We start from the raw sequence: 112,385 nt of genomic DNA, 5'->3' as shown, positions 1-112,385 counted from the left end.
CGGGACGCCGTTCAGCTTGCAGTTCGTCGGCAACGCCGAGCCGCTCGCCAGGAAGCCGAAGCTGGTCGACGCGCCCGCGGAGACGTTGCCGTTGTACTCGCGGTTCGTGAACGTGTGGTGGTTGCCGCTGCTGGTCGCAGTGGCGTCCCAGTACGAGCCGAGCGACGCTCCGGCGAGGTCGAACTCCAGCTTCCAGCCGGCCAGCGCGGTGGTGCCCGCGGTGATCGTGAACTTGCCCTGGTAGCCGGAACCCCAGGACGAGTCCTGGCTGAACGCGGCGGACTCGCCGGCGGCCGAGGCGGTGGGAGCGATGGCGACGAGTCCGGCCACGAGTGCGGTGGCGGCCCCGGCGGCGAAAACGGCGAAACGGGACATCGTGCGGTCCTTCCGGCAGGGGAGGAAGGGAGTGGTGCAGGACCACGGGGCGCGTCGCGGTCCTGCACCACGTACAGGGAGGCGCTCGCACACTGAGCACCTGCTCAATCACGGTAAGTGGCCTAGACCATAGCGTCAATGGGTCTAGACCTCTTCTGTCTGCAGGACAGTGGAACAATTCGGTGGGTGCGTGGAGCCACTGGAATCGGATCGCTGCCCGGAACCGACATCGACGAGGCGGCGCGCGTCGTCGTCGGAGAGCTGCCTGAGCTGCCGCACGTCCCGGAGCTGCCTGGCCGGGGAGTCGGCGCGGACATGATCGGCCGCACCGCCGGCCTGCTCGTCGACCTCGCGATCGAGGTCGTCACGTCCGGTTATCGGGTGACCCCGCGCGCCGGCCGTGACCACCGTCGTGCCGTTGACCTGCTGCGGGGCGACCTGGACGCGTTCGACGAGGCGTTGGAACGCGCGGGTGCGCATCCCGAGACCGTCAAGGTGCAGGCCGTCGGGCCGTGGACGTTGATGTCGAACATCGAGCTGATGCGCGGCCATCGGGTGCTCACGGACCCAGGTGCGGTGAAGGAGTTCGCCGCGTCGCTCGCCGAGGGCCTCAAGCTGCACGCGGCCGAGGTCGCGAAGCGCACCAAGGCGAAGGTCGTCGTGCAGATCGACGAACCGGGCCTGCCCGCCGTGTTGCAGGGGCTGCTGCCGACGCCGTCGAAGCTGGGCACCGTGCCTGCGGTGCCTGGGCCGGACGCGCGCGCTGTGCTCGCCACGGTGATCGAGGCCCTGAAGGACCACGAGGTGATCGTGCACTGCTGCGCGCCGCACCCGCCGCTGACGTTGCTGCGGGAGGCGGGCGCGACGGCGCTCTCGTTCGACCTCACGCTGATCAAGGGTGCAGAGGCGCTCGACGAGATCGGCGAGACGTGGGAGGCGGGCACGACGCTGGCGCTCGGTCTGGTGCCGAGCCTCGACCCCGGCGTGCCGGTCACGTTGAAGGAGGTCGGGCACCGGGCGTTCACGCTGGTGGACCGTCTCGGCTTTCCGCGGTCGATCCTGGCCGAGAAGGCGCTGCCCACTCCGACGTGCGGTCTAGCGGGCGCATCGTCCACTTGGGTCAAACGCGCGCTGGGGCTGACCCGTGACCTCTCCTCCTCGTTCCTGGAGCCGCCTGAGGGCTGGTGATGTCCGGTTTGGGCGGCTAGTCTGCTGCGAACTATTAGGAAACTTTCTTAACTGAAGGCCGTTCGCCGGGCCTGGACCGGGAGTTCCTCACATGCGCATCAGACTTGCGGCCGTCGTCGCCGCAGTGCTCGCAGGCGTGGTCGTGGCGCCTGCACACGCCGCCCCCACCGGCCAGATCCGGCTGGATCAGGTCGGGTTCGGCACCTCCGAGCAGAAGCACGCGTACGTGCTCGGAGGCGCCGCGAACACCAGGTTCTCCGTCGTGGACAGCCGCGGCCGGACCGTGCTGACCGGCAGGACGGGCGCCTCGACGGGCTCGTGGAGCGACACGTTCCCCGCGGTGCACCCGATCGACTTCTCCGCGCTGAAGAAGGCGGGCACGTACCGGATCAAGGTCGGCTCGACGGTCTCGCCGGCGTTCAAGGTCGACTCGCTGAAGAAGCTGTTCTCGCCGGTCGCGCACAACACCGTCGAGTTCTTCCAGGCGCAGCGCGACGGCGCCGACGTCATCCCCGGCAGGCTGGACCGCAAGCCCGCCCACCTCACCGACCGCGAGGCGCTCGTCTACGAGGCGCCGGTGTTCGCGGGCGAGGGCGGCGACCAGATCGCGGCGCCGCTGAAGCCGACCGGCGCCAAGGTCGACCTCGAAGGCGGCTGGTTCGACGCGGGCGACTTCGTGAAGTTCACGCACGCCTCGTCGTACTCCACCGCGTCGATGCTGCTGGCGTTGCGCAACAAGCACAACGACGCCCTCTACGACGAGGCGAAGTTCGGCCTCAAGTGGCTCGACAAGGCGTTCGACGAGAAGACCGGCACGCTCTACGCGCAGGTCGGCATCGGCACCGGCTCCGAGGAGTTCGGCTTCGTCGGCGACCACGACGTGTGGCGGCTGCCGGAGGCCGACGACAAGCTCGACGTGAAGCCGGGCGACAGCGAGTACTTCATCAAGCACCGCCCGGTGTTCCGCGCGAACGTCGCCGGCGAGAAGATCAGCCCGAACCTGGTCGGCCGCGTGGCCGGTTCGTTCGCGCTGGCCGCGCAGATCGAGGCGCACCGCAACCCGCGCGTCGCCCGTTCCTACCTGGACAAGGCAGCGCAGCTCTTCGCGCTGGCCAAGACCACGGACGTCGGCGAGCTCGTCACGGCGTTCCCGCACGCGTACTACCCGGAAGAGTCGTGGACCGACGACATGGAGTTCGGTGCCACCCAGCTCGCGCTGGCCGCGAAGGCGTTGCACGACAAGCGGTACAACCAGTTCGCCCGCGCGGCGACGCACTGGGCCAAGGAGTTCCTGGCGACGCAGGACCCCGACACGCTCAACGTCTACAACATCTCCGCGCTCGGCCACGCCGACCTCGCCCCGTTGCTCAAGAAGGGCGTCCCCGGCGCCGAGGTCACCGAGAAGCAGATCATCGGTGACATCCAGCGGCAGTTGAAGAAGGGTGCCGACGCGGCCAAGACGTCGCCGTTCCGCACCGCCGCCAACGTCGAGACCTGGGACGTCGGCTCGCGCACGTTCGGCTACATCACCACCGCCGCGCTGTACCAGAAGCTCACCGGCTCGAAGGAGTACGCGACCTTCGGCACGCAGCAGCGCGGCTTCGCCCTCGGCACCAACGCCTGGGGCACCTCGCTGATCGTCGGCGTCGGCACGAAGTTCCCCGAGTGCCCGCACCACCAGGCCGCGAACCTCTCGGGTTCGCCGAACGGTGGCTCGAAGGTGCTGGTCGGCGCCGTGATCAACGGCCCGAACGACGCCTCCCTGTTCGGCGACCTCGGTGAGATGCCGGCGGGTTCCGTCGACTGCACCAAGCCGTACACGCTCGAGTTCAACTCCGCGAAGTCCGTGTTCGCCGACGACCTGCGCTCGTGGCCGAGCTCCGAGCCGGCCATCGACTTCACGGCGACGGGCGTGCTCGGCTTCTCGCTGATCGCCAACTCCTGAGTGGCGCCGGTGCGGGCCTGGGTGTCCAATTCGGACTTGTGCTCAGGCTCGCGCTGGTCCTCGCGTTGCTCTTCTCGGCGTCACCGGCTCATGCTCTGCCGTTGAACGTTCTTTGCCGAGTGCCCGGCGTGCACGACGCGGAAGTGATCCGCGTCGTGCACGCCGTTGGTCTTTCCCGGGGCGTGAGCGACAAGGTGATGCTCGCCGGGTTCGAGGCCGGGTGGGTCGAGTCGCACATGAACAACCTCTCGTGCGGCGACGCGGACTCCCTCGGCGTCTTCCAGCAGCGGCCGTCGATGGGCTGGGGCGCGCCGGAGCAGATCATGGACGTCTCGTACGCCGCGGGCCGGTTCTTCGAGTACGCGGTTCGGGTTGATCGGCCTGAGCTCTCTGCTGGGTTGCTCGCCGATGCCGTGCAGCGGTCCTGCTGCCCGGAGCGGTACGACCAGGCCGTCGGACGTGCGCAGTCGATGCTGCGGCAGGCGTGGCAGGGCGGGCCCGAGGTCGTCGCCGGGGTGGTGCACGTCGTGGAGGACGGTGATGTGCTGGCCGATGGGACGCGGCTGAGCACCTCGGGTGACTTCGTCGGACGGCCTTCGGTGGCGGGGCGGTTCGTGTTCGCGCGGACGGCTCGAGGTGAGGTGCGGGTGCTCGCGGACGGGGCCTGGCGGGCGGTGGCCTCGGGGGTGGCCGGTGATCCCGAGGCCGTCACTCTTCCGGATGGAACGGTCGGCCTGTACGCGGTGCTGGCCGATGGCAGCGTCGCGAAACTGTCAGACCCGCTTGGGATGATTGGGATGGGGGCCGGTTCCCCCCAGGGGGCCCGCGAGTCGGGATCGATTCCGAACGAGCGGGCCACGAACTGGCAGCCCGTGAGCCCGGCCGGGTTCGCCGCCGGCAAACCATCCGTGATCCCCCACCCGGACGGCTCCGTGACCATCTACGCCCGCTCCGGCCACAAACTCATGGCGGCCACCGCCGGCACCTGGAACGAGATCGCCCGGGGCGTGGACGCCTCCCCGGAAGCGGCCCTCCGTCCCGACGGAACGGTAGCCGTCCACACCCTGATCGACGGCCGCCTGCACCGCCTGACCACGACCTGGGAACCGTTGGGCGACATCCGTTTCATCGACACGGTCTCAGCCCAACCAGACGGCACCGTCTACGCACGCACCGCCGAAGGCAAGGTCCTCAAAGCCGGTTGAACGGCTCCGCATACCGGAACGCCCCGCCGGGAAGATCACCGAACAACCGAGCCTGGAAGTGCGGCGCCCACTCCGCAACCGGCGGCGTGATCCCGAACTCCGCAGCCAGCCGGAACCCGAACCGCGAGTAGTACCGCGGATCACCCAGCAGGATGACAGCGCGCTCGCCCCGAGCCTCGGCGGCACCGAGAACCGCGTGCATCAACGCGGACCCGATCCCGGCCCGCTGATGCGACGGATGCACCGCGATCGGCCCGAGCCCGAGAGCCGGCACGTCCCCGACAAACCCGCGCGTGCACACGACGTGTCCGAGAACCCCGTCCTCCACCAGCGACAACTCCGGGATCCAGCCGGAATCCGCCCGCAGCCAGTCGATCAGCGGAGCCTCCGGCCCGTTCTTGAACGCCAGGTCGGTGACGGCTCGGATGGCGTCGATGTCTGCGGGCGTCTCCCGCCGGATCAGCATGAGGCGCACTGTGGCCAAACCCGTCGCCGCGCGCCACTCAGTTTCCGACCCCATAATCCGCTGCGTGGTCGTGAGACAGACCGTGATGGTGTGCGTACTTGCCGTGCTGGCCTATCTCGGCGTGTGGTGGGCGTTCAGCGGAAACGACGAACCCGCCCAGTCGGCGCCGGAGGCCATGTTCCTCACCGACTACTCCAAGGCGGAGAAGGGCAACTGCGTCAGGTTCTCCGGCCCAGGCGAGAACGACCAGGGCCTGACCGTCGTCAACTGCGACCGGGCCGCGCTGAAGATCGGGAGCGTCCTGAGCGAGACGAGCGGCCGCTGCCCCCGCGGTGACTACAAGGTGTTGCGCGACACCAGGCACAACGCCGCGCTGTGCCTGCTGCCCAACGCGGCCAAGGGCGACTGCTTCGAGTTCGACACCGATGATCTGCAGAGGTCCGTCGTGTCCAAGTTCGACTGCGCGGCGCCGCGGGTCAACGTCCAGGTCGTCGACGTCGCCGGAGAAAGTTGCCCCGAAGAGGCCGAACTCGGTGTTCCCTATGAGGACATGACGCTGTGCCTGAGGAGAGTGCGTTGATCGTCTTCGAGGAACCCGCGGACTTCGACGCGTGGCTGCACGAGAACGGCTCCAGCGAGACCGAGCTGTGGATCAAGTTCGCGAAGAAGGGCTCCGGCATCAAGTCCATCAACTACGGCGAGGCGCTCGACATCGCGCTGTGCCACGGGTGGATCGACGGACTGACACGGTCCGTGGACGAGACCTGGTACTCGCAGCGGTGGACGCCCCGACGCCCGAAGAGCAAGTGGTCCAAGCGCAACTGCGGCAAGGTGGAGGAGCTGATCGCGGCCGGCAAGATGCTGCCCGCCGGGCTCGCCGAGATCGAGAAGGCCAAGGCCGACGGGCGCTGGGAGGCGGCGTACGCGGGTCCGGCGACGATCGAGGTGCCGGACGACCTCACCGAGGCCCTGAAGGCCAATCCCAAGGCCGCCGAGTTCTTCAAGACCTTGAACAGCCAGAACAGGTACGCGGTGCTGCTGCGCATTCACGACGCGAAGAGGCCGGAGACGCGGCAGAAGCGCATCACCCAGTTCGTTGAAATGCTGGCGGAGGGCCGCAAGCTCTACTCTTGAGCATCATGAAGTGGTTCCGCCGCAGCAAAGCCGAAGACGTCGTGCCCGCCCACCTGCCGAACGCCGGGGAGGCCGCGCAGCGGTTCTGGGAACGGTGGTTCGAGCTGGTGCCGGCGGTCAGCGCGGCGCTCGGGGACGGCGAGCCGCACCGCGTGGAGGGCGAGCTGCGGGACCTCGTGAGCTCCCTGCACCCGGACCTGTTGTTCTCGCTCGAACAGGGTCATCTGGCCATGTACGCGCTGGTGGTCACCGGCCAGGAGGACCCGCGGCTGCGCCCGTACACCGACGCGTGGATCGCCGCCGCGCCGCCGTCGGACATGGTGTGGGAGTTCCACGACTCGGTGCCGCCGGTGCCGGACCCGACCGAGGTGATCGTGAACCTCGGCCAGGTGCGGATGCGGCTGGGCGACTACCGCGTGGTGGCCCAGGTGGACGGTGACGTCGTCGACGTCGCGGTCTACCACCCGGCACTCGCGGACCTGAGCGACCAGCACCGCGCGACGATGACGTTCCTGCCCCTGGACGTCACTCTCGGCGAGCGGCTGGCGGGGGAGCGGCTGCGGCGCGTGGAGACCGCGGAGCTGGAGCCGCAGGGCACGATCAGCCTGCTGGAGCTGCGTTCTCTGGTCAGGGAACTCGCCGGGCACGCGGAGCGCTGAAAACTGTCGGACCTGGTCAGTAAGCTGTGGGACGTGACCAGCGAGAGCCTTGAAGACGTCCCCGCAGAGGTGCGCGAGCGGCATGCCGTGCTCGCGGAAGAGGTGCGCTCGCACCAGTTCCGCTACTACGTGCTGGACGACCCGATCGTCACCGATGGTGAGTTCGACGGTCTGCTCAAGCAGCTGGAGGCGCTGGAGGCCGAGCACCCCGGCCTCGCGACGCCCGAGTCGCCGACGCAGCTGGTCGGCGGCACGTTCTCGACCGAGTTCAAGGCGGTCGACCACCTGGAGCGCATGCTCAGCCTCGACAACGTCTTCGCCCAGGACGAGCTGACGGGCTGGTTCGAGCGCGTCCAGAAGGAGATCGGCGCCGGCACGCACTTCCTGTGCGAGCTGAAGATCGACGGTCTCGCGATCAACCTGCTCTACGAGAAGGGCCGGCTGACCCGCGCACTCACCCGTGGCGACGGCCGCACCGGCGAGGACGTGACGCTGAACGTCCGCACGATCGCGGACGTCCCGGTGGTGCTGAAGGGTTCCGAGGAGTACCCGGTGCCCGAGCTGGTCGAGGTGCGCGGCGAGGTCTTCTTCGCGGTGGAGGACTTCCTGGCCCTGAACGCCTCGCTGGTCGAGCAGGGCAAACCGCCGTTCGCAAACCCGCGCAACACCGCGGCGGGCTCGTTGCGGCAGAAGGACCCGAAGGTCACCGCCTCGCGCAAGCTGCGGATGATCTGCCACGGCATCGGCAAGACCGCGGGCTTCGAGGTCGCCAGCCAGTCGCTCGCCTACGAGGCGCTCAAGGCGTGGGGCCTGCCGACGTCACCGCACACCGAGGTGCTCACCGATCCGGCGGACGTGCGCAAGAAGGTCGAGTACTGGGGCGAGCACCGGCACGACGCGGTGCACGAGATCGACGGTCTCGTCGTGAAGGTCGACGAGGTGTCGCTGCAACGGCGTCTGGGCACGACGTCGCGCGCGCCCCGGTGGGCCATCGCCTACAAGTACCCGCCGGAAGAGGCCACCACCACGTTGCTGGACATCCAGGTGCAGGTGGGCCGCACGGGCCGCGTGACGCCGTTCGCGCTGATGGAGCCGGTGAAGGTGGCCGGCTCGACGGTCGCGCGGGCCACGCTGCACAACGGCGCGGAGGTCAAGCGCAAGGGCGTGCTGATCGGCGACCGCATCGTCATCCGCAAGGCGGGCGACGTGATCCCCGAGGTGCTCGGCCCGGTGCTGGCCGCGCGCCCGGCCGATGCGCGCGAGTTCGAGATGCCGACGCGGTGTCCCGAGTGCAACTCGGTGCTGCGCGCCATGAAGGAGGGCGACGTCGACATCCGCTGCCCCAACGCGGAGACGTGCCCCGGCCAGCTGCGTGAACGCCTGGCGTACCTGGCCTCCCGTGCCGCGCTCGACATCGAGGTGCTCGGCTACGAGGCGGCCGCCGCCATCACCGAGTCCACGATCTACACGAACGAGGCCGACCTGTTCGACCTCGACGCGGACGCGTTGCGGCAGGTCGAGCGCTTCACGACGATGAAGGGCGAGTTGTCCGCGAACGCGCTGAAGCTGATCGACAACCTGGCGGCGGCGAAGGAGCGTCCCCTGTGGAGGGTGCTGGTCGCGCTGTCGATCCGCCACGTCGGCCCGACGGCGGCCCGCGCGCTGGCCCAGCAGTTCGGCTCGATGGACGCGATCCTCGAGGCCGAGGAGGAGGCGCTGGCCGGTGCCGAGGGCGTCGGCCAGACCATCGCGACGGCCGTGGTCGAGTGGCGGGAAACGGAGTGGCGCCAAGGCGTCGTGGAACGCTGGCGGGCCGCGGGCGTGCGGATGGAGGACGAGCGCGACGCGTCCATCGTGCGCAACCTCGAAGGCCTGTCCATCGTGGTCACCGGCTCGCTGACGGAGTACTCGCGCGACTCGGCGAAGGAGTCGATCCTCGCCCGCGGCGGCAAGGCGGCGGGCTCGGTCTCCAAGAAAACCGCTTTCGTGGTGGTCGGCGACGCACCAGGATCCAAGTACGACAAGGCCATCTCGCTGAAGGTCCCCGTCCTCGACGAGGCGGGCTTCCGCGTCCTGCTCGAACAGGGCCCGGACGCCGCGAGGGAGGTGGCCCTGCCCGGCGACGAAGGCTCAGCGGAAGAAGGCGCAGATGGCTGACCTGATCATCCGCCCGGCGACGGAGGCCGACCTACCGGCGGTCGGCTCCGTCACGGTCGAGGCGTACCGCGCGGACGGCTACGTCGGCGCCCACGACGACTACGCGACCATGCTCGCCGACGCGGAGTCCCGTTTCCGCGACGCCGAACTGCTCGTGGCGCAGGACGAGCAGGGCACCGTCCTGGGCTCCGTGACGGTCGTGCACCCCGGCACGCCCTACGCGGAGATCTCCCGGCCGGGCGAGCTGGAGTTCCGCATGCTGGCGGTCTCCGCGGCGGCACGCGGGCGCGGCGTGGGCGAGGCCCTGGTGCGCGCGGTGTTCGACAAGGCGCGCGCGGAGGGCATCGACCAGGTCGTGCTGTCGTCGTCGGAGAAGATGCTGGCGGCACACAGGTTGTACGGGCGGCTGGGGTTCACGAGGCTGCCGGAACGCGACTGGGCGCCGGTGCCGGGCCTGAACCTCCTGGCGTACGCGTACGGGATGCGCTTGTGAGCAACCCCGCGAACAGCCGTGCGTCCACAGGACAAAGCCGCGGGTGGGGGTTCGCGAATGAGACTTCTGGTAGTCCTGCTCGTACCGGCGCTGCTGGCTGCCTCGGCAGCACCGACGGACCTGCCGGCCGATGACCGCCGGCAGCTCGAGACCCTGACCCAGCGGTACTTCGAGCACCGCGCGGACAAGGTCACCGCCCGCCCGCAGACCCCGGGTTTCGGCGTGCCCACGACCGAGGCCTTCGCCGCCCGGTTGCGCGTCGACGAGGCCAAGCTGGCCGCGCGCCGCGAACGCCTCGGCGGGCTCCCGTACGGCGGCTACTCCCGCGCCCAGGTCCGCACCGAGCTGACACGGGTGGTGGTGCCCGGCGACGGCAGCGCGGTCGTGCACGTCCAGGAGGTGACCGAGCTCCACTTCACGAAGTCCGCCGGCGTGACGCACACAGCGTTCGGCATGGACCACGTCCTGGTCTTCGACCGCACTCCGTCCGGCTGGGTGCTCGCGACGGCCACCAGGGCACCGGGCTCCGTGTGCAAGGTCCCGCCGGAGACGCAGTTCTGCGGCTACGCCTCAGAGCGCTGAGATGATCCGCGCCCGCAGCTTGGAGTCGCCCGCCGCCTGTTCGTACAACAGCTCCCGCAGCACCTCGGCGGGTAACGCTCTCAGCACGTCCTTGAGCTCCACGTCCTCGGCGTCCGGCGGCGGCACCGTCTCGCCCCGGTCGAGCAGCACCAGCCCCACCGCCACGCAGTGCTTGCAGAAGAACCCCTCAGACCCGTGCGGACAGCTGCACGCCCCCACCAGGTGCGTCCCCGACCACGACAGCTCCACCGCGTAGGCGTCCTCGTCACCGCCCCGCACCCGCGCCGCCACGTGCCTGCTGTGCACCCGAAGGGACAGCACGGCTTCGCGGTAGGTCAGGCCGCGCCAGTACGACTTGGTACCCGCGCGGTGCAACAGCAGCTCGGTGGTGAGGGTCGTCGACACGGGGGTCATCCAACCGGGTGACCGCAGAAAGGATCAACATGATCGCGATCAGCCCACTGGAACCCGCGGACCGAGCCACGTGGCAGCAGCTCTTCGAGGGCTACAACACCTTCTACGAACGCACGCTGCCAGCGGAAACCTACGACGAGAAGTGGGAAGCCTTCCAGGCGAACAAGAACATCCACGCCCTATGCGCCCGCGACGACAACAACGTCGTCGGCATCACGCACTTCTTCAAGCACCCCAGCACGTCCGGCCCGGACGTCTGCTACCTGCAAGATCTCTTCACCGCACCCGAGGCGCGCGGCCGGGGCATCGGCCGCGCGCTCATCGAGGCGGTGACGGCATGGGCGAGGCAACAGGGCTGCTGCCGCGTCTACTGGCACACCAGCGAGTGGAACGAGACCGCCCGCGGGCTCTACGACCAGGTCGCGGAGAAGACACCGTTCGTCCACTACCGAATCGTGCTCTAACGAGCCGTCGACTCCAGGTCGAGCAACGTCACGGCCGCGCGGAAGTACTTGTTGGTGCCCAGGTCGCGCACCGTCTTGATGTTGAACGCGGCCTTCAGCTTCTCCGCGTCGCCTGGGCTCACGCCCTGCAGCGCGTCGACCGGGGCGTCCAGGATGTCGGTGAGCGGCTTGTCCTCGTAGGCCTTGTCGAGGAGCGAGTCGAGGTTCACGGTGACGGCCATGATCTTCATACCTCCAGAGGTGGGGCGATCACGGCAGATTCTGGAGTGAGATCCGGTATTCCGCAGTGCGAGTCATCGTCGCCGCTTGAGCGCGACCACGATCACCGCGGCCACCGCCAGCACCCCGGCCACACCCAGTGCCAGGTCGCCGATCGCCATGCCGTTCTCCTGGGCGAACACCAGAGCCACTCGCATGACCTCAACGTAGCCCTTGGAGCAACGCCACGAGGAGGATTGTGTGGGACCGTATGAGGTGTGCTGCAAGCCTGCCTGAACGGCTCCCGCGCAGCCGAGGAGCACCCGGCCCTGCCGTTGTCGCCCGAGCGCCTGGCCGAGGACGCGGCCGACGTCGCCGCGCTCGGCGTCACGTCGGTGCACATCCGTCCAAGAGACGTCATAGGCGCGCTCACCCTCGTGGGGCCCGAGGTGGCCACGACGATCGCCACCGTGCGCGCTGCCGTGCCGGGCATAGAGATCAGCGTGTCCACGGACGTACCTGGTCGCCGCGGCACGTTGATCGCCAGCTGGGCGCCGCTGGCGTCGGGCCGGCCGGACATCGCCAGCGTGCACGTGGACCAGCCGGGCTGGCGTGAGCTGGCGCAGGCGTTGCACCAGGTCAACGTCAAGGTCGAGCTGGTCGTGGAGTCCCGGACGGGCTTGACCGAACTGCCGGACGGCGTCAGCCGGATCACGGTCGTGGCGACCCGCGACACGGCCGAAAGCCTGCTGGCCCAGGTGGAACCGCTCGGCCTGCCGATCCTGCTGCACGGCAGGGACGCCGAGGCGTGGAAGGTCCTCGACTACGCCGCGATCCTCGAACACCACGTGCGCATGGGCCTGGAGGACACGCTCGAGATGCCCGACGGCCGCACTGCGAAGAACAACGCCGAGCTGATCGCCCTGGCCCGCCGACGGCAGAGGTCCAGGGCTCCCCGCTAGTCGGGGAGGACGACCGCGACGATGCCCGCCAGGTGTGCCAGGCGCGCGACCTCGGCCGCGCGGAACATCGGGCCGCCGGGACGGCCCACGACGAGCACGCGGTCCGGCTTGCCCAGAGGGGTCGCGGCGAGCTCGGTGCCCAGCTCGCGCCAGGTCTCCGGTACCCACTCCTCCTCGCCGTCGAGCACGGTCGCGCGCTCCAGCGGGAACCACGGCACGTCGGCCATCCGGGTCTCCGGGGCGGCGGACGAGGCGGTCAGCCGGTTGATGCCGGTGCCCTCCGGTCCGACGACGACGGCCCAGCCGGCGCGGATGATCTTCGGGACGCCCTCGGTGAAGATCTCGAGGCCCTTGCGGGGCTCCTCGGCGATCTCCTCCACGAGCTCCAGCTCGCGATGGGTGTCCAGGATGCCCGCGTAGGGGCGCACGGCGTCGACCTCGACGCCCTCGATGGACTCCGCCGCGGTGATCAGCGTGTCCGGCAGCCGGCCGGACGGGAGCTCCACCACGAGGTCGTCGATGGCGATGCCGGAACCGCGTTCCACCACGTCGACGCTGAGTATGTCCGCCCCGATCTCGCCCAAAGCCGTTGCGACCGCGCCGAGGGTGCCGGGACGGTCCGGGAGCTGGACCCGGATCAGGAACGACAAGGTGAACGCCTCCATAGCTCGTGCGCGAGACCCCGCGTCTTGCGCCGTTGCCGGTCGGTGATTCTCGCAGACGCATCGTCAACGCATGACCTGCTGTCCGCGTTGCGGAACGGTTAAGTTGACGTGCCGGTCAGCCACGGAGGCGGTAACCCGTTCGAAGGCGCGCCTGACCAGCCCATAGACTCACGGGGTTCCCGATTCGTATCCCGACCCTACGGGGGTTGACAGGAGTGCCCAGCATCTCCCGCGACGAGGTCGCGCACCTGGCGAAGCTCGCCAGGCTGGCTGTTACCGAGGACGAGCTCGACTTGTTCGCCGGACAGCTCGACGTGATCCTCCAGTCGGTGGCCTCGGTTGGCGACATCGCCACTGCCGACATCCCGCCGACGTCGCACGCCGTTCCGCTGACCAACGTCTTCCGCGAGGACGTGGTCCGTCCGAGCCTCGGTCAGCAGCAGGCGCTCTCCGGCGCTCCTGAGGCCGAGGACGGCCGGTTCCGCGTGCCCCGCATCCTGGGTGAGGAAGCATGACCAACGACCTGATCCACGCCACCGCGGCCGAGCTCGCCGCGAAGATCCACAGCGGCGAGATCTCCAGTGTCGAGGTCACCCAGGCCCACCTGGACCGCATCGCCGAGACCGACGCGAAGGTCCACGCCTTCCTGCACGTCGACACCGAGGGCGCGCTCGCGCAGGCCCGCAAGGTCGACGCGGCCGTCAAGGCCGGTGAGCAGGTGTCCCCGCTCGCCGGCGTGCCGTTGGCGCTCAAGGACGTCATGACGACCGAGGGCGTGCCGACCACGGTCGGTTCCAAGATCCTCGAAGGCTGGATCCCGCCCTACGACGCCACGGTGACGCGCAAGCTCAAGGAAGCCGGCGTCGTCATCCTCGGCAAGACGAACATGGACGAGTTCGCCATGGGCTCGTCGACCGAGAACTCGGCGTACGGTCCCACGCACAACCCGTGGGACCTCGACCGCATCCCCGGTGGTTCCGGTGGTGGCTCGTCCGCGGCCCTCGCGGCGCACCAGGCCCCGCTAGCGATCGGCACCGACACCGGTGGCTCGATCCGCCAGCCCGGCGCGGTCACCGGCACCGTGGGCGTGAAGCCCACTTATGGTGGCGTTTCCCGCTACGGCCTGGTCGCGTTCTCCAGCTCGTTGGACCAGGCCGGTCCGTGTGCGCGCACGGTGCTCGACGCCGCGCTGCTGCACGAGATCATCGCGGGCTACGACCACATGGACTCCACGTCCATCAACGCCCCGGTGCCGCCGGTCGTCGCCGCCGCCCGCGAGGGCCTGAGCGGTGACCTGTCCGGCCTGCGCATCGGTGTCGTCACGCAGTTCAGCGGCGAGGGCTACCAGCAGGGCGTGGCGCGCAGCTTCGCGGCCGCTGTGTCGCAGCTCAAGGAGCTCGGCGCGGAGATCGCGGACGTGTCGTGCCCGAGCTTCGACTACGCGCTGCCGGCGTACTACCTCATCGCGCCGAGCGAGTGCTCGTCGAACCTCGCCCGGTTCGACGCCATGCGCTACGGCCTGCGCGTCGGTGACGACGGCACGCGCAGCGCCGAGGAGGTCATGTCGCTGACCCGCGAGGCCGGTTTCGGCCCGGAGGTCAAGCGCCGCATCATGATCGGCACGTACGCGCTGTCGTCCGGCTACTACGACGCGTACTACGGCTCGGCGCAGAAGGTCCGCACGCTGATCACGCAGGACTTCGCGAAGGCGTTCGAGAAGTTCGACGTGCTCATCTCCCCGACGACGCCGACCACGGCGTTCAAGATCGGCGAGCGCGCGAACGACCCGATGGCCATGTACAAGGCCGACCTCTGCACGATCCCCGCGAACCTCGCGGGCACCCCTGCCATGAGCGTCCCGAGCGGTCTGTCCGATGAGGACGGAATGCCGGTCGGCCTGCAGATCATGGCCCCGGCGCTGCAGGACCACCGCATGTACCGGGTGGCCGCAGCCTACGAGGCCGCGCGCGGCGCGTTCGGAGGTCCGTCGCTGTGAACATCAAGAAGGCAAGGGGCTTCCTCGGACTCGCCGGTGCCGTCGCGGGAGCCGTGGGAGCGTTCTCCGGCTTCCGGAACGCCCGTGCGAAGAACGACAAGCTGATGCTGGCGAACGCGATCGCCAGCATCGCCGTGGCGGTCACCGGTGCGGCGCTGGCCGCGCGCGCTCTGCGGAAGGACGACTTGGCATGACCTCTCTTGTTGAGCTGATGGACTACGACGAGGTCATCGAGAAGTACGACCCCGTCCTGGGCCTGGAAGTGCACGTCGAGCTGCACACCAACACGAAGATGTTCTGCGGCTGCGCCAACGTCTTCGGCGGCGAGCCGAACACGAACACCTGCCCCACGTGCCTGGGTTTCCCGGGCGCGCTGCCGGTGGTGAACGCCAAGGCGATCGAGTCCGCGATGCGCATCGGCCTCGCGCTCAACTGCGAGATCGCCGAGTGGTGCCGGTTCGCGCGGAAGAACTACTTCTACCCGGACATGCCGAAGAACTTCCAGACGTCGCAGTACGACGAGCCGATCGCGTTCAACGGCTGGCTCGACGTGACGCTGGACGACGGCGAGGTCATCCGCGTCGAGATCGAGCGCGCGCACATGGAGGAGGACACCGGCAAGTCGCTGCACGTCGGCGGCGCCACCGGTCGCATCCACGGCGCCGAGCACTCGCTGCTCGACTACAACCGCGCCGGCGTGCCGCTGATCGAGATCGTCACGAAGATGATCCCCGGCACCAAGGAACGCGCCCCCGAGGTCGCCCGCGCGTACGTGACGGCGTTGCGCGACCTGCTCAAGGCGCTCGACGTGTCCGACGTCCGCATGGACCAGGGCTCGCTGCGCTGCGACGCGAACGTCTCGCTCTCGCCGAAGACCACCGGCGCGCTGGGCACCCGCACCGAGACCAAGAACGTCAACTCGCTGCGCAGCGTCGAACGCGCCGTCCGCTTCGAGATGACGCGTCAGGCCGCGGTGCTCGAGTCCGGCGGCGAGGTCACCCAGGAGACGCGTCACTTCGACGAGTCGTCGGGCACCACGTCACCGGGCCGCAAGAAGGAGACGGCGGAGGACTACCGCTACTTCCCGGAGCCCGACCTGGTCCCGATCGCGCCGTCGCGCGAGTGGGTCGAGGAGCTGCGCCTCACGCTGCCCGAGCTCCCCTGGGAGCGCCGCGCGCGCATCCAGAAGGACTGGAACCTCACCGACGAGGTCCTGCGCGACCTGGTCAACGCCAACGCGCTGGACGTCATCATCGCCACCGTCGAGGCGGGCGCGAAGCCGGACGAGGCCCGCTCCTGGTGGGTGTCGTACCTCGCGCAGCAGGCGAACTCGAAGGGCATCGACGTCACCGACCTCGCCATCACCCCGGCGCAGGTCGCGAAGGTGATCGAGCTGGTGAACGCCGGCACGTTGACGAACAAGCTCGCCCGCGAGGTCGTCAACGGCGTCCTGGAGGGCGAAGGCTCCCCCGAGGAGGTCATCGAGAAGCGCGGCCTCAAGGTCGTCTCGGACGACTCGGCCCTGGAGAAGGCGGTCGACGAGGCCCTCGCGGCCCAGCCCGACATCGCGCAGAAGATCCGCGACGGCAAGGTCCAGGCCGCCGGCGCCATCGTCGGCGCGGTCATGAAGGCCACCAAGGGCCAGGCCGACGCGGCACGCGTGCGCGAGATCGTGCTCGCACGCTGCTCGTAGATACACATTCGCCATAAAAATCACAAAGGGTCACCTGTTTGTGCAGGTGGCCCTTTGTGATCTTAGGCCGACCGAGTGGCTGTTAGCTAAATGAGACGTATGTCTGTAGCCGTGTGTGCGACTCTTTTCGACGCACCCATCTGGGGGGATGGGAAGTAAATAGTCCAAACGAGGGGGGAATCCTCATGACCGTTCAGCGCGAGAACCTGGAAGTGGCCGGCACCGAGGTCGTTCAGGAAGCCGAGTCCGTGCTCGAGGGCACTCCGGTCGTCGAGCCGGTGCCCGCGCCGCCGACCGAGGTGCCGAAGCCGGACAAGAAGGAAGACCCGGAAGTCACGCCGATGTGCTGCGGCGGCATGCCGGGGCACGGGTTCGTCCGGCCGCTCGAGTTCGTGCACGCTCCTGACTGCGTGAACGCGAAGGCGGACTAGTCACAGTGCGTGTCCTGTCCGTCACCTGGTCCTGTGCCTGGTTGGCGGACAGCGGCACTTGCTGCCATGTGGTGTGATGATCACATGCCCGCTCGTGCCTTGGAGAGAGCACGCGAGCTGCACCTGAGAGGGTGGGCGGAGCAGACGAGGTTCCGCTTCCCGTCGGCCATCAGGCTTCTCAAGAGTGCTCTCGTGCACGCCGACCGCGCCGATGACTCTCCTGATCGGACTGAGTTGCGCGCCCGCACGCTCTACATGCTCGGCCTCTGCATGGGCGAGACGAGCGGCATGGACGTCGCGGTGGAGACTTTCGACGCTGCCCGCAGCGAGATCGACCGGTTGACGGATCCGAAGCTCCGGGCGCAACTGCACGGCAGCGCGGACAACAACCAGGGCCTCATGGTCATGCGCATGGGGCAACCGGACCAGGCCGTCGAGTGGTTCGGCCGGTACATCGCCTTCGCCGAACAGGAGATCGGTCGCAATCCGGACCCCGGTCTGGTCGAACGGTTCGCGTCCTCGCTGGTGAATCGCGGGTTCGCGTACGCGGCCGTGCGGAAGCGCGAGCTGGCGATCGCGGATCTCGAGAAGGCGATCACGCTGGCTCGTGAACACGACCTCCAGCCGCACTACCCGTTCGCGATGCACGCGTTGGGCAACGTCCACAAGCAAAGTGGTGCCTTGGCCGAAGCGTTGCGTCGCTACGAGGTGGCCGAGCGCATCTTCCGCGCCGACGAACAACACGGCTACCTCGCGCGGCTGCAACTCGACCAGGCCGAGGCCATGCTGATGATCGGATTGTCCGACGAGGCCGGTAAGCACCTCGACGAGGCACTTCCGGTGATGCGCAAGGAGAAGTTCGGCCAGGAGATCGCCGAGGTCGAGATGTTCCGCGCCTCGGCGGCGTTGCTGGACGACCAGCTGGACCTGGCACGCCGCATGGCGAAGCGGTCCGAACGCAAGCTGATCCGCCGTGGCAGCACCTGGTGGATGATGGCCGGCCTGATCGAGCTGTGGGCTCACGGCCGGCATGCCATGCGCACCAAGCGGATCTCGAACGCGTTGGTGCAGAAGGCGTTGACGCTGTCCGCCGAACTGGCCGCCAACCACCTCGTCGACGAGTCGCGGCTCGCCCTGCTCCTCGCGGCCCGGCTGGAGATCCGCCGGGGCAGGCTCGCGGATGCCGAAGAGCTGCTGAAGAAGGTGCCAGGGCCCCGCGCGGTCACGCCGCTCGACCACCGCATGCAACGTCGGCTCGTGCTGGCCGAACTGGCGCTTGCCAAGGGAAGTCGCCGCGCCGCGTTGACGCACGCGCGTCGGGCCCTCGACGAGCTCGGCAGGGTGCGCGACCAGCTCGGTGGCCTTGAGCTCGTGTCCGCCACGGCGGTGCACGGCAGGGAGCTGAGCGAGCTCGCGATCACGCTCGCGCTGGAGGACGCGGACGCACGCCGGCTCTTCGCCTGGCTGGAACGCACCCGCGCACAGACCTACCGGTACGAGCCGCTGGAGGTCACCGACAACAACGAGGTCGCCGAGCGGATCAGCGAGGTCCGCAACCTCAGCTGGGCCATCCTGAGGCACGGTCTGTCCGGCCAGCCGACGGGCGACCTGCGCGCCAAGCTGGTGAAGGCGCAGCGCGAGGCCAACCGGCTCGGCTGGCACTCGCAGCGGTGGGGCAAGCCGAGGCCCGTCGCCGGTATCAGCGAGGTGATCGCCGCACTGGGCGCGCGGGCCATGGTCAGCTACGTCGTGTCCGGCGGGGAGATGGCCGCGGTCGTCGTCGCCGGTGGCCGGGTCAGCCTCGTGCGGCTCGGCGACGCGGCGGACGCGCTGGAGAGCGCGAGGAAGCTCCACTTCGACCTCAACGCGCTCGCGCCCGACCACCTGCCGCAACCGCTGGTGGAGGTCATCGGGCAGTCGGCGCACAAGCAGGCCGACCACCTCGACGGGCGGCTGATCAAGCCGTTGGCGCACCTCATCGGTGATCGTGAGCTGGTCATGGTGCCGACCGGGGCGCTGTACGCGGTGCCGTGGGGTGTGTTGCCGAGTCTGCACGGTCGGCCGGTTGCCACGGCTCCGTCGGCCACGGCCTGGCTCGCCGCGGCTCAGGGTGGGCAGCCGAAGACCGACCGGGTGCTGGTGGTGCAGGGGCCCGGTCTGCTCTTCGGGCACGGTGAGGTCGACAAGCTGGCCACCCACCACGACAACGCGACCGTCCTGTCCGGCGACACCGCGACCGCCGCCGAGGTGCTCGCGCATCTCGACGGGGCCGACCTGGTGCACGTTGCCGCGCACGGTGAGCACGAGACCGAGAACGCGCTGTTCTCCCGGCTCGAACTGGTCGACGGGCCGTTGTTCGCGCACGAACTGGGGCGGTTGCGCAGGCCACCCGCGCACGTGGTGCTCGCGGCGTGCGAGCTGGCGTTGAACCGGATCAGGCCCGGCGACGAGGCGCTCGGGTTCGCCGGCGCGATGCTGGCCGGTGGGACGCGGACCGTGGTCGCCGCGGCCAGCAAGGTCGGGGACGAGTCGAGTTCGGCGGCGATGGCCGACTACCACCGGGCGTTGGTGGCGGGGGCCGCTCCGGCGGTGGCCCTGGCCGAGGCGATGGCGAAGGACCCGTTCCGCAGGCCGTTCCTCTGTCTGGGTTCTGGCTAGGCCGTTCGAGTGGTTGTACGCCGTTCAGTGAGATGAACGGCCTGGTCAGCGGTTACTTGTGTCCCATTTGGTGAGTGCGGTTGGTGAACTTTTCTCGCTCACGCCCGGCCGTCTGTGCCACTCTCGAAGACACAGGTCTTGACCGAGGGGAAACAACGGCCCGCCTATCGGCTCTAGTCGATGAGCGGGCCGTTGTGCGAGAAACGACCGCATGCGCAGAACTCTGCTCGCTGTCCTCCTCGCAGCCGCCGCCGTGGTGGCGGCGCCCGCAACCGGAACAGCGCAACCGTCGAGTCCAGACCGAGAACCGGGCAACGGTCCCGAGCGCAACGAAGTCGCCACGCTGGACAACGCTTTCCAGGCGAGAGCAGCGCTGGCACAGGGGGAGAACCAGGCCGACAGACACCAGGGTTACCCGCGCAGGACGAAGCTGCGGACGTACCCGGAGAACACGGCCGACAAGTCCATCAAGCTCGGTCTCGCGCCCTACCACTCGCTCGCGCCGAAGTTGAACGCGTTGCAGCAGAAGAGCAACAGGATCTCCGTCGAGGTCGTCGGCCAGTCGGGACTCGGCCGCGACCTCTACCTGGTCACGCTGACCGCGCCGGAGAGCGCGGCCCAGACCCGGCTCCAGGAACGGTTCCGCGCCACCATCGAAGAGGGCCGCAGCGTCCCGGCGGGCCTGTACAAGGCGCCGATCTGGATCAACAACAACATCCACGGCGACGAGTGGGAGGGCACGGACGGCGCGCTGCGCGTCATCGAGCACCTCGCCACGAGCGACGACCAGGAGACGCGGAACCTGTTGCAGCGCAGCAGGGTCTACTTCAACCTCACGGCGAACCCGGACGGCCGCGTCGCCGGCACGCGCGCGAACAACGCGGGCTTCGACCTCAACCGCGACTTCGTCACGAACTCCCAGCCCGAGAACCGGGCCATGCAGGAGATCGTGGAGCGCACGCAGCCGTTGATGATGGTCGACGAGCACGGTTACGTGGCGAACACGCTGATCGAACCGACCACGCCGCCGCACGGCCAGAACTACGACTTCGACCTGTACATCAAGCACGGCTACGCCAACGGCCTGCAGATGGAGAAGGCCGTGCAGGCGCTCGGTCATCCCGAGGCGGCGAAGCCGGAGATCCCGTTCCGCGACTACCCGGTCGGCGAGTGGGACGGCTGGGCGCCGATCTACACCGCGCAGTACTCGATGTACCACGGTGCCGTCTCGTACACGGTCGAGATCCCGATGCGCGTCAACCGTTCCGACTACGACGCCCTGCCCGCGGCGGAGCTGCAGCGGCGTTCGAAGATCAACACGGACGTCGTCGAGGCCACCATCAGGACCACGCTCGACTACGTGGACGACAACCGCCGCAGCCTGATCTCCAACCAGACGGAGATGTTCCGCCGCGGCGCCGCCGGTGAGGCCCAGCGGTACATCCCGGACGGTTTCGTTCCCGGCTTCGGGCCGGAGGACCGCTTCCGCACGGAGTTCCCGCGCGCCTACGTGATCACCGCCGACCGGTCGGCACCCGCCGCCGCACGGCTGGTCGACCAGCTCGTCCGCCACGACGTCCGGGTCGACCGCGCCGAGAGGTCGTTCACGCTGGGCGGCAAGCGCTATCCGGCCGGCTCGTACGTCGTGGACATGCACCAGCCCAAGCGCGGTCTCGCGAACATGATGCTGGAGCAGGGCAGCGACATCTCCGACAAGGCGCCGGTCATGTACGACATCTCCGGCTGGAGCCACCGGCTGCTCTGGGGCGCGTCGGTCGACGTGTACAAGAGCGGCCAGTTCCGCTTCGACGGCAAGCCGGTCGTGGCCGCCGCGCCGACCGGTGACGTCGGCGCCGCACCGGGTGCCGACCTCGCCCTCACCCTGACCGACCAGAAGGACGTCAGCGCCGTCAACGACCTGCTGGCGCGCGGCCTCGAACTGCGCCGCCAGGACGACGGCACGATCGTCGTCCCCGCCAGGGAAAGGGCCGCCGCGAAGGAGGTCGCCGACCGATACGGCGTGCGCTTCACGACCGCCAAGCCAGGTGGTCAGGCGTTGCAGCGCAAGGTGATCGCGGCCGCCGTGTCCGCCGACGAGCTGCAGGTGCTGCGCGAGTCCGGCTTCGAGGTCCGCACGATCTCCACGGCCGTGCTGAACGCGGGCTTCGACTGGTCACGCATCGACGCGCTGTACGTGGGCGCGGGCCTGAACTACTCCCAGCTCAACGCCACCGCGAAGGCCGGGCTCGACGAGTTCCTCAAGAGCGGCGGCGTCGTGACGCGAGGGGCGACGGGTAGCAGGTTCAACACCGACGCCAAGCTCCTGCAGGCCACGTCGGTCGCCGGCTGGGAGGACGCCAACGGCGTGGTGAACGTCGTCAACGGCACCGACCCGGTCGGCACGGGCGCGTTGCCGCACTCGTTCGTCTACGCACCGCAGTGGTTCACGAACCTCGGCAGCGGCGTGACGGTCGAACAGCGCTACGGCAGCACGGTGATCGCCTCGGGTCACTGGCACGCACGGGACAACGGCACCGGCGGCCAGGACGCGGCGGCGGGTCAGGCGGCGGTCGTGTCGGGTACGGCGGCGAACGGGGCGAAGGTGGTGCTCTTCGGCACCGAGCCGATGTTCCGCGACCACCCGAAGGGCCTGTACGCGCAGGTCGCGCGCGCTCTGTTCTGGAGTGCGAGCTAGAAACCAAGCGGGGCGGGGAAGGCCCCGACAGCCTTCCTCGCCCCTGCTCGCAATACCCCACACAAGGGTTCCCGGTTTTCGCCCGAGGAAACCCCTGGTCAGGACTCCGCGGCGCCCGGCGGCAGGAACCCGTGCGCCGACAGGTCGAACCAGTTCCCCTCGGGATCGATCGCCCGGTACTCCGCGAACGGCCGGTCCCCGCCGCGCAGGGCAGGCCGGGGCTCCAGCGTCTCCAGGTACGGGGCGACGTCGTCCACCTGGAACCCGAAGTGGTTGAACCCGGTCGGCACGTCACCGTCGAGCCGCTGCTGGATCAACGCCAGGTTGAGGTACCCGTCGGTGACGAAGTGGCTGCCGTCGGGATCGGTGTGGAACAACGACATCCCGAACCGCGACGTGTAGAAGTCGGCCATCTCCTTCGCGTCCTGCACGACGAACGCGATGTGCCGCAACCGTGGCCTGCTCATGCCAGTCCCTTCGGGATCATGTTGTGGAACGCGGCGATCTCCCACCCGTCCTCGCGCCGCACGACGACGGCCTGCGCGTGGGTGGTGATGCCCGCCGGGGCGATGGACGACGTGACGTGCACGACCGAAACACCGTCGGTCAGCGGCCTGATCAGGCTGATCTCCGCGGTGAGCTTGGTGTCGCGGTACGGCCCCGCGAAGAGCTGGGAGTGCCCCAGCGCGACCGCGCGACGCCCGAACAGCTCCTCACCGCGCACCGTCACGAAGTCGACGTCCTCGGCGAAGACGGACGCGAACGCGGCGCCGTCGCCGACCGCCCAGCCCTGCTCCATGCGGTGCCACAGCGCGTAGATCTCTTCGGTCATGAGTGGTTCATCCTCAACGGCAGGCGCAGGCACTCGGCGTCCCATGCGGCAAGCGAGTAGTAGAGGCCGCCATGGCGGCGTTCGAGGTAACAGACGACGTTCACGGGCCATCCGCTGTTGCGGAACATGTGCTCGTCCATCGGCGTCGGGCTGTCGCTCAACGGCCGGTTCCGCTCGCACTCGGGCCCGAGCCGGTGCCAGTCCGGGTGCAGGTGGATCGAGCCGAGCACGTCCAGGCCGGAGGCGTCGGCCGTCCGCGTGATCGTCAGCAGGTCGGCGGGGTCGAGCCACCACGCCCGCACCGGGTTCTCGTACGCCGTGCCGAACCGCGGCACGATCGTCGACGAGAACTCCTCCCGCGCCGAGGGGTCCGTCAGGCGCGCGTTGCGGCCGAACGCCACCTCAGACACCACGGCCTCGGTGCCCTCCGAACGGCCGAGCAGCACCGCGAAACAGGGTCTCGGCTCGTCCTCGGTGATGAACGAGTATTCGGCGGACGCGGCCTCCAGAAACGTTTTCACCGCGCGATCCGAAAACAGCACCGCGTCCGTGCGGGTTGCGCGCTCGGCCAATTCCATCACGTGCCCGAACGTATCGAGACCGGGACGTACCACGCGAGATTGCGAACGGTATTGGCCCTATTACATTGAGCGATAACATCGGGGCCATGCGTCTGGAAGTGCGGCATCTCGAACTGGTCGTGGCGATCGCCGACTGCGGCAGCCTGCGCAAGGCCGCCGCCCGCCTGCACCTCACCCAGCCGGCGGTGACGACGCAGCTCAAACGCATCGAGGACCATCTGGGCGGGGTGCTGTTCCTGCGCACGGCCGACGGCGTGAAGCTCACCCCGACAGGCCAGGACTTCGTGCAGGAGGCGCGGTCGATGCTCACTCAGCTCGTCACGCTGGAACGCGTAACGCGCCGTAACACGCAAAGCCCCAGCGCTCCCACCAGGCTCGCAGGAATCCCCGCTTATCACTTCGGACTACTCGTCGGCGCGCTTAAGGACAACGTCACGAGCCGCACCATCAAGGAGACGGGCACGCTCACCGCGTTGCTCACGACCGGCGAACTCGACATCGCGGTGATGCGTCGATTTCCCGGTACTCCGCTGACGCTGCCGCCGAACGTGGGACATCGCCTGCTGACCCGCGAACCGCTGTTCGTCGGCGTGCCGGAGCACCACCCGCAAGCCCAGGAGCCCGAGATCGGGCTCGAAGCGCTCGCCGAGGACAAGTGGGTCATGCCCGAACCCGACGACAGCGGCATGAACGCCCACTTCGCCCGCGAGTGCGCGGCCAAGGGATTCGAGCAGCGGATCGCGCACTTCAGCAGCGAGGCGCACGTCGCGCTGACGCTGATCAGGGAGTCCGGCGCGGTGTGCCCGCTCTACCCGGTCGGCACCACCCCACCGGGCGTCTCCCGGCTGCCGATCACCGGCAACCCGCTGGTGCGCGAGGTCGTGCTGGCCTGGCGCACGGACGCGCCGGTCGCCGACGAGATCGACGACCTGTGCGAGCAGGTCGCCACGGGGTATCTGAAGCTGGTCGAGGAGAGCGAGGTCTACGCGCGCTGGTGGCGTGCGGGAGGAGAAGCGTTCGCCCTCAGTCCTTAGTGCCGCCGCCGTTGTTCGGGCGCACGATGATGACGACCCTGTCGTCCGACGAGACGGGCTGGCCACCGGCCTTGTTGACCGTGCCGGCCAGCGACGCCGACTCGTTCAGCATCTCCATCGGCCCGAGCAGGCCGAAACCGTCCTCCGCCAGCGCGATCTCCGGCTTGCCCGTGAAGGCACCGGCGGCGTTCATCGACAGCGACTGGTAGCCGGGCGTCTTGGACGTGGCCACGCTCAGCTGGTCCGAGTACGACGAGCAGCCCATCACGCCCGGCCGGTCCGGCCAGGCCCACGCGACCTCGCCGAGCTTGCCCGGCACGACGCGGTAGACGACGTCGCCGCTCGCGGCCCAGTCCGTCACCCAGATCTTCGAGGTGTCCGCCGAGACGCACAGGCCACCGGGCAGTCGCAGCCCGGACGAGACGACCGCGGAACCGGCCGTCGGGTTGCCCTGGGCCGGCTGGCCGGACCCGTCGATCCGCAGCACCTTGCCGGCCAGCGAGGCCGGGTCGGCGGCCAGCGCGGGGTTCCCGGCGTCACCGGTCGCGACGAGGATCGCGCCCTTGCGGTCGCTCGCCAGCACACCGCGGTTGCCGGACGGCCCCTTCGGGATGCCGGTGAGGATCGGCTTGGGCGTGTCACCAGGGGCGATGCGCAGCACGCGGTTGTCCGTCGCCGTCGTCACGTAGACGTACGCGAGCTGGTCCTCCGCGAACGTCGCCGACAGCGCCAGCCCGGTCAGCCCGCCGTCGGTCGACGTGTCGACCTCCAGTTGGGCGATCACGACCGGGTCAACGTCCTTGGTGACCTTGACCAGGCGCCCGCCGCGCTCGGTCGCGTACGCCGCGACGCCGCCCTGTGCGTCCGCGCCGATGGGGGCGACGCCCGTGACGGTGTTGAGGCACGTGGCCACGACCGCGGGGTGGTAGTCCTTGCAGCCCTGCGGCGGCGGCACGCTCTGCGGCGCCGGGTTGCGGCCGGGGTCACCGGGCGTCGGGCGGTACTCGCCCGGCAGCTCCGGCTTCGGGCCCGCCTGCGGGGTCAGCTGTGGTTGCGCGCTCCACTGCGTCGGTGCCGGCTCGTCGGGAAAGCTCGCACAGCCCCCTGCCAGCAGGCAGACGGCGGTCAGCAACGCAACGGAACGAACCACGTGCCCCAGGTTAGGTGCGCGACCGTCAACTCCAGGTCAACTCGTGGTGAGCGAGGGAAGCGAACTCACGCTCGCTTCCCTCGAACCAGGTCGCGTTCCTCGTCCACCACTGGCTGTGGCGTGCGGGCCGCATCTACCCACAACTGCTCAGGCGGCTGTGGGTAAGGGCATGTTGACGAATACCCACGCGCGCCGTGCCCGGTCACGGATGTTCACGGCGGCGACGACGTCGGCGGGTCCAGCGAGACCGCATCGACGACAAGAGGAGGTGTCCCTGGTGGAACGGTTCGAGCGGGACGTGTGCGTGCACCTGGGACACATCTGCGATGTGTAGCGGGCGTCCACCAGCAGTGCCGGCACACCAGCCCGGCGGGCCTTGTAGGTGATGTGCCGTTCGAGCTGATGGAACGGCCAGGACGACTGTGTGGCTCGCTGGTGCCGGTGGAGCCGTACCCGGTCGCGGATGCCGTGGAGTTCCTCCAAGGCGATGCCACGGCCGGTGCGTTCGGCAACAGCCACGATCTGCTTGGCGATGCGGTGGTTGATGTGGGTGGCGTGACGGGGCCTCTCTACGTGCACGCCTTTTCAGACGACGGTTCGCTGATCTCGTTCGCTTGGCCTGAAGCTCGGCCCGCTTGCGGGCGTGCCAGCGGCGGTACCGTTGCAGGCGGCGGCCCTGGAAGTTGTCCAGGTCCGAGGTGGTGGCCAGGTTGGTGATGCCCCTGTCCACGCCGATCCAGTCGACTGGCTCGAACATGTCCGGCTCGGGTACGTCGCAGGTGGCGATCAGGAACCACATGCCGTCGCGGAACAACAGGTCCGACTCGCCCTGGCGGTGTGCGCCCAGCGACGTCAACTGCGCTGGGGAACAGGCGAACTGGAGGTCCTTCACCCTGCCTGCGGTCGTCCAGATGCTGACGGTCTGCACGTCCAGGCGCCATGACAGGCAGCGGTCGTCGAACGGCTGTGCCGCCTGCAGACGGAACGTGATCGGCTTCGACTCGGCCTTGACCCGGCGTCGGGACTTCTCGCCGCCGAGGTTCCCCGCGCGGATGCCCGCTCGCAGGGCGGCGTAGGCGTCGACGACCTTCTTCACCACCCGCACCGCGGGCTGCGCCGAGAGGCCGAATCGATCCTTGATCTCGTGGTAGCAGAGTTTCTGCAACTCGTTGCGGGACTTCACGCTCCACTCGAACGCCACGTTCGACGTGTAGTTCGCTGCCTCGTTGCAGGCATGCAGGGTCGCTGCCAGCGCTGCCGCCTGGGCGGGCGTTGGCAGCAGCCTCACCTGCACGACCAGTTTCACACCGGCGATCGCATCGAACGCATGTTCAGGTGAAGTGGCTTCGGTGTCACTCTTTCGGTGTAAAGTCAGGAGTTCCGTCGACAACTCGTCAGCTGAACGCCTCGGAAGTGGCGAAGTCGACCGACCGGACCCGGTCGAGCAGCAGGTCGAGCTCGGCTGTCACCACCTCCGGCGCCTCCAAGGGCAGGTAGTGGCTGCACGGCAGCACCCGCAGCCGCGCCTGGGGCAGCGCGCCGACGGGCCCGGACATGCTCTCCGTCGTCGCCAGCACGTCGTCCCGCCCGGCCAGCAGTGTGACCGGGCACACGATCGAGCCGAGGTCCTGGCGTGGTGTCTCACCCAGCGCGAGCGCCAGGGTGAAGTACCAGCGCCAGTCGTGCTGCAGGAACCGGCTCACCGCCTGGGTGACGGCCTTCGGGTCGCTGCTGGGCTTGATCACGCCGCTGTGCCGCAACAGGAACGTGGTCGCGTCCGTCACCGGGACGCGGTGCAGCACCTTGTCCAGCACCGGACCGGCCTGCTGCAAAAGCTTCGTGGCGGTCAGCCCGACGAACCGGCGCACGTTCTGGGGCACCAGCGGCAGCATCGCGTCGAACGAGTCGCCTGGCGCGCCCGCGACGAGCAGCAGGCCCGCCACGCGTTCCGGATGACGCAACGCCAGCTCGGCCGCGACGGTGACGCCCATCGACCAGCCCGTGACGACGCACCGCTCGATGCCCGCGTCGTCGAGCACGGCGAGCGCGTCCGCCACGTGGTCGTCCAGCGAGATGTTGCGCTCGTCGACCGGCCGGTCGGAGCCCATCGTGCCGCGCATGTACCAGCTGAGCAGGCCACCGCGATCGGTCAGCGACGGCCACGACTCGGGTCCGGAACCCACGCCGGGGCACAGCAGCACCGGCGGGCCCTCGCCCGGTGCCTGCCACGTCCGGATCTTCGTGCCGTCCCACGCGATGATGTCGTGCTCCCGCATGGCAGACATTCTGACGTATTTTGCAGTGGTGACGCTCACCGTGCTCGTGCCAGATGATTTCGGAGTTCAAGCGCTGTCCCAGGTGGACGGTGTCCGGCCGGTCCGGTACGTGCCGGGGGAGCCGCTGCCGCCGGAGGGCGTGAACGCCGAGGTCCTGATCCCGCGGTTCCTCGCGGGCACAGACCCGCGCGAGGTGTTCGCGCAGCTGCCCCAGTTGAAGCTCGTGCAGTTGCTCAGCGCCGGTGCGGAGAACTTCGTCGGCAAGGTGCCCGACGGTGTGCTGCTCTCCACCTGCCGGGGCGCGCACGGTGGCAGCACCGCGGAGTGGGCGATCGGCGCGTTGCTCGCGATCTACCGAGACTTCCTCGTCTTCGAACGGGCCCGTGCCGAGGGCCGCTGGGACTACCACCTCACGGACACCTTGCAGGACAAGAAGGTCCTGATCGTCGGCGCCGGTGATCTCGGTGAGCAGCTCAAGCGCCGCCTCGAACCGTTCGACGCGACGGCGACCCTGGTCGGCCGCACCGCCCGCGACGGCGTGCACGGCCAGGACGAGCTGCCGTCGTTGCTGCCGGAGTTCGACGCCGTGGTCGTCTTCACGCCGATGACCGAGGAGACCCGCCACCTCGTCGACGCGAAGTTCCTGGCCGCGATGAAGGACAACGCGATCCTGGTCAACGGCGCGCGCGGCCCCGTCGTGGACACCGATGCGCTGCTCGCCGAACTGAGCTCCGGGCGGCTGCGCGCGGCGCTGGACGTGACCGACCCCGAACCGCTCCCGGCCGATCATCCACTGTGGACCGCGCCGGGCCTGCTGCTCACCCCGCACGTGGCCGGGTCCTGCACGGGTCACACGCAGCGCGCGTACGCCGTTGCCGCGGCGGAGATCTCGCGGTTCGCCGCGGGAGAAGAGCCGCGCAATCTGGTCCACGGGACTTACTAGGCCATCTGGGTGAAACCAGGCTGCCGTTCGGCTCTCGCGCGCCCGCGCGGGGTCTCCTAGCGTGCGGGCGTGGCTACTCACGACAAAGGCTCGACGAGTTCGAGCGCTTTCTCCGACGACTCGTTCTATTCGAGCAGCGGAGGGGGAGTGCACCACTTCGACGACGGCACGATCAGAGCCGGCGGAGACGCTGCCCAGACCTACGACTCGTCGACGAAGGCGTTCGACAACTCGGGTTACACGCCGCTGGACGTGTCCACTGTGGACGACCGGGACGACGACCTGTTCGACGACGACCGCAAGAAGTTCGGCTGGACGGCGGGCCCCGACATCGGCCTGCTCGGGCTGAGGGCGGTGCTCGGCGGCATCTTCGTGCTGCACGGCCTGCAGAAGGTCTTCGGGCTCTTCGGCGGCCCCGGCATCAACGGCTTCGCGCAGTCGCTGGAGAAGATGGGCTACCGCGAGTCCGTCGTCCTCGCCTGGGTCACCGGCATCACCGAGCTCGCCGGTGGTGGCCTGCTGGTGCTGGGACTCTTCACGCCGCTGGCCGCGGCGGGCCTGCTCGCGGTGATGGCCAACGTCATCGCGCTGCAGTACAAGGGCGGTTTCTTCGGCCCCAACGGCGTCGAGCTGGAGCTGGCACTCGCGGGCATGGCGTTCGCGGCGCTGTTCGCCGGGCCCGGCCGGGCCGCGCTCGACTACAACCGCAGCTGGTTCCGCCACCCGCTGGCGGCCGGGTTCATCGCGCTGGTGATCGGCATCGGCGGCGCCTCGGTCACGTACTTCGTCTTCCGGTAGAAACAGCGCTGTGCGGAAGAACGTGACGGGAGCGGTGCTCCAGTTCGCCCTGCTGGTGATCGGGATCCCGGTCGTCTACCTGGTGGCGCTCCCGTTCGGCCTCACCGCGAAGTCCCTGCTCCCGCCGCTCGGCCTGCTCGCGGGCCTCGTCGTCGGCGGCGTCATGGTCAAGAGAACAGAGCAGCCCGTCAGCGGACCGCTGACGGGCTGGCTCGTGTTCGGCGCCTGTGTGGCGCTCGCGTTCGTTCTTTAGAGGTCCGGGTTGCGCACGGCACCCGTGGACGCGTCCGTCGCCATCCGCGCGTAGGCCCGCAGCGCCGCCGTCACCGGACGGATCCGGTCCACCGGCTGCCACGGACGCTCGGAGGCCTCCATCTTCGCGCGGCGCTCGGCCAGCACGTCGTCGTCCACCAGCAGGTCCAGGCGCCGCTCGTGCACGTCGATCAGGATCCGGTCGCCGTTCTGGACCAGGCCGATCGTGCCGCCGCCCGCCGCCTCCGGCGAGATGTGGCCGATCGACAGGCCCGACGAACCGCCGGAGAACCGGCCGTCCGTGATCAGCGCGCACTTCTTGCCGAGACCGGAGCCCTTGAGGAACGCCGTCGGGTGCAGCATCTCCTGCATGCCGGGACCACCTGAGGGGCCCTCGTAGCGCACGACCAGCACCTCGCCCGGCTGGATCTCCTTGTTCAGGATCGCCGAGACGGCCTGCTCCTGGGACTCGACGACGCGCGCCGGGCCCTCGAAGTGCCACAGCTCCTCGTCGATGCCCGCGGACTTGATGATCGCGCCGCGCTCGGCCAGGTTGCCGCGCAGCACGTTCAGGCCGCCGTCACGGGTGTAGGCGTGCGCGTCGTCGCGGATGCAGCCGCCGGCCGCGTCGGTGTCCAAAGAGGACCAGCGGTTCGACGTCGAGAACGCCTCGGTCGTCCGCACGCCGCCGGGGGCCGCGTGGAACAGCTCGATCGCCTCCGGCGACGGGTTCTCCGCGCGGATGTCCCACTTGCCGAGCCACTCGGCCATCGTCGGCGTGTGCACCGACGTGACGTCGTCGTTCAGCAGGCCGGCGCGGTAGAGCTCGCCCAGCAGCGCGGGGATTCCGCCGGCCCGGTGCACGTCCTCCATGTGGTAGTCGGAGTTCGGCGACACCTTCGACAGGCACGGCACGCGGCGGGACAGGTCGTCGATGTCCTGCAGCGTGAAGTCGATCTCGCCCTCCTGCGCGGCGGCGAGGATGTGCAGCACGGTGTTCGTCGAGCCGCCCATGGCCATGTCGAGCGCCATCGCGTTCTCGAACGCCTTGCGGTTCGCGATCGACCGCGGCAGCGCCGACTCGTCGTCCTCGCCGTACCAGCGCCTGCACAGCTCCACGACGACGCGGCCGGCCTCGGAGAACAGCTCGCGGCGCGCGGCGTGCGTGGCCAGCGTCGAGCCGTTGCCCGGCAGTGACAGGCCCAGCGCCTCGGTGAGGCAGTTCATGGAGTTCGCGGTGAACATGCCGGAGCAGGAACCGCACGTCGGGCACGCGGAGCGCTCGACCTCGGACAGCCCGTCCTCGCTCACGGCGGGGGACGCCGAGGCCGAGATCGCGGTGATCAGGTCGGTCGGCGCGACGGCGACACCCTCGACGACGACGGCCTTGCCGGCCTCCATCGGGCCGCCGGACACGAACACGACGGGGATGTTGAGGCGCATCGCCGCGTTCAGCATGCCGGGGGTGATCTTGTCGCAGTTCGAGATGCAGACGATCGCGTCGGCCTGGTGCGCGTTGACCATGTACTCGACGGAGTCGGCGATGATCTCGCGGCTGGGCAGCGAGTAGAGCATCCCGCTGTGGCCCATGGCGATGCCGTCGTCGACGGCGATGGTGTGGAACTCGCGTGCGACACCGCCCGCCTCGCGCACCGCCTCGGCCACGATGTCCCCGAGATCGCGCAGGTGCACGTGGCCCGGCACGAACTGCGTGTAGGAGTTGGCGATCGCGATGATCGGCTTGCCGAAGTCGCTGTCGGTCATGCCGGTCGCGCGCCAGAGTGCGCGGGCACCGGCTGCGTTGCGACCGTGCGTGGTGGTGCGAGAGCGGAGCTGAGGCACTGCTCCTCCAGATTCAGTTCAAGAAAAAAACGCGCGGGACGCGGGGGTGAGGCGTCCATCAGTCTGGGAGCGGTGCCTCAAAGGTTACTTGTGCGCAGACTCGCCGAGACCAGCAGACAGGCCAGTGCGAGCGTGATCACGTGCACGGCGGTGCACCACAGGCAGATCTTGCCGATGATGAGGAACTCGGCCGCCACCAGGTAAACGACCATCAGGACGCCTACGCCGACCGCCCCCAGGCGCACCCACTTCAGCGCGTCGACCCGCCACGCGAACGGGAGGCAGATCACGGTCAGGAACGCGAAGAACGCCAGCCCGAGGAACGCCACGGGGATGCCCAGGAGCTCCGACTGCTCGCTCGTGGTCACGGTCTCGCAGTCGACGAGCGCGTCGGCCGAGCACAGCAGCGCGTTCGCGTTGAAGTGCGTGTACGTCAGATAAGCCGAGGTCAGCAGGCCTGCGATGGACAGCAGCAGGCTCAGCGGCGGAACTCGTTTGATCACTTCTCCGACTCCACGGCCTCTTCGGCGACTTCCTCTGCGGGCGTCCCGGCGACCGGCTCCTCCTCGGCGACCGGCTCCTCCTTGATCGTCGGGTCCGGCACGAGACCACCGCTGATCAGCGACAACGCCGGGAGGTGCATGAACCGCACCGCGGGCAGCGTCACCTCGGTGTCGTCCTCCTTCACCGCCTTGAGCCAGCCCTTCTGGACCAGCCGGAGCGACTTCAGCTCGGACCACTTCACCGTCGTCGAGCCGAACACGCCGCGGGCCACCAGACCGTCCTCGGTGGCCGTCGTGCGGTTGCGGATCACCCAGTACGCGTAGCCGAGCGGGAGGACGTAGAGCGCTTGCAGCCCCGGAGCGAGCCACGCCACAGGGGTGACGCAGATGGCGATCAAACACGCTGCGAGCAGGGCCGTTGCCGGGATGCGAAAGACCAGCTTCTTCACTCGAAGGATTGTTCCACGTCCACGATCCGGGAATTCCATCCCGCAGAGTTGACGCACTCTTGCGCGAGGCGATAACGTCCGCTTCATGCAGCGCACGCTCGTTCTCGTACTTCTCAGGCGCGTCGACGCCTGAGCCGAACAGCCTGCGTCGACGCGCGACCCTCGCACGACCCTTCTCCGGGTTGTCGAGGGTTTTTTCGTGTCCGGACCCCGATACCCACGAGGCAAACCAATGACCAGCGCACCATCGCGACAGGCTTCCGAGCCCTCGTCGCCACGTCCAGGTCCGCGGCCCAAACCGGCTCCGCCCACTGGCGCGCCGATTCGAGTGACCGGGGCCCAGTCCCTCGTCCGCTCGCTTGAGGCGGTCGGGTGTGAAGTGGTGTTCGGCATTCCCGGCGGGACGATCCTTCCCGCGTACGACCCGCTGCTGGACTCCACGAAGGTCCGGCACATCCTCGTCCGCCACGAGCAGGGCGCAGGACACGCGGCGACCGGATACGCGCAGGCCACCGGCAAGGTCGGGGTCTGCATGGCGACCTCGGGACCGGGTGCGACCAACCTCGTCACCCCCATCGCGGACGCGAACATGGACTCCGTGCCCATCGTCGCGATCACCGGCCAGCAGTCGCGGCCGCTCATCGGCACGGACGCCTTCCAGGAGGCGGACATCTGCGGCATCACGATGCCGATCACCAAGCACAACGTGCTCGTGACCGACCCGGCGGACATCCCGCGGGCGATCGCGGAGGCGTTCCACATCGCGTCGACCGGCCGACCCGGCCCGGTCCTCGTCGACATCCCCAAGGACGTGCTGCAGGAGCAGACCAGCTTCTCGTGGCCGCCCGAGATGCGCCTGCCCGGTTACCGGCCGACGACCCGGCCGCACGGCAAGCAGGTCCGCGAGGCCGCGAAGCTGATCGTGGCCGCCCACAAGCCCGTCTTGTACGTCGGTGGCGGCGTCATCAAGGCCGACGCGCACGCCGAACTGCTGCGCCTCGCCGAGGAGAGCGGCATCCCGGTCGTCACGACGCTGATGGCGCGTGGTGCGTTCCCGGACTCGCACGAGCAGCACATGGGCATGCCCGGCATGCACGGCACCGTCGCGGCCGTCGCGGCGATGCAGAAGTCGGACCTGCTGATCGCGCTGGGCGCACGCTTCGACGACCGCGTCACCGGCCAGCTGAACTCGTTCGCGCCGGACGCGAAGATCATTCACGCGGACATCGACCCGGCCGAGATCTCCAAGAACCGCCGCGCCGACGTGCCGATCGTCGGTGACTGCAAGGAGATCATCACCGAGCTGATCGACGCGCTGCGCACCGAGCGCGAGACCGCGACGAAGGTCGACCTCGCCCCGTGGTGGGCGACGCTGAACTCGATCCGCGAGACGTTCCCGCTGGGCTACGACTGGCCGGAGGACGGCACGCTGTCCCCGCAGTACGTCATCGAGCGGATCGGCAAGCTGTCGCCGGCCGACACGATCTACACCGCGGGCGTCGGCCAGCACCAGATGTGGGCCGCGCAGTTCGTGAAGTACGAGCACCCGCGCACGTGGATCAACTCCGGCGGCCTCGGCACGATGGGCTTCGCCGTTCCCGCCGCGATGGGCATCAAGGCCGGTGAGCCTGGCCGCACGGTGTGGGCCATCGACGGCGACGGCTGCTTCCAGATGACCAACCAGGAGCTCGCCACCTGCGCCATCGAGGGCCTGCCGGTCAAGATCGCCGTGATCAACAACGGCAACCTGGGCATGGTCCGCCAGTGGCAGACGCTGTTCTACGGCGAGCGGTACTCCAACACGGATCTGGGGACGCACAAGCACCGCATCCCAGACTTCAAGCTCCTGGCGGAAGCCCTCGGTTGTGCGGGCCTGCGCGCCGAGTCGCGCGAGGAGGTGGACGAGGTGATCGGCAAGGCGTTGGAGATCAACGACCGCCCCGTGGTCGTCGACTTCGTCGTCGGCAAGGACGCCCAGGTGTGGCCCATGGTCGCGGCGGGCACCGGCAACTCCGAGATCATGGCCGCCCGCGGCATCCGCCCCCTGTTCGATGAGGACCTGTGATGACCAGGCACACGCTGAGCGTTTTGGTCGAGGACAAGCCCGGTGTGCTCGCGCGCGTCGCCGGCCTGTTCTCCCGCCGCGGCTTCAACATCGAGTCGCTCGCGGTCGGCCGCACCGAGTACCCCGACATCTCGCGCATGACGATCGTGGTGTCGGTCGACGAGCTGCCGCTGGAGCAGGTGACCAAGCAGCTCAACAAGCTCATCAACGTCATCAAGATCGTGGAGCTGGAGCCGAGTGCTTCCGTTCAGCGGCAACTGGTGCTGATCAAGGTCCGCGCGGACGCGACGGTGCGGTCGCAGGTCCTCGAGACCGTTCAGCTCTTCCGCGCGAAGGTCGTCGACGTGTCCCCGGAAGCGGTCACGATCGAGGCCACCGGCACGTCTGAAAAACTCGACGCGTTGCTGCGCATGCTGGAGCCCTACGGGCTTCGCGAAATCGTCCAGTCCGGCATGGTCGCCATCGGCCGTGGCGCTCGTTCCATCACCGCCACCGCGGTTCGTTAGTACTAGAAAGAGGGAAACACTGTGAGCGTCGAGATCTTCTACGACGACGATGCCGACCTGAGCATCATCCAGGGCCGCAAGGTGGCCGTGATCGGCTACGGCAGCCAGGGCCACGCCCACGCGCTGTCCCTGCGCGACTCGGGCGTCGAGGTCCGCATCGGCCTGCAGGAGGGCTCCAAGTCCCGCGCCAAGGCGGAAGAAGAGGGCCTCGAGGTCGGCACCCCGGCCGAGGTCTCCGCGTGGGCCGACGTGATCATGATCCTGGCGCCGGACACCGCGCAGCGCCACATCTACGCCGACGAGATCGCCGCGAACCTCAACGAGGGTGACGCGATCTTCTTCGGCCACGGCTTCAACATCCGCTACGGCCTCATCACGGTCCCGTCCGGTGTGGACGTCGCCATGGTCGCGCCGAAGGGCCCCGGCCACCTCGTGCGCCGCCAGTTCGTCGACGGCAAGGGCGTCCCGGCGCTCATCGCGGTCGAGCAGGACGCCTCCGGCAACGCGCAGGCCCTCGCCCTGTCCTACGCCAAGGGCATCGGCGGCACGCGCGCCGGCGTCATCAAGACGACGTTCAAGGAAGAGACCGAGACCGACCTCTTCGGCGAGCAGGCCGTCCTCTGCGGTGGCGCCTCCGCGCTCGTCCAGGCGGGCTTCGAGGTCCTCACCGAGGCGGGCTACGCCCCTGAGGTCGCGTACTTCGAGTGCCTGCACGAGCTCAAGCTGATCGTCGACCTCATGTACGAGGGCGGCATCGCCCGCATGCGCTACTCGATCTCCGACACCGCCGAGTTCGGTGACCTGACCCGCGGCCCGCGCGTCGTCACCGCCTCCGTGAAGGAGGAGATGAAGAAGATCCTGGGCGAGATCCAGGACGGCACCTTCGCGAACGAGTGGGTGGCCGAGGACGACAACGGCCGCGCGAACTACAAGAAGCTGCAGCAGGAGGGTGAGAACCACCCGATCGAGGTCACCGGCAAGAAGCTGCGCGACATGATGTCGTGGGTGGACCGCCCGATCACCGAGACCGCCTGAGTCTTTCCTCAAGGGAGGCCCGTGGAGCGTGTGTGACGCCCCGCGGGCCTTTCCGCTAGCGTTTTCCGCATGACCGAGAGTGCGCCGATCTACGACGACAAGGCCCACGTGCGCGGCAAGCTGGACCTCCGCAACGCGCAGTGGAAGCGGCCGCCGGAGCCGGAGCCGGAAGACGGCCACGTCGAGATCGCCTTCATCGAGCACACCGACGGCGCCACGTACGTCGCCATGCGCAACTCCAAGCAGCTGGAGCCCGTCCTCACCTTCACGATGGCGGAGTGGGACGCGTTCGTGCTGGGTGCGAAGGACGGGGAGTTCGACGAGCCCTGGTGACCGCGCCGGCCACCTCCTCCAGCGGCGACGTCCCGTCGACGATCACCGCACCGAGCCCCCGGTAACGGGCCTCGATCCGGGCGTTGTGCCACAGCGAGGCCGCCAGCTCCTCGGGATGCTTCCCGAACGAGTTGGTCGTACGGCCCGCCAGCCTCTCGCGAAGCGTCTCGTCGTCGATCACCAGGCACACGACCGCGTCGAAGAGGTCGCGGACCTCCTCCTCGTTCTCGACACCGCCGAACAGGAACACGTCCCGGTCCAGAGCCTCGGCGGTGAGCGCCACGACCCGCTCCCGGCTGATCTGCCAGCCGTACCGGTCGAGCCACCCGGCGGGCACGGGGTCCGGCGGGTCGACGACGACCTCACCGCTCGCCCGGTCCACCCAGTGGTTGTAGCCCTCCCAGTCCGCGTCGATCGCCTGCTGCCCGCGTGTTCTGAGCAGGGCACAGACCGTCGACTTGCCCGACCCGGACACGCCGGTCACCCACACCAGTGGCATCGGCGGAGGGTCGCACGGGCCTGGTGCGGTGAGCGACCGAATTGGACGCGGTGGCGAGGTGGGCGGAGTGGCCAGAGGGTGGTCGCCACGGGTTCGGCGGCTGCGGGTGCGGTGTCGGTGGCAGTCGCCGAGGCGAGGCGAGGCTCTACGGGTCAACCAGCACCCTCCACCACGGGCCGCCCACCACGCACCCAGGTAGTTCCGTCTCTGCCTGACGGACCACCCGCACAAAGGCGACCGAGCCACGCAAACCCGTCACCCGCTGAACGCCACCACTGGTACGCCACCGGACCAACTGGCAACGCGCCCCGCAGTCAACGCTCCACCGCGTCCCAACCCCTGGGCGCCACTCTGACGGGTGAACGGCACGTCCAGCCCGACCCTGTCCCATACTGCAAGACGCGGGCGGTGACCTGAGCCACCCGGCGGAATCAGCGCGCAAGGCCCCTGTCTATGCTCGTTAACAGTCCGGACACATTGCGGTGCTCCGGTCGGCGCGGGCCAGCCGCCCCCGACCACGCCCGCGCCCCACGATCCGACCCTTCCTGGGAGCGATGTCCGTGAGCAACACGAGCCGACCTGTTGTCCTCATCGCCGAGAAGCTCGCGCCGTCCGTGCTGGACGCTCTCGGTGACGGCGTCGAAGTGCGCCACGTAGACGGCACCGACCGCCCGGCACTCCTCGAAGCCGTCGCGGACGCCGACGCCCTGCTCGTCCGGTCCGCCACCCAGGTGAACGCCGAGGTCTTCGCGGCCACGCGCAAGCTCAAGGTCGTGGCGCGCGCGGGTGTGGGCCTCGACAACGTCGAGGTGCCGGCCGCCACGCAGAACGGCGTGATGGTCGTCAACGCACCGACGTCCAACATCGTCAGCGCCGCCGAGCACGCCGTCGCGCTGCTGCTGAGCGTCGCGCGCCAGATCCCGGCCGCGCACGAGACGCTGCAGAACCACGAGTGGAAGCGCTCCAAGTTCAACGGCGTCGAGCTCAACGGCAAGACGGTCGGCGTGGTCGGCCTCGGCAAGATCGGCCAGCTGTTCGCGCAGCGCATCGCCGCGTTCGGTGTCGAGCTCATCGCCTACGACCCGTACGTGTCCGCCGCGCGCGCCGCCCAGCTCGGTATCGAGCTCGTCACGCTGGAGGAGCTGCTGGAGCGCGCCGACGCGATCAGCATCCACCTGCCGAAGACGCCGGAGACCAAGGGCCTCATCGGCGCCGAGCAGCTGGCGAAGTCCAAGCGCGGCGTCATCATCGTCAACGCGGCCCGCGGTGGCCTCATCGACGAGGAGGCGCTCGCCGAGGCCGTCAAGGAAGGCCAGGTCGGCGGCGCCGGCATCGACGTCTTCTCCACCGAGCCCACGACCGAGAGCCCGCTGTTCAACGTGCCGGGCATCGTCGTCACCCCGCACCTCGGCGCGTCCACGGCCGAGGCGCAGGACCGCGCGGGCACCGACGTCGCGAAGAGCGTCATCCTCGCGCTCGCCGGCGAGTTCGTGCCGGACGCCGTCAACGTCCAGGGCGGTGCTGTCGGCGAGGAGGTCCGCCCGTACCTGCCGCTGGTGCAGAAGCTCGGCACCGTCCTCAGTGCACTGTCGCCCAAGGCCCCGACCAGCGTCACCGTCGAGGTCCGCGGCGAACTGTCCACTGAGGACGTCGCGATCCTGCCGCTCGCCGCGCTGCGCGGGGTGTTCTCCAAGGTCGTCGAGTCGCAGGTGACGTTCGTGAACGCGCCGAGCCTCGCCGCGGACCTGGGTGTGAGCGTCGAGCTCGTCAAGGAGACCGAGAGCCCGAACCACCGCAGCCTCGTCACGGTCAAGGCCGTGCACGCGGACGGCAGCACGTTCAGCGTCTCCGGCACGGTCAGCGGCATCGCGCAGGTCGAGAAGCTGGTGAACATCAACGGCCGCAACTTCGACCTGAGGGCCGAAGGCACCGTGCTGCTGCTGGAGTACCCGGACCGTCCGGGCGTCATGGGCACGGTCGGCACGCTGCTCGGCGAGGCCGGCGTGAACATCGAGGCCGCGCAGATCAGCCAGACCGGCAACGACGCGGTGATGGTGCTGCGCGTCGACCGCCCGGTCGACACGCAGGTGCTCGACCCGATCGGTGCCTCCGTCGGTGCGCGCACCGTTCGCTCTGTCGACTTCGGATAGTCACGACAAACCGGGAAGGGGACGGCAAAGTCCCCTTCCCGTGTTCATCGTCGTTCACAACGAAGTCGTAACAGGCAACTATCCGTAGACCATATTCATACTTTCGGGGCAGTCGCAGAGACACGATCAGCGATTAGCGTCCCCACGAGGTTGACCCGGTGCCGTAGAGGGCACGGCACTGTTTCTTCGGGTCGAAGGCACACACCTCGGTTGGGGCAACGTTGTGAAGAGACGATCAAGTCTGGTGGTGTTCTCTGCCATCACCAGTTTGCTGATCGCACCTGCCACGGCACAGGCGCAGAGCGAACCGCTCGCGCAGCCGGTCAAAGGTGCGCACGGGTTGGACGCGAAAGCGTTGGCCCTCAAGGTTTCTCCCAGGCTGAACGCCGCGGGTGCGGTGACCGCGTTCGTCGCGCTGGACCGCAAGCCCGCCGTCGACGCGTTCGACGAGAAGAAGAGCCAGGGCAAAGAGGTCGCGAAGCAGGCCGCCAAGCAGGCAAAGAACGACACGTCGGCCGCGGTCGACCAGGTCGTCGGTGAGCTCAAGGCGAAGGACACCGCCACCAAGGAGCTCTACCGCACCTCCAACGGCGTCCCCGGCGTCGTCGTGAAGGCCGACGCGCAGAAGGTCCGCGAGCTCGCGCAGCGCGCCGACGTCCTCGCTGTCTACCCGGTCGTGGCGAAGAAGCGCCAGAACTCGAACGCCGTCCAGCTCACCAGGACGCTCAACGTCTGGCAGCAGTACGGCAAGCTCGGCGACGACATCCGCGTCGGCATCATCGACACCGGTGTCGACTACACGCACGCGAACTTCGGCGGCCCCGGCACGGTCGACGCGTTCCGCGCCGTCGACCCGCGCGCGAAGGACCCGAACTTCCCGACCGCGAAGGTCGTCGGCGGGTACGACTTCGTCGGCGAGGACTACGACGGGGAGAGCACCGACCCGGCGATCAACACGCCGAAGCCGGACCCGAACCCGATCGACTGCAACGGCCACGGCTCGCACGTAGCGGGCACCACGGCCGGTTTCGGTGAGAACGCCGACGGCAGCACGTTCAAGGGCGACTACACCAAGCTCGACGCCGCGAAGCTCAACGAGATGAAGATCGGCCCCGGCACCGCGCCGAAGGCCCAGATCTTCGCGCTGAAGGTCTTCGGCTGCGAGGGCTCGACCAACGTCACCTCGCAGGCCCTCGACTGGTCGCTCGACCCTGACGGCGACGGCGACTTCTCCGACCACCTCGACGTGGTCAACCTGTCGCTCGGCTCCGACTACGGCGCCCCGGACGACCCCGACAGCCTCTTCGTGAAGAAGCTGTACAAGGTCGGCGTCATGCCGGTCTTCTCCGCGGGCAACGGCGGCGACCTCTACGACATCGGCGGCTCGCCGGGCAACACGCCAGAGGCGCTGACCGTCGCGTCCGTGCGCGACTCGTTCGTGCTGCGCGACGGCGCCGAGGTGAAGGGCCAGGGCCTCAAGCCCGGTCAGTACAGCCAGAGCTTCGCCGGTTACCTGGGCTACAACAAGGAACTGCCGGTCGTGAAGCTGACCCAGGCGGGCAACGCCGACGGCTGTCTCGCGATCACGGACAACGTCGCCGGCAAGTTCGTGTGGCTGGAGTGGGACGACAACGACGCCACGCGCCGCTGTGGTTCCGCCGTCCGCGCGAACAACGTGCAGGCCGCAGGCGGCCAGGGCGTGCTCCTTTCGTCCACTTTGGAGAACTTCGCGGCGGGCATCGCCGGCAACGCGGGCATCCCGATGTTCCAGTTCACCGGCTCCGCCACCGCGGCGATCCGCCCGGCGCTGAACGCGGGCACGCTGGTCGTCCGCCTCGCGGGTGACCTGCGCACCTCGACGCCGACGTACGACCAGTCCATTTCGGACACCCCGAGCGCGTTCACCAGCCGTGGCACCCGCGGCCAGTCCATCAAGCCGGACGTCGCGGCCCCCGGTGACACGATCTCGTCGACCGCCGTCGGTTCCGGCAACGACCGCCTGGTGATCTCGGGTACGTCGATGGCGTCCCCGCACGTCGCCGGCATCGCCGCCCTGGTCCGCCAGGCGCACCCGGACTGGACGCTGGAAGAGGTCAAGGCCGCGATCATGAACACGTCCGGTGCGGACGTGAAGGAGGACGGCAAGACCTTCGCCCCCAACCGGGTCGGCACCGGCCGCGTGGACGGCAAGTCCGCGATCGACAACCAGGTCCTCGCCTACGTCGAGGAGGACAACGGTTACGTCAGCGCGAACTTCGGCGTCGTCGAGGTCTCGAAGCCGGTCGAGAAGTCCAAGACCATCAAGCTGGTCAACAAGTCCACGAAGTCCGTGGAGTACAAGGTCGGCTACACCGCGGCCACGACGATCCCCGGCGTGAGCTACGTGCTCTCGCAGGACAAGGTGAAGCTGAGCCCGCGCGGTGTCGCGAAGGTCAAGGTCACCCTGAAGATCACCGACCCGAAGGCCCTGCGCAAGACGGTCGACTCGACGGTCGAGCCGAACCAGCTCGACGTGCCGCGGCAGTTCCTCGCGGACGCCTCCGGTCGCGTGACCTTCACGCCGACCGCCGGCGCCACCGTGCCGCTGCGCCTGTCGGTCTACTCGGCGCCGAAGCCGGTCGCGGACATCAAGACCGCGTCCAGCCTCAAGTTCTCCGGCAACAGCAAGCAGGCCGTCCTGAACGTGTCCGGCAAGGGCATCGACCAGGGCACCGGCTCGCAGGCCTACCGCTCGCTGATCAGCGTTCTCGAGCTGCAGGCCCAGTCGCCGAAGCTGCGCGACTGCAAGCGCAACGTCACCGAGAACTGCGCGCTCAACGAGACCGCCAAGGGCGGCGACCTCCGCTACGTCGGCGCGGCCTCCACGGCCCCGCTGGCCAAGGCGCAGGGCAAGCCCGAGGAGGCGCTGCTCGCGTTCGGTGTCGCGACCTGGGGCAACTGGTACAACCTGGGCAAGAACACCATCCCGTTCGTCGACATCGACACCAACGGTGACGGCACCGCGGACTTCGAGGTGTTCGCGACCCGCCTGACCGACACCGACCTGCTGGTCGCGTCCACCGTGGACCTGAAGACGGGCGAGACCGTCGACATCCAGGGCGTGAACGGCCTGTTCGGCGACGTCGACGCGAACGTCCAGGACACCAACGTCGTCGTCCTGCCGGTGCTGCTGAGCGCATTGGGCATCGACGCGACGAAGGACACGGCGCGCCTCTCGTACGTCGTGGGCACCGGCGGCTACTACCCGGCGCCGGGCAACGCGAACAAGCTGATCGACGTGATCGACCGCAACCTGTCCTTCGACCCGCTCAAGCCGGGTCTGTGGGCGCAGGGCGGCGGCGACGCGGCGCTCTCGTACCTCGCGAAGCCGGGCACCGCGCTCGTCGTCAACAAGAACGAGGCCTCGCTGAAGGCCGACAAGTCCGACGGCCTGCTGGTCCTCAACCACCACAACGCCAACGGCGACCGCGCGTCGGTCGTCCTGGTGAGGTCGGGTGGCCGGGGCAGCGCCTACTAGACCGCTCCCCTAGCCGCACGCGGGGACCTTTCGTACTGCATGTCAGTACGAAAGGTCCCCGCGTGCGTTTGGTAAGCGGGGGCGTCACCCCTTGACGCGACCCCGTTCCTGCGGTCGAGTGACACTCGAAAGCGTGATATGGGCCGTGTGGGTGTCCCGCAGTACGGGAGATAACACCCCGATGGGGTGTCCGGCATGCGGCGGGCGGCCTGGATGCCGGTAGCCTTTCGCGAAGGAAAGTAGTCCCACCAATTGGGGACTGACACCTGGGAGGTGTGTGGATGCGGCTCGCAGTGATCCCAGGAGACGGGATCGGGCCCGAGGTCATCGCTGAGGCCCTGAAGGTCCTCGGTGAGGTCGTTCCGGCGGCCGAGATCACTCGCTACGACCTCGGCGCGGCGCGCTGGCACGCCACGGGAGAGTTGTTGCCCGAGTCGGTGCTGGGTGAGCTTCGCCAGCACGACGCGATCCTGCTCGGCGCTGTCGGCGATCCGTCGGTGCCGAGCGGAATTCTGGAGCGGGGCCTTCTTCTGCGGCTGCGCTTCGAACTCGACCACCACGTGAACCTCCGCCCGGCTCGTCTCTACCCCGGTGTCCGCAGCCCGCTCGCGGACCCGCCGGAGATCGACATGGTGGTGGTGCGCGAGGGCACCGAGGGCCCGTACGCGGGCAACGGCGGCCTGCTCCGCAAGGACACGCCGCACGAGATCGCCACCGAGGTCTCGCTGAACACCTCGTTCGGCGTCGAGCGCGTGGTCCGGGACGCCTTCGCGCGTGCCGCGAACCGCCAGCGCCGGCACCTGACCTTGGTGCACAAGACGAACGTCCTCACGCACGCCGGCTCGTTGTGGTCGCGCGTCGTGGAGGAGGTCTCGCTGCAGCACCCGGACGTCACCGTTGCCTACCAGCACGTGGACGCGGCGACCATTCACATGGTCACCGACCCGGGCCGCTACGACGTGATCGTCACCGACAACCTGTTCGGCGACATCCTGACCGACCTCGCCGCCGCCGTCACGGGTGGTATCGGCCTGGCCGCGTCGGGGAACATGGACGTGACCCGTCGCAACCCGTCGATGTTCGAGCCGGTCCACGGTTCGGCACCGGACATCGCGGGCCAGGGCATCGCGGACCCGACGGCCGCCGTGCTGTCGGTCGCGCTGCTGCTCGACCACCTCGGCGAGCACGAGTCGGCACGCAGGATCGAGGCCTCCGTGGCCTTTGATCTCGCTACCAGGGACCACCAGTCGCCTGGGGCCACCTACGCCATCGGCGATCGTCTCGCGGCACTCGTGTCGTCGAACGTTCGCACTGGCTGAGGTTCATCCGCTAGACGCACGCGGGGACCTTTCGTACTGCATGTCAGTACGAAAGGTCCCCGCGTGCGTTTCAGAGCTGGCCGTTGGCCTCACGCCACGCGCGCTCCTTCTGGATCCACTCGTTGTCCTGCGGGAACTCGTCGATCGTCGGCACGCGCCGGATCTCGGTCTTGAACCCCGGGCCGGCCATCGGCATGCGCTTGGCCCACTCGATCGCCTCCTCCTTCGACGAGACGTTGAGCAGGTAGAAGCCGTTGAACAGCTCCTTGGTCTCGCCGTAGGGGCCGTCCGTGATCACCGGCGGCTCGGAGGAGTAGTCGACGACGACGCCCTCGGTCGGCTCGGAGAGACCCTCGGCGGCCAGCAGCACACCGGCGCGGATCAGTTCCTCGTTGAACGCGCCGACCGTCTCCAGCATCTTGTCGAAGTCGAAGTCGCCCATGTTCGCGTAGGCCTCGTCGGTGGCGCGCATGATCAGGATGTACTTCACGGTGGATCTCCTCGCTCGGTGTCTTCCTCGGTGACGTCCACAGGTCGAACGGGCCGCGGGCCGGATCGACATCACACCCGAAAATTTTCGAACTTTCTGTTTCCGCAGGTAGGGTCGCCTCAGTCGTGCGTGGGGGAAGACCGGTCGAAGTCCGGCGCTGACCCGCAACGGTAGGCCCCACCAGGGGCGAGCCCGAGTACCCGCGCGCGATGCGAAGCCAGTGCAGGCGCCCCGGCGTTTCCCTCGGGTCAAACGCCCTGCCTGTACCGGTTACGCGTGAAAAACACAGCCTCCGACTCCGCCGTGGAATGCGGGAAGGACCCAGTGCTCTCCAAGATCAGCGCGCTCGTCTGCGTGCTCGCCGTCAGCATCGTCGCGGGCGTCGCGCTCGGCCCCGTCTCCGTTCCGTTCGGCGTCACCGCCGAGCTGCTCTGGGAGGCGATCACCGGAGGCACGGTCCCCGCCGATCTCGCCGGGCAGTACCACATCGTCTGGGACATCCGGCTTCCTCGCGTGTTGCTGGCCGCGGTCGTCGGCGCTGGTCTGAGCGCGGTGGGCGTCGCCATTCAGGCGATGGTCCGCAACGCACTGGCCGACCCGTACGTGCTCGGCATCTCGTCGGGCGCGAGCGTGGGCGCGACGGCAGTGGCGACGCTCGGAGTGCTCTCCGGGCTCGGCGTCTACGCGTTGTCGGTGGGCGCGTTCCTGACCGGACTCGGCGCCACCGCCCTGGTCTACATCACCGCACGCACGAGCCGAGGGCTCACACCGTTGCGACTGGTGCTGACCGGGACGGCGCTCGCGTACGGGTTCTCCGCCGTGGCGATGCTGCTGGTGTTCCAGGCGCCGCGCGGTGAGGCGGCGCGGGCGGCGATGTTCTGGTTGCTCGGCAGCCTCGGCGGGGCGAACTGGCAGTCGCTGCCGGTCGCCGCCGTGGTGACCGCGGCCGGCATCGTCTACCTGGCGACCAAGGCGCGGCAGCTCAACGCGTTGGCGATGGGTGACGAGACCGCGACCACGCTCGGCATCGAGGTCAACCGGTTCCGCACGTATCTGTTCATCGTCACCGCGGCCATGACCGGTGTGCTGGTGGCGGTCAGCGGGGCGGTCGGGTTCGTCGGGCTGATGCTGCCGCACCTGACGCGCATGGTGGTCGGCGCGGACCACCGCAAGGTGCTGGCGCTCGCCCCCCTTGCCGGGGCGTCGTTCCTGGTCTGGGTCGACGTGGCCGCGCGGATGCTCGCGGCGCCGGAGGAACTGCCGCTCGGCGTCATCACGGCCGCGCTCGGCGTGCCGTGCTTCATCTTCCTGATGCGCCGCAGGTCCTACGTCTTCGGAGGCCGCTGATGCGCGTGGAGCTCACCGGCGTCACCGTCCGGAACATCATCTCCGACATCACCCTGCACGCCTCTGCCGAGGTCGTCGGCATCGTCGGTCCGAACGGCAGTGGCAAGTCGACGACGCTGCGCTGCGTGTACCGGGCGTTGAAGCCGGACGCGGGCACGGTCCTGCTCGACGGTGAGAACGTCCACAAGCGACACGGCGTCGCCCGACACCTCGCCGCGCTGACCCAGGAGTCGCAGGTCGAGTTCGACTTCACGGTCGCCGAGGTCGTGGAGATGGGCAGGCTCCCGCACGACCGCGATCCGGCCCGCGACTCCAGGGTGGTGGCCGAGGCACTGGCCACAGTGGACGTCGAGCATCTCGCGTCCCGCAGCTTCCTCAGCCTCTCCGGCGGCGAACGCCAGCGCGTGCTCATCGCGCGGGCCATCGCCCAGGAACCGCGCGTGCTCGTGCTGGACGAGCCGACGAACCACCTCGACATCCGCCACCAGCTCGAGGTCCTGGGGCTCGCACGGAGTTTGGGCGTCACGGTGCTGACCGTCCTGCACGACCTGAACCTCGCGGCGTCCTACTGCGACCGCCTGTACGTCCTGGACGAAGGCCGGATCGTGGCCTCCGGCACACCGGACGAGGTTCTCGTACCTGAACTGATCGCCAAGGTTTTCCACGTCACCGCACACGTCGTGCGCCACCCGACCACGGGAGTTCCCCAGCTCCTGTTCGACCAGGAGGTCACCCCTTGAGAACCGTCGTCCTCGCCGCTGTGCTGCTCGTCTCGGGCTGCGGCGCCACGGTCGCCCAGGACCCCTCCGCGTCCGACCCGGTGACCGTCACGAACTGCGGCCAGCAGGTCACGTTCGACCGGATCCCGTCCAAAGTGGTCACCAACGACACCGGCATCACCGAGCTGATGTTCGCGCTGGGGCTGAAGGACCGGATGGCGGGGTACGTGGTGTCCGGGGTCGACACCGTGGACGTGCGCACCTCGCCGTGGAAGGCCGACTTCGAGAGCGTGAAGCACCTGTCCGACAAGGTCTCCAAGGAGGTCGTGCAGGGCGCGAACGCGGATCTGGTCTTCGCCGGGTGGAACTACGGCTTCAGCGAGAGCACCGGGTTCACGCCGGACGCGTTGAAGGCGCTGGGGATCGGGACCTACCAGCTGACCGAGGCGTGCCGGAACGGGGTGGGCAAGCAGCGCGGCATCATGCCCGCGCTGGACGCGCTGTACACGGACCTACGTAACCTCGGGAAGATCTTCCGTGTCGAGGCCAAGGCCGAGGAGCTCGTGAAGGGCTACCAGGAGCAGATCGCCCGTGCCGGGAAGCTGATGGAGGGCAAGCCGCGGCCGAAGGTGTTCCTCTACGACAGCGGGCAGGACCAGCCGTTCACGTCCGGCAGGAACGCGGCGCCGCAGGACGTCATCTCGAAGGCCGGCGGCGACAACGTCTTCGGGGATCTGAACGACAGCTGGACCACGGTCAACTGGGAGACCGTCGTGCAGCGCGACCCGGAGGTCGTGCTGATCGTGGACTACGCGGACGGCGAGGCGAACACGCCGGAGCAGAAGCAGGCATTCCTGGAGGGCTTCGCCCCGCTGGCCAACTCGCCCGCGGTCAAGAACAAGCGGTTCTTCTCGCTGCCGTACGCGGCGCTGGTCGAGTCACCGCGCAACGCGGCGTCCATCGAGGCCTTCGCGAAGTTCCTGTCACAGGCGTGAACCCATGACCAGATAGTGGGAGATTTCCTCCCGTCGCTTGGTACGCCGTGCTGAGCTGTGGCAGCATCCCGGTCATGGCTCAGCACACCGCCATCATTATCGACGAGCGCGTCGGGTAATTGCCGCCCCTGGCACCCGACGCGCAGACCTCTCGCATCCGCGGGGGGTCTTTTTGTTTGCCCGGATGAGGAGATGACCCCGATGGCCGGCCCGACCGACGAGTTCCACGTCTACGACACGACGCTGCGCGATGGCGCACAACGTGAGGGCATTTCGTACTCCGTCACGGACAAGCTCGCGGTCGCGCGGCTGCTGGACGGGCTCGGCGTCGGGTTCATCGAGGGCGGCTGGCCCGGCGCTCTGCCCAAGGACACGGAGTTCTTCGCCCGTGCGGCGGCAGGGGACCTGGAACTCAAGCACGCCAAGCTGGTCGCGTTCGGGGCTACGCGCAAGGCCGGCGTCAAGGTCGAGGACGACCCGCAGGTCAGGGCACTGATCGACAGCCAGGCGCCGGTGGTGACGCTGGTGGCCAAGTCGGACCTCAGGCACATCGAACGCGCGCTGCGCACGGACGCCGGCGAGAACCTGAAGATGGTGCGCGACACCGTCCGGTTCCTGAAGGACCACGGAAGGCGCGTCTTCCTCGACGCCGAGCACTTCTTCGACGGGTACGCGTTCTCGCCGGACACGTCGTTGCGCGTGCTGGAGTCCGCTGTGGAGGGTGGCGCGGACGTTGTCGTGCTGTGCGACACCAACGGCGGGCAGCTGCCGCTGGGACTCGCCGAGACCGTCTCGGAGATCGTCGAGAAGACGGGTTTCCGAGTAGGAATCCACTGTCAGGACGACACGTCCTGCGCGGTGGCGAACACACTCGCGGCCGTTCAGGCGGGCGCGACGCACGTTCAGTGCACCGCCAACGGTTATGGCGAGCGAGCAGGCAATGCGGACCTGTTCGCCGTCGTGGGAAACCTCGTGACCAAGCTCGGCATGGAGGTGCTCCCGATCGGAGCGCTGGCCGAGCTCACCCGTGTCTCCCATGCGTTGGCCGAGATCGCGAACATCGCACCCGACACCCACCAGGCTTATGTCGGGTCGTCAGCATTCGCTCACAAGGCGGGTCTGCACGCGAGCGCGATCAAGGTGGATCCGGAGCTGTACAACCACATCGATCCGGACACCGTCGGCAACGACATGCGGGTGCTGGTCACCGAGATGGCCGGTCGGGCGAGCATCGAACTCAAGGGACGTGAGTTCGGGCTCGACCTGGCCGGCCGGGGGACCGAGGTCGGCAGCGCGTTGAAGCGCGTCAAGGAACTGGAGGCGAAGGGCTGGTCGTTCGAGGCCGCCGACGCCTCGATGGAGATCCTGCTGCGCACCGAGCTGTCCGAACTGGACACTCCTCCGTTCACGCTGGAGTCCTACCGGGTCGTGCTGGATCACCGGTCGGACGGCGAGATCGTGTCCGAGGCCACGGTCAAGGTGCACGTGGCGGGGGAGCGGGTCATCGCGACCGCCGAGGGCATCGGTCCTGTGCACGCCCTGGACGCGGCCTTGCGGAAGGCGTTGCTGCCGCACCTGTCCTGGTTGGACACAGTGGAGCTGGCCGACTACAAGGTGCGCATCCTGACGGAGCATCCCGGTACGGATGCTGTGACGCGCGTCCTGGTGCAGTCCACCGACGGCGAACGTGAGTGGACGACCGTAGGGGTGCACGGGAACATCGTCGAGGCTTCCTGGCTGGCGCTCTGTGACGCGCTAGTGCACAAGTCCATGAGAAGTGGATGACCTCGTAAACTGGGTTTGTGCGCATCGCCCGAATTGCTCATCCTGCTGGCGTGGCCTTCGTCGCCGTCCAAGGCGACGAAGCCGCGGAAATCGCCGAACACCCCTTCGGCACGCCCACGTTCACCGGCCGCAAGTGGCCGTTGGCCGATGTGAGGCTGCTCGCCCCCATCCTGCCGACAAAGATCATTGGTGTGGGCCGGAACTACGCGGACCACGCCAAGGAGCTCGGCAACGAGGTCCCCGCGGAGCCGTTGCTGTTCTTCAAGCCCAACACGTCGGTGGTCGGCCCGAACGTGGAGATCAAGCTCCCCGCCGTGTCCGAGCGCGTCGACTTCGAGGGCGAGCTCGCCGTCATCATCGGCCAGCCGTGCCGCGACGTGCCGAAGGCCAAGGCCGCCGGTGTGATCATGGGTTACACCATCGCCAACGACGTCACTGCGCGCGACCTGCAGAAGAAGGACGTGCAGTTCACGCGCGCCAAGGGTTTTGACACGTTCTGCCCGTTGGGTCCGTTCATCGAGACCGAGTTCGACCCGTCCGACGTCCGCGTGGTCACCGAGGTCGACGGGGAAGTCAAACAGGACGGCCGTACTTCGTTGATGGTGCACGACATTCCGTCTCTCATCGAATACGTCTCCGGCATCATGACGCTGCTGCCGGGCGACCTGATCCTGACCGGTACGCCGGCCGGTGTCGGGCCGATGAGGGCCGGACAGACGGTCTCCGTGACTGTGGACGGCCTCGGCACGCTCACCAATCCGGTCGCAAATAGGTAGCCGTACGGAGCAATCCGACGTCCGGCAGGTTACGCATCCGGGTACCCACGAGTAACTTCCCGGTGTCATGACGGACCTGGCGTCCACCCGTGTTCTGCTGGTCGACGGATCGCAGCTCATCACCGAAGGGCTGCGGCTTTCGCTGCATCGCACGCATTGCTTCCGCGTTGTGGGCATCGCCCACACCGTGGCCGAGGCTGCGCGCAGCCTGCGCGGCACTCTGGTGGACCTCGTCGTCACGGACTTCGACGTGCCGGGCGCCGGACCGCTGCGGACCGTGCGGGACACGGCGCAGTACCGGCCGAGCGCCCGCGTCGTCGTCCTGTCCAATGCGGACAGTCCGAGCTGGGCCCGCGCGGCGCTGGACGCCGGGGCGGTGGCCTACCTGCTCAAGACCTCGCCCGTGGCCGAGCTGCTGCCGTTGATCGCGGCCGCGGTGCGGGGTGCTCCGGCCACGATCGACGCGCGGGTGGGTTCGCTGGCCCGCTTACCAGCGCGGATGCCACCGCCCGCGTCGCTCGGCCAGCTGTCGGCGCGTGAGTTCGACGTGCTGGCCGAGATGGCGAAGGGGATGGACAACGCCCGGATCGCCCAGCGGCTCTTCATCAGCAACGACACCGTGAAGACCCACGTGAAGGCGATCCTGCGCAAGCTGGGCGCCCGTGACCGCGCCCACGCCGTGGCGATGGTGCTCGGCGAGAGCTCCGAGGCGTTCGTCACGACCTAGCGATGGTCTGCGGTGCCCTGCGCGCGAAGTCCGGCGCGTGCTCGGGACGCGGGCCGATCGCGACCATGTAGGCCGGCACCGCCTGCAGGAACGGCAGCCTCTGCGCGACCTTGAGCATGAACGGCGTGCCCGTGCTCGAGACCGTCGCCGTGCTGTTGAGCTTGCGGCCGAGGAACAGCCGGTGGACGACCCGCTGCATGGTCTGGATCACCAGCGTCGGGAACAGCCTGCGCCTGCGCACCTTCGCGAGCGCCGCGCCGGTGACCCGTCCTTCCCGCAACGGCTTCGCGAGCAGCGTGGCCGTGGCCACCGCGTCCTGCACGGCGAGGTTGATACCCACGCCGCCGACGGGCGACATCGCGTGCGCCGCGTCACCGATGCACAGCAGCCCGTCGACGTGCCAGTGCCGCAACCGGTCCAGCTTCACGTCGAGCAGCTTCACGTCGTCGATGCTCTCGACGTGGTCCACGCGGTCCGCGAGCCACGGCACGAGCGTGCTCACGCGGTCCCGGAACTTCTCGACACCCTCGGCGCGCACCTGCCGGTCCGTCCCCTTGCGGATCAAGAAGGCGCACTGGAAGTACTCCCCGCGTGGAATGAGAACGAGACCGCTGCCGGCGCTGAACCGGCCGGCGCCGCCCAGGACCGGGTCGCTCTCCTTGCGGGGCAAGCGGAACCACCACACGTCCATCGGCACACCGAAGCTGTAGACGGGCAGCTCCACGGCCGCGCGCAGGATCGAGCTCCGGCCGTCCGCGGCGACGACGAGGTCCGCGGCGATCTCGCCCTCGTGCCCGTCGACGCGGTCCCGGTACTTCACACCGGTGACCTTGTTGCCGCTCTTGGTGATCCCGGTGACCTCGGTGTTCATCCGCAGCGTGAACGACGGCTCGAGCTTGCCCGCGTCCGCGAGCAGGTCCAGGAAGTCCCACTGCGGCACCATCGCGATGTGCTTGTGGGCGCCGGGAAGCCTGTTGAGGTCGGCGATCGTCGCCTTGCGGCCGCCGTCGAGCAGCGACTCGATCTTGTCCACCAGCTGGTGCGGCACCTGCTCGAACGCCGGACCGAGCCCCAGTTCGTCCAGCAGCGTGAGCGTGGACGCGTGCACCGTGTCGCCGCGGAAGTCGCGCAGGAAGTCGCCGTGCTTCTCCAGCACCGTGACCTCGACGCCGCCGCGTGCCAGGAGCAGCCCCAGCACCATCCCGGCAGGCCCGCCGCCGACGACGAGACAGGTTGTCCTCTCCATGTCGATCCCCTCTTTTCAACCTGTGTTGAATAAATCCAGCATGCTCGTGATCGCGATGTGCGTCAAGCCAGGTTCCGAGTGGCGTGGCTCTCGTTCGGATCCGTCCAGTGTGGACGGTCTGGCGGGCCAGGCCTCGAAAAGGTTGCGGCTGGTGCGAAATCCCGTTGCGCGGTCTAAGGTGTCGCGCTCGCGGAACGGCCCGTTCGGGCAAAGATCGTTGCACCGCCGAATAACACTCGACCGGGTGATTGCATTTGGCGGTCGGAGGAGTCGAACTGGTTCGTTCGGGTCCTCAAGTTCCCCTTGATCGTGCAAGGACCTATAGGAATCACCTCGTTAGCCGAATCGGACGAGGCCCCCGCGCACCTAACCTTCCGGGGTGACAACTGCGTCCCCGACTTTCACGCGTAAGAGAACCGGCGAGATCCGCGCTGTGTGCCTGGACGTCGACGACACACTTGTCGACTACAGCACTTCTTCGCGAGCCGCGCTGGCATCGATGGTCGGTAACGCCGACGCCTGGTCGTTGTGGCAGCGAATCACCGACGACCACGTCTCCCGCCAGCTCGCCGGCGAGCTCCAGTACGAGCAGATGCGCAACATCCGCACGCAGGCCTTCTTCGCCGCACTCGGCGAGGAGCTCACCCTGGGGGAAGCGACCCGCCGCGAACTGGGCCGCCAGGAGGTCCTCTCCGCGGGCTGGTGCCTGTTCCCGGACGCGATCCCGATGCTCGACTGGCTGCGCGCGACAGGCCTCCCGATCGCCGCGATCAGCAACGCGTCGGGCCGCCACCAGCGCGTGAAGATCGCGCAGCTCGGCCTCTCCGAGTACTTCGACACGGTCCTGATCGCCGGCGAGGTCGGCTGCGCCAAGCCGGACCGCGTGATCTTCCACACCGCGTGCCTCGCCCTGGGCGTACCTCCCGGCGACACCGTCCACGTGGGAGACCGCCTGCACGCCGACGCCATCGGCGCCCGCGACGCCGGAATGCACGGGGTCTGGATCAACCGCATCGGCCCGACCGGCGGCACACTGCCCGCGGGCCTGTCGTCCATCACGACCCTCGCGGAACTGCCGGAGCTCCTCGTGTGCGAGCTCTCCACCGCCAGCGCCTGAGAAGCCCTCCGAGACCGGCCCTCACCTGCGCATATGCGTTCAGGTGGGGGCCGATTTCACTTCTGGTGGGGACGTGGTCTAGTATTTCTCACGGCAGCAACGAGGACCTCGGAACTCCTGCGGGACAACGAAGTCGATCGTCAAAGCCAATGGGGTATGGTGTAATTGGCAGCACGACTGATTCTGGTTCAGTTAGTCTAGGTTCGAGTCCTGGTACCCCAGCTGCTGTGGAAGAACTGCCCTCGGGTAAGCTTTCGGAGCCGCTGAGAATGCAAGATCTCAGTAAGAGTCAGGCAAGACCAGCAGTAAAAGAACTGAATAGCCGGATTTGAACCGGACAGAATAATCTGATACGGTTCACTCCAGCAAGAAGTTCTAGGGCCCCGTCGTCTAGCGGCCTAGGACGCCGCCCTCTCAAGGCGGTAGCGAGGGTTCGAATCCCTTCGGGGCTACAGAGGTGTCAGAGGCCTGTCTGCGGAGTGCGCAGACAGGCCTCTTTCGCATGTGTCCTCTGGGGGCCGAGCCCCCAGACCCCCAGCCGGCGGGCTCCGCCCCCGGACCCCTGGCGCGGGTGTTATCCCATCGGGCGCGGTTTGCGCTTCGCTTCGCTCGCCGGTGGGTGTGGGGCTTGGCTTCGCTTCGCTCGCCAATTGTTGTGGGTGATGGTGGTCACCTGATGAATGTGATTGTTGGGGGCCTGCGTTCCGCGGCCATCGTTGCCTGGGGTGTCCTGCCTTTCATCCTGGTGTGGCCGTTCCTTGGCGCCTTTGTGGTCCGCGGTGCGTGAGGCCTGTGTTTCCTGTCGCCTCTCTCATCGCCGCTCGGCCATCCGTAACCGCTCATCCACATCCACTCATCGCTGTTCTGCCCATCCCATCCCAGTTCTGTCCCACCCGCCTTGCCTGCCCACGCCCTGTCTCGCCGGCGCGCCCCCGCCGTATCCCTGCCCCCGTCCCGCTCAGCCGCCCGCCCACTCGTAACCCGTCCATCCGCGATGCCGTCGTGTTGGCCCTCACACTTGGCGTCTCGCTCCTGTGGTGCCCGTGTTCGGTGTCTCATCGGTGTCTTTCGCGCCCACTTCCTCTGTGGGCTCGTCGGTCACCTGTTGAGACGGAAGGTGCGTGTCGGGCTTGTTGGGGCGGCGTGTCGGAGGGGAAAAGCAAACGGCCGCCCTCCGGGTGGAGGGCGGCCGTTTGGGGACGGTTGGTGCTTTAGAGGCGGCTTTGCAGCGCTTCGGCTGCCGCCAGTAGGTCTGCTGCCCAGCGGGCGCCGGGGCGGCGGCCCATTCGGTCAATCGGGCCTGAGACCGAGACCGCGGCCACCACGGCGCCGGAGGAGTCCCTTACCGGGGCTGAGACTGAGGCCACGCCTGGTTCTCGTTCTGCGACGCTCTGGGCCCAGCCTCGGCGGCGGACTTCGAGGAGGGTGCGTTCGCCGTAGACGGCGTCGGCTAGAACGGCTCGTTGGGTGCCTGGGTCTGACCATGCGGCCAGGACCTTGGCGCCTGAGCCCGCTGTCATGGGGAGCCTGGCGCCGATGGGGACCGTGTCGCGCAGGCCCGACGGGGGTTCGGCCGAGGAGACGCAGACTCGTTGCATGCCGTCGCGGCGGTAGAGCTGCACGCTTTCGCCTGTGATGTCGCGCAGGCGTGGCAGTACTGAGGAAGCCGCGTCCAGCAACGGGTCTGTCGCGCCGCCCGCCAGTTCGGCCAGAGCCGCGCCTGGACGCCAGCGGCCGTCGGAGCCCCGGCGCAGCAACCGGTGTACCTCGAGGCCTACGGCCAGGCGGTGTGCGGTCGCTCGCGGGAGGCCTGTGCGGTTGCACAACTCGGCCAGGCCACAAGGATCTTTTGCTACGGCGTTCAACACGGCCACTGCCTTGTCCAGCACGCCGATCCCGCTATGCTGTCCCACAAGCCGATACTAACTTCCCAGACAGTGAGAAGTCCAGATCTGTCGGCGCGTCCATAATGTGGGAGATGTCGCGATGAGCCGCACGCTCGCGGAGAAGGTGTGGGAGGCACACGTTGTGCGCCACGGAAGTGGTGCGGAGCCGGACCTGCTTTACATCGACCTCCATCTGCTGCACGAAGTCACCAGCCCCCAGGCGTTCGACGGCCTGCGCCTCGCTAACCGCAAGCTGCGCAGGGCCGATCTCACGATCGCCACCGAGGATCACAACGTTCCGACCGTCGACATCGACAAGCCGATCGCGGATCTGGTGTCGCGCACGCAGGTTGAGACACTCCGGCGCAACTGCGCGGAGTTCGGGGTGCGGCTGCACCCGATGGGGGACTTCGAGCAGGGCATCGTCCACGTGGTCGGCCCGCAGCTCGGTCTCACGCAGCCGGGCATGACGGTGGTGTGCGGCGACAGTCACACGAGCACCCACGGTGCCTTCGGTGCGCTGGCGTTCGGCATCGGCACGTCCGAGGTCGAGCATGTGATGGCGACGCAGACGTTGCCGTTGCGTCCGTTCAAGACGATGGCCATCAACGTCAACGGGCCGCTCGGCGAAGGCGTCACGGCGAAGGACATCATCCTCGCCGTCATCGCGAAGATCGGAACCGGTGGCGGACAGGGTTATGTGCTCGAGTACCGCGGCGACGCCATCGAGGCGCTGTCGATGGAAGCGCGCATGACGGTCTGCAACATGTCGATCGAGGCGGGCGCGCGCGCCGGCATGATCGCACCGGACGCCACGACTTTCGACTACATCTTCGGCCGCCCGCACGCACCGTCCGGCGCGGACTGGGACGCTGCGGTCGAATACTGGAAGACGCTGCGCACCGACGACGACGCGACGTTCGACGCCGAGGTGAACATCGACGCGGCGGAGCTCACCCCGTTCGTCACGTGGGGCACGAACCCGGGCCAGGGTCTGCCGCTGAGCGCGAACATCCCGGACCCCGAGAAGATCGCGGACGAGAACGAGCGCGTGGCCGCCGAGAAGGCGCTGACGTACATGGGCCTCGAGGCCGGCACGCCGCTGCGCGACATCCGCGTGGACACGGTGTTCCTCGGCTCCTGCACCAACGGGCGCATCGAGGACCTGCGCGCGGCGGCGGACGTCATCAAGGGGAAGCACGTCGCTTCAGGAGTACGGATGCTGGTCGTCCCCGGTTCGATGCGGGTGCGCAAGCAGGCGGAGGACGAGGGCCTGGACAAGGTCTTCCTCGACGCGGGCGCCGAGTGGCGGCAGGCCGGCTGCTCGATGTGCCTTGGCATGAACCCGGATCAGCTCGCGCCGGGTGAGCGCAGCGCGTCGACCTCGAACCGCAACTTCGAGGGAAGGCAGGGCAAGGGCGGCAGGACGCACCTCGTCTCCCCGCTCGTCGCCGCCGCCACGGCCGTGCGCGGCACCCTGTCGGCCCCCGCAGACCTGGAGAACTGACCATGGATGCCTTCACCACCCACACGGGCGTCGGTGTGCCGCTGCGCAGGTCCAACGTGGACACCGACCAGATCATCCCGGCCGTCTACCTCAAGCGCGTGACCCGCACCGGGTTCGAGGACGGGCTCTTCGCCGCCTGGCGTTCCGACGAGCACTTCATCCTCAACCAGGAGCCCTTCAAGGCGGGCAGCGTCCTCGTTGCGGGCCCTGACTTCGGCACCGGGTCCTCTCGGGAACACGCCGTCTGGGCGTTGATGGACTACGGGTTCCGCGTCGTCATCTCGTCCCGGTTCGCGGACATCTTCCGGGGTAACTCCGGCAAGCAGGGTCTCGTGGCGGCGCAGTGCAGCCAGTCCGATGTCGAGCTCCTGTGGAAGTTGCTGGAGTCGGAACCCGGCACGGCGGTCACGGTGGACCTCACCGACAAGACCGTTCGCGCCAAGGACTTGGTTGCCCCGTTCGAGATCGACGACTACACCCGCTGGCGCCTTCTCGAAGGGCTCGACGACATCGCTTTGACGCTGCGCCACGAGCCCGAGATCAGCGCATTCGAGGGCAATCGCCAGACTTGGCTGCCCACAACGGATCCGCTTCCGGCGGTCTGAGAGGGGGCCGGATTCTCCCCTCCAGAGGGGCGAATCCGGCGCCTCCTGTCCCTCGAAGGGGCGCAATTAGCCACGCCACAACGAAAAATCTGGCGTGGCGATTGGTATTTCTCGCGTTTTGGGCCTACCGTTGCGTTCTAGTCGGCCCGTCTCTTAGGGCCGTGAGCGTCCTGGGAGGGACTGACGGTGAATAAGGCCCAGCTCATCGAGGCGCTCGCCGAGCGCCTTGGAGACAAGAAGACCGCCGGCGCTGCTGTTGACGGCCTCGTGGACGTGATCGTCCGCAGCGTCAACAAGGGCGAGAAGGTCAACATCACGGGCTTCGGCGTCTTCGAGAAGCGCGCCCGTGCGGCTCGCACCGCGCGCAACCCGCGTACGGGCGAGACCGTGAAGGTCAAGAAGACCAACGTGCCCGCGTTCCGCCCCGGCTCGACGTTCAAGGACGTCATCAGCGGTGCGAAGAAGCTGCCGAAGGCCGTTGCCGCCAAGGCTGCCGCGAAGCCCGCCGCCGCCGTTGCCGCGAAGCCCGCGGCCACCAAGGCTCCGGCGACCAAGGCCGCGACGACCCGCGCGACGACCACGACGCGCACCCGCACGGCCGCGGCCGCCACCAAGGCGCCCGCGACCCGTCGCACCACGACGGCCGCAGCGAAGCCTGCTGCTGCCACCAAGGCGCCTGCGAAGGCGACCGCCACCAAGGCCGCTGCCAAGCCGGCTGCTGCTGCGAAGGCCCCTGCGGCCCGCAAGCCCGCTGCCGCCAAGACGACGGCTGCGGCCAAGCCCGCTGCGAAGACCGCGGCTGCGAAGCCGGCTGCTCGCAAGACGGCTGCCAAGAAGAAGTGAGACGGGCCTCCTGAGGGAGGCTGCGTCACTTCAGGAACCACGCGGAAGGCCCCGGTGTGCGCACACCGGGGCCTTCCGCGTGCCTGGGGAACCTCCTGGCGCGCCAGGGGAAGCAGTGCGGGCCCCCGGAAGGTCGTTGGGGCACAGGGAAAGCCTCTGACCTGCTGGAATTCCGATCGGGGCACGTTCGGCGGGCGCCTTTCCCGGTCGAAAACCGGTGTCCCGCAGGGAATGCGGGAACCGTAATTCCGAGGTGTCGTCGAACGCCGGCCGCCCTCTGTGCGTACCTCATCCAGAGGGCTCGGGAAACGCCGTGCCCGCCAATACAAATAACGCCGGCACGCCTGGGAAGGCCCCCGGCACAAGCGAAACCGCCGCCTTCCCACCCGACTTGGTTGCCACAGGCGAACTTTGTCGGAGCAGGAGGACGGCGGTTGAAAACGTCTGCAAACGGCCTTACGGGCGTGGCAGCGCCGAGGCCAGGTAGTGCGCCGAGACCAGGGTCGGCCAGCTCGAAGGCGAGTCCGAAGTGGACCACGTGCCGAACGGCCTGGTGAAGGCCAGCACCCACGTGCTGCCCTTCTTGCAGGGGATCTCGTCGAGGCGCAGCCCGCCCATCTCGGCCAGCGACTGCACGACGGCCGGGATGACACCGCCCTGCGAGGAGACGACGGCCCTGCCTTCGAGGGCGGCGACCTCCAGCAGACGCACGAGACCGGCGTCCGGATCGGGCCAGTAGCCCTCCTCGGACAGGCGCACCTCCTCGACCATCTCCACGTCCAGGTCCTCGGCCACGGCCCGCACGGTGTCCGCACAACGCACTCTGGGCGCCGTGTGGACGCGCACCGGTGCCCACAGGGGCAACAACGTCCGCAGTGCCGCTGCCTGGCGCCAGCCCGCGTCGGAAAGCGGGCGGAGGTCGTCGTCGCCATTCCACTCGGAGCGCTTGCCGGCCTTCGCGTGCCGCACCAGCACCACGAGCAACAGGTCCGCCGGCAGGCGTGCGAATTCCGCCAGCACGTCCCGGTCCGGTCCGTAGGTCAGCAACTCCGACGCCTCGGCGATCGGCAGCCAGCGCAGCGAATCGACCTCTTCATTCGGAACGAACGAACCCGAAACGGCCTGCGCGGCGTAGTAGTCGACGGTCTTCGGCACGCCCTTCACCGAATAGGACACCTGGCGCAGATGGCGGCCGAGGACGCAGGAGAAGCCCGTCTCCTCCTCGATCTCCCGGACCGCGCAGGCGGGAATCGTCTCCCCGTGGTCGAGTTTGCCTTTCGGCAGGGACCAGTCGTCATAACGCTGACGGTGCACGACCGCGACTTCGACGTTTCCGTCCGCGTCGCGCCAGAGCACCGCCCCAGCAGCTTTGATCACCCAAGAGCTCCGTGCCTGTGCAGAAGTTCCATCTGGTGGTCCCGCACGGACGAGCCGTCCGAAGGCGAGGCCTCCCATTCTCCGTCAGAACGCAGGACCCAGCAGCGCGTGTGCGCGTCGAGCGCGGACTCGAACATGTCGCCCAGCTGCTTGGTCAGGCGCGGGTCGGCCACGCGCAGCGCGACCTCGACGCGGCGGTCCAGGTTGCGGTGCATCATGTCCGCGCTGCCGATCCAGTACTCGTCGCAGGCGACGAAGTGGAAGACGCGCGAGTGCTCCAGGAACCGGCCCAGGATCGACCGCACCCGGATGTTCTCCGACAGTCCCTTGATGCCCGGCTTCAGGCCGCAGATGCCGCGCACGACCACGTCGACGGGCACGCCGGCCTGGGACGCCCGGTACAGCGCGTCGATGACCTGCTCGTCCACGAGCGAGTTCACCTTGATGCGCACGCCTGAGGGCTCACCGGCCTGCGCGCGCTCGATCTCCATGTTGATCCGGTCGACGATTCCCTTGCGGACGCCGTAGGGCGCGACGAGCAGCGAGCGGTACTCGTCCTGGCGCGCGTAGCCGGTCAGCACGTTGAAGAGGTCGGTGAGGTCCGCGCCGATCGTCGGCTCGGCGGTCAGGATGCCGACGTCCTCGTACAGCCGCGCGGTCTTCGGGTTGTAGTTGCCGGTGCCGATGTGGCAGTAGCGGCGGATCGTCGAGCCTTCCTGGCGCACGACCAACGACGTCTTGCAGTGCGTCTTGAGGCCTACCAGGCCGTAGACGACGTGCACGCCCGCCTTCTCCAGCGCCCGCGCCCACTTGATGTTCGCCTGCTCGTCGAAGCGCGCCTTCAGCTCGACCAGCGCCACGACCTGCTTGCCCGCCTCGGCCGCGTCGATCAGCGCGTCCACGATGGGCGAGTCGCCCGAGGTGCGGTACAGCGTCTGCTTGATGGCGAGCACGTGCGGGTCGGCCGCGGCCTGCTCGATGAAGCGCTGCACGGACGTGGAGAACGAGTCGTACGGGTGGTGCACGAGGACGTCGCCCTCGCGCAGCGTCGCGAAAACGCTCTTCGGAGTCTCACGTTCCCCGAACGCCGGGTGCGTCGCCGGCACGAACGCCGGGTCCTTCAACGTCTTGCGGTCGATGCCGTAGAGCTGCCACAGGCACGACAGGTCGAGCAGGCCGGGCACGGTCACGACGTCGTGCGGGTCGACCTCCATCTCCCGCAACAACAGTTCGAGCATGTGCTCGGTCATGTCGTCGGCGACCTCCAGGCGCACCGGCGGACCGAACCGGCGCCGCGCGAGCTCGCGTTCCAGCGCCTGCAACAGGTCCTCGTCGCGGTCCTCCTCGACCTCGAGGTCCGCGTTGCGCGTCACGCGGAACGCGTGGCACTCGATGACCTCCATGCCGGTGAACAGCTCGCCCAGGTGCGCGGCGATGAGTTCCTCCAGCGGCAGGAAGGTCGCGGAAGAAGACGACCGGTCCCCTTCCACCCGCACGAGGCGCGGCACGTTGTCCGGCACCTTCACGCGGGCGAACCGCTCACCGCCGCCCTCGGGATCGCGCACGGTCACCGCGAGGTTCAGCGACAGTCCCGAGATGTAGGGGAACGGGTGCGCCGGGTCGACCGCGAGCGGCGTCAGCACCGGGAACACCTGCTCGCTGAAGTAGTTGGAGAGCCTCAGCCGGTCGTAGTCCGTGAGGTCGCCCCACGTCACGATGCTGATCCGGTGCTCTTCCAGACCGGGCCGGATGTGGTCGAGGAACGCGCGGGCGTGCTGCTCCACGAGTTCCTGTGAGCGCTTGGAGATCGACACGAGCTGTTCCTGCGGCGTGAGCCCGTCCGCGCTGCGCACCGAGAGACCGGTCTCCGCGCGCCGCTTCAGCCCAGCGACCCGGACCATGTAGAACTCGTCCAGGTTCGAGGCGAAGATCGCGAGGAACTTCGCGCGCTCCAGCAACGGCTGCGAGGAGTCCTCGGCCAGTGCGAGCACGCGGGCGTTGAAGTCCAACCAGGACAGTTCACGGTTGAAGTACCGGTCGTCCGGCAGGTCGGTCGGTATCGCGCTGGACGTCACCGCGGGCGGTGCGGAAGGCACGCCGCGCAACGGGGCGGCAGCCGTGGGGCCGCGTTCGACCTTGGCCCGGGTGGTCGAAACTCGCCGGGTCGCCGCGCGCGGCTGCTTGCGCGGGGTCGCCGCTTCCGCTTTCGCACGCGGGGTGCGGCGTCGGGAGGGGGTCGCCTTACCGTCGTTGTCGTCCTTGCTCACGTCACGCATTGTGGCGCACTATCGCTCGAAGCGCCCCTAACCAGGACGTCCGTTCGGTGAACTCCTCGTCACAGAACAGGCATGCGAAGAGCGCTGATGGCTCCGTCGGGGCTACGTTCGAGGGTCACCCGCTGCCCCGGACGCAGCATTCGCCAGCCACCCGCCGTGACCGCCTCGGCACTCACGTCGACGAGAACGCCGTCATCACGCAGAACGACGGCAGAGCCGTCGCTGTTAAAAGTAGACACGGTCGCCTGCACGGACCAGAACCCTAGACGTTCGTCGGTACTGGCCTGCTTCGGCGCGCTGCCAGGGTCGATCCGTGAAGGTTATTGCCACGATCACCGCGGCGACCCTGTTGGCCTTCACCACGGCAGGACTGGCTTCGGCTGCCTCAGCCGAACCCAGGACTCCGAAGGTGGACAAACCACGACTGCAGGCGGCGGCCAAGAACGTCCGCCTGAAGGCCTCACTCCCCGGCACCGAACGGGCCATCTCGATCGCGTTCGCCCAGTACGGCAAGCGCGACGTGGCGTTCGTCAGCATGGAGACCGGGCTCAAGACGTTCGACGTCACCGACCTCGACCGGCCCAAGCTCCTCGACCACCTCACCAAGGAGGAGATGGCGCTGCCGGGCGACGACCCGACGAAGCGCTTCTGGGAGAACGAGGACATCAACGTCGACCCCAAGCGCAAGCTGGCGTTCCTGGCACGCGAGGTCAACTCGTTCGGGCGCGCGCTGCCCGGCGACCGCCCTACCGGCAACTACATCGTGTCCGCTGTGGACCCCGCCGACCTCAAGATCCTCAGCTTTCACCGGCAGAACACCGGTCACACCAGCACCTGCGTCAACGACTGCCAGTTCCTCTGGACGGCGGGGCTCGACCGGTCGGACGCCAAGACCGGGCGGATCTTCGTGACCGACATCCGCGATCCGAAGACCCCGAAGGAACTCCCGGTCTCCGTCGACGTCCGCGGCAAGTCGGGCGAAGGGAAGATCACGCACGACGTGCAGGTCGACGCCCAGGGCATCGCGTGGGTGGCGGGTGACGACGGCACCCGCGGCTACTACACGCAGGGCTGGCACCGGGACCCGTTGAGCGGCAAGTACCGCGAGGCGAAGGCGTGGGATCCGGTCGCGTACGCGGGTGGCACCGTGCCGAAGGCGGACATGCCGACCTCGTTCACGCACAACTCGTTCCGCCCGATCGGCCGCACGCTCGACGACGGGCCGCGGCCCACGCGCGAGAACCCGCCTGGCTCGTTGCTGCTGCACACCGAGGAGGCGTTCGGCTCGCCCACCTGCAAGACCGAGGGCCGGTTCGTCATCTCCTCGCTGCAGGGCACGCACAACGGCGAGGGCTGGGGCGAGACCCCGAAGGAGATGAGGACGGTCGGGATCTGGAGCCCGGACGACCAGGAGGGCACGATCCCCGGCGACGTCACGTGTTCCGCGCACTACTTCGACGTGCGGAAGAGGATCGTGGCGTACTCCTGGTACAACCAGGGCACCCGGTTCCTCGACATCTCCAACCCCGCCAAGCCCATCCAGATCGGGTACTGGCGGCCGGACACCGCGACGTCGTGGGCGCCGTACTGGCACCGCGACACGGTGTTCGTGGCGGACATCTCGCGCGGCGTCGAGATCCTGCAGCTGGAGAAGGGCGCCTACGACGCGCAGGCGAGCGGCACTCCCGTGACGCTCACCGCGCACCACGCCAGGGAACTGGCCAGGGAGAGCGACCGGGAACCCGTGCCGCTCGCCCCGAACCCGTTCTACGGCTGGGCCTGCCCGATGGTCGCCAACCGCGACGACTCTGCCGACTGCGGTGCGGGAGCCTGCGGCGCGCCCTGCTGAGCGGCCACACCTGCCCTGACTTCCGCCTTCGCGCGCTGGCGGGTGATCACGCGCCGGCCGAGGTTGATCATCGGGATCTCCACGGTCGCGTAGAGAACACTCGCCAGCGCCAACCCCAGTGCCGTGACCGCTGCGGACTGGCCGAGACCGGACAAGGAGGGCCAGAAGAACCAGAGGATCGTCGCGGCGATCGTCTGCACCAGATAAAGGGAGTACGACCGCTCGCCGACGAACTGCATCGGCTTCGTGGACAGGAAGGTCGTGGCCGGTCCCGGCGCGACCATCGCGGTCAGCAGCACCGCCGTCGCGAGCGCGTACACCGGGATGACCAGCACGTGACCAGGGATTCCGTTGATCCCGTCGAGGAAACCGGCGATCGGCTTCACGCTCAGGTGCACGCCGACGAATCCAACGGCGACGATCACCTGCGCGGCCCGGCTCGTGAGCGGGCGCAGCAGGGCGAACCCGCGCGGGCTGTGCAGCGCGATCGCGAGCAGCACGCCGGTCAGGATCGAGAAGTAGTGCAGCGGCCAGCCGGGGTTGCTGTGCGACGCCGTGAAGTTCACGACCACGAGCGCGAGCAGCATGCCGAGGGCCGCCGCACCGGCGCGGCGGCGCAGCACGACGGTGCCCAGCGCGATCGCGACCAGTGGCCAGACCAGGTAGAACTTCTGCTCGATGCCCAGCGACCAGGACTGCCCGTACGGGCTGGCGCCGGCGAACTCGTTGGTGAACGTGAGGAAGTACTTGAGCGCGGGACCGATCCCGTTGCTGACGAACGTGCCGTAGAACGCGGAGGCCACGACCGTCACGAGCAGGATCACGAAGTAGACCGGGAGGATCCGGAACGCCCGCCGCAGGTAGAACTCGCTGAGCGAGATCTCACCGGTCCTGCGCTCCTCGCGCAGCATCAGCGTGGTGATCAGGAACCCGCTGAGGACGAAGAACATCTGGACCCCGGCCCAGCCCTGGAGCCAGTCGGGGCCGCCGTAGTGGAAGAAGACGACGAGCACGGCGGCGATGGCGCGCAGGCCGTCGAGAGCGGGAAAGCGGCGCAACGCCAGGTAGTCGGCGTGCGTCAGGGAACTCATGCAGTAACACCTCAGGGCAACGCGTCGGGGAACGACGTCGGGGGATACGTCGTTTGCAGCAGGGGATACGGATGTAAAGGTGCCGGGGTTCCCCGTTGCGTTGCCTGAACCAACACTTTCGTGTCGTTCGTCACGAACTTCAGCACCGCCGCAACGGGGAGAGCTCCGAGAGCGGCGCGGTGGCCGCGACGCGCCATCCTTGCTGCGTAAGCACTCCGCCGTGGACTTCCAGCCAGTACGCGCCGTCGGTCGTCCGCAGGGTCGCGCCGCTGCGCATGTCCGTGACGTGGGACGACCCGGAGACCCACGACACGAAGTCCCCGCTGACCCGTGGGAACAGGATGCCCTCGCTCCTCGGCGTGAGCTCGATCCCGGCCAGGTCACGGGGTTCCGGCCAGCCGTCGCGCCACCCGCGCAGCGTGTCGCCCTGCGTCCACACCACCGTGCGGCCGTCCGATGCCACGCTGGGGCCGGGGGTCGCGTTCGCCAGCTGTTCCGGCAGCGCTCCCTCACCGCGGAACTTCCCGTCCTGCTGCCAGATGACCGCGTCGCCGAAGAACACGGGAGTCTTGCCTTGGCCGACGATCCTGTCCTTCTTCTTGGCCAGATCGTAGAAGTGCACGCCCGCACGGTCCGACCAGGCGGCTTTGCCGTTGTGCACCACGGCGCCGTAGCCGCCGATCTCGGTGGGTGCGCCGTCGTTGCGCGAGTCCCACGCGTAGGTCGTGGTGGTGAGGTTCGCCGGGTTCGGCGTGGTGGAGAACGTCACCCAGCGGCCGTCGAACTCGACGCCGAACACCTGCCCGTCGTTCTGCATCGCGACCACCTGCTGGCGTTTGCCGTGGTCGCGCAGCACGAGTTCGGTGGTCCTGTTGCGCGTGGTCTTCACCAGCGTCGTGCCGCCGTCCACGTCCGCCGCGACGACGGTGACCTTCTCGTGCGAGCCCACCTCTGTCGTCGTGCGCGACAGCAGGTCCTTCCAGTCCTGGGGCAGGTCCACCCCGCACGTGCTGAGGTTGTTCTCCGCCCTGTAGTCGGGTGGACGGTCGATCGGATAGGCGGCCACACAGCCTGCGAGCGCAGTGACGCCCGCCAGCGCGATGAGCGCTCGCATCAGTCTCCCCAAGTCGTGATCACCCGGGAAGACGCGCGACGACTGCTCAGGTTGTCCAGGCGGGCAAGGCGTTCGCGGTGCGCGGTCCGAGCCCGAGCGCCTGCGCGAGCCGCAGATCCTCTTCCGTGTCCACGTCACAGCGCAGCGACGGCCACGGCCCGATGAGAGCGACCGCACCGGAGACGCGGTGGTGCCCGGCAGATCCGACGCCGAACCTCGGGTCGAGCTCGCCGCCGGGTGCCGCGAGGAGCAGTGTCGTGCCGGTGCCCTGACGGTCCGGGACGAACGCTCGGAGGCCGGCCGAGGCCTCGAGTGCGGCCTGCAACTCGTCCGGCCGCAGTGCCGGCAGGTCCGCCTGGAGCGCGCCGATCCGGGACGACCTGAGCGTGCGCGCACCGTGCCTCAACGCCGCGTTGAGGCCGGGCTCGGCGGGCTCCGGTAGCGACTCGACACCGAGAGCGGCCATTTCGGACGCGACGGCAGGATCCGATGTGATCGTGACCACTCGGCGGACTCCGGGGGTGGCGATCGCGGCGCTCACCGTGTCGAGGGCGAGCGCGAGCGCCAGCGCCGCGTGTGAGACCGGATCTCCGCCGGTCGCGCTGGTCAGCCTGGTCTTGGCCCTGTCCAGGGTCTTGACCGGGACCACTAGGTCAACTTCATCCCGCACCTCGCCATAGTCCACGATTTGCCGACTACTGTGCTCTCGGGCGCAGATCTACGCAGGTTAGGAGAGGCCTCGTGGCCAAAAGGGAGAAGGGCGGCTTTTGGGTCGGGGTCGCTGCCGCGATCGTCTACCCGATGTCGTTCGTGCTGGGCAGGCACCGCACGGTGCACGGTGAGCGCATCCCGCGCGAAGGTGCCGCACTGCTTGTCATGAACCACATCTCGCACCTCGACCCGTGCTACGACGCCATGTTCGTGCACAAGCACTACCGGGTGCCGCGCTTCCTCGGGAAGCACAGCCTGTGGAACGTGCCGATCATGGGCGCGATCCTGAAGGGCGCGGAGCAGATCCCCGTCTACCGGGGAACGGCGGACGCGCAGCAGAGCCTGCGCGCGGCGCACGAGGCGCTGGCGGACGGCAAGCTCGTGGTGATCTACCCGGAGGGGACGATCACCAAGGACCCCGACGGCTGGCCCGCGAACTCCCGCACGGGCGTCGCCCGGCTCGCGCTGCAGCACGACGGCCCGGTCATCCCCGTCGCCCGCTGGGGCACTCTCGACCTCTACAACCACTACCAGAAGAAGTTCCGGCCGTTCCCGCGCAAGACGATCACGCACTTCGTCGGCGAGCCGGTCGACCTCTCCGCCTACCGCGGCCGCGAGGAGACGCTCCCGATGCTGCGCGAGGTCACGGACCTGCTGATGGGCGAGGTCAAGAGCCTCCTGGCCGAGGTGCGGCAGGAGCCGGCCCCCGAGGGCTTCTACGGACCGAGGAAGGCCTGACCATGGCGATCGAACGCGTTGCGGTGCTCGGCGCCGGCTCGTGGGGAACTACCTTCGCGAAGGTCATCGCGGACTCCGGTCCCGAGGTCGTGCTGTGGGCGCGGCGTCAGGAGATCGCCTCCGAGATCACCGAGACCCGCGTGAACTCCGGCTACCTGCCCGGCATCTCGTTGCCGGGCAACCTCGCGGCCACCTCCGACCCGGCGAAGGCGCTGGACGGGGCGGACGCGGTGGTGCTCGCGGTGCCGTCGCAGACACTGCGGGTGAACCTCTCGGCGTGGAAGGAGCTGCTGCCGCCGGACGCGACTTTGGTGTCGCTGTCCAAGGGCGTCGAGCTCGGCACGCTGAAGCGGATGAGCGAGGTGATCCGCGAGGTCGCCGGCGTCGACGAGTCGCAGGTGGCCGTGGTGTCCGGGCCGAACCTGGCCAAGGAGATCGCCGTCGGGCAGCCGACCGCGACCGTCATCGCCTGCACGGACCACGACCGCGCGGTCGACCTGCAGCAGGCGTGCTCGAACTCGTACTTCCGCCCGTACACCAACACCGACGTGGTCGGCTGCGAGCTGGGCGGGGCGTGCAAGAACGTCATCGCGCTGGCGTGCGGCATGGCGGCGGGCATGGGCTACGGCGACAACACGATGGCGTCGATCATCACCCGCGGCCTGGCCGAGACCGCACGGCTGGGCGCGGCGCTGGGCGCCGACCCGCTGACGTTCGCGGGCCTCGCCGGACTGGGCGACCTGGTGGCGACGTGCGCGTCGCCGTTGTCGCGCAACCGGTCCTTCGGCGAACGGCTCGGGCGCGGCGAGACCCTCGCGCAGGCGCAGGAGGCCGCGCACGGACAGGTCGCCGAGGGTGTGAAGTCCTGCTCGTCGATCCGCGAGCTCGCGGCGGCGCACGGCGTCGACATGCCGATCACCGAGGGCGTCCACCAGGTCTGCCACGACGGGCTGAGCGTGCGGGACCTCGGTGCCGCGCTGCTGGGCCGCGACCGCAAGCACGAACGCCAGTGACCCCGGAGTTCGGTGACGGCACGAGGGTCGTCCACTCCGTCTCGGGCGAGCCGGGGGACCCGTTCGGCGCGCAGCCGGTGTTCGCGTCGGCGTACCACCTGGGCGGTGAGGACTTCTACGGCCGCGCGGGCAACCCGACCTGGCGTGCCCTCGAAACCGCGCTGGGGTCGTTGGAAGGTGGCGAGTGCGTCGTCTTCCCGTCCGGCATGGCGGCCATCTCGACGTTGCTGCGGACGGTTCTGTCCACTGGGGACACTCTGGTCGTCCCGTCGGACGGCTACTTCCTGACCCGCAGGTTCGTGTCCGAAATGGACGTGAACGTGGTCGAGGTGCCGACCGCGGGGCCGTACCCGTCCTTCGAGGGCGTCCGGCTGGTGCTGCTGGAGACGCCGTCGAACCCCGGTCTGGACGTCTGCGACATCGTGGAGCTGGCCGCGCGGGCGCACTCCGTGGGCGCGTTGCTGGCCGTGGACAACACGACCGCGACACCGTTGGGTCAGCGGCCGCTGGAGCTGGGTGCGGACGTCGTGGTGGCCTCGGACACCAAGGCCGTTGCCGGGCACAGCGATGTCCTTTTCGGACACGTGACGCTGGCGTCGGCCGAGCTGGCGGCGAAGGTGCGGGACGCGCGGACGTTGAACGGCGCGATCCCCGGGCCGTTCGAGACGTGGCTCGCGTTGCGCGGCCTGGGAACGCTGGACCTGCGGCTCGCGCGGCAGGCGGAGAACGCGGCAGCGATCCACGCGTTGCTGAAGGGTCGCGTGGCGAACCTGCGCTGGCCCGGAGCGTCGGACGACCCCTCGTACCTCGTGGCGGCTCGGCAGATGCGGCGGTTCAACGGCGTGCTGACGTTCGAGCTCCCGGACGTGGCCGCCGTGGAGGAGTTCCTGTCGCGCTCGCGGCTGGTGTCGGCGGCGACGTCGTTCGGCGGCCTGCACTCGACCGCGGACCGGCGGGCCCAGTTCGGCGACCCGGTGCCGGAAGGCCTGGTGCGCTTCTCGGCCGGCTGTGAGGACACTCGCGATCTGGTCGCGGACGTGTCCCAAGCCTTGGGACTGGATTGACGGAGGGTCCCGTTTTCGGGACCCTCTGCTCCATGTCCTTCAACGCATGTTGCTGTTGTACCTGGCGATAGTCCCGCGTCCTCTTTTCGCGCACTCGCCTGGTAAGGACTTTTCTCCCGATGTTCGCCGTTCCCGAGAACAGCCTCGTTCTGCCTGAGAACTCCGCCCTGCTGCACCCCGTCCGGGTGGCTCTGTCGTGGGCGGCCGACCGCGACCGCTGGAAGCACCTGCTGAGGTACGACCCGGAAGAGCGCTTCTCGGCGTTGGTCGACAAGACCGACGACCAGGAGATCTGGCTGATGAGCTGGCTCCCCGGACAGACCGCGTCGCTGCACGACCACGACACGACCTCCGGTGCGTTCACCGTGGTCAGCGGCCTGCTGACCGAGGTGGTGACCACGAAGATCCAGGTCGTGCACTCGCTGCACACCGGTCAGTCACGCGTGTGGGGCCCCGGCTACGTGCACCAGGTGCGCAACGACGGTGTGGATCCGGCCGTGTCGATCCACGTCTACCGCCACGGCACACGCGCCATGACCCCGTACCGCTACGACGTGGTCAACGGTCCCGTCCGCTGACGTGCGGCGGGATGGCCTTGTCCGTCTCGTGCGGCACCGGTGCGCCCCACGACTGGACGATCGGCATGTGCCCGGCCCACACGAGGTTCGCTTCGAGGTCGGACGGCTCCTCGCCCGGCCCGCCCTCGCGCACCTTCACGCTCGCCTCGGTCAGGTCGATCTCCAGCGCGGCCGTCTGCGCGAGCTCCTTCCTGGACGGCTGGCGCGCGTAGTCCCAGCTGCCCGGCGTGACGTGCTCGACGATCGTGCGCAGGGCGTGCTCGGGGTCGTCGGCGATCTTCGCGGTGCCGTGGATGATCGCCGACCGGTAGTTCATCGAGTGGTGGAACACCGACCGCGAGTAGACGACGCCGTCGACGAGTGTGACCGCGACGCAAACCTGCTTGCCCTCGAGCATGCTCCTGATGGAGCGTGAGCCCGTCGACCCGTGCAGGAAGATGCGGTTGCCGTCCCGCCCGTACGCGGTGGGGATGAGGAACGGCGCCCCGTCGACCTCTACGGCGAGGTGGCACACGAGGCCCGCGTCGAGGATGTCGTAGAGCACCTGACGGTCTTCGACGGCTCGCTTCTTGCCGCGGATCACGGTGCTGCGCGGGGTGGGGGAGAGCTGCACGTCAGAGGTCATGTTTCTACTGTGCGGCCGGAAGTGGCATTATTGAAGCGCCATTTTCCATCGAAATGAGAAGGCCACTTTGGCTGAGACCGCGCTTCCCGTGGCGCTGGACCGCGAGTCCGCCGAACCGCTCGCCGTCCAGCTGGCCGACGCCCTGCGTTCCGCCGCGTCCGAAGGCCGCCTGCGCGCGGGCGACCGATTGCCGTCCACGCGCGCGTTGGCCGACTCTCTCGGAGTCTCCCGCACGGTCACCGCCGCCGCCTACGAGCAGCTGCATGCGGAAGGCTGGATCGCCGGTCGGCACGGTTCCGGCACCTACGTCACGACGACGCCGCCCGGCCCGTTGCGCAAGCGTTCGCACAAGCCCGTCGCGCCCGTCATCACCGACTTCGTGGACCTCGGCACCGGCGCGCCCTGGGCCGGTGGCCTCGACCGCGCGGCCTGGCGCCGGGCCTGGCGGGCCGCGGCGGACGCGCCACCGTTGTCCCGTCCCGAACGCGCGGGGCTGCCCGAGTACCGCGAGGCCATCGCCGAACACCTGCTGCGCCACCGCGGCCTGGCCGTCAACGCCGACCCGGTGCTGGCGACCGGCGGCACCACCGCCGTGCTGACCGAGATCGCGGTCGCGGTGCTCAAGCGCGGCGACGCGGTGGCCGTCGAGGAACCTGGTTACCAACGGGCCGTGGGCGTCTTCAAGGCCAACGGCCTTCGCGTGGTCCAGGCCGCTGTCGACGCGGAGGGGTTGCTGCCGGACGCAGTCCCGGCCGGAGTGAAGGCGGTTTACTGCTCGCCCGCCCACCAGTACCCGCTGGGCGGACGCATGTCGGCGGGACGCAGGGTCGCGCTGGTCGAACGGGCGCGGCGCGACGGCTGGCTCGTCATCGAGGACGACTACGACGGCGAGCTCAGATATGACGTGGCGCCGCTGCCGTCGCTGGCCGCGCTCGCCCCGGACGTCGTGGTCCACCTCGGCACCACGAGCAAGATCCTCACGCCGACGCTGGGCGCGGGCTGGATGGTCGCGCCCGAGCACATCGCCACGACCGTGCTGGAACACCGCGACCTGACCGGCACCAGCCCGGCCGCCGCGGGCCAGCGGGTCGTCGTCGAACTGGCGCGGATGGGCGACCTCGGACGGCACCTGCGCAAGCTGCGCCGTGAGCTGTCGGAACGCCGTGCGCTCATCATCGACACGTTCGCGGAGGCCGGCATCGAGGTGCTCGGCGACGACGCGGGCGCGCACGTCGTGGTGCTGCTGCCCGACGCCGAACGGGAGCGCGAACTCACGAGGCAGGCGCTCGAACGCGGCCTGCGGGTGGACGGCCTGGCCCGGCACTACGTGAACAGGGCCAAGTTGCACGGCCTCGTCATCGGGTACAGCGCGTGCTCGCGGGAGCAGTTGGTGAACGCCCTGCCGGTGCTGACGGAACTGCTCACAGCGAACGGCTGACGACGACCACCTCGCGGTCGGTGACGAAGCCCAGCTGCTCGTTCACCCTGATCATGGCGGCGTTGGTCGCGTCCGTCCCGGTCTCGACGCTCTCGAGCGCGGGCCGGTCCGCGAGCAACCAGCGCACCATGTGCGCCTTGACGGCTCGGGCGAGTCCGTGGCCGCGATGGGCGGGCGTGACCATCGTGCTTCCCCATCGGGTGTGCGCCGAGTCGCCGGGCTGCAGTGCGACGTCGGTCAGCGCGACCACGAGGCCGGTGGCTTCCTCGACCGCGACGGCAACGCGTTGCTCGACACCGCCGGCGCGAGCCTCGGCCTCCTCTGCCCGCACCACCTCGGGCGTCCACTCCGGTGCCCGCAGCGCGGAGTCCATGGCCGGCGCGTCGTGGATCGACTGCCGGGTCACGGCGACCGACGCCAGGAAGTGTTCCGGCGTCGCACCGATCCACCGCTCCAGCCGGTATCCGGGCGGTGCCTCGATCTCCCAGGAAGCCGGATCGGTGCCGGCGAACGTCAGCCGCTGCATCACCCTCGACGCGGCCAGGCGGAACCCGCGCGCCACCGCCCAGTGCTCGCCCACGCTGCCCTTGATCACACCCCAGCTCTCGAACGTGTCCCGGCCGCGGGCGCGCAAGTCGGGCAACAACGCGTCCAGCAGCGCGGTGCCGACGCCCTGCCCGCGGTGCGCTGGGTGCACCGTGATCGGGCCGATCGCCAGCCCTGCGTTCAAGCCACCGAGCAGACCCACGGAGGTGATGCCGACGCCTTCGCCGTCGCGGCGGGCGATCAGGCGGACCACCTCGTCGAAATCCGGGTTCTTCTCGTGCAACGACGCGATGATCCGCTCCCTGCTCGACGCCGGATGCGCCGCGATCCGCACGTCGGCGTAGGCGTGGAGTTCGGCGTCGTCGTCCAGGTCGATCGGTTTGATCTCCAGCACGTGACCGAGGCTAACTGGCAGGTAGGCACAATCGCCCAAACGGGTAGGGTCGCCCGCATGACGCAGCGCAAGACGAGGGTTGCCGTGGTCTTCGGCGGCCGCAGCTCCGAGCACGAGGTCTCCTGCCAGTCCGCCAAGAGCGTCCTGCCCTACCTGGACGCGGACCGGTTCGAGGTGGTGCCGGTCGGCATCACACCGCAGGGGCAGTGGGCGCTCGGCACGGACCCGAACGCGCTGGAGGCAGGCGCCGGCAACCTCCCCACGCTGCGCAACCAGACCGTCGCCGCGATCGAGCCCGGCCAGGCTCTGAAGGACGTCGACGTCGTCTTCCCGCTGCTGCACGGCGCGTGGGGCGAGGACGGCACGATCCAGGGCCTGCTCGAGCTCGGCGGCGTCCCGTACGTCGGGCCCGGCGTGTTCGCGAGCGCCGCCGCGATGGACAAGGTCTTCGCCAAGAAGATCCTCCAGGCCGAGGGTCTGAACGTCGGCAAGTTCGTCGCGCTCGACCGCGCCGCCACCACGCTCACCCTCGACGAGCGCGAGCACCTCGGGCTGCCGGTGTTCGTGAAGCCGTCGCGCGCCGGCTCGTCCGTCGGCATCTCGAAGGTGTCCGACTGGAACGACCTCGACGCCGCCATCTTCGAGGCGCGCCAGCACGATCCCAAGGTCATCATCGAGGCCGCCGTGCCGAACGTCCGCGAGATCGAGCTCGCGGTGCTGGAGTTCCCGGACGGCCGCGTCGAGGCCTCGCTGCCCGCCGAGCTCCGCCCGGTCGGCGAGAGCGTCGAGTGGTACGACTTCAACGCCAAGTACGTCGACGACTCCTACGAGGCCGACATCCCGGCGAAGCTCGACGACGACATCACCGCGCGGCTGCGCGAGCTGGCCGTCACCGCGTTCAAGGCGCTCGACTGCCAGGGTCTGTCCAGGGTGGACTTCTTCCTGACCGAGCAGAACGAGCTGATCGTCAACGAGCTCAACACCATGCCCGGCTTCACGCCGATCTCCATGTACCCCAAGGCGTGGGACGCGACCGGCATCGACTTCTCGACGCTGCTGACCACGCTGATCGAGACGGCGATCGCGCGAGGCTCGGGACTCCGTTAGGGCGAGGACTTGATCGGCTGCTTGGGCAGCAGGTCGCGCACGGTGGTGGAGATGTCCTGCAACGGCCCGGTGCCCGCGTCGGCGGGCACCGTCAGCGCCACGTACACACCGCGGTCCACGATCACCCAGGTCGAGCTGTCCGAACCGGGCAGCTCGAGCCACTGCACGTCGGAGATCACGCGCAGCTGTGAGGTGGCGTTCAGCTCGGACGGACGCGCCAAGCCGCAGCGCAGAACCACCGGATCGTGTTTGGCGTCACCCCACGCCACCGTGGCGGGGGGAGCGGGTGAGGCGAGTTCCCGGCGCGACAGCATGTCCTTCCCGGACGGCAGTCCCACCGGCAGCTTCTCCACCAGGGAAGCGCATTCCGGAGCGCCCGCCGACGGTGCGTCGATCGAGACCAGCGCGAGGGGACCCGTGCGACCGGGCACGTCCTCCGACTGGTTTCCGGTGCCCAGCACCAGACCGAGCCCGGCGACACCGATGGCGAGCAGCACCGCCAGCCCGACCGCCGCGAGCAGCGGCCGGGACAGCGCCGACGTGGTTTCCTGCTGAGTCACCCGGTTATGACAACACGGGCTAGAGATGCACCACCGGGCAGGTCAACGTACGGGTGATGCCTTCGACGTTCTGGATGCGCGCGACCACGAGCTGGCCGAGCTGGTCGACGGTCTCCGCTTCGGCGCGCACGATGACGTCGTAAGGACCGGTGACGTCTTCTGCGGTTGCTACCCCGGCGATTCCGGAGATCTCGGAGGCGACTGCGGCGGCCTTGCCGACCTCGGTCTGGATGAGGATGTATGCATGCACCACGGCGTGCCCCTTCGTCGCGACAGGTTGGGTCGAGGTAGGAACGTGTCACGCAACGTACCCCAGTTGGGGTTCCGAATGCTCAGATTGGGAGGCAACTTTGCGTCCGGAGCCGCCGCGCGACGCGGAGACGGTCGCCGATGTGGGTGAGTTCAATCTCATCCACCGGGTGACGACCGGTCGGGCGCAGCCGGAGACGACCATCCTCGGGCCGGGGGACGACGCCGCCGTCGTCGCCGTCCCCGACGGACGGGTCGTCGCCTCGATGGACGTGCTCGTCGAGGGTGTCCACTTCAGACTCGACTGGTCCAGTCCCGAGCAGGTGGGCCGAAAAGCGGCCGCCGTGAACCTCGCCGACGTCGTCGCGATGGGAGCGCTGCCGTCCGCGCTGCTCGTCGGGTTCGCCTGTCCCGCCGACACCCCCGCGGCCGTCGTCGAGGGGATCATGGCGGGACTGTGGGACGAGGCGGCGAAGGCCGGCGCGGGCATCGTCGGGGGCGACATGGTCAGCTCCGCCACGCTCGTGATCTCGATCACCGCCATGGGCGACATGAACGGACTCGAGCCGATCACGAGGTCCGGGGCGCTCGTCGGGGACGTCGTGGCGATCACCGGGAGGCTCGGCTGGGCCGCCGCGGGACTCGCCGTGCTCGGCCGCGGGTTCCGTTCGCCGGTCGGCATCGTGAACGCCCAGCGCACCCCCGAGCCGCCGTACGAGGAAGGTCCCAGGGCAGCGGAGGCAGGAGCGACGTCGATGATCGACGTCTCGGACGGGCTGCTGCAGGACCTGAGCCACATCGCGGACTCCTCGGGCGTGGCGATCGACGTCCGCACCGAGCTGCTGCCGTTGCACCCGCGTCTGCTCGACGTCGCGTCGGCGCTGGGCGGGGACGCGCGGCACTGGGCGCTGACCGGGGGTGAGGACCACGCTCTCGCGGCGACGTTCCCCGGCCCCAAGTCGGTGCCGCCGAACTGGACGACCATCGGCACGGTGCGTGCGGGGGAAGGTGTCACGGTCGACGGCAGGGTCTACGAAAAACCTCCTGGCTGGGAGCACTGGCGCGCGTAGAATTCAGTTCCGTGGAACTATGCACGCGCACGTATGACCATCCAGACTCGGTCAAGATGATCGCCGACCTCCAGCAGGTCTACGTCGAGCGCTACGGCGACGTCGACGTCACGCCCGTCGACCCGGCGCAGTTCGCCGCGCCGCTCGGCTACTTCGTCATCGGGTACGTGGACGACGTGCCCGTCGCGTGCGGCGGCTGGCGGGTGAACGACGAACTGGCCGGCGCCGCCGAGATCAAGCGGATGTACGTCGTCGACTCCGCACGCGGCCAGGGCCTCTCCCGGCTCGTGCTCGCGCATCTGGAGGTCACCGCTCGCGAGGCCGGTCGGCAGCGCATGGTGCTGGAGACCGGACTGCGCCAGCCGGAGGCGATCTCCCTGTACACGTCCAGCGGTTATGAGCGGATCGACAACTTCGGCGTGTACCGGGACCACCCGGAGAGTCGCTGCTTCGGGAAGTCGTTGTAGGTTCGGGCGCATGGCCATCTATGCGCTGGGGGACTACACGCCGCAGATCCACCCCGAGGCGTACGTGCACCCGGACGCGACGGTGATCGGGGACGTGCGCATCGGCGCGTTCTCGTCGGTGTGGCCACAAGCCGTGCTGCGCGGCGACTACGGGCGCATCGTCGTGGGCGAGCGCACGTCGATCCAGGACAACACGGTCGTCCACTGCACCGAGGTCCACCCGGTGCACATCGGATCGTCGTGCGTCATCGGCCACAACGTCCACATCGAGGGCGCGACCGTCGCGGACGACTGCCTGATCGCGTCGGGTTCGGTGGTGCTCAACGGTTCCATCGTGGAGAAGGGCGCGATCGTCGGCGCCGGCGCGGTGGTCTCGTTCGACGGCCACGTCCGCGAACGCACGATGGTGCTGGGGGTTCCCGCCCGCGAACGTGCCGGACACGTTGTGCCAGAACAGGCCTGGGCATTCATCGTGGAGAAATATGTTCAGAACATCGCTTTGTACCGGGAGAAGCTCCGTCGGCTCGATTGAGTGAGATAGGGTTCACAGCCGTGGCTCGTCCCCTCAACGAAGTTGTCGAAGCCGGTTGGGCTGAAGCTCTCGCCCCCGTTGCTGACCAGATCGCCGCCATGGGTGAGTTCCTGCGCGAGGAAGTCGCCGCCGGTCGCACCTATCTTCCCGCGGGCGAGAACGTGCTGCGTGCTTTTCAGCAGCCGTTCCACCAGGTGAAGGTGCTGATCGTCGGCCAGGACCCGTATCCGACGCCCGGCCACGCGGTCGGCCTGTCGTTCTCGGTGGCCCCCGACGTGCGCCCCATTCCCAAGTCGTTGGTGAACATCTACAAGGAATACGCGGAGGACCTCGGTCACCCGTTGCCGTCCAACGGCGACCTGACCCCGTGGTCGGAGCGCGGTGTTCTGCTGCTCAACAGGGCATTGACCGTGCAGCCCGGCAAGGCGAACTCCCACCAGGGCAAGGGATGGGAGAAGGTGACGGAGCAGGCGATCAAGGCTCTCGCCGCTCGCGACGCACCTCTCGTCTCGATCCTGTGGGGACGCAACGCGCGCAATCTGCGTCCGTTGCTGGAACCGTTGCCCGCCATCGAATCCGCGCACCCGTCGCCTTTGTCGGCGCACGCCGGGTTCTTCGGGTCGAAGCCGTTCAGCCGCGCCAACGAACTGCTGGAGAAGCAGGGCGCCGACCCGATCGACTGGAAGCTCCCGTAATTGCCTCGGGAAGACGTGATCTGACGCTGACGGCCGCGGGCGCGGCCGTCAGCGAGTTCGGGAATTCCCTGTCACTGCTCGTCCTCCTGTTCTGGGCGACGCCGATCAGTCCGTTGCTGGTCGCCGCGATCCTCGTCGCCGAACTGCTGCCGTTCGTGCTCGGCGCACCGCTCGCCGGAATGCTCGTCGACCGGCTGCCCAACCGCCGCCTGCTGATCGCCGCTCTGGTCTTCCAGGGTGTCGCGATCGCGGCTGTCGCGCCGTTGATGGGGCAGCCCGTGTTCGTGGTGGCGCTGGTGTTCCTCTCCGGCTGCGGCCGTGCGATCGCCCAGCCCTCCATTTCCGCTCTCGTGCCGCACATCGCCGGTGAAGAAGAAGCGACGCGCGGGTACGCGTGGCTCAGCACCGGCCGCAGTCTCGGCAGCGTTGCGGGCGTCACCGGTGGCGCGTTGCTCGCCGGGTTCTTCGGGCACCCCGTGGCGTTGCTCATCGACGGCGGCACGTTCCTCGCCTATGCGGTGATGCTGGCCTTCGTGCGCTCGGAACGCCGCCCTTCCGGCACGCACGAGGCACGCCCCAGCGCGCTCGCGGGCATTCGGCACGTGCGGCGGGACCCCGTGCTGTTCGCAACGATCGTCGGGCTGGCACTCTGCGTCGGCGCGGTCGTGGTGGTCAACGTGGCCGACCCTGCTTTCGTGCGGTACGTGCTGCACGGCGACGAGTTCGTGCTGGGCGCCATGCAGGCGTGCTGGCTGGGCGGGATCCTGGTCGGCAACCGGGTGGCAGCGAGGCTGCGGACCGTGTCGCAGGTGGCCCAGGTGATCGCGTTCGCTGCGGTCACCACGGGTGTCGGCGTGCTGATACCGGCGGCGTTCCCGTTCTTGGCGGCCGCGGGGACGGGCTGGGTCATCGGCGGTGTGTCGAACGGGGTCCACAACGTGGCGCTGAACGCCGTCGTGCGGTTGCGCACTCCTGAGGAGATGCGCGGGCGGGCGTTCGCCGCGGTCGGGTCGATGGTGATCGGCGCGAACCTGATCGGGACGACTGCCGCGGGTGGGTTGCTGCTGGTCATGGGGCCTCGCGCGGTGTTCGCGCTCGGCGGCACCGGGGCGTTGGTGGCCGGGGTGGCCTGCCTGGTGTTCGTGCGCCGGGCCCTGAAACGCGAAGAGAGCCCGGCCGAAGCCGAGCTCTCCTCGAACTAAAAACGAACTGTGGCGGTGATCAGCCGCGCACGACCTTGCCGGCCTTCAGGCAGGACGTGCACACGTTGATCCGCTGGCGCTGCGAGGCCGAAACCTTGGCGCGCACAGACTGGATGTTCGGGTTCCAGCGGCGGTTCGTCTTCCGCTGGGAGTGCGAAACCGAATGGCCGAAGCCCGGCCCCTTGCCACAGACGTCGCACACGGCAGCCACGTCAGCCACTCCTTCAGGTTCCTCAAGCGGTAAGTCTCGCGTCCCGGTGGGCGCGCAAGCGTGCACAAGCCTCAACCGGGCACGGCAACTCAACGAGGGTAGCCGGTGGCATCACCTGCGACCAAACCGGGTGGATACTCTCGCCGCCATGCAGGTCATGGATGCGGTCGCGGTGCGCAGATGGGCAGACGCCTGCGTGCGGTCGTTGGACGCCAATCGGGAGTCGATCGACCAGATCAACGTCTTTCCCGTCCCGGATGGTGACACAGGCACGAACCTGCTGCACACGATGCAGTCGGCGCTCGACGCGCTGCTGCGCTCGCCCATGTCGACGGTGGGGGACGCGCTGTCCGCGCTGGCCCGCGGCGCGCTGGCCGGAGCGCGCGGGAACTCGGGCGTGATCCTGTCTCAGGTGCTCAGGGGCCTGGCGGAGACCGTGCAGGAGGTCTCGCTGGTCACCGGCACAGCCTTGCGCAAGGGCCTGCACAGGGCCGACGAGCTGGCCACGGCCGCTGTGTCGAAGCCCGTTCCCGGCACTGTTCTCTCCGTGCTGCACGCCGCGTCCGAGGCGGCTCGTGACTGCAAGTCGGACGAGCTGGACGACGTGGTGATGGCGGCGTCGCGCGCGGGTGCCGTCGCACTGGCCGATACGCCCCGTCAGCTCGCCGTGCTGGCCAAGGCCGGGGTGGTCGACGCAGGTGGACGCGGGCTCGTTGTGTTGTTGGACACATTGGCGGCGGTGATCACGGGCCAGAGCGTGGAAACACCGATAGACGCGCCGCTGCTGCCGCGCACGCCGGAGTCGCTGACGACCGAGCGCGAGAGCGGGTCGTCCGAGTTCGAGTACGAGGTCATGTACCTGCTCGACGAGACCTCGGACGAGGCGGTGGCCGAGCTGCGCGCCCTGTTGAACGGGCTCGGCGACTGCGTGTCGGTCGTGGGGGACGGCGCCTCGTTGTGGACCGTCCACGTGCACTGCAACGACATCGGCGCGGCCATCGAGTCGGGTGTGCGCGCTGGACGTCCGCACCGCATCACGGTGGCGCGGTTCGCGGATCAGATCGCCGCGCAGGCTTCTCGCTTCGTGCGCGACAGGGCGATCGTGGTGGTGGTGAGCGGCGCCGTGGACCTGTTCCGCGCGGAAGGCGCCATCGTGTTCGACCTCGCTTCTACTTCGGCGACTCCCACGGACCTGTTGTCGGCCATCGTGTCGACGCGCGCGCGTCACGTCGCGGTGCTGCCGGGTGATCCGGACATCCGCGAGGCGCTGGACGAGGCCGTGGCGTACGCACAGGCCGCCGGGCAGGACGTGGTGGTGGTGCCGACGTTCTCGCCCGTGCAAGCCCTCGCGGCGTTGGCGGTGCACGACTCCACCAGGCGCGCGGGTGACGACGTTGTCGCCATGGCCGAAGCTGCCGCCGCCACGCGCCGCGGCGAGGTCTCGATCGCCGCCGACGAGGCCCTGACCTGGGTCGGCCGCTGCCAGCCCGGCGACCTGCTGGGCATGCTGGACGGCGAGGTCGTGCTGATCGAACCGGGTCCCGCGGCGCCGGAGTCGTTGATGGACCTGTCCTGCCGACTGGTCGACCGCATGCTGGCGGGCGGCGGTGAGCTGGTGACCCTGCTGCTGGGCGCCGACGCGCCCGACGGCCTGGTCGACGTGCTGGAGGACCACCTCCGGGTCACCCATCCGGAGGTCGAGGTGACGGCGTATCCGGGTGGTCAGCCGGACGCGGTGATTTTTGTCGGTGTCGAGTAGTTCAATAGGGCGCGATGATCTCCTTCGACGACAAGCTGCAGCCGTTGCTCGGCAAGAAGACCGCCGACGCACTGGAGACCGGCCTCGGCCTCACGACGGTCGGTGACCTGCTGCGCCACTACCCGCGCCGGTACGACGAGCGCGGGAAGCTGACCGACATCAGGTCGCTGGAAATCGACGAGCACGTCACGGTGCAGGCCGAGGTCCGCAAGTGCCAGAAGCGCCAGATGAAGGCGCGCCGCGGCCAGATGACCGAGGCCGTGATCACCGACGGCACCTCGGAGCTGCACCTGGTGTTCTTCGGCAAACCGGCGTTCGTCGCCGAGCAGGAGCTGCTGCCGGGCACGCGCGCGCTGTTCGCCGGCAAGGTGGGCCGCTACCGGCAGAACCTGCAGCTGGTGCACCCGGCGTTCGAGGTGCTCACCGCGGAGCGGGACGGATCGTCGTTCCTGCAGGCGTTCCTGCCCGTCTACCCGGCGTCGCAGCACATCAACACGTGGAACATCGCGAACTGCGTGAAGCAGCTGCTGGAGATCTGGGACGGCGTGCCGGAGGACCCGCTGCCCGAGGACTTCCGCCTCGAGCAGGGCCTGATCGGCCTGGAGGACGCGCTGCGGTCGATCCACCGGCCGGAGAGCTGGGCGCAGATCTCGGTGGCGCAGCAGCGGCTGAAGTGGGACGAGGCGCTGGCCGTGCAGCTGGCCCTGGCGCAGCGCCGCAAGGCCTCCACGGCCCGTCCGGCGCCGTCGTGCGCGCGCAGGTCGGGCGGGATCCTCGACGCCTTCGACGCGCGGCTGCCGTTCACGCTGACGGCGGGCCAGGTGGAGGTCGGTGAGCAGGTCTCCTCTGACCTCGAGTCGACCGTGCCGATGAACCGGCTGTTGCAGGGCGAGGTGGGCTCAGGAAAGACGATGGTCGCGTTGCGAGCCATGCTTCAGGCCGTCGACGCGGGCCGTCAGTCCGCCATGCTCGCGCCCACGGAAGTCCTTGCGGCACAACACGCCCGCTCGTTGGCGGAGATGCTCGGCGACCTCGCTCAGGCGGGCCAGCTGGGCGGCGCGGAGGACGCGACCCGCGTGACGCTGCTGACGGGGTCGATGAACACGGCCCAGCGCCGTCAGGCGTTGCTGGACATCGTGACCGGCGAGGCGGGCATCGTCGTCGGCACGCACGCGATCATCCAGGAGAAGGTGGAGTTCCACTCCCTCGGTCTGGTCGTGGTCGACGAGCAACACCGCTTCGGCGTGGAGCAACGAGCCGCCCTGTCGGCACGCGGCGAACGCGAGAACCCGCACGTCCTGGTCATGACGGCGACCCCGATCCCGCGCACGGTGGCCATGACGGTCTACGGCGACCTGGAGGTCTCGGCCCTGCGCGAGCTCCCCGGCGGCCGTTCCCCGATCAAGACCTCGGTGGTCCCGGTCCGCGAGAAGCCGGCGTGGCTGGACCGCGCCTTCGCCCGCGTGCGCGAGGAGGTGGCGAAGGGTCACCAGGCGTACTTCGTCTGCCCGCGCATCGGCGACGAGGAACCGGCGAAGTCCGACGACGAGGACAAGCGCCCAGCCCTGTCCGTGATCGACGTGGCCACCATGCTCGCCCAGGGCCCGTTGCGCGGCCTGCGCATCGAGATCCTGCACGGCCGCATGCCCCCGGACGAGAAGGACGCCGTGATGCGCGCCTTCTCGGCCAACGAGGTTCACGTCCTGGTGGCCACTACGGTCATCGAGGTGGGCGTCAACGTCCCGAACGCCACCGTCATGGCGATCATGGACGCCGACCGCTTCGGCGTCTCCCAGCTGCACCAGCTCCGCGGCCGCGTGGGCCGAGGTAGCGCGCCGGGCCTGTGCCTGCTGGTCACGGAGATGCCGGAGATGACGGCCACGATGGAACGCCTGCGCGCCGTCGAGTCCACTCTGGACGGCTTCGAGCTGGCCCAGCTGGACCTGGAGCTGCGCCGCGAGGGCGACATCCTCGGCGCCGCCCAGTCGGGCCGCCGCTCGGGGCTGAAGATGCTCTCGCTGCTGCGCGACGAGGACATCATCGCGGACGCCCGCACGGCGGCGCAGCAGGTCGTGGACGTGGATCCCGACCTGGCGAAGCATCCGGGGCTCGCGGGGATGGTGACGACGCTGCTGACGGAGGAGCGCGCGGACTTCCTGGAGAAGACCTAGGGGCCGCGCGGGTCCGTGGCTGCCGGGTGCGCTGTCACTCGGCACGTCAGGTGCTGGTCGCGGGCGGGCGGCACCCGGCCCCGCCTGACTTGCGCCACCGCAGACGTCGGCCGGCTAGGGCGGCGCCACCGCTGATCTCGGGCGACTGAGACGGCGGCACCTAGCGCACCAAACGGCGAACGGCGGCCGCCGCACGAGCAGCCGCCGCCGTCCCCAACAACCAACTACGAGCTCAGCCCCGCCTCAGTCCTGCTGACGAGGCTTCGGCAGCTGCTCGGTCTTCTGCTCACCGGAAGGCTCAGCAGCAGCCTCGTCGGCGTCCGCGCTGCCGTCCTCCAGCGGCTTGAGCACCGACATGGCCGCCTCGACCGCCGCCTGCGCCGCGTGGAACTGCGACGCGAGGTTGTCGTGCGCCGACCGCAGCGACGCCTCCTTGTCGGAGGCGGCAGCCGCGCGCTGGTCAGCCTCGGCCACGGCCGCTGCCGACCGCTCCTCGGCCTCGCGCACCAGGGCCGACGTCTTGGCCTGGGCGTCGCGGACGAGCGCGGCGGCCTTCTCGTCGGCCTCGCGGACCGTGGTCTCGGCCTTCTTCGAAGCCTCCGCGACGGTGGTCGTCGCCTTCTCCTCTGACACGCGCAGGGTCGTCGCCGCCTTCTCCTCCGCGGCGCTGACCAGGGCGATCGCCTTGGCGGACGCCTCGGAGGTGACCTGCTCGGCCTTGGCCAGCGTCTCGGCCTCGAGCTCCGCGAGGATCTTCGACGCCTCCGCCTGCTTGGCCTGGAGCTCGCCGTCGAGCTTCTGCAGTGCCGCGGTCCGCTTGGCCTCCGCGTCGGCGACGATCTGCTCGGCCTCGGTCCGCGCGTCGGCGAGCACCTTCTGGTGCTCGGCGGTCAGCGTCGCCTTGAGGCCGTCGTACTCCTTGTCCAGCTCGTCGTGGTACGCCTTGTACTTGGCGTCCAGCTCGACGCGGTGGGCGTCCAGGTCGGCCGACTTCTTCTCGAACTCGGCGGCGACGCGCTCGCCGTTCGCGCGCACGTCGGCGACCAGGGCCTCGTGCTCGGCGGTGAGCTTGGCCTGCAGCGCCGCGTGCTCGGCCTCCAGCTCCGACCTGCGGCCGGCGGTCTGCTGGTCGAGCTCGGCGTGGCGCTGCTGGTAGTTCATCTCCAGCTGCTTGCGGCGCGCCTCGGTCTCGGCGAGCAGGCGCTGGTGGGCCTCGCGCTGGCCGGCGGCCCACTTCTCCGCCTCACCACGGGTGGCGGCGGCCTTGTCGAGGGCGTCCTTGCGGATGTCCGCGATCTCTTCCTCGGCCAGGCTCATCATCACGCGGACGCGCTCGGTGACGTTCGAGGCGCTGACCGGGCTGCTGGCGAGGTTCTGGAGCTGGATCTTGGTCTTGTCGAGATCGGCGCGCATCGAGTTGAGGAGCTTGGTGAGCTCCCCCACCTGCGCGGCGGCCGCGTCACGGGAGCGGTTCGAGTTCTTGAGGTCGAACTCCAAGCGGGTGACTCGTTCGTTCACCTGTCGCTGGTTGTAACCACGAAGGACAACGTCGAAATGCGGTGTGCGGGCAGTAGGCTGCCCGGCTCCATCAGCCCCGGCCATATGGCTCACCCTACCGAGATAGTCGCGAAGATCGTCACTCGATCTGGTTAAACCCACTACCGGCCGCAGTCTGACCGGGTGGTGGGTTCCCACTCTCCTCCCATCACGCGAGAATTCGTGTGAGCAAGACCGATCAGGATGACACCCATCACGTGGGACGGTTCTCCCAACTGGCAAGAGTCGCACGGTAACGTGCCACGACTGATGACCGCCGAGTAACACCGGGAGGGCACGGATGTTCCGCAAGGTTCTTGTCGCCAACCGCGGCGAGATCGCGATTCGCGCGTTCCGAGCCGCCTACGAACTGGGCGCTGGAACGGTTGCCGTCTTCCCTCACGAGGACCGCAACTCGCTGCACCGGTTGAAGGCGGACGAGTCCTACGAGATCGGCGAGCCCGGACATCCCGTCCGCGCCTACCTTTCCGTCGACGAGATCATCAAGGCCGCCCGCAAGGCCGGTGCCGACGCGATCTACCCCGGTTACGGATTCCTGTCCGAGAACCCGGACCTCGCTCTCGCGTGCCGTGAGGCAGGTCTCACCTTCGTCGGCCCCGTCGCCGAGGTCCTGGAACTGACGGGCAACAAGGCGCGCGCCATCGCCGCCGCCCGCGAGGCCGGACTGCCGGTGCTGGAGTCGAGCCCGCCGTCGTCGGACATCGAAGAGCTGCTCGAGGCGTCGAAGACCATGCGCTTCCCGGTCTTCGTGAAGGCCGTCGCCGGCGGCGGTGGCCGTGGCATGCGCAAGGTCGACGAGCCGGCCGCGCTGCGCGAGTCCCTCGAGGCCGCGTCACGCGAGGCCGAGTCGGCGTTCGGCGACCCGACCGTGTTCCTCGAACAGGCCGTGGTCGAACCGCGCCACATCGAGGTGCAGATCCTCGCCGACGGCCAGGGCAACGTCATCCACCTCTTCGAGCGCGACTGCTCCGTGCAGCGGCGCCACCAGAAGGTCATCGAGATCGCGCCCGCGCCGAACCTCGATCCCGAGCTGCGCGCCCGCATCTGCGCCGACGCGGTGAAGTTCGCGAGGCACATCGGCTACCGCAACGCCGGCACCGTCGAGTTCCTGCTCGACCCGCAGGGCCACTACGTCTTCATCGAGATGAACCCGCGCATCCAGGTCGAGCACACGGTCACCGAAGAGGTGACCGACGTCGACCTGGTGCAGTCGCAGATGCGCATCGCGTCCGGCGAGACGCTGGACGACCTGGGCCTGTCCCAGGAGACCGTGCAGCTGCGCGGCGCGGCGCTGCAGTGCCGCATCACCACCGAGGACCCGGCCAACGGTTTCCGGCCGGACACCGGCACGATCAGCGCCTACCGCTCGCCGGGTGGTTCCGGCATCCGCCTCGACGGCGGCACGGCGGGCGCGGGCATGGCGATCAGCCCGCACTTCGACTCGATGCTCGTGAAGCTCACGTGTCGTGGCCGCACCTTCGAGCTGGCCGTCGCCCGTGCGCGCCGCGCGATCGCGGAGTTCCGCATCCGCGGTGTGTCCACGAACATCCCGTTCATCCAGGCCGTGCTGGACGACCCGGACTTCTACGAGGGCCGCGTCACCACGTCGTTCATCGAGAAGCGCCCGCACCTGCTGACGGCCCGTCACTCGGCCGACCGCGGCACGCGCCTGCTGACCTACCTCGCGGACGTCACGGTCAACCACCCGAACGGCACCCGCCCGACCGCGGTCGACCCGCGCGAGAAGCTGCCGATCGTCGACCTCAACGCCGAACCGCCCGCCGGTTCCAAGCAGAAGCTGGTCGAGCTCGGCCCCGAGGGCTTCGCGCGGTGGATGCGGGAGAGCAAGGCCGTCGGCGTCACGGACACGACGTTCCGCGACGCGCACCAGTCGCTGCTGGCCACCCGAGTGCGCACCAAGGACCTGCTCGCCGTCGCGCCGCACGTCGCGCGCATGACGCCGGAGCTGCTGTCGCTGGAGTGCTGGGGCGGCGCGACGTACGACGTGGCGCTGCGGTTCCTCGCGGAGGACCCGTGGGAGCGGCTCGCGTCGTTGCGCGAGGCCGTGCCGAACATCAACCTGCAGATGCTGCTGCGCGGCCGCAACACGGTCGGCTACACGCCGTACCCCGAGGCGGTCACCAAGGCGTTCGTGCAGGAGGCGACGAACACCGGCATCGACATCTTCCGGATCTTCGACGCGCTGAACGACGTCGAGCAGATGCGCCCGGCGATCGAGGCCGTGCGCGAGACCGGGACCGCGGTCGCCGAGGTCGCGCTCTGCTACACGAGCGACCTGTCCAATCCGGACGAACGTCTGTACACACTGGACTACTACCTCAAGCTCGCCGAGCAGATCGTCGGTGCCGGGGCGCACGTGCTGTGCGTCAAGGACATGGCCGGCCTGCTGCGGGCACCCGCCGCGTCGCGCCTGATCACCGCGCTGCGCAAGGAGTTCGACGTACCGGTCCACCTGCACACGCACGACACGGCGGGTGGCCAGCTGGCGACCTACCTCGCGGCGATCCAGGCGGGCGTGGACGCGATCGACGGCGCGACCGCGTCGATGGCGGGCACGACGTCGCAGCCGCCGCTGTCGTCGATCGTGGCGCTGACCGACCACACCGACCGTTCCACGGGCCTCAACCTGCAGAACGTCTGCGACCTGGAGCCGTACTGGGAGTCGGTGCGCAAGATCTACGCGCCGTTCGAGTCCGGCATCCCCGGCCCGACCGGCCGCGTCTACCACCACGAGATCCCCGGTGGTCAGCTCTCGAACCTGCGCACCCAGGCCGTCGCGCTCGGCCTCGGGGAGAAGTTCGAGGAGATCGAGTCGATGTACGCGGCCGCAGACCGCATGCTCGGCCACCTGGTGAAGGTGACGCCGTCGTCCAAGGTCGTCGGCGACCTCGCGCTGCACCTCGTGGGCGCGGGCGTCTCGCCGAAGGACTTCGAGGCGGACCCCGGCAAGTTCGACATCCCGGCGTCGGTGATCGGCTTCCTGCACGGCGAGCTGGGCGACCCGCCCGGTGGCTGGCCGGAGCCGTTCCGCAGCAAGGCGCTGGCCGGCCGACCCGCGCCGAAGCCGATCGAGGAACTGTCCGCCCAGGACGAGGCCGGTCTCGTCGACGACCGCAGGGCGACCTTGAACAGGCTGCTGTTCCCGGCGCCCACCAAGGAGTTCCGCGCGCATCGGGACGCCTACGGCGACACGTCGGTGTTGCGCTCCAAGGACTTCTTCTACGGCCTGCGTCCCGGCGAGGAGTACTCCGTCGACCTGGAGCCGGGTGTCCGGTTGCTCATCGGCCTGGAGGCGATCTCCGAGGCCGACGCGCGGGGCATCCGCACGGTCATGGCGACGCTGAACGGCCAGATGCGCCCGATCCAGGTCCGCGACCGCTCGGTGGCAGCCGACATCCCGGCCGCGGAGAAGGCCGACCGCGCGAACCAGAACCACGTGGCGGCCCCGTTCGCCGGCGTGGTGACGGCGACCGTGGCCGAGGGCGACCGCGTCGACGCCGGTCAGACCGTCGCGACGATCGAGGCCATGAAGATGGAGGCCGCGATCACCGCCCCGAAGGCGGGTGTCGTGCAGCGCCTGGCGTTGCGCGGTGCCCAGCAGGTCGAGGGCGGCGACCTCCTGATCGTCCTGGAGTAGTCCTGTTTCGCGTGAAGGGCCCGGTCTCGTCGAGGCCGGGCCCTTTCGCTGTGCGGGAGGTGCGGAACTCCACGACGATTCCCTGCGTTGCACCGGGCACGGGAGTCAGGGGAAGAGGGAATCGCATCATGAAGAAGGCGTTGGCCGGCCTGCTCGGCCTTGCGGGCGTGGCGTGGGCGCTGAAGGACGTGCCCCGGCAGCTGGGCGGCAGGCCGGACCCGGTCCACATGTCGCGTTCACCGCGCTACCGCGGCGGGAAGTTCCACAACGACAAGGAAGTCCGCACGGTCCCTGACCGGGACTCGTTCTCGATCAGCGACTTCGTGCGCGGCGGACAGGACCGCAAGCCGGCGGTGGCCGTGCCGCTGGTGGGACCCTCCACGCCGGTGACCGACGGACTGCACGTCACCTGGTACGGCCACGCGTCCGCGCTGATCGAGGTCGACGGTGCCGCCGTGCTCCTCGATCCCGTGTGGAGCGACCGCGTCTCGCCGTCCGCGCACCTCGGCCCGAAGCGACTGCACCCGGTTCCGCATCGGTTGTCTGATTTGCCTGATGTGAGCGCGGTCGTGATCTCGCACGACCACTACGACCACCTCGACATGGAGACCGTGCAGGCGCTGACCGCGGGAACGTCCGCGGTGTTCGTGGTGCCGCTCGGGCTCGGCGCGCACCTCGCGCGCTGGGACGTGCCGGCCTACCGCGTCGTGGAACTGGACTGGGACGAGTCGCACACGGTCGACGGCTTCACGCTCACCTGCACTGCGGCACAACACTTCTCCGGCCGCTCGGTGCAGCGCAACGTGACGTTGTGGGCGTCCTGGGTCATCAAGCGCGGTGAGCGTGCCGTGTTCTACAGCGGCGACACCGGCTACTTCCCGGGTTATGCGGCCATCGGTGCCGAGCACGGACCGTTCGACGTGGTGCTGATGCAGGTCGGCGCGTACAACGACGCGTGGGCGGACATCCACATGACGCCGGAGGAGGGCGTTCAGGCGTTCAAGGACCTCGGTGGCGAGCTGCTGATCCCGGTGCACTGGGCGACGTTCAACCTGGCGCTGCACCCGTGGGGCGAGCCGATCGACCGCGTGTGGCGGGAGGTCAAGGCGAGCGGGCTGAAGCTCGCGGTGCCGCGGCCGGGGGAGCGGGTCGACGTGGACAAGCCGGCCGAGGTCGACGGGTGGTGGCAGGCGCTCGCCTGAGGCGCCCTGGGACGATGGACCGGTGACACGAATCGTTGCCGGGACCGCGGGAGGCCGCAGGCTCAAGGTTCCGCCCAAGGGCACGCGGCCCACGTCCGAGCGGGTGCGGGAGGCGTTGTTCAGCTCCCTCGAGGCGATGCTCGACCTCGACGGCGCGAAGGTGCTGGACCTGTACGCCGGGTCGGGGGCGCTCGGGTTCGAGGCGCTGAGCCGGGGTGCGGGCCACGCGACGTTCGTGGAGTCGGACAAGCGGGCCGCCGACGTGCTCAAGGGCAACGCCAAGGAGCTCGGGTTCGCGAACACGGTCGTCGTGAATCGCACGGCCGAGGCGTACGTCACGGCAGAGGGCGAGAAGTTCGACGTCGTCTTCGCCGATCCGCCGTACGCGGTGGGGGAGGACGAGCTCGCCAAAGTGCTCCGCGGGATCGTGCCGAGGCTCACGGAGGACGCCATCTTGATCGTGGAACGTGCTTCGCGAAGCGGCGAACCAGCGTGGCCGGAAGTAGTGGAATCCTTGCGTGCCAAGCGTTATGGGGACACCGCGGTGTACTGGGCCCAGGTGCGTTCTGATGGGTGACGAGAACCACGGACACGCCTGGAGGCGTCCGATCGGGTGCTAACGTCCGCTTCATGACGCGCGCCGTGTACCCCGGCTCCTACGACCCGGTGACCAACGGTCACCTGGACATCATCGGGAGAGCCGCGCACCTCTTCGAAGAGGTCGTCGTCGCCGTGCTCATCAACAAGAACAAGCGCACCTTGTTCGACGTCGAAGAGCGTCAGGAGATGCTGCGCGAGGTCACGTCGCAGTGGGACAACGTGCGCGTGGACTCCTGGCACGGCCTGCTGGTCGACTACTGCCGCGAGAACAACATCAAGGCCATCGTGAAGGGCCTGCGCGCGGTCAGCGACTACGACTACGAGCTGCAGATGGCGCAGATGAACCACCAGCTCACCGGTGTCGACACGCTGTTCATGCAGGCCAGCCCGCAGTACTCCTACCTGGCGTCCTCGCTGGTCAAGGAGGTCGCGACGTACGGTGGCGACGTCTCGACGCTGCTGCCGGCCTCCATCGAGCAGCGGCTGCAGCAGCGCCTCGCCGAGACCCGATAGCGCGGCGCTAGAGGCCCAGCTTCATCCCCACGTGCGACGCGGTGAACCCCAGCCGCTCGTAGAACCGGTGCGCGTCCACTCGTGACGCGTCCGTCGTCAGCTGCACCACACCGCACCCGCGTGCCCGTGCCTCGTCGATCGCCCACGTGATCAGGCGCTGGCCGAGGCCGCCGCCGCGCTGGTCGGAGCGCACCCGCACCGCCTCCACGGTCGCGCGGGTCATGCCCAGGCGCGACAGGCCCGTGGTGAACGTCAGCTGCAGCGTGCCCACGACCTCGCCGTCCGCGTCGGCCACGGCCAGCAACTGGTGCGGGTCGGCGTCGATCACCTCGAACGCCTTCAGGTAGCCGGGATCACCCGGCTTCTCGCGCGCCGCGCCGAGCGGGTCGTCCGCCAGCATCGCCACGATCGGGTGGACGTCGGCCGCCACGGCCCGCCTGATTGTGATCTTCACGTTTCCCCCGGCTCGATGTCGGCAAATCCTGACACGCCCTGCCGATCTCCCTCTCCCGGGGAGATCGGCAGGGCACACTTGTGGGTGGGAGTCACAGGCTTAGGGAGTGAGACGTGTACCGGGTGTTCGAGGCACTCGACGAGCTCGTCACGATCGTCGAGGAAGCGCGCGGAGTTCCGATGACATCGGGGTGCGTGGTGCCGCGCGGCGACGTGCTCGAACTGCTCGACGACGTGCGCGACGCGATCCCTGCCGAGCTCGACGACGCGCAGGACGTGCTGGACCACCGCGACGAGGTGGTCGGCAAGGCCAAGCACGAGGCGGAGTCCGGCGTGTCGAAGGCACGCGCCGACGCGGACCGCATGCTCGCCGAGGCGCAGGCCGAGGCCGAGGCGATGCTGTCCGACGCGCGCGCCCGTGCCGAGCGGATGATCGCCGAGGCGGAGGACCAGGCCGAACGGACCGTGGCCGCGGGCCGCCAGGAGTACGACGACCTGGTGGGTCGCTCGCACTCCGAGGCCGAGCGCATGATCCAGGCGGGCCGCGCGAACTACGAGCGCGCCACCGAGGACGGCAGGGCCGAGCAGGCCAGGCTCGTCAACGAGCAGGAGGTCGTCCGCACGGCGCACGCCGAGGCGGCACGCCTGCTCGACGCCGCCCAGAACGAGTCCATCCGCCTGCGGTCGGAGTGCGACGCGTACGTGGACGGCAAGCTCGCGGACTTCGAGGACCTCCTCGCGCACACGCTCAGGTCGGTCGGCAAGGGCCGTTCGCACCTGCGCGGACCGGCTGTGGCGGGTGCCGCGGCGCCGTTCGACTACGGTTCCTGACGAACCAGGACTGTGGATCGCGCCTGAACGTGTGATTCGCGCTACGTCGGACAGGTGCGATCACCTGCCGATTTCACGCGCGGGGGCCTCGTCCCGTACCCTGGAACGGCTGGACGTGGTAGGTCCCCGCCGGCAAAACCCGAAATCATGACTGAGCATCGTCACGCGTCCACGCGTCCCACAGCATCCGGTCCCTGGGTCATCGACACCAGGGACATCGGCCGTCGCGCCGGCCTGAGCCGACCCCTCGTGAGGTCGGTTCCCGGCGCAGGTGTCGGGCTGCTCGGGGTGATCGCGGTGCCCGAGAACGGGGAAGTGGAGCTCGACCTCCTGATCGAATCGGTCGTGGAGGGCCTGCTCGTGTCGGGGACAGCGTTCGCCAAGGTCGAAGGTGAGTGTTCGAGGTGTCTCGAGCCGCTCACCGATGAGGTTGAAGTCCGGATCACGGAGCTGTACGCGTGGCCGGACAGCACCACGGACGAGACCACTGATGAAGACGAGGTCAGCCGGATCGTCAACGATCTGATCGACCTCGAGCCTGTGGTGCGGGACGCCATCGTTCTCGCGCTGCCGCAGGCACCGCTCTGCGAGCCGGACTGCAAGGGGCTTTGCTCCGAGTGTGGTGGCAGGTGGGCGGAGCTCGGGCCCGACCACGGGCATGAGACGATTGACCCTCGTTGGGCCGCGTTGCAAGAGCGGTTCAGCGATGACAACTCGGAGGAGAAGTAGTCGTGGCCGTCCCGAAGCGGAAAATGTCGCGTTCGAACACCCGTGCGCGCCGTTCCCAGTGGAAGACGTCTGCCGTGCACCTGGTGGCGTGCTCCAACAAGGCTTGCCGCCAGCCGAAGCCGCAGCACGTCGCCTGCCCGGCCTGTGGTCAGTACGCTGGCCGCCAGGTCGCTCAGCCGGCCTGATCTCCTCGGCGACGTAGTGGGGGGAAAGCCGCCGCGCGCACCGCAAGCGGACCGCGCGGACCTGCTCGAAGCGCTCGGCGTCCACCTGGACGCCGAGCTGCTCGTGCTGTCACTCACCCACAGGTCTTACGCGTACGAGAACGGCGGCTTGCCGCCGAACGAGCGTCTCGAGTTCCTGGGAGACGCGGTTCTGGGTCTGGTCGTCACCGACCACCTGTACCGCACCCATCCCGACCTTCCCGAAGGTCAGCTCGCGAAGCTCCGCGCCAGCGTGGTCAACATGCACGCACTGGCCGGCGTCGCGCGCAACCTGAGTGAAGGCGGGCTCGGTGCACACCTGTTGCTCGGTCGTGGCGAAGAGCTGACCGGCGGCAGGGACAAGGCAAGCATTCTCGCTGACGGCCTCGAGGCCGTCATCGGTGCGGTGTACCTGCAGTTCGGTATCGATACCGCACGAACGTTCGTTCACCGGCTGTTCGATCCGCTCTTGGCCAAAGCTCCGCTTTTGGGTGCTGGACTGGACTGGAAGACAAGCCTGCAGGAGCTCACCGCTCAAGCCAGTCTCGGCGTCCCGGAGTACCGCGTGGACGACCAGGGGCCGGACCACCGCAAGGAGTTCACCGCCACGGTGCTCGTCGGTGGCCAGCCTCACGGCAAGGGTGATGGGCGCACCAAGAAGGAAGCCGAGCAGAAAGCCGCCGAAGCGGCTTATCATGTTCTGTCGGAACGGGTCAAGGCCGAGCAGGAGTCGGCCGTGGCCAAGAACGGACAGAATGGCGCCTCGGTGACGCCAGGGATCTCCCCAACCGAGGAAGACTGAGACCGCAATGTATGCGACCAGGAACCGCACGAACCGCCGCACGCGCACCAATCGCGGGCCGGTGAACACCTCCCGCAGCGGAGGAATCCAGGGCCTTGTGCTGGTCAGGGACACGAGCCGCGCGGGTGTGTGGGTGCTCAAGCCCACCAAGCCGCAGGCTGCCGTGATCGAGGCACAGCCCGTCGACGAGGGCAAGTCCGAAGCCTGACGTGCCCGAACTCCCAGAGGTCGAGGTAGTACGCCTCGGCCTTGAAGCCCACGTCGCCGGCCGGGTCATCTCCTCGGTAGAGGTTTTGCACCCACGCGCCATCCGCCGGCACGACCTGGGTTCCTTGGACTTCTGCGCGCGCTTGGCGGGCCAGCCAATGGCTGCCGCCAGGCGCCGCGGCAAGTACCTCTGGGTCGAACTGGCCGACAAAGCCGCCATGCTCGCGCACCTGGGCATGAGTGGCCAAATGCTCGTGCAGCCCTCGTCGGCCCCCGACGAGAAGCATCTGCGCGTCCGTTTTCAGTTCTCCGACGGCGGGCCCGAGCTCCGTTTCGTCGACCAGCGCACCTTCGGCGGTCTCGCTCTCGCCGAGCTGGTCGAGGTCGACGGCACCCTCGTGCCCGACTCGGTCGCGCACATCGCTCGCGACCCCATGGACCCCTTGTTCTCCCGTGATGCTGCCGTGCGCGCGTTGCGCCTGCGTCACACCGAGATCAAGCGTGCGCTCCTGGACCAGACCCTCGTGTCCGGCATCGGCAACATCTACGCCGACGAGGCCCTGTGGCGCGCGAAGCTGCACGGCACCCGGATGACGGACAAGCTCACGAAAGCCAAGGCCGCCGAGCTGCTGGACCACGCCACGGACGTGATGCGTGAGGCGCTCGGGCAGGGCGGGACGTCGTTCGACGCCCTCTACGTCAACATCAACGGGCAGTCCGGCTACTTCGACCGGTCACTCAGCGCATACGGCCAGGAGAACCGGCCGTGCAAACGGTGTGGCGCCGCGATCGTGCGCGAACCGTTCATGAACAGGTCCTCGTATTCCTGCCCGCGTTGCCAGCCGCGCCCCAGGTTCTGATTCGTTCTCGTTTCCTGTTGGGTTCAGGAAACAGGAAACTCCTTCCTCGGTGCGGCATCGGCACCGCATCCTGCGTGAGTGCTACGAGAATTCCCACTGCACTCCGTAGGAAAGCCCGGCGATGAGGTTGACGAACTCGGCACTCGTCTCATTCGCGAGATCGAGCGCCAGCAGATGCGACGACGGGGCGCCATCCGTCACAACGCTGTGAGGAACGCCGTCCTGCCGCCACACCCGGATCGGCCGCCGTTCCGGCGCGAATCGCACCACCACTCTGAAGTGGCGGCAACTGCGATACGGCACGTAAACGTAGCGCGGTGCCATTCGCTGGCCCGGCGGGATCCGATGTATCAGTCCCAACGTGTGTCGCTCGTGCTTGCGCAAACGTTTCGGCAACCGGACCGTCGTCTGGAAGTTCGTGGTCGACTCCTGGAGCCTGCCCGCGAGCAGACCGCCGAACCAGATGTCGGTGTGCAGCCCGACCCGCTCGTCGTGGCCGTGGTGGCGCGGCACGTCGATCGACGTGGCGATCTCGTCCAGCACGGGGGCCGTGACCAGGATGCGCCTGCGCTCGTACGCGACCGGTGTGTCCTGGTCGAGGCGCAGCACGACGTCGAACGAGTCGACGTACCAGCCCGTGCCTCCGTGGCCGGCTCCCGACAGCAGGGCCGAGCCGGACGAGGCGTGTTCCGCGAGCGCGCTGAACGCCTTGTCGATCCGCCTGCGTGCGGTGCGGGCGTCGCACACGAGCCTCGTGGCGAGTTCGTCGATGCGGTCGGTGAGATTGACGTCCGCGGCGTCCGGGGTGATGTTCAGGCCCTGTTGTGCGGCGATCTGGAGTTCCGCCGGCAATCTGGTGACCAATTCCTCCAGGTAGACCGTCAGCTTTCGCCGCATTGCCTCCACGTCGTCGCCCGACGCGCCGAACAGTTCGCAGAACTCCGGGTCGAGTCGTGTGTCGAGGTCACGATTTCGCATACCGAGGTTCTTTCGGAGGCGTTGCAGGTTTGCGGCCACGAGTGCCGCCATGTCGTCCACGACCTGCATTCTCCTACTCGGCCCCGCTGAATACGAGGCAGAAACATGACAGCTGTCGGTCAAACCTGACAGACGATGCGCCTGGAATGTCCAGTCGCGTTGAGTGACTCTTTCTCGGCATGCACCACCTGGTTGGTCGTAGTGGACGCCCGAGTGGACGCATTTTCCTTCACGTCATTTGAGGACCACTTTGCGAGACTGGACACGGCCACCCGCGGAACCGCTCACCTACCGCTGGTACGACCGGTTGCTCGACGGACGGCACGGCCGCAGGGACGGCCGCGCCGGGTTCACCGGTGAGACGGGGTGGCTGCGGGCCCTGCGCCAGCTCACCGCCGAGCGGGTCAGCGGCGAACGGGTCGCCGGTGAGCGCGACCTGGCCGAGCTGACCGACCGCAGGGCCGTCGCGGCGAGCCCGATCGAGGCGCTGCGCGACCGCCTGTCCCGGCTGGAGTTGGAGCTCGCCGAGGCGGACAAGGAACCGGACCTCGACGCTCCCGCACGCCTGGCCGACGCCCGCTACTCACCCGAGTTCGCGGAGAACCGCCGCCGCAACGCGCACAGCGCACGCCGCCACGAGATCGAACGGCGCTACTTCGAGGCCCAGCGCACCCTCGGCGAGGCCGTCCAGCTCGTCTCGATGCTCGACCGCGAGATCGAACGGCTGGAGGAGGTCGTCCGGCTGCGCGCCGACATGGTCCGCGCGCACGGCTCCCGCCGCATCGCCTGCTACTGGCAGCACTTCGCCCGCGCGCACCGCGACCACGCCAAGAAGGCCGGCGAGACACCGCCGCGAGATCCCGATCTGCCGTGGGACGACGAGGGAGGACGGGACCTGTGAGCAAACCGGAGGAGCCGGTGTCGCTGGTGTTCACGCCGTCGTCGCTGGACGAGGCCGCCGCGCGCGCCGAGATCGAGCAGCACGCCGAGAGCCTGCGGCACTCGGTCGACGAGGCCGTGGGACACCCGCTCGACAACCTGATCAACGCGTGGGCGGACAAGTGGGTGGCCGACGTCGAGGCCGAGCACGCCCTCTACCTGGCTCGCGTCGAGGCGCCGCTCGGCACGGCGAACACCCGGCTGAACGAGCTGGACGTGGTCCGGCAGCAGGACTCGAGGCGGCTCGACGAGACCAACCAGGCGCGCATCGCCGCCGTGAGCGCGCTCGACGGGGAGAAGCCGCTGCTCGGCGGCCGCCCGAAGTCGATCTACCTGCACCTGATCGCCCTGGTCTGCGCCGCGGCCGCCGACGTCGCCGCGTTCATCCAGGTGGTGAACCTCCTCGGCAGGCAGCGCCAGTCGGTGACGGTCCTGCTCGTCATCGGGTTCACCTCGCTGGTGGTCTACCTCGCGCACGTCGCGGGCACGCTCCTCAAGGAGAGGAAGTGGAAGTCGGGGGCCGTCAGCCTGGCCGTCTGGGCGTCGATGGGACTGCTGGCGGCGTGGGTGCGGCTGATCGCACCGCCCCCGGCGACCGCGACGATCCAGCTGTCACTCGACGCCGCGCCCGCTGACTCGGGCGGCGCGACCACACAGTTCGCGTTCGCTGGAGCGGCGCTCTTCCTCGCGTTGTACCTCGGTAGCGGTCTCGCGGCGGGCCTCGGCGCCTACCTGACCCACCACCCCGGACGCAGCGCGTTCATCGCCGCTATCGCCGCCTACCGCGGCGCGGTCAAGAAGGTCCGCGCGATCGAACGCCGGCACGGTGCCGCGCGCACGACGTGGCAGGCCCAGATCAGCGCCAGGGACGCCGCCGAGAAGGTCCTCGCGTCGCAGCGGGCCCGCCGGCTCGCCTTCGCGGAGGAGCTCAAGCAGTACACGCGGGTGTTGCTGGCGGGAAAAGCCCGTGACCCGTCGGTCACCGACGCGATCCTCGCCCAGGACCACCGGCCCTACGACTACTCCACCAACGGATCCTCCGGAAGGCACGCATGAACCGCCGCCTGCTCGCCGCACTGACCACCGCGCTCCTCGCCGGGTCGCTGGCCGCGTGCGACTCCCAGACCGCCGTCCCCGCCCCGAACTTCACGCCCTGCACCGTGTCGCACGACCAGCCCATGGCGTTCGTCGTCGGGGCGCGTGCGAACGTGCCGAAGCCCGAGGTGCCCGCGGCGGTGAACGACCTGATGACCGGGGTGGCGAGGGCCCACAAGCCGATCACGCTGGTGCGGCTGGACGGCAAGCCGGAGTACGTCTTCGCCGAGGACGCTCCGGCCGCCGCGGAGAACCCCGACACGGACGCAGCGCAGGTGCAGCAGTACCTGAACCGGATGATCACGGCGTTCCGGGAGAAGATCCGCGCCCAGACGCCGGAGGCGAACGTGCTGCGGGCGTTGACGATCGCCTCGCAGAAGGTCGGTCCGGGCGGCACGATCGTGCTGATGGACTCGGGCCTGCAGACGACGGCGCCGTTGCGGTTCGGCGAGGACAACGTGCTGACGGCCGACGCCGCCGAGGTCGCCGCGTTCCTCGCGAAGGAGAAGCAGCTGCCCGACCTGTCCGGCCGGTCCGTGGTGCTGGTCGGGCTCGGCCTGACCGCGCCGCCGCAGCCGGAGCTGGACCCGCGCTGGCAGGGCAACGTGTTCGACGTCTGGAAGTCCGTCGTCGAGGCCGCGGGTGGTTGTGCGGCGAAGGTGCTGCACGGGTCGACCGCGGCCGCCGCCGTCGAGTCGCCCGCCGTCTCGGTCGTGCAACCGCCGAAGCCGGTGGAACCGAAGACGTGCGGCACGGTCGAGCTCGGCGAGGCCGACAACATCTCGTTCAAGCCGGACAGCGCCGAGTTCCGCGACCCGGCCGGCGCGCGGACCACCTTGCAACGTCTCGCGGACACCATGCGCGCCAAGAAGCAGAAGGCAGACCTCATGGGCACCACGGCGAGCGTCGGTCCGCCGGCCGGGCGCGTGGAGCTGTCCGGTCAGCGCGCGGCCGCGGTGAAGTCGGTGCTGGTGGACCTGGGCATCGCCGCCGACACGATCACGACCAGGGGCGTCGGCACGAACTGGCCCGGCCACGTCACCGACCTCGGCCCCGGTGACGTGCTGCTGCCCGGTCCCGCCGCGCAGAACCGCAAGGTCGTCGCCACCCTGACCTGCCTCGAACAGTGACGGCGTTCGCCGCCTGGTGGCACGGCACCCGTGACGGCAGGCTCGGCATCCCGAACCCCGGTGCGCGGTCGACCCCGCACCGGGAGGTCCTGATCCGCGGCGCGCACGAGGCGTTCGAGAAGGAACGCGTCGAGCACGAGGCACTGTCCACAACGGACCGCGAGCACCTGGCGCGACTGCGGACGTTCCGCGTGCACGTCGCCGAACGGCTGGTGCGGGCCGAGGTGGAGCTCGAACGCGCCGGCGTGCCGTTGCCCGAGAAGGCGCTGACGGCACGGCGGCCGGGCGAGGCACACCGGGGTGTCGCCGTGATCAGGCTGCGGCGCGGCCGCGAGCACCTGAAGGCGGTCGCGGCGGCGGAGAGCGTGGTGCGCTCCACCCAAGCCGAGCTCGGACGGTTGGACGCGGAGATCGCGGCAGCCGGGGACCGCATCGACCGGCACCTGACGGTCGCGGCGGTGCGGTGCCGGCGGATCCACCGGCTCACGCACCGGCAGATCGCGGTGTACCTGCGCGCACTGGTGCGGGCGCATCCGCGGGGCTCGGCGGCGCTGGCGGGGATCAACCGGCTCGACCCCGGCCTGCCCGAGTGGATCGACTCCGAACGGGTCCGCCCGGAGTCGCCGGACCCGGCGCCACCACTGCCCACCCCTGAGCCGCAGGGGCCCGACGTGCAGCGATTTCCGTTACGGGACAGGACGTTCATCGGCCGGAGCGAGGCGTGCGAGGTCCGCATCGACGGCTACCAGGTCGCCGAGAAGCACGCGGTCGTCGAGCGCAGGGACGAGCGCTGGGAGCTGCGCGACCTCGGCCACTCCGACGGCACGTTCCAGGGCGGCAGGCCGGTCCGGCGCACCTCGCTCACCGCGTTGTCGGTGTTCGACATCGCGGACCACCGGTTCCAGATCAGCAAGGACGAGCTGGAGCTGATCGTCACCCCGCTCGGCAAGTGCGATCTCGTCGTGAACGACCTGTCCGCGATCAACAAACGCGGAGCCGGCCCTCGGCTCACCGAGATGTCGCTGGTGCAGCGGGAACGCACGGTGCTCGCCGTGCTCGGCCCGTCCGGCGCGGGCAAGAGCTCGCTGTTCTCCGCGTTGCTCGGCGAGCTCGAGACCGGCGGGGACCTGTACTTCGAGGGGCTCGACGTGCGCACGCACCGCGAGCAGCTGCGCAGCCGGCTCGGGTTCGTGCCGCAGGACGACGACATGCACCGCGCGCTGACCGTGGAGTCGTTGCTGCGCTTCGCCGACCGGCTGCGCAGGCCGTCCGACCGCGGTGCCGGCGACGACGTCGTGCTCGACGTGTGCGAACAGCTGCAGCTGACCAAGCACATCGCCAAGCCGGTGCAGAAGCTCTCCGGCGGGCAGCGCAAACGCGTGTCCGTCGCGCTGGAGATGCTCAGCAACCCTCGGCTGCTGATGCTCGACGAGCCGACGTCCGGGCTCGACCCCGGCATGGACCGCGACGTCATGGAGATGCTGTCGCAGTGCGCGGACCGCGGCTGCACGGTCGCGTTGGTGACGCACGCGACCGAGCACCTCCACCTCGCCGACCAGGTGCTCGTGCTCGCGCCGGGAGGACGCCCGGTCTACTGCGGGCCACCGGACGGCGTGCTGCGCTCGCTGGAGGTGGACAGCTACGCGGACCTGATGAAGCTGCTGGAGGGCAAAGAGAACAAGGCGAAGGTCGACCAGCTGGTCGCGGACTACCGCGGGAGTGCCGTGGTCGGACGGGCCGCGCGGGCGGTGCTGGAGGCCAAGGCACGGCAGGAGGAACCGGCACCGGAACGACAGCGGGGCAGGTTCCGCGCGTTCCTGCGCCAGCTGCCGATCCTGGTCGCACGGCAGGTCGTGCTGACGTTCTCCGGGGTCGCGGGGCTGATGCCGTTCGTCATCGCGGGCATCGCGGCGGTGATCGCCGCCGGCGTGTCCGAGAACGACGTGCTGCGCGCCGGCGAACCGGCCAAGACGGCGACGGCCGCGTTGAGCATCCTGGTCACGTTGTGCGTCCTGACCGGCCAGGCGCTGAGCTACAGCAACCTGGTGGAGGAGCACAGGATCATCGTCCGGGAGCACCGCACCGGCACGGTCACCGCCGCCGTGGTGCTGTCGAAGTGGCTGGTGTTCGCGGCCATCGCGGCGGTGCAGGGCGTGATCGCGGCCGGTGTGTTCGTGTTGTGGCGCCACGCACCGGACCACGCCGTGACGGGGATGCCGTCCACGGTGGAGCTCATGTGCGACCTGATGGCGACGAGCATCGCCGCGATGTCGCTCGGCCTGTTCATCTCGGCCTGTTGCAAGGACCTGAAGGCCGCGGTGACCGTCACCTCGCTGGTCGTCGTGGCCCAGGTGGCGCTCAACGGCGTCACCACCGACCTGTCGGACGGCGGGGTGGCCTCGGTCGTGTCCTGGCTGCTGCCGGCCAGATGGGGTCTCGCCGCAGCGGCGTCCACTGTGGACCTGACCGCGATCTCACCGGTGGCGGCGAAGGACGACCTGTGGCAGCACACGAACGGCTGGTGGCTGTTCGACCTCGCCTGCCTGGCCGGGCTCACCGTGGTCTTCACGTGGCTCGCCGTGCTCAGGCTCGACCGAAGGCTACGGTGACCAGTCCTGGATGCGCTGGATCTGCACGTGCACCTCGTCGGCGACGGTGCGGCGCACCCAGACCTGCCGCCGGTACGCGGCTTCGACGGTGATCCCGGCGATCAGGGCGATGGCGGCGAGCACGACCGCGGGCACCCACAGCCTCATCGTGGGCAGCGCCGCCGACGTCATCAGGCCCACGGTCGCCGCGATCCACGCCGTGCCCAGCAGCAGTTGCCACGTCTGGTCCGCCGTGAGCCAGCTCCACCGGTCGCGGGTGCCGTCCCTGGAGAGCACGTCCGCGGCGTTCTCCAGATGCGTGATGTGCCAGCGGACCCGTTCCGGGTCGCCGCCGGCCGCGTGTTTGCGCAGCAGGCGTTCGAGCTCGCGCCGGACGGGGGCGGGTTTCACCGGTTCTTTCAGCCGCACCGGCCAGTGGTCCTCGCGGAACTTCTCGGTCTTGTACTGCTGGAGCACCATGAACAGCAGGTACATGGCCCCGCCGCCGGCGATGAGGACGAACAGCGGGCGCATCTGCGGCTCGACCGGCGAGCTGAAGACGATCGCCACCGAGAACCCCGTGAGCACGATCCCGCCCGGCGCCACCACCAGCAGGTTGTACGTGGTCGGGTCGAAGTCCTGGGCGATCCGCTCGGCCGAGTTGATCGGCTTGCGGCCCAGCGAGACCAGCGCGACCGCGATCATCGCCGCGAGCGGGAGCACGGTGGCGGCGACCGAGATGTAGATGGCTGCGTCACGCGTTTCGGGCGGCAGCAACAGCACCGGCGCGGCGAACGCCACGAGGCCGAGCAGGGCGGTGAGCGGGCCCGCCCACGGTCGGGCCGGCGTCTGGCCGATGGAGGCGCGCCGCCGTGGTTCGTCGGCGATCTTCTCGCAGAGCCGGACGTGCTCGGGGTCGTCGGACGCGCGGTGCGCCTGGAAGTTGGTGAACTCCCTGATGGTGCGGGGGAGGTCGCGCGCCCTGGGCATGGCGACGCCGTCCATCAGCAGCGGGATGATCGTCTTTCCGGCGGCGAGCGCCCACCTGATCTCGTTGTGCACCCAGTCGGTGCCGTCGGTCCTGAGCTCCTCCGCCCAGCCGTCGTGCACCACGACGACGACCACGTCGGACCGGTCGAGGTGGCGGCGCAGCTGGTTGGGGTAACGGCGGCCGTGCCCGATTGTGGCGGAGTCGAGGAAGACGGCGTTGTCGCCGAAGCGGGCGGCGAGCGTCGCGTAGAGCGTTCGGACGAAGGCGATGCGCTCGTCGTGTCGCCGGTAGTTGATGAAGGTGCCGCCCATGTCGAGCGACCGTAGCGGGACGCGCCCGATGCGCGACATGACACCTGGGCGGACCGATGTGGCGATTCCTTGTCATGTAATGGGAAGCAGGTGACTACGCACAATGCCCGGCATGAGCTTGGTCAGGATGCGCTGGCTGAAACCGAGTCTGGTCGCGGTGGCGGTGCTCGTCGTGCTGGCGGCCGTGCTGCAGCTGACGGGCACGCTGTCGCGCTTCTCGCCGTTCGGCGTCGAGACCATTGACCGCAGCCACCCCGCTGTGCTCAAGGAACTGCGCGACCTGAGCCAGTACCACGCGGCGACCGGTGACTACGAGGTCGTGATCGACATCGAGAAGGACACGCCGTGGCTGCCCGACTTCCTCTCCGGCGAACGCACGCTCTTCGTCGGCGCGGGCACCGTCAACGCCTACGTGGACTTCGGCAAGCTCGTCGAGGAGATGCTGATCATCTCGCCCGACGGCAGGACGGTGGAGGTGCGGATCCCCGAACCGGTGCTGGACAAGCCGAACCTCGACAACGAGCGCAGCTACGTCTTCGACCAGAAGCGCGGCCTGCTCGACCGGCTGGGCTCGGTCCTCGACACCAAGAGCCAGCAGGAGTTCTACCTCGCCGCCGAGAAGCGGATCGCCGACGCCGCCGGCAAGTCCGAGCTGCGCGAGCGGGCGACCGAGAACACGAAGTCCATGCTCACCGGATTGCTGCGAGCATTGGGGTTCCAGGTCAAGGTGGTGGAGGCCTCGTGAAGATCGTCCTTGCCGTGCTCGTGCTAGTCCTCGCCGGGTGTGGTGAGGCGGCGAGTCCTGTCGCCCAGCCGCCGGCCGCGTCCACGACCGCGACCTCGTCCGCACCGGCCGGGCCGAAGATGCCGAAGGTCGTGGAGATGCGGCTCGCCGACGCGCGGGAGTTGTTGGAGGCGCAGGGATATCGGGTGGCGCAGGAGGACGGGACGGGCCAGCAGCGGCCGATCCTGGAACCGTTGAACTGGGTGGTCGTCTCCCAGCTGCCCGAGGCCGATGCCGCGGCGCCGAGCGGGACGCAGGTGCAGCTGAAGGTGCGCAAGCCGACCGACACGTCCGTCAGCCAGGAGCCGCCGGTCAAGGGTGCCGTGCCGAACGTCGTGTGCCTCGACCTGCAGAAGGCGCAGGACACGTTGCAGGCGGCGGGTTTCTACCTGCTCGGGTCGGAGGACGCGACGGGGCAGGGCCGGCAGCGGCTCGTCGACCGGAACTGGGTCGTGGTGAGCCAGTCGGAGGCCGCGGGCAGCAAGCCCGATCCCAAGACCAAGATCGTGCTCGGCGCCGTGAAGTTCGGCGAACCGACCGGCGCATCGGGCTGCAAGAGCTGATTTCGCGCGTACTGAACGGCCTCCCGGGTCTCTGACCTGGGAGGCCGTTGTCGTTCGCCACGGACGTACTAGCGGAATAGACAGTACTGCGCAGTGCGTAGTAGTGTTCACGGCGCACCAGTGACACTCCCAAGGACGGGAGTTCGTTTGGTGGCCGAAATGGGCTCCGCCGATTTCGACCACCAAGCCGAGGTGGAGGGGGCCATGGACACCAGTCAACTGCTCAAAGGGGTGCTGGACCTGGCCGTCCTTGCGGTTCTGCGCAAGGACGACGGGTACGGGTACGACGTGGTGCGCAGACTGCGCGCCGGGGGACTGAACGAAGTGGGCGACGCGTCGGTGTACGGCACGCTGCGGCGGCTCTACAACGCGGGGATGCTGACCTCGTACGTGGTGCCGAGCGAAGAGGGGCCGCACCGCAAGTACTACAGCATCAACGAGACCGGGCGGGCGCGCCTGGCTGAGTCGAGGGAGACGTGGAGGTCGTTCGCCAGCACGCTGGACGGCCTGCTCGAGGAGGTCGCAGCATGAACACGCAAGCGCTCGGTGTCGAGCACTACCTGGCTGGGATGCGTGCCGCCCTCGACGACCTGCCGCCCAACGAGGTCGCCGAGATCATGGAGGACGTCGAGGCGCACGTCGCCGAGCTGTCCACCGAGCTCGGCGAGGACGAGACGATCGAGCAGCGGCTCGGGTCGCCCGAGCAGTACGCGCAGGAGCTGAGGCAGGCCGCCGGATACCCGTCGCGGACGGAACGGCTGCCGGTCACGACCAAGGGCAACTGGCTGACCAGGCCTCGTGCCGCCGCGTGGGGGCTCGTGGTCGCCACCGGCGTCACGCTGCTGGCGGGGGCCGCGGCGTTGCGGGAGCCGGCGATCCTGCTGCTGCCGGGCGTGATCCTGGTGCTGAGCCTCGCGCTGGTGCACGACCGCGGGCCGTCGCAGCACGAGATCATGAACCTGCCGGAGACCCAGCGGCTCAAGAAGTGGATGACACCGGAGCAGGGCACGCCGGCGGAACGCGCGCTGACCTACCTCAGGTCGTTGCAGCCCGCGTGGTGGCTGGTGCGGGCGGGCCTGCTCGGGCTCGGGGCCGTGCTGCTCGCCGGCCGCGACATCCTCGGGTTCCTCGTGGTCGCCGCGATCGCGGTGGTCTCGGTGTTCGCCGGGCCGCGCGGCAAGATCGACCGGCGCTGGCTGTGGTTCAGCCTGCCGGCCTCGGCACTGGCCGTGGGGCTGCTCTTCCAGGTCATCGACGTGACGGCGAACCAGCTCGCGTACAACACGTCGCGCTCGTCGTACCCGGCGCCGATGGTCGAGACGTACGACAACATCTACGTGTACGACGAGAACGGCAAGCTGCTCACGAACGTGCTGCTGTACGACCAGGACGGCAGCCCCATCAACGCGCCGCGGAGCTACAACAGCTGCAATGAGCCCGGTAACGGGCCTGAGCCGGTGATTCCTGCTAACCGCTATCCGCGTCCGAAGATCGACTACGAAAACGGCGTCTGTTACACGGTGGCACCGAGCGTGTCCGCTCCGTCATCAACGCCCAGTACGACACCGCCGAGTTCTGGAAGCGCAACTCCGAGCTCGGTGCCACCTACTTCCGTGTCACCCAGCAAGTAATCTCGGAGCGGGACCCGTCGGGGGGTCCCGCTCCTACTTGTTCTGCTGTGGTTCGGCCAGGCCCCGCAAAACCGGCATGGCCGAGCGCAGGTGTTCTCTGTCTTCTGGCGAAAGTTCGGACATTCTTTCACTCAATAGTTCGGCTTCACCGTGAGCGAGCGACAGGATCGTCTCCCTGCCCACTTCGGTGAGCACGACGATGGTCGCCCTGCCGTCGGCGGCGTCAGGCTCGCGACGGACAAGTCCGGTGGACTCCAAGCTGGTCACGACGGTTGTAGCGGTCGGCTGAGAACACAGCGCGCGCACGGCGATCTCGCCGATGCGCATCGGGCCGTGGGCGCTCAGTTCTGACAGCACCAATAACTGGGTGGGTTGCAAACGGCGGGCCGGAGCGGCCTGCCGAAGACTTCGCACCAGCCGGTGCACGGCCACCACGAGCTGAAGTGCCTCGTGGTTGGTGACGGTGGTGGGCATGTGTTTCTCCGCGCGCATGTGATTGTCCGAATTCGGACACGAACCCTGGCACTTTCCCTCATTCACGCTCCGCGCGCTATCCGCCAACTGCCGATAACCCATTCGGCCGTTGTGGTGACGCGGGGTGTCACGGCGCGCGTCCAGCACACTTAAATGTGCTGGTAAACGGCGTAAAAAGCGCAGCGACGCTCACTCGAACGGGCGCCGGGCTGAAGCATGATTCAACGAGACAGATCTCCTGTCAGAACTGTGGGAAGGCGCACTCGTATAGCCGTGTGGCGCAGCGCATACCGCCGAACGGTCCATGTCCGGCCGGTGCAGACTGGTCCGGTGAGTCCGAAACCCAGACGTGGAGAGCTTCGCATCCACCTCGGCGCCGCTCCCGGTGTCGGCAAGACGTTCGCCATGCTCGGCGAGGCGCACCGCAGGCGGGAACGCGGCACCGACGTCGTCGTCGGATTTGTCGAGAGCCACGGCCGGGTGAAGACCGCTGAACTGGTCGAAGGCCTGGAAATCGTCACGCGCAGGTACTCCGCGCACCGCGGCGTCGAACTCACCGAGATGGACGTGGACGCCGTGCTGGCCCGCGCGCCGCAGGTCGCCGTTGTCGACGAACTGGCGCACACGAACGCGCCGGGATCCCGTAATGCAAAGAGGTGGCAGGACGTCGAGGAACTCCTCGAAGCGGGGATTGATGTGCTGTCGACAGTCAACATTCAGCATCTGGAATCGCTCAACGACGTCGTCCACCGCATAACCGGGGTGCCGCAGAAGGAAACTGTGCCGGACGAGGTCGTGCGCAAAGCGAACCAGATTCAGCTCGTCGACCTCACCCCGGAAGCGCTGCGCCGCCGGCTCGCGCACGGTGACGTCTATGCCGCGAACAAGATCGACGCGGCCCTCGGCAACTACTTCCGCGTCGGAAACCTCACCGCGCTGCGCGAGCTCGCGTTGCTGTGGGTCGCCGACCAGGTCGACGTCGCGTTGCTGCGCTACCGGACCGAACAGCAGATCACCGACACGTGGGAGACGCGCGAACGTGTCGTCGTCGCGATCACCGGTGGTGCGGAGAGCGAGACGCTCGTCCGTCGCGCGCGCCGCATCGCCACGCGCGCGGGTGGTGACCTTCTCGTCGTGCACGTGCTTCGGGGCGATGGCCTCGCGGGCGCCGATCCGCACGCATTGCAGAAGTACCGCACGCTCGCCGAGGACGTCGGTGCCACGTTCCACACAGTTGTCGGCGATGACGTGCCCACGGCGCTGCTGGAGTTCTCACGCGGCGTCAACGCCACACAGCTCGTGGTCGGCACATCACGCCGTTCGCGGCTCGCGCGCGTGTTCTCCGCCGGTATCGGCTCCACGGTCGTGCAGGAGTCCGGTGCGATCGACGTGCACATGGTCACGCACCCGGCGACGACCAGCGGCTGGCGCGCCCGGTTCGCGGGCAGTCCGCTCAAGCCGGGCAGGCTCGCGTGGGGCTGGTTCCTCGCGGTGGCCGGTCCCGCGCTGGTCACGGCGGCCGGGGCGTCGTTGCGCAGCGGCCTGAACTTCTCCACGAACGTCATCGGCTACCTGCTGGTGACGCTCGTCGTGGCCATGGTCGGCGGGCTCGGGCCCGCGATCGCCGCCGCGCTGGTCAACGCGTTGCTGCTGAACTTCTTCTTCACCGAGCCCATCTACACGTTCACCATCGACGCGCAGCAGAACGTGCTCACCTTCTTCGCGATGATCATCGTGGGTGTATCTACGGCGCTGGTGGTGGACCACGCCGCGCGCCGTGCGGCCCAGGCAGCGCGCGCTCGCACCGAGGCCACGCTCCTTGCGTCGTACGCGCGCACCGTGCTGACGAACCCACATCCGCTCGCACGGCTGCTGGAGAAGGTGAAGGAGAACTTCGGCCTCACGTCCGTCGCACTGTTAGAACGCGTTGACGGCTCGTGGGAGCGCGTCGCGTGTGTCGGCATCGGCCCGTGCGATGAGCCCGACGACGCGGACGTCGACATCGCCGTGACGCCGGAGGTGCACTTGGCGTTGCGGGGCCGCTCGCTGCCCGCGTCCGACCGCCGCGTCCTGGAGGCGGCCGCCGGTCAGGCGTTGCTCGCGCTGAGGCAGCAGCGCATGGCCGAGCAGACCCTCGACGCCCAGCGCCAGGCGTCGCGCACGGAACTGCGGACCGCGCTGCTCTCCGCCGTCGGCCACGACCTGCGCACGCCGCTGACCTCGATCAAGGCGTCCGTCGGCTCGTTGCGCGACCCGGAGCTGCGGCTGTCGGACTCCGACACCGCCGAGCTGCTGGAGGCGGTGGAGGAGTCGGCGGACCGCCTGACCGGCCTGGTCGACAACCTGCTCGACTCCTCCCGTCTGGCCACGGGCGCCGTGTCACCGCAGTTCCGCGCCGTCGACTACTACGAGGCCGTCGCGCGGGCACTGGTCGGCCAGGCAGGCGACATCGAGGTCGACGTCCCGGAGTCGCTGCCACCCGTGCGCGCCGACGTGGGCCTGCTGGAACGAGTGATCGCGAACGTCGCAGGCAACGCCCTGCGCTACGCGGGTGCCGTCGCGTTGCGCGCCTCCGCCCACGGCTCCGAGGTCGAGCTGCGCGTCGTGGACCACGGCCGCGGCCTGCCCAGCGGCACCGCGGAGGAGGTCTTCGCCCCGTTCCAGCGCCTCGGCGACCGCACGCCGGGTGGCGTTGGTCTCGGTCTGAGCGTGGCGAAGGGCTTCACCGAGGCCATGGGAGGCACGATCACCATGGAGGACACACCCGGCGGCGGCCTGACCGTGGTGATCTCCCTGCCCGCCGAGGAGAGGGTCGCGTGACAAAAGTACTGGTGGTCGACGACGAGCCGCAGATCGTGCGCGCCCTGCGGATCAACCTCTCGGCCCGCGGCTACGACGTGCTCACGGCCCCCGACGGCGCCACGGCCCTGCGCCTGGCCGCCGACGGCAAGCCGGACGTGGTGGTCCTCGATCTGGGCCTGCCCGACATGGACGGCACAGACGTCATCGCGGGCCTGCGCGGCTGGACCAGCCTGCCGATCATCGTCCTGTCCGCCCGTACCGACTCGACGGACAAGGTCGACGCCCTCGACGCCGGCGCCGACGACTACGTGACGAAGCCGTTCGGCATGGACGAGCTCCTCGCCCGCCTGCGCGCCGCCGTCCGCCGCTCGACCGCCGCCGGTCCCGAGGACGAGCCGATCGTGAAGACCGCCTCGTTCACCGTGGACCTGGCGGCGAAGCGAGTGCTGAAGGACGGCGCCGAGGTGCACCTCACGCCCACCGAGTGGGGTCTGCTGGAGGTGCTGGCGCGCAACGCCGGGAAGCTCGTCGCGCAGAAGCAGCTGCTGCGGGACGTGTGGGGCCCCGCGTACGAGAAGGAGACGCACTACCTGCGGGTCTACCTGGCGCAGCTGCGGCGGAAGCTGGAGCCGGAGCCCGCGCGGCCGCGGCACCTGCTGACCGAGCCCGGCATGGGGTACCGGTTCGAGCTCTAGTTACGGCTTGGTGTCCGGCGGCGGCGTGCTCGAAGGCGTGGACGACGGCGGCGCGGTCGTCGGCGACTCCGAGGACGGAGGCGTCGAGGCCGGCGGCTCCGTGTGCGGTGGCGGGGTGCTCTGCGGCTGCGTCTGCGTCGGCTGGGCTGGCTCGGTCGTCGGCTGCGGCTGGTCCGGCGTGCCCTGCTTCGGCTGCTCCTGCGGGCGGGCGGCCTGCTTGCGGTCCGGTGCGGACGCCGGCTTCGGGGCGCCGGACGACACCGTGACCACTACGGTGCTGGTGCTGCCGTCCGGCGCGACGCTCGTGATGGTCTGCACGACGTCGGCCGCCGTGCGTTCCGGGCTCGCCTCGCGGCCGGACGCGGCGAGCATGGACGCCACGGTCGCGAACAGGGTCGCCACGACCACTCCGCCCGCGGCCAGCAGCACTGCCGTGCCCACGCGCTTCTTCGGCTGGGCAGGCTCGGTCGGTGACTGCGGATGATCTTCCTCGAACACCACTCGCTCCTCGGGGGAAACCCGGTCGGATGGACTTGCGTTCGAGTTATCGGCGGAAACGAACCAACGCCTCAGTCTCGCCACACCTTCGTGTAGCAGTGCGTCACGGGGCGGTGACGGGCGTAACCCTAGGCCGGTGGCGTCGTTGTGGTCGTGCTCGAGGACGTGGTGGTGGTCGTCGACGAAGTCGTGGTCGTCGTCGTGTTGTTGTTGGTCGTCGTGGTGGTCGTCGACGTGTTCGCCGGAGGCGTGTCGTCGGTCGTGACCGTCGTCGTGGTGCCGTCGGGACGCGTGATGGTCGTGACGCGCGTCTGCTTCTTCGTCGTCGTGGTCGCCGAGGTGGTGGTGGTCTCGGCGACGGACGACGTCTGCTCGACGCTCGTGGTCGGGGCGGACGTCGGCACGATGCTCAGGGCGTCGCGCACGGCCTCCTTGCGCGGCGGCTGCGTCGCCGGCGACTGGGACGCGCTGTCCGAGCCCGCGGCGAACGAGGCGACAGCGGCGAAGACGGTCGCCAGCACGACGCCTGAGGCGGCTAGGACGACCTGCGGCGCACCTCGGAAGAAGCGCGAGCGCGAGTCCGGTTCCGGGCTCTCGTACACGAAGTTTCCCCTGCTCGAACGGTCAGCGGCCGAAGTTCTGGGTCCAGTAGTTGCCTCGTGTGTCGAGGCCTACGCCCATCGTGGTGAAGCTGCAGTTCTCGATGTTCTCGCGGTGGCCGGTGGACTTCATCCAGCCGTCCACGACCGCCGCGGCGGTCGGGTAGCCCATCGCGATGTTCTCGCCGCCCGGCTTCGGGTAGCCGGCCTCGCGCATGCGGACGTCGAACGTCCTGCCGTCCTTCGAGGTGTGCGAGAAGTAGTTCTTGGTCGCCATGTCCGTGCTGTGGGCCTGCGCGGCGGTCGTGATGCGGTCGTCGATCACGAGGGCCTTGCATCCCGCCGCGGCACGGGCGTCGTTCGTGAGCGCGAGCACGGCCTGCTCCGGCGTCTGGCCGGTCGGCTGCTGAGGCGGTTGCTGCGCGGGCGGCTTCGGCGCCTCGGGGGGTGGCGTCGTGGTGGACGGGGACGCCGGCGTCGAAGGCGTGGAGGAGGGCGTCTCGGACGTCGTCGAGGTGGCGGGCACCGAGGAGGACGTCTGGGACGCGGGGGCGCCGGGGTCTGCGTTGCCGCCGTCGGAAGGCTGTCTGTTGCTGTTGGGTGCGGCGGCGTTGCCCGTTCCGAACTGGTTCGCTGCGTCGGTGGTCTCCTGCTGTGCGGCATTGGTGAAGCTGATGCCGAGAGGAGAGGTACCGGAGAGGGCGAGGCCGCCGATTCCGGTTGCACCGATCAGCAGGCCGAGTAAGAGGCTGCGGGCACTCACGGGTCGGGACCGTACCACTAATGGGTGACAACCCCAGAGTGCGTCTTTGGTCACCTGGTGTGACTGCGCCACCATTCGGAGGTGGACGTGCGACTGAACGCCTGGGTGCGGGGACGAGTGCAGGGTGTTGGTTTTCGCTGGTGGACGCGAGCCCGGGCGCTGGAACTAGGCCTGGTGGGGAGTGCTTCGAACAGGCCCGACGGCCGGGTCGAGGTGGTTGCCGAGGGTTCGCGGGAGAACTGTGAACAACTGCTGAATGCTCTCCGTTCGGGTGAAACCCCCGGACACGTCGAATCTGTCGGTGAGCAGTGGTCGGACGCCAGGGGCGACCTGACCGGGTTCATCGAGCGCTGAACCGTTTTCCAGGAGATGGCGTAGTAGGAGATCGTGGACTCCTCAGAAGACGTCCTCATCCAGCTGTACGACCGCTGGAGAGGCCCGCTGCTGCACTACGTGCTGCGGCTGGTCGACGGCGACTACCAGCAGGCAGAGGACGTCGTGCAGGAGACGTTGCTCCGCGCGTGGCGGCACCACGAGGAGTTGAAACCGGACGACGCGGCACCGTGGCTCTACACGGTCGCGAAG

At 68.9% G+C, this 112,385-nt stretch carries 113 protein-coding genes, 2 tRNA genes, 1 pseudogene and 1 riboswitch (2 of these 117 running past the window's edge); of the genes and pseudogenes, 77 read left to right on the top strand and 39 right to left on the bottom strand.

Features of this window, described 5'->3' with window-relative positions; genetic code table 11:
• Positions 1-375, bottom strand: partial view of a glycoside hydrolase family 18 protein gene (locus tag ACSHWB_RS06760; protein WP_439661210.1) — the start only. 948 nt of this gene lie to the left of the window's left edge; only the first 375 of its 1,323 coding nucleotides appear in the window; the start codon lies at positions 373-375; its stop codon lies beyond the left edge, outside the window.
• A 138-nt stretch (positions 376-513) separates the two neighbouring features.
• Here ACSHWB_RS06760 and ACSHWB_RS06755 point away from each other — a divergent pair, with 138 nt between their 5' ends.
• The 3 genes from ACSHWB_RS06755 (at position 514) to ACSHWB_RS06745 (ending at position 4,713) form a co-directional block, all read left to right on the top strand.
• Entirely contained in the window at positions 514-1,563 is a 1,050-nt protein-coding gene (locus ACSHWB_RS06755; RefSeq protein ID WP_439661209.1) for a methionine synthase, read from the top strand.
• A 91-nt stretch (positions 1,564-1,654) separates the two neighbouring features.
• On the top strand, positions 1,655-3,508 hold the full coding sequence (locus ACSHWB_RS06750; RefSeq protein WP_439661208.1) for a glycoside hydrolase family 9 protein: 1,854 nt from the start codon (positions 1,655-1,657) through the stop codon (positions 3,506-3,508).
• A gap of 38 nt (positions 3,509-3,546) precedes the next feature.
• The gene (locus ACSHWB_RS06745; RefSeq protein ID WP_439661207.1) at positions 3,547-4,713 is read left to right on the top strand and encodes a hypothetical protein; all 1,167 of its coding nucleotides are present in this window, start codon (positions 3,547-3,549) and stop codon (positions 4,711-4,713) included.
• Here ACSHWB_RS06745 and ACSHWB_RS06740 read toward each other — a convergent pair.
• Positions 4,700-5,179, bottom strand: a complete 480-nt coding sequence (locus ACSHWB_RS06740) for a GNAT family N-acetyltransferase (RefSeq protein ID WP_439661206.1) — start codon at positions 5,177-5,179, stop codon at positions 4,700-4,702. The genes ACSHWB_RS06745 and ACSHWB_RS06740 overlap by 14 nt on opposite strands.
• Before the next feature lie 64 nt (positions 5,180-5,243).
• On the opposite strand from ACSHWB_RS06740, the gene ACSHWB_RS06735 reads away from it, so the two are divergent.
• The 6 genes from ACSHWB_RS06735 to ACSHWB_RS06710 are packed head-to-tail and all read left to right on the top strand — an operon-like array spanning position 5,244 to position 10,204.
• Positions 5,244-5,759 (top strand): LppU/SCO3897 family protein, encoded by a 516-nt coding sequence (locus ACSHWB_RS06735; RefSeq protein WP_439661205.1) that lies wholly within the window; start codon positions 5,244-5,246, stop codon positions 5,757-5,759.
• Complete coding sequence (locus ACSHWB_RS06730; protein WP_439661204.1) at positions 5,738-6,313, top strand: YdeI/OmpD-associated family protein; 576 nt, start codon at positions 5,738-5,740, stop codon at positions 6,311-6,313. Before ACSHWB_RS06735 ends, ACSHWB_RS06730 begins: the two co-directional genes overlap by 22 nt.
• A 5-nt stretch (positions 6,314-6,318) precedes the next feature.
• Positions 6,319-6,972: a hypothetical protein gene (locus tag ACSHWB_RS06725; protein ID WP_439661203.1), complete on the top strand. Its 654-nt coding sequence runs from the start codon at positions 6,319-6,321 to the stop codon at positions 6,970-6,972.
• Between the two features lie 33 nt (positions 6,973-7,005).
• Positions 7,006-9,129 (top strand): NAD-dependent DNA ligase LigA, encoded by a 2,124-nt coding sequence (gene ligA / locus ACSHWB_RS06720; protein WP_439661202.1) that lies wholly within the window; start codon positions 7,006-7,008, stop codon positions 9,127-9,129.
• Positions 9,122-9,622, top strand: coding sequence for a GNAT family N-acetyltransferase (locus ACSHWB_RS06715; RefSeq protein ID WP_439661201.1), 501 nt, complete (start codon positions 9,122-9,124; stop codon positions 9,620-9,622). Before ligA ends, ACSHWB_RS06715 begins: the two co-directional genes overlap by 8 nt.
• Before the next feature lie 57 nt (positions 9,623-9,679).
• Positions 9,680-10,204, top strand: coding sequence for a hypothetical protein (locus ACSHWB_RS06710; RefSeq protein WP_439661200.1), 525 nt, complete (start codon positions 9,680-9,682; stop codon positions 10,202-10,204).
• Here the strand turns inward: ACSHWB_RS06710 and ACSHWB_RS06705 are convergent.
• Entirely contained in the window at positions 10,193-10,609 is a 417-nt protein-coding gene (locus ACSHWB_RS06705) for an SWIM zinc finger family protein (RefSeq protein ID WP_439661199.1), read from the bottom strand. The two genes, ACSHWB_RS06710 and ACSHWB_RS06705, sit on opposite strands and share 12 nt — an antisense overlap.
• A gap of 38 nt (positions 10,610-10,647) precedes the next feature.
• Here ACSHWB_RS06705 and ACSHWB_RS06700 point away from each other — a divergent pair, with 38 nt between their 5' ends.
• Positions 10,648-11,082: a GNAT family N-acetyltransferase gene (locus ACSHWB_RS06700; protein ID WP_439661198.1), complete on the top strand. Its 435-nt coding sequence runs from the start codon at positions 10,648-10,650 to the stop codon at positions 11,080-11,082.
• Here ACSHWB_RS06700 and ACSHWB_RS06695 read toward each other — a convergent pair.
• On the bottom strand, positions 11,079-11,303 hold the full coding sequence (locus ACSHWB_RS06695; protein ID WP_439661197.1) for a hypothetical protein: 225 nt from the start codon (positions 11,301-11,303) through the stop codon (positions 11,079-11,081). The genes ACSHWB_RS06700 and ACSHWB_RS06695 overlap by 4 nt on opposite strands.
• A 72-nt stretch (positions 11,304-11,375) precedes the next feature.
• Positions 11,376-11,498, bottom strand: coding sequence for a hypothetical protein (locus ACSHWB_RS06690; protein ID WP_439661196.1), 123 nt, complete (start codon positions 11,496-11,498; stop codon positions 11,376-11,378).
• Between the two features lie 60 nt (positions 11,499-11,558).
• On the opposite strand from ACSHWB_RS06690, the gene ACSHWB_RS06685 reads away from it, so the two are divergent.
• Positions 11,559-12,242, top strand: a complete 684-nt coding sequence (locus ACSHWB_RS06685) for a 3-keto-5-aminohexanoate cleavage protein (RefSeq protein WP_439661195.1) — start codon at positions 11,559-11,561, stop codon at positions 12,240-12,242.
• Here the strand turns inward: ACSHWB_RS06685 and ACSHWB_RS06680 are convergent.
• Positions 12,239-12,892 (bottom strand): ACT domain-containing protein, encoded by a 654-nt coding sequence (locus ACSHWB_RS06680; RefSeq protein WP_363849632.1) that lies wholly within the window; start codon positions 12,890-12,892, stop codon positions 12,239-12,241. The two genes, ACSHWB_RS06685 and ACSHWB_RS06680, sit on opposite strands and share 4 nt — an antisense overlap.
• Positions 12,893-13,122: 230 nt before the next feature.
• On the opposite strand from ACSHWB_RS06680, the gene gatC reads away from it, so the two are divergent.
• The 7 genes from gatC (at position 13,123) to ACSHWB_RS06645 (ending at position 22,380) form a co-directional block, all read left to right on the top strand.
• The gene (gene gatC / locus ACSHWB_RS06675) at positions 13,123-13,422 is read left to right on the top strand and encodes an Asp-tRNA(Asn)/Glu-tRNA(Gln) amidotransferase subunit GatC (RefSeq protein ID WP_030467875.1); all 300 of its coding nucleotides are present in this window, start codon (positions 13,123-13,125) and stop codon (positions 13,420-13,422) included.
• Positions 13,419-14,903: an Asp-tRNA(Asn)/Glu-tRNA(Gln) amidotransferase subunit GatA gene (gene gatA / locus ACSHWB_RS06670; protein WP_439661194.1), complete on the top strand. Its 1,485-nt coding sequence runs from the start codon at positions 13,419-13,421 to the stop codon at positions 14,901-14,903. The genes gatC and gatA overlap by 4 nt, the downstream gene beginning before the upstream one ends.
• Complete coding sequence (locus ACSHWB_RS06665; protein WP_439661193.1) at positions 14,900-15,097, top strand: hypothetical protein; 198 nt, start codon at positions 14,900-14,902, stop codon at positions 15,095-15,097. The genes gatA and ACSHWB_RS06665 overlap by 4 nt, the downstream gene beginning before the upstream one ends.
• Positions 15,094-16,596, top strand: coding sequence for an Asp-tRNA(Asn)/Glu-tRNA(Gln) amidotransferase subunit GatB (gene gatB / locus ACSHWB_RS06660; RefSeq protein WP_439661192.1), 1,503 nt, complete (start codon positions 15,094-15,096; stop codon positions 16,594-16,596). Before ACSHWB_RS06665 ends, gatB begins: the two co-directional genes overlap by 4 nt.
• 185 nt (positions 16,597-16,781) lie before the next feature.
• Positions 16,782-17,027, top strand: coding sequence for a hypothetical protein (locus ACSHWB_RS06655; RefSeq protein WP_439661191.1), 246 nt, complete (start codon positions 16,782-16,784; stop codon positions 17,025-17,027).
• An 84-nt stretch (positions 17,028-17,111) separates the two neighbouring features.
• Positions 17,112-19,685 carry a CHAT domain-containing protein gene (locus ACSHWB_RS06650; RefSeq protein WP_439661190.1) on the top strand — a complete coding sequence of 858 codons (2,574 nt, stop codon included), beginning with the start codon at positions 17,112-17,114 and terminating at the stop codon, positions 19,683-19,685.
• 211 nt (positions 19,686-19,896) lie between these two features.
• Positions 19,897-22,380: a M14 family zinc carboxypeptidase gene (locus ACSHWB_RS06645; RefSeq protein WP_439661189.1), complete on the top strand. Its 2,484-nt coding sequence runs from the start codon at positions 19,897-19,899 to the stop codon at positions 22,378-22,380.
• A 98-nt stretch (positions 22,381-22,478) separates the two neighbouring features.
• Here ACSHWB_RS06645 and ACSHWB_RS06640 read toward each other — a convergent pair whose 3' ends face one another.
• Genes ACSHWB_RS06640 through ACSHWB_RS06630 form a run of 3 tightly spaced genes read right to left on the bottom strand, consistent with a single transcriptional unit; the run spans position 22,479 to position 23,733 of the window.
• Positions 22,479-22,847, bottom strand: a complete 369-nt coding sequence (locus tag ACSHWB_RS06640) for a VOC family protein (RefSeq protein WP_439661188.1) — start codon at positions 22,845-22,847, stop codon at positions 22,479-22,481.
• The gene (locus ACSHWB_RS06635; protein WP_439661187.1) at positions 22,844-23,212 is read right to left on the bottom strand and encodes an SgcJ/EcaC family oxidoreductase; all 369 of its coding nucleotides are present in this window, start codon (positions 23,210-23,212) and stop codon (positions 22,844-22,846) included. The genes ACSHWB_RS06640 and ACSHWB_RS06635 overlap by 4 nt, the downstream gene beginning before the upstream one ends.
• The gene (locus ACSHWB_RS06630) at positions 23,209-23,733 is read right to left on the bottom strand and encodes a hypothetical protein (RefSeq protein ID WP_439661186.1); all 525 of its coding nucleotides are present in this window, start codon (positions 23,731-23,733) and stop codon (positions 23,209-23,211) included. The genes ACSHWB_RS06635 and ACSHWB_RS06630 overlap by 4 nt, the downstream gene beginning before the upstream one ends.
• 146 nt (positions 23,734-23,879) lie before the next feature.
• On the opposite strand from ACSHWB_RS06630, the gene ACSHWB_RS06625 reads away from it, so the two are divergent.
• Complete coding sequence (locus ACSHWB_RS06625) at positions 23,880-24,827, top strand: LysR family transcriptional regulator (RefSeq protein WP_439661185.1); 948 nt, start codon at positions 23,880-23,882, stop codon at positions 24,825-24,827.
• On the opposite strand, the gene ACSHWB_RS06620 is transcribed toward ACSHWB_RS06625, so the two are convergent.
• The 4 genes and pseudogenes from ACSHWB_RS06620 to ACSHWB_RS06605 form a co-directional block, all read right to left on the bottom strand.
• Entirely contained in the window at positions 24,817-25,977 is a 1,161-nt protein-coding gene (locus tag ACSHWB_RS06620; RefSeq protein WP_439661184.1) for a PQQ-dependent sugar dehydrogenase, read from the bottom strand. The two genes, ACSHWB_RS06625 and ACSHWB_RS06620, sit on opposite strands and share 11 nt — an antisense overlap.
• Positions 25,978-26,124: 147 nt before the next feature.
• Positions 26,125-26,496, bottom strand: coding sequence for a zinc ribbon domain-containing protein (locus tag ACSHWB_RS06615; protein ID WP_439664537.1), 372 nt, complete (start codon positions 26,494-26,496; stop codon positions 26,125-26,127).
• A 61-nt stretch (positions 26,497-26,557) separates the two neighbouring features.
• A pseudogene (locus tag ACSHWB_RS06610) lies at positions 26,558-26,734 on the bottom strand (transposase); the annotation flags it as partial.
• A gap of 637 nt (positions 26,735-27,371) precedes the next feature.
• Positions 27,372-28,253 (bottom strand): alpha/beta fold hydrolase, encoded by an 882-nt coding sequence (locus ACSHWB_RS06605; protein WP_439661183.1) that lies wholly within the window; start codon positions 28,251-28,253, stop codon positions 27,372-27,374.
• Between the two features lie 28 nt (positions 28,254-28,281).
• Between ACSHWB_RS06605 and ACSHWB_RS06600 the strand changes: the two genes are divergently transcribed.
• The 3 genes from ACSHWB_RS06600 (at position 28,282) to ACSHWB_RS06590 (ending at position 30,247) form a co-directional block, all read left to right on the top strand.
• Positions 28,282-29,196 (top strand): 2-hydroxyacid dehydrogenase, encoded by a 915-nt coding sequence (locus tag ACSHWB_RS06600; protein ID WP_439661182.1) that lies wholly within the window; start codon positions 28,282-28,284, stop codon positions 29,194-29,196.
• A gap of 69 nt (positions 29,197-29,265) precedes the next feature.
• Positions 29,266-29,994, top strand: a complete 729-nt coding sequence (locus ACSHWB_RS06595; RefSeq protein ID WP_439661181.1) for a DoxX family protein — start codon at positions 29,266-29,268, stop codon at positions 29,992-29,994.
• A gap of 10 nt (positions 29,995-30,004) precedes the next feature.
• Positions 30,005-30,247, top strand: coding sequence for a hypothetical protein (locus tag ACSHWB_RS06590; RefSeq protein ID WP_439661180.1), 243 nt, complete (start codon positions 30,005-30,007; stop codon positions 30,245-30,247).
• Here the strand turns inward: ACSHWB_RS06590 and ilvD are convergent.
• The 3 genes from ilvD to ACSHWB_RS06575 form a co-directional block, all read right to left on the bottom strand.
• Positions 30,244-32,088 carry a dihydroxy-acid dehydratase gene (ilvD, locus tag ACSHWB_RS06585; protein ID WP_439661179.1) on the bottom strand — a complete coding sequence of 615 codons (1,845 nt, stop codon included), beginning with the start codon at positions 32,086-32,088 and terminating at the stop codon, positions 30,244-30,246. The genes ACSHWB_RS06590 and ilvD overlap by 4 nt on opposite strands.
• Positions 32,089-32,165: 77 nt before the next feature.
• Positions 32,166-32,591, bottom strand: a complete 426-nt coding sequence (locus ACSHWB_RS06580; protein ID WP_439661178.1) for a vitamin K epoxide reductase family protein — start codon at positions 32,589-32,591, stop codon at positions 32,166-32,168.
• Positions 32,588-33,040 (bottom strand): PH domain-containing protein, encoded by a 453-nt coding sequence (locus tag ACSHWB_RS06575; RefSeq protein ID WP_439661177.1) that lies wholly within the window; start codon positions 33,038-33,040, stop codon positions 32,588-32,590. Before ACSHWB_RS06575 ends, ACSHWB_RS06580 begins: the two co-directional genes overlap by 4 nt.
• Positions 33,041-33,272: 232 nt before the next feature.
• Between ACSHWB_RS06575 and ACSHWB_RS06570 the strand changes: the two genes are divergently transcribed.
• From ACSHWB_RS06570 to ACSHWB_RS06555, 4 genes are all read left to right on the top strand, one after another.
• Entirely contained in the window at positions 33,273-35,105 is a 1,833-nt protein-coding gene (locus tag ACSHWB_RS06570) for an acetolactate synthase large subunit (RefSeq protein WP_360049108.1), read from the top strand.
• Entirely contained in the window at positions 35,105-35,611 is a 507-nt protein-coding gene (ilvN, locus tag ACSHWB_RS06565; protein WP_030479767.1) for an acetolactate synthase small subunit, read from the top strand. The genes ACSHWB_RS06570 and ilvN overlap by 1 nt, the downstream gene beginning before the upstream one ends.
• A gap of 21 nt (positions 35,612-35,632) precedes the next feature.
• Positions 35,633-36,646 (top strand): ketol-acid reductoisomerase, encoded by a 1,014-nt coding sequence (gene ilvC / locus ACSHWB_RS06560; RefSeq protein ID WP_030479766.1) that lies wholly within the window; start codon positions 35,633-35,635, stop codon positions 36,644-36,646.
• Between the two features lie 69 nt (positions 36,647-36,715).
• The gene (locus tag ACSHWB_RS06555; protein WP_090051086.1) at positions 36,716-36,979 is read left to right on the top strand and encodes a DUF397 domain-containing protein; all 264 of its coding nucleotides are present in this window, start codon (positions 36,716-36,718) and stop codon (positions 36,977-36,979) included.
• Here the strand turns inward: ACSHWB_RS06555 and ACSHWB_RS06550 are convergent.
• Positions 36,912-37,478 carry an AAA family ATPase gene (locus tag ACSHWB_RS06550; RefSeq protein WP_439661176.1) on the bottom strand — a complete coding sequence of 189 codons (567 nt, stop codon included), beginning with the start codon at positions 37,476-37,478 and terminating at the stop codon, positions 36,912-36,914. The two genes, ACSHWB_RS06555 and ACSHWB_RS06550, sit on opposite strands and share 68 nt — an antisense overlap.
• Positions 37,479-38,038: 560 nt before the next feature.
• Between ACSHWB_RS06550 and serA the strand changes: the two genes are divergently transcribed.
• The 3 genes from serA (at position 38,039) to ACSHWB_RS06535 (ending at position 44,464) form a co-directional block, all read left to right on the top strand.
• Positions 38,039-39,628, top strand: a complete 1,590-nt coding sequence (serA, locus tag ACSHWB_RS06545) for a phosphoglycerate dehydrogenase (protein ID WP_439661175.1) — start codon at positions 38,039-38,041, stop codon at positions 39,626-39,628.
• A 241-nt stretch (positions 39,629-39,869) separates the two neighbouring features.
• Complete coding sequence (locus ACSHWB_RS06540) at positions 39,870-43,145, top strand: S8 family serine peptidase (RefSeq protein WP_439664536.1); 3,276 nt, start codon at positions 39,870-39,872, stop codon at positions 43,143-43,145.
• A gap of 281 nt (positions 43,146-43,426) precedes the next feature.
• The gene (locus ACSHWB_RS06535) at positions 43,427-44,464 is read left to right on the top strand and encodes a 3-isopropylmalate dehydrogenase (RefSeq protein WP_093593785.1); all 1,038 of its coding nucleotides are present in this window, start codon (positions 43,427-43,429) and stop codon (positions 44,462-44,464) included.
• 70 nt (positions 44,465-44,534) lie between these two features.
• Here ACSHWB_RS06535 and ACSHWB_RS06530 read toward each other — a convergent pair whose 3' ends face one another.
• On the bottom strand, positions 44,535-44,954 hold the full coding sequence (locus ACSHWB_RS06530) for a YciI family protein (RefSeq protein WP_439661174.1): 420 nt from the start codon (positions 44,952-44,954) through the stop codon (positions 44,535-44,537).
• 106 nt (positions 44,955-45,060) lie between these two features.
• A riboswitch (cobalamin riboswitch) is annotated at positions 45,061-45,176 on the top strand.
• Positions 45,177-45,257: 81 nt separating this feature from the next.
• Here ACSHWB_RS06530 and ACSHWB_RS06525 point away from each other — a divergent pair.
• The 6 genes from ACSHWB_RS06525 to ACSHWB_RS06500 all read left to right on the top strand — a co-directional run bounded on the left by ACSHWB_RS06525 (position 45,258) and on the right by ACSHWB_RS06500 (position 51,303).
• On the top strand, positions 45,258-46,301 hold the full coding sequence (locus ACSHWB_RS06525) for a FecCD family ABC transporter permease (RefSeq protein WP_439664535.1): 1,044 nt from the start codon (positions 45,258-45,260) through the stop codon (positions 46,299-46,301).
• Positions 46,301-47,041, top strand: a complete 741-nt coding sequence (locus ACSHWB_RS06520) for an ABC transporter ATP-binding protein (protein WP_439661173.1) — start codon at positions 46,301-46,303, stop codon at positions 47,039-47,041. The genes ACSHWB_RS06525 and ACSHWB_RS06520 overlap by 1 nt, the downstream gene beginning before the upstream one ends.
• Positions 47,038-48,015 (top strand): ABC transporter substrate-binding protein, encoded by a 978-nt coding sequence (locus tag ACSHWB_RS06515; RefSeq protein ID WP_439661172.1) that lies wholly within the window; start codon positions 47,038-47,040, stop codon positions 48,013-48,015. Before ACSHWB_RS06520 ends, ACSHWB_RS06515 begins: the two co-directional genes overlap by 4 nt.
• Before the next feature lie 201 nt (positions 48,016-48,216).
• On the top strand, positions 48,217-49,800 hold the full coding sequence (gene cimA / locus ACSHWB_RS06510; protein ID WP_439661171.1) for a citramalate synthase: 1,584 nt from the start codon (positions 48,217-48,219) through the stop codon (positions 49,798-49,800).
• A gap of 17 nt (positions 49,801-49,817) precedes the next feature.
• Complete coding sequence (locus ACSHWB_RS06505) at positions 49,818-50,576, top strand: fumarylacetoacetate hydrolase family protein (RefSeq protein ID WP_439661170.1); 759 nt, start codon at positions 49,818-49,820, stop codon at positions 50,574-50,576.
• A 67-nt stretch (positions 50,577-50,643) separates the two neighbouring features.
• Positions 50,644-51,303 carry a LuxR C-terminal-related transcriptional regulator gene (locus ACSHWB_RS06500; protein ID WP_439661169.1) on the top strand — a complete coding sequence of 220 codons (660 nt, stop codon included), beginning with the start codon at positions 50,644-50,646 and terminating at the stop codon, positions 51,301-51,303.
• Here ACSHWB_RS06500 and ACSHWB_RS06495 read toward each other — a convergent pair.
• Positions 51,293-52,549 (bottom strand): FAD-dependent oxidoreductase, encoded by a 1,257-nt coding sequence (locus ACSHWB_RS06495; RefSeq protein ID WP_439661168.1) that lies wholly within the window; start codon positions 52,547-52,549, stop codon positions 51,293-51,295. The two genes, ACSHWB_RS06500 and ACSHWB_RS06495, sit on opposite strands and share 11 nt — an antisense overlap.
• Before the next feature lie 379 nt (positions 52,550-52,928).
• On the opposite strand from ACSHWB_RS06495, the gene ACSHWB_RS06490 reads away from it, so the two are divergent.
• The 3 genes from ACSHWB_RS06490 to ACSHWB_RS06480 all read left to right on the top strand — a co-directional run bounded on the left by ACSHWB_RS06490 (position 52,929) and on the right by ACSHWB_RS06480 (position 54,118).
• Entirely contained in the window at positions 52,929-53,666 is a 738-nt protein-coding gene (locus tag ACSHWB_RS06490) for an HAD family hydrolase (RefSeq protein ID WP_439661167.1), read from the top strand.
• A 150-nt stretch (positions 53,667-53,816) separates the two neighbouring features.
• Positions 53,817-53,888 (top strand) — tRNA-Gln (locus ACSHWB_RS06485).
• A gap of 157 nt (positions 53,889-54,045) precedes the next feature.
• Positions 54,046-54,118: transfer RNA gene (locus ACSHWB_RS06480), tRNA-Glu, on the top strand.
• 759 nt (positions 54,119-54,877) lie between these two features.
• On the opposite strand, the gene ACSHWB_RS06475 is transcribed toward ACSHWB_RS06480, so the two are convergent.
• Positions 54,878-55,579, bottom strand: a complete 702-nt coding sequence (locus ACSHWB_RS06475) for an IclR family transcriptional regulator (RefSeq protein WP_053736944.1) — start codon at positions 55,577-55,579, stop codon at positions 54,878-54,880.
• Positions 55,580-55,652: 73 nt separating this feature from the next.
• Between ACSHWB_RS06475 and leuC the strand changes: the two genes are divergently transcribed.
• The 3 genes from leuC to ACSHWB_RS06460 all read left to right on the top strand — a co-directional run bounded on the left by leuC (position 55,653) and on the right by ACSHWB_RS06460 (position 58,507).
• Positions 55,653-57,059, top strand: coding sequence for a 3-isopropylmalate dehydratase large subunit (gene leuC / locus ACSHWB_RS06470; RefSeq protein WP_439661166.1), 1,407 nt, complete (start codon positions 55,653-55,655; stop codon positions 57,057-57,059).
• 2 nt (positions 57,060-57,061) lie between these two features.
• Positions 57,062-57,664 (top strand): 3-isopropylmalate dehydratase small subunit, encoded by a 603-nt coding sequence (leuD, locus tag ACSHWB_RS06465; protein WP_439661165.1) that lies wholly within the window; start codon positions 57,062-57,064, stop codon positions 57,662-57,664.
• A 186-nt stretch (positions 57,665-57,850) separates the two neighbouring features.
• Positions 57,851-58,507, top strand: a complete 657-nt coding sequence (locus ACSHWB_RS06460) for an HU family DNA-binding protein (protein WP_439661164.1) — start codon at positions 57,851-57,853, stop codon at positions 58,505-58,507.
• Positions 58,508-58,963: 456 nt separating this feature from the next.
• Here the strand turns inward: ACSHWB_RS06460 and ACSHWB_RS06455 are convergent, their stop codons facing one another.
• The 3 genes from ACSHWB_RS06455 to ACSHWB_RS06445 are packed head-to-tail and all read right to left on the bottom strand — an operon-like array spanning position 58,964 to position 62,411.
• Positions 58,964-59,881 carry an NUDIX hydrolase gene (locus ACSHWB_RS06455; RefSeq protein WP_439664534.1) on the bottom strand — a complete coding sequence of 306 codons (918 nt, stop codon included), beginning with the start codon at positions 59,879-59,881 and terminating at the stop codon, positions 58,964-58,966.
• Positions 59,881-62,160: an RNA degradosome polyphosphate kinase gene (locus ACSHWB_RS06450; protein WP_439661163.1), complete on the bottom strand. Its 2,280-nt coding sequence runs from the start codon at positions 62,158-62,160 to the stop codon at positions 59,881-59,883. Before ACSHWB_RS06450 ends, ACSHWB_RS06455 begins: the two co-directional genes overlap by 1 nt.
• Before the next feature lie 59 nt (positions 62,161-62,219).
• Complete coding sequence (locus ACSHWB_RS06445; RefSeq protein ID WP_439661162.1) at positions 62,220-62,411, bottom strand: hypothetical protein; 192 nt, start codon at positions 62,409-62,411, stop codon at positions 62,220-62,222.
• Between the two features lie 158 nt (positions 62,412-62,569).
• Between ACSHWB_RS06445 and ACSHWB_RS06440 the strand changes: the two genes are divergently transcribed.
• Positions 62,570-64,009: a hypothetical protein gene (locus ACSHWB_RS06440; RefSeq protein WP_439661161.1), complete on the top strand. Its 1,440-nt coding sequence runs from the start codon at positions 62,570-62,572 to the stop codon at positions 64,007-64,009.
• On the opposite strand, the gene ACSHWB_RS06435 is transcribed toward ACSHWB_RS06440, so the two are convergent.
• The 3 genes from ACSHWB_RS06435 to cofC form a co-directional block, all read right to left on the bottom strand.
• Entirely contained in the window at positions 63,928-65,100 is a 1,173-nt protein-coding gene (locus tag ACSHWB_RS06435; RefSeq protein ID WP_439661160.1) for an acyltransferase family protein, read from the bottom strand. The genes ACSHWB_RS06440 and ACSHWB_RS06435 overlap by 82 nt on opposite strands.
• A gap of 139 nt (positions 65,101-65,239) precedes the next feature.
• On the bottom strand, positions 65,240-66,214 hold the full coding sequence (locus ACSHWB_RS06430) for a hypothetical protein (RefSeq protein ID WP_439661159.1): 975 nt from the start codon (positions 66,212-66,214) through the stop codon (positions 65,240-65,242).
• 46 nt (positions 66,215-66,260) lie between these two features.
• Positions 66,261-66,884 carry a 2-phospho-L-lactate guanylyltransferase gene (gene cofC / locus ACSHWB_RS06425; RefSeq protein WP_439661158.1) on the bottom strand — a complete coding sequence of 208 codons (624 nt, stop codon included), beginning with the start codon at positions 66,882-66,884 and terminating at the stop codon, positions 66,261-66,263.
• Between the two features lie 71 nt (positions 66,885-66,955).
• Here cofC and ACSHWB_RS06420 point away from each other — a divergent pair, with 71 nt between their 5' ends.
• The 4 genes from ACSHWB_RS06420 (at position 66,956) to ACSHWB_RS06405 (ending at position 70,318) form a co-directional block, all read left to right on the top strand.
• Positions 66,956-67,663 carry a lysophospholipid acyltransferase family protein gene (locus tag ACSHWB_RS06420; RefSeq protein WP_439661157.1) on the top strand — a complete coding sequence of 236 codons (708 nt, stop codon included), beginning with the start codon at positions 66,956-66,958 and terminating at the stop codon, positions 67,661-67,663.
• 2 nt (positions 67,664-67,665) lie between these two features.
• Positions 67,666-68,676 (top strand): NAD(P)H-dependent glycerol-3-phosphate dehydrogenase, encoded by a 1,011-nt coding sequence (locus ACSHWB_RS06415; protein ID WP_439661156.1) that lies wholly within the window; start codon positions 67,666-67,668, stop codon positions 68,674-68,676.
• A complete protein-coding gene (locus ACSHWB_RS06410) occupies positions 68,673-69,740 on the top strand; it encodes a cystathionine gamma-lyase (RefSeq protein ID WP_439661155.1) in 1,068 nt (355 codons plus the stop codon). Before ACSHWB_RS06415 ends, ACSHWB_RS06410 begins: the two co-directional genes overlap by 4 nt.
• Positions 69,741-69,859: 119 nt before the next feature.
• Complete coding sequence (locus ACSHWB_RS06405; protein WP_439661154.1) at positions 69,860-70,318, top strand: cysteine dioxygenase; 459 nt, start codon at positions 69,860-69,862, stop codon at positions 70,316-70,318.
• Here the strand turns inward: ACSHWB_RS06405 and ACSHWB_RS06400 are convergent.
• Positions 70,299-70,943 (bottom strand): pyridoxamine 5'-phosphate oxidase family protein, encoded by a 645-nt coding sequence (locus ACSHWB_RS06400; RefSeq protein WP_439661153.1) that lies wholly within the window; start codon positions 70,941-70,943, stop codon positions 70,299-70,301. The genes ACSHWB_RS06405 and ACSHWB_RS06400 overlap by 20 nt on opposite strands.
• Positions 70,944-71,010: 67 nt before the next feature.
• On the opposite strand from ACSHWB_RS06400, the gene ACSHWB_RS06395 reads away from it, so the two are divergent.
• Positions 71,011-72,381, top strand: a complete 1,371-nt coding sequence (locus ACSHWB_RS06395) for a PLP-dependent aminotransferase family protein (RefSeq protein WP_439661152.1) — start codon at positions 71,011-71,013, stop codon at positions 72,379-72,381.
• Here the strand turns inward: ACSHWB_RS06395 and ACSHWB_RS06390 are convergent.
• Positions 72,365-73,321, bottom strand: coding sequence for a GNAT family N-acetyltransferase (locus ACSHWB_RS06390; protein ID WP_439661151.1), 957 nt, complete (start codon positions 73,319-73,321; stop codon positions 72,365-72,367). The genes ACSHWB_RS06395 and ACSHWB_RS06390 overlap by 17 nt on opposite strands.
• A 57-nt stretch (positions 73,322-73,378) precedes the next feature.
• Between ACSHWB_RS06390 and ACSHWB_RS06385 the strand changes: the two genes are divergently transcribed.
• Entirely contained in the window at positions 73,379-74,428 is a 1,050-nt protein-coding gene (locus ACSHWB_RS06385) for a D-alanine--D-alanine ligase family protein (RefSeq protein ID WP_439661150.1), read from the top strand.
• On the opposite strand, the gene ACSHWB_RS06380 is transcribed toward ACSHWB_RS06385, so the two are convergent.
• Positions 74,425-74,988: a DUF3515 domain-containing protein gene (locus tag ACSHWB_RS06380; protein WP_439661149.1), complete on the bottom strand. Its 564-nt coding sequence runs from the start codon at positions 74,986-74,988 to the stop codon at positions 74,425-74,427. The genes ACSHWB_RS06385 and ACSHWB_RS06380 overlap by 4 nt on opposite strands.
• 19 nt (positions 74,989-75,007) lie before the next feature.
• On the bottom strand, positions 75,008-75,241 hold the full coding sequence (locus ACSHWB_RS06375; RefSeq protein WP_030467939.1) for an Lrp/AsnC ligand binding domain-containing protein: 234 nt from the start codon (positions 75,239-75,241) through the stop codon (positions 75,008-75,010).
• A gap of 97 nt (positions 75,242-75,338) precedes the next feature.
• On the opposite strand from ACSHWB_RS06375, the gene ACSHWB_RS06370 reads away from it, so the two are divergent.
• Genes ACSHWB_RS06370 through ACSHWB_RS06350 form a run of 5 tightly spaced genes read left to right on the top strand, consistent with a single transcriptional unit; the run spans position 75,339 to position 79,203 of the window.
• Positions 75,339-76,307 (top strand): thiamine-phosphate kinase, encoded by a 969-nt coding sequence (locus tag ACSHWB_RS06370; RefSeq protein ID WP_439661148.1) that lies wholly within the window; start codon positions 75,339-75,341, stop codon positions 76,305-76,307.
• Between the two features lie 56 nt (positions 76,308-76,363).
• A complete protein-coding gene (locus tag ACSHWB_RS06365) occupies positions 76,364-76,774 on the top strand; it encodes a GNAT family N-acetyltransferase (protein ID WP_439661147.1) in 411 nt (136 codons plus the stop codon).
• A 10-nt stretch (positions 76,775-76,784) separates the two neighbouring features.
• Positions 76,785-77,306, top strand: coding sequence for a gamma carbonic anhydrase family protein (locus tag ACSHWB_RS06360; RefSeq protein ID WP_439661146.1), 522 nt, complete (start codon positions 76,785-76,787; stop codon positions 77,304-77,306).
• Between the two features lie 20 nt (positions 77,307-77,326).
• Entirely contained in the window at positions 77,327-78,001 is a 675-nt protein-coding gene (locus ACSHWB_RS06355) for a uracil-DNA glycosylase (protein ID WP_439661145.1), read from the top strand.
• Entirely contained in the window at positions 77,986-79,203 is a 1,218-nt protein-coding gene (locus tag ACSHWB_RS06350) for an MFS transporter (protein ID WP_439664533.1), read from the top strand. The genes ACSHWB_RS06355 and ACSHWB_RS06350 overlap by 16 nt, the downstream gene beginning before the upstream one ends.
• Before the next feature lie 19 nt (positions 79,204-79,222).
• Here the strand turns inward: ACSHWB_RS06350 and rpmB are convergent, their stop codons facing one another.
• Positions 79,223-79,414 carry a 50S ribosomal protein L28 gene (rpmB, locus tag ACSHWB_RS06345; protein ID WP_030467945.1) on the bottom strand — a complete coding sequence of 64 codons (192 nt, stop codon included), beginning with the start codon at positions 79,412-79,414 and terminating at the stop codon, positions 79,223-79,225.
• Positions 79,415-79,562: 148 nt separating this feature from the next.
• Between rpmB and ACSHWB_RS06340 the strand changes: the two genes are divergently transcribed.
• On the top strand, positions 79,563-81,173 hold the full coding sequence (locus tag ACSHWB_RS06340; RefSeq protein WP_439661144.1) for a DAK2 domain-containing protein: 1,611 nt from the start codon (positions 79,563-79,565) through the stop codon (positions 81,171-81,173).
• A gap of 14 nt (positions 81,174-81,187) precedes the next feature.
• Positions 81,188-83,344: an ATP-dependent DNA helicase RecG gene (gene recG / locus ACSHWB_RS06335; protein WP_439661143.1), complete on the top strand. Its 2,157-nt coding sequence runs from the start codon at positions 81,188-81,190 to the stop codon at positions 83,342-83,344.
• A gap of 243 nt (positions 83,345-83,587) precedes the next feature.
• On the opposite strand, the gene ACSHWB_RS06330 is transcribed toward recG, so the two are convergent.
• A complete protein-coding gene (locus ACSHWB_RS06330; RefSeq protein WP_439661142.1) occupies positions 83,588-84,862 on the bottom strand; it encodes a hypothetical protein in 1,275 nt (424 codons plus the stop codon).
• A 319-nt stretch (positions 84,863-85,181) separates the two neighbouring features.
• On the opposite strand from ACSHWB_RS06330, the gene ACSHWB_RS06325 reads away from it, so the two are divergent.
• From ACSHWB_RS06325 to coaD, 4 genes are all read left to right on the top strand, one after another.
• On the top strand, positions 85,182-88,559 hold the full coding sequence (locus ACSHWB_RS06325) for a pyruvate carboxylase (protein ID WP_439661141.1): 3,378 nt from the start codon (positions 85,182-85,184) through the stop codon (positions 88,557-88,559).
• A 128-nt stretch (positions 88,560-88,687) separates the two neighbouring features.
• Positions 88,688-89,761 carry an MBL fold metallo-hydrolase gene (locus tag ACSHWB_RS06320; protein ID WP_439661140.1) on the top strand — a complete coding sequence of 358 codons (1,074 nt, stop codon included), beginning with the start codon at positions 88,688-88,690 and terminating at the stop codon, positions 89,759-89,761.
• 22 nt (positions 89,762-89,783) lie between these two features.
• Complete coding sequence (gene rsmD / locus ACSHWB_RS06315) at positions 89,784-90,338, top strand: 16S rRNA (guanine(966)-N(2))-methyltransferase RsmD (RefSeq protein WP_439661139.1); 555 nt, start codon at positions 89,784-89,786, stop codon at positions 90,336-90,338.
• Positions 90,339-90,391: 53 nt separating this feature from the next.
• Positions 90,392-90,874, top strand: coding sequence for a pantetheine-phosphate adenylyltransferase (gene coaD, locus ACSHWB_RS06310; protein ID WP_090066444.1), 483 nt, complete (start codon positions 90,392-90,394; stop codon positions 90,872-90,874).
• Between the two features lie 7 nt (positions 90,875-90,881).
• Here the strand turns inward: coaD and ACSHWB_RS06305 are convergent, their stop codons facing one another.
• Positions 90,882-91,322: a GNAT family N-acetyltransferase gene (locus tag ACSHWB_RS06305; RefSeq protein ID WP_439664532.1), complete on the bottom strand. Its 441-nt coding sequence runs from the start codon at positions 91,320-91,322 to the stop codon at positions 90,882-90,884.
• Positions 91,323-91,441: 119 nt separating this feature from the next.
• Here ACSHWB_RS06305 and ACSHWB_RS06300 point away from each other — a divergent pair, with 119 nt between their 5' ends.
• The 6 genes from ACSHWB_RS06300 (at position 91,442) to mutM (ending at position 94,959) form a co-directional block, all read left to right on the top strand.
• The gene (locus ACSHWB_RS06300; protein ID WP_030479715.1) at positions 91,442-92,158 is read left to right on the top strand and encodes a DivIVA domain-containing protein; all 717 of its coding nucleotides are present in this window, start codon (positions 91,442-91,444) and stop codon (positions 92,156-92,158) included.
• Positions 92,159-92,305: 147 nt separating this feature from the next.
• Positions 92,306-92,887, top strand: a complete 582-nt coding sequence (locus ACSHWB_RS06295; protein WP_439661138.1) for a YceD family protein — start codon at positions 92,306-92,308, stop codon at positions 92,885-92,887.
• Positions 92,888-92,889: 2 nt separating this feature from the next.
• Positions 92,890-93,072, top strand: coding sequence for a 50S ribosomal protein L32 (gene rpmF / locus ACSHWB_RS06290; RefSeq protein ID WP_030467958.1), 183 nt, complete (start codon positions 92,890-92,892; stop codon positions 93,070-93,072).
• Positions 93,073-93,088: 16 nt separating this feature from the next.
• Entirely contained in the window at positions 93,089-93,892 is an 804-nt protein-coding gene (gene rnc, locus ACSHWB_RS06285; RefSeq protein WP_439664531.1) for a ribonuclease III, read from the top strand.
• A 7-nt stretch (positions 93,893-93,899) separates the two neighbouring features.
• Positions 93,900-94,100, top strand: a complete 201-nt coding sequence (locus tag ACSHWB_RS06280; RefSeq protein WP_093593249.1) for a hypothetical protein — start codon at positions 93,900-93,902, stop codon at positions 94,098-94,100.
• A 1-nt stretch (position 94,101) separates the two neighbouring features.
• Positions 94,102-94,959, top strand: a complete 858-nt coding sequence (gene mutM / locus ACSHWB_RS06275) for a bifunctional DNA-formamidopyrimidine glycosylase/DNA-(apurinic or apyrimidinic site) lyase (protein ID WP_439661137.1) — start codon at positions 94,102-94,104, stop codon at positions 94,957-94,959.
• A gap of 81 nt (positions 94,960-95,040) precedes the next feature.
• Here mutM and ACSHWB_RS06270 read toward each other — a convergent pair whose 3' ends face one another.
• A complete protein-coding gene (locus ACSHWB_RS06270; protein WP_439661136.1) occupies positions 95,041-95,937 on the bottom strand; it encodes a hypothetical protein in 897 nt (298 codons plus the stop codon).
• A 250-nt stretch (positions 95,938-96,187) separates the two neighbouring features.
• Between ACSHWB_RS06270 and ACSHWB_RS06265 the strand changes: the two genes are divergently transcribed.
• From ACSHWB_RS06265 to ACSHWB_RS06250, 4 genes are read left to right on the top strand one after another with little or no spacing between them, the layout of a single operon-like run.
• On the top strand, positions 96,188-96,838 hold the full coding sequence (locus tag ACSHWB_RS06265) for a hypothetical protein (RefSeq protein WP_439661135.1): 651 nt from the start codon (positions 96,188-96,190) through the stop codon (positions 96,836-96,838).
• Positions 96,835-97,932 carry a hypothetical protein gene (locus tag ACSHWB_RS06260; protein WP_439661134.1) on the top strand — a complete coding sequence of 366 codons (1,098 nt, stop codon included), beginning with the start codon at positions 96,835-96,837 and terminating at the stop codon, positions 97,930-97,932. Before ACSHWB_RS06265 ends, ACSHWB_RS06260 begins: the two co-directional genes overlap by 4 nt.
• Entirely contained in the window at positions 97,929-99,101 is a 1,173-nt protein-coding gene (locus ACSHWB_RS06255) for an OmpA family protein (RefSeq protein ID WP_439661133.1), read from the top strand. The genes ACSHWB_RS06260 and ACSHWB_RS06255 overlap by 4 nt, the downstream gene beginning before the upstream one ends.
• The gene (locus ACSHWB_RS06250; RefSeq protein ID WP_439661132.1) at positions 99,098-101,710 is read left to right on the top strand and encodes an ATP-binding cassette domain-containing protein; all 2,613 of its coding nucleotides are present in this window, start codon (positions 99,098-99,100) and stop codon (positions 101,708-101,710) included. Before ACSHWB_RS06255 ends, ACSHWB_RS06250 begins: the two co-directional genes overlap by 4 nt.
• Here the strand turns inward: ACSHWB_RS06250 and ACSHWB_RS06245 are convergent.
• A complete protein-coding gene (locus ACSHWB_RS06245; protein ID WP_439661131.1) occupies positions 101,702-102,991 on the bottom strand; it encodes a TIR domain-containing protein in 1,290 nt (429 codons plus the stop codon). The two genes, ACSHWB_RS06250 and ACSHWB_RS06245, sit on opposite strands and share 9 nt — an antisense overlap.
• Before the next feature lie 112 nt (positions 102,992-103,103).
• On the opposite strand from ACSHWB_RS06245, the gene ACSHWB_RS06240 reads away from it, so the two are divergent.
• The 4 genes from ACSHWB_RS06240 (at position 103,104) to ACSHWB_RS06225 (ending at position 105,969) form a co-directional block, all read left to right on the top strand.
• Positions 103,104-103,736: a DUF4230 domain-containing protein gene (locus tag ACSHWB_RS06240; protein WP_439661130.1), complete on the top strand. Its 633-nt coding sequence runs from the start codon at positions 103,104-103,106 to the stop codon at positions 103,734-103,736.
• Positions 103,733-104,338, top strand: coding sequence for a PASTA domain-containing protein (locus tag ACSHWB_RS06235; RefSeq protein ID WP_439661129.1), 606 nt, complete (start codon positions 103,733-103,735; stop codon positions 104,336-104,338). Before ACSHWB_RS06240 ends, ACSHWB_RS06235 begins: the two co-directional genes overlap by 4 nt.
• Before the next feature lie 204 nt (positions 104,339-104,542).
• The gene (locus ACSHWB_RS06230) at positions 104,543-104,869 is read left to right on the top strand and encodes a PadR family transcriptional regulator (protein ID WP_089917641.1); all 327 of its coding nucleotides are present in this window, start codon (positions 104,543-104,545) and stop codon (positions 104,867-104,869) included.
• On the top strand, positions 104,866-105,969 hold the full coding sequence (locus ACSHWB_RS06225; protein WP_439661128.1) for a DUF1700 domain-containing protein: 1,104 nt from the start codon (positions 104,866-104,868) through the stop codon (positions 105,967-105,969). The genes ACSHWB_RS06230 and ACSHWB_RS06225 overlap by 4 nt, the downstream gene beginning before the upstream one ends.
• Before the next feature lie 33 nt (positions 105,970-106,002).
• Here the strand turns inward: ACSHWB_RS06225 and ACSHWB_RS06220 are convergent, their stop codons facing one another.
• Positions 106,003-106,443, bottom strand: coding sequence for a MarR family winged helix-turn-helix transcriptional regulator (locus ACSHWB_RS06220; RefSeq protein ID WP_319977601.1), 441 nt, complete (start codon positions 106,441-106,443; stop codon positions 106,003-106,005).
• Positions 106,444-106,773: 330 nt separating this feature from the next.
• On the opposite strand from ACSHWB_RS06220, the gene ACSHWB_RS06215 reads away from it, so the two are divergent.
• Both ACSHWB_RS06215 and ACSHWB_RS06210 read left to right on the top strand, forming a co-directional pair.
• Positions 106,774-109,263 carry a DUF4118 domain-containing protein gene (locus tag ACSHWB_RS06215; protein WP_439661127.1) on the top strand — a complete coding sequence of 830 codons (2,490 nt, stop codon included), beginning with the start codon at positions 106,774-106,776 and terminating at the stop codon, positions 109,261-109,263.
• Positions 109,260-109,940 carry a response regulator gene (locus ACSHWB_RS06210; protein ID WP_439661126.1) on the top strand — a complete coding sequence of 227 codons (681 nt, stop codon included), beginning with the start codon at positions 109,260-109,262 and terminating at the stop codon, positions 109,938-109,940. The genes ACSHWB_RS06215 and ACSHWB_RS06210 overlap by 4 nt, the downstream gene beginning before the upstream one ends.
• Here ACSHWB_RS06210 and ACSHWB_RS06205 read toward each other — a convergent pair whose 3' ends face one another.
• The 3 genes from ACSHWB_RS06205 to ACSHWB_RS06195 all read right to left on the bottom strand — a co-directional run bounded on the left by ACSHWB_RS06205 (position 109,941) and on the right by ACSHWB_RS06195 (position 111,800).
• Positions 109,941-110,438: a hypothetical protein gene (locus tag ACSHWB_RS06205; RefSeq protein ID WP_439661125.1), complete on the bottom strand. Its 498-nt coding sequence runs from the start codon at positions 110,436-110,438 to the stop codon at positions 109,941-109,943.
• 128 nt (positions 110,439-110,566) lie between these two features.
• Positions 110,567-111,040, bottom strand: a complete 474-nt coding sequence (locus tag ACSHWB_RS06200) for a hypothetical protein (protein ID WP_439661124.1) — start codon at positions 111,038-111,040, stop codon at positions 110,567-110,569.
• A gap of 22 nt (positions 111,041-111,062) precedes the next feature.
• The gene (locus tag ACSHWB_RS06195; protein ID WP_439661123.1) at positions 111,063-111,800 is read right to left on the bottom strand and encodes a CAP domain-containing protein; all 738 of its coding nucleotides are present in this window, start codon (positions 111,798-111,800) and stop codon (positions 111,063-111,065) included.
• 81 nt (positions 111,801-111,881) lie between these two features.
• Between ACSHWB_RS06195 and ACSHWB_RS06190 the strand changes: the two genes are divergently transcribed.
• Complete coding sequence (locus tag ACSHWB_RS06190) at positions 111,882-112,154, top strand: acylphosphatase (protein WP_093593272.1); 273 nt, start codon at positions 111,882-111,884, stop codon at positions 112,152-112,154.
• Positions 112,155-112,187: 33 nt separating this feature from the next.
• On the top strand, positions 112,188-112,385 hold the start of the coding sequence (locus tag ACSHWB_RS06185) for a sigma-70 family RNA polymerase sigma factor (RefSeq protein ID WP_093593275.1). The gene runs 309 nt beyond the window's last position; the window shows 198 of its 507 coding nt (coding positions 1-198); the start codon lies at positions 112,188-112,190; the stop codon falls past the right edge of the window.

This window comes from Lentzea sp. HUAS TT2 (genome assembly GCF_051853195.1).
Classification (GTDB): Bacteria; Actinomycetota; Actinomycetes; order Mycobacteriales; family Pseudonocardiaceae; genus Lentzea.
The sequence above is the reverse complement of the archived record's forward strand: the minus strand, read 5'-3'. Positions and strand labels throughout refer to the sequence as shown.

What these genes read in the sequence shown, in the direction of transcription:
- ACSHWB_RS06755 (WP_439661209.1), top strand. Translation starts at nt 514, where the DNA reads ATGGGTCTAGACCTCTTCTGTCTGCAGGACAGTGGAACAATTCGGTGG.
- ACSHWB_RS06750 (WP_439661208.1), top strand. Translation starts at nt 1,655, where the DNA reads ATGCGCATCAGACTTGCGGCCGTCGTCGCCGCAGTGCTCGCAGGCGTG.
- ACSHWB_RS06740 (WP_439661206.1), bottom strand. Translation starts at nt 5,179, where the DNA reads ATGCTGATCCGGCGGGAGACGCCCGCAGACATCGACGCCATCCGAGCC.
- ACSHWB_RS06725 (WP_439661203.1), top strand. Translation starts at nt 6,319, where the DNA reads ATGAAGTGGTTCCGCCGCAGCAAAGCCGAAGACGTCGTGCCCGCCCAC.
- ACSHWB_RS06715 (WP_439661201.1), top strand. Translation starts at nt 9,122, where the DNA reads ATGGCTGACCTGATCATCCGCCCGGCGACGGAGGCCGACCTACCGGCG.
- ACSHWB_RS06710 (WP_439661200.1), top strand. Translation starts at nt 9,680, where the DNA reads ATGAGACTTCTGGTAGTCCTGCTCGTACCGGCGCTGCTGGCTGCCTCG.
- ACSHWB_RS06700 (WP_439661198.1), top strand. Translation starts at nt 10,648, where the DNA reads ATGATCGCGATCAGCCCACTGGAACCCGCGGACCGAGCCACGTGGCAG.
- ACSHWB_RS06695 (WP_439661197.1), bottom strand. Translation starts at nt 11,303, where the DNA reads ATGGCCGTCACCGTGAACCTCGACTCGCTCCTCGACAAGGCCTACGAG.
- ACSHWB_RS06690 (WP_439661196.1), bottom strand. Translation starts at nt 11,498, where the DNA reads ATGCGAGTGGCTCTGGTGTTCGCCCAGGAGAACGGCATGGCGATCGGC.
- gatA (WP_439661194.1), top strand. Translation starts at nt 13,419, where the DNA reads ATGACCAACGACCTGATCCACGCCACCGCGGCCGAGCTCGCCGCGAAG.
- gatB (WP_439661192.1), top strand. Translation starts at nt 15,094, where the DNA reads ATGACCTCTCTTGTTGAGCTGATGGACTACGACGAGGTCATCGAGAAG.
- ACSHWB_RS06655 (WP_439661191.1), top strand. Translation starts at nt 16,782, where the DNA reads ATGACCGTTCAGCGCGAGAACCTGGAAGTGGCCGGCACCGAGGTCGTT.
- ACSHWB_RS06650 (WP_439661190.1), top strand. Translation starts at nt 17,112, where the DNA reads ATGCCCGCTCGTGCCTTGGAGAGAGCACGCGAGCTGCACCTGAGAGGG.
- ACSHWB_RS06645 (WP_439661189.1), top strand. Translation starts at nt 19,897, where the DNA reads ATGCGCAGAACTCTGCTCGCTGTCCTCCTCGCAGCCGCCGCCGTGGTG.
- ACSHWB_RS06640 (WP_439661188.1), bottom strand. Translation starts at nt 22,847, where the DNA reads ATGAGCAGGCCACGGTTGCGGCACATCGCGTTCGTCGTGCAGGACGCG.
- ACSHWB_RS06635 (WP_439661187.1), bottom strand. Translation starts at nt 23,212, where the DNA reads ATGACCGAAGAGATCTACGCGCTGTGGCACCGCATGGAGCAGGGCTGG.
- ACSHWB_RS06625 (WP_439661185.1), top strand. Translation starts at nt 23,880, where the DNA reads ATGCGTCTGGAAGTGCGGCATCTCGAACTGGTCGTGGCGATCGCCGAC.
- ACSHWB_RS06605 (WP_439661183.1), bottom strand. Translation starts at nt 28,253, where the DNA reads ATGCGGGAGCACGACATCATCGCGTGGGACGGCACGAAGATCCGGACG.
- ACSHWB_RS06570 (WP_360049108.1), top strand. Translation starts at nt 33,273, where the DNA reads ATGACCAGCGCACCATCGCGACAGGCTTCCGAGCCCTCGTCGCCACGT.
- ilvN (WP_030479767.1), top strand. Translation starts at nt 35,105, where the DNA reads ATGACCAGGCACACGCTGAGCGTTTTGGTCGAGGACAAGCCCGGTGTG.
- ACSHWB_RS06555 (WP_090051086.1), top strand. Translation starts at nt 36,716, where the DNA reads ATGACCGAGAGTGCGCCGATCTACGACGACAAGGCCCACGTGCGCGGC.
- ACSHWB_RS06550 (WP_439661176.1), bottom strand. Translation starts at nt 37,478, where the DNA reads ATGCCACTGGTGTGGGTGACCGGCGTGTCCGGGTCGGGCAAGTCGACG.
- ACSHWB_RS06535 (WP_093593785.1), top strand. Translation starts at nt 43,427, where the DNA reads ATGCGGCTCGCAGTGATCCCAGGAGACGGGATCGGGCCCGAGGTCATC.
- ACSHWB_RS06520 (WP_439661173.1), top strand. Translation starts at nt 46,301, where the DNA reads ATGCGCGTGGAGCTCACCGGCGTCACCGTCCGGAACATCATCTCCGAC.
- cimA (WP_439661171.1), top strand. Translation starts at nt 48,217, where the DNA reads ATGGCCGGCCCGACCGACGAGTTCCACGTCTACGACACGACGCTGCGC.
- ACSHWB_RS06500 (WP_439661169.1), top strand. Translation starts at nt 50,644, where the DNA reads ATGACGGACCTGGCGTCCACCCGTGTTCTGCTGGTCGACGGATCGCAG.
- ACSHWB_RS06495 (WP_439661168.1), bottom strand. Translation starts at nt 52,549, where the DNA reads ATGGAGAGGACAACCTGTCTCGTCGTCGGCGGCGGGCCTGCCGGGATG.
- leuC (WP_439661166.1), top strand. Translation starts at nt 55,653, where the DNA reads ATGAGCCGCACGCTCGCGGAGAAGGTGTGGGAGGCACACGTTGTGCGC.
- leuD (WP_439661165.1), top strand. Translation starts at nt 57,062, where the DNA reads ATGGATGCCTTCACCACCCACACGGGCGTCGGTGTGCCGCTGCGCAGG.
- ACSHWB_RS06450 (WP_439661163.1), bottom strand. Translation starts at nt 62,160, where the DNA reads ATGCGTGACGTGAGCAAGGACGACAACGACGGTAAGGCGACCCCCTCC.
- ACSHWB_RS06435 (WP_439661160.1), bottom strand. Translation starts at nt 65,100, where the DNA reads ATGAGTTCCCTGACGCACGCCGACTACCTGGCGTTGCGCCGCTTTCCC.
- ACSHWB_RS06430 (WP_439661159.1), bottom strand. Translation starts at nt 66,214, where the DNA reads ATGCGAGCGCTCATCGCGCTGGCGGGCGTCACTGCGCTCGCAGGCTGT.
- ACSHWB_RS06415 (WP_439661156.1), top strand. Translation starts at nt 67,666, where the DNA reads ATGGCGATCGAACGCGTTGCGGTGCTCGGCGCCGGCTCGTGGGGAACT.
- ACSHWB_RS06405 (WP_439661154.1), top strand. Translation starts at nt 69,860, where the DNA reads ATGTTCGCCGTTCCCGAGAACAGCCTCGTTCTGCCTGAGAACTCCGCC.
- ACSHWB_RS06400 (WP_439661153.1), bottom strand. Translation starts at nt 70,943, where the DNA reads ATGACCTCTGACGTGCAGCTCTCCCCCACCCCGCGCAGCACCGTGATC.
- ACSHWB_RS06385 (WP_439661150.1), top strand. Translation starts at nt 73,379, where the DNA reads ATGACGCAGCGCAAGACGAGGGTTGCCGTGGTCTTCGGCGGCCGCAGC.
- ACSHWB_RS06365 (WP_439661147.1), top strand. Translation starts at nt 76,364, where the DNA reads ATGATCGCCGACCTCCAGCAGGTCTACGTCGAGCGCTACGGCGACGTC.
- ACSHWB_RS06360 (WP_439661146.1), top strand. Translation starts at nt 76,785, where the DNA reads ATGGCCATCTATGCGCTGGGGGACTACACGCCGCAGATCCACCCCGAG.
- ACSHWB_RS06340 (WP_439661144.1), top strand. Translation starts at nt 79,563, where the DNA reads ATGCAGGTCATGGATGCGGTCGCGGTGCGCAGATGGGCAGACGCCTGC.
- recG (WP_439661143.1), top strand. Translation starts at nt 81,188, where the DNA reads ATGATCTCCTTCGACGACAAGCTGCAGCCGTTGCTCGGCAAGAAGACC.
- ACSHWB_RS06325 (WP_439661141.1), top strand. Translation starts at nt 85,182, where the DNA reads ATGTTCCGCAAGGTTCTTGTCGCCAACCGCGGCGAGATCGCGATTCGC.
- ACSHWB_RS06320 (WP_439661140.1), top strand. Translation starts at nt 88,688, where the DNA reads ATGAAGAAGGCGTTGGCCGGCCTGCTCGGCCTTGCGGGCGTGGCGTGG.
- coaD (WP_090066444.1), top strand. Translation starts at nt 90,392, where the DNA reads ATGACGCGCGCCGTGTACCCCGGCTCCTACGACCCGGTGACCAACGGT.
- ACSHWB_RS06295 (WP_439661138.1), top strand. Translation starts at nt 92,306, where the DNA reads ATGACTGAGCATCGTCACGCGTCCACGCGTCCCACAGCATCCGGTCCC.
- ACSHWB_RS06280 (WP_093593249.1), top strand. Translation starts at nt 93,900, where the DNA reads ATGTATGCGACCAGGAACCGCACGAACCGCCGCACGCGCACCAATCGC.
- ACSHWB_RS06270 (WP_439661136.1), bottom strand. Translation starts at nt 95,937, where the DNA reads ATGCGAAATCGTGACCTCGACACACGACTCGACCCGGAGTTCTGCGAA.
- ACSHWB_RS06255 (WP_439661133.1), top strand. Translation starts at nt 97,929, where the DNA reads ATGAACCGCCGCCTGCTCGCCGCACTGACCACCGCGCTCCTCGCCGGG.
- ACSHWB_RS06245 (WP_439661131.1), bottom strand. Translation starts at nt 102,991, where the DNA reads ATGGGCGGCACCTTCATCAACTACCGGCGACACGACGAGCGCATCGCC.
- ACSHWB_RS06240 (WP_439661130.1), top strand. Translation starts at nt 103,104, where the DNA reads ATGAGCTTGGTCAGGATGCGCTGGCTGAAACCGAGTCTGGTCGCGGTG.
- ACSHWB_RS06230 (WP_089917641.1), top strand. Translation starts at nt 104,543, where the DNA reads ATGGACACCAGTCAACTGCTCAAAGGGGTGCTGGACCTGGCCGTCCTT.
- ACSHWB_RS06225 (WP_439661128.1), top strand. Translation starts at nt 104,866, where the DNA reads ATGAACACGCAAGCGCTCGGTGTCGAGCACTACCTGGCTGGGATGCGT.
- ACSHWB_RS06220 (WP_319977601.1), bottom strand. Translation starts at nt 106,443, where the DNA reads ATGCCCACCACCGTCACCAACCACGAGGCACTTCAGCTCGTGGTGGCC.